Raw genomic sequence first — 110277 nt, 5'->3', positions numbered from 1 at the left:
GTGCAGGGCGATGACGGCGAGCACCTCGGTGTGCAGCGCGGCCAGGTGCTGGCGATGCACCTGGAGGATCTTGGCCAGCTCCTGGTTGTCGATGCCGTCGCCGATCGCGTCAGCGATGGTCTGGTTGAGCTGGCCTTCCTTCACGTCAGCCGCCAGGGCCAGGTGGTAGAGCTCCACGTTGTCCAGCTCGGAGGCATCCGGCAGCGCGGTGAACAGGCCGTTGTACAGGCCGGCGATGTAGTCCGGCAGGTAGTGGGTGCCGCTGACCTGCTCCAGCTGCTGCAGCTGTTCATCGCTGAGCGGGCGGTGGCCGGTGCTCTCGTAGAGCTGGTTGTCGAACCGCTTGAGGTCCAGCCCCAGGAAGGTGGCGGCGCACTCGCGGCCCCCCGGGAAGGCTCCGACGATGGCCTGCGCGACCTTGCGGCGGCTGTCGAGGATTGGGCGTTTCATATTCTCGTTTTCCCCCTTGAGCCGGCGCACTACTGTGCGACCGTGCCTTCCTTGATGCCGAGCAGGACGGCGGCGCGGTGGGCTTCGCCCCGCTTGCCTTTCTTGGTACCGGCGAGAACTTGGTAAGTGGTGTGCAGATCAAGGCTGTGCTCTACGGCGAAATCCTTGACGGAAATGCCTTGCGATTCGAGCCATGCCTTTGCTTGTGCTGGTGTGCGGGTGGCGTGCATCATTCAAAACCATTCAAAAGCGTTCAGTCCGGCACAGATTACCACTCATTCGAGTGGCGTCAATGGGGTTTTATATCCAAATGAGTGGAATTGGTGATCGCCTGCGCGAGGAGAGGGATCGTCTCGGACTCTCACAGGGAGCTTTTGGCGAGATTGGCGGTGTGAAAGCCAACGCCCAGGGCAACTACGAAAAGGGCGAGCGCTACCCAGATGCGGGCTATCTGGCTGCACTGGCAGGAAGAGGCGTGGACGTTCTTTACGTCATCACCGGAGAGCGCAAGCCATTTGCCGCCGACAGCATCAGCGCCGAGGAGGCCGAGTTGCTCAAGCGCTATCGCCAGTTGCCTGACGGCGACCGCGCTGGCGCGACCAAGATGGTCACCGCCCTGGCCGAGATGGCTGGTCGCTACGAAGTAAAAAAAACGGACAACCGCTAATTCATCCGTGAGTTAGCTGTAACAGCGTGGGCGTGGTGCCTGCGCCCACCGGAAGGCCCCAGGAGGGAACCATGAAGAGATTACTGCTGGCTTGCACCACCCTGCTCATCATGACGGCCGCACACGCCGCCGAGATTACCGGCCGCGTGGTCGGTGTGAGCGACGGTGACACGCTCACCCTACTGACGGCGGAAAAGCAGCAGATCAAGGTGCGTCTGTCCTCGATCGACACTCCGGAAAAAGCCCAGCCCTACGGTCAGAAGTCACGTCAGGCCCTGGCTGATTTGACCTTTCAGAAGCAGGCTGTTCTGGACGTTCAGGACCGTGATCGTTACGGCCGTACCGTTGCCCGGGTGCATGTCGATGGCGTCGATGTGAATCGCAAGCTGGTCGAGTCCGGCGCCGCCTGGGTGTATCGCCAGTACAACCGCGACCAGTCATTGCTGCAGGCAGAGGCTGAGGCCAAAGCGGCCAAGCGAGGCCTGTGGGCGCTGCCGGAAGCTGAGCGCATGCCCCCGTGGGAGTGGCGCCGTGGCGGCCAGCTCGCAACGTCGAATCCTCGTCCCGTGCTTGTGGCTGATAATTCCGATGCGAGCGGGTTCAGCTGCTCAGTGCGGAAGAACTGTGGGCAGATGAGCAGCTGTGCAGAGGCCCGTTACCACCTCGAAACCTGCGGGAACGGACGTCTGGACAGGGATAACGATGGAGTCCCTTGTGAGACCCTCTGCGAGTAACTGGCGGGTAACCTTGGGATTCACAAGGGCACTTTGACTGGAATCAGAAATCTTCGCCGTTATCTTGGGTAGCTCACTGCCAAAACGGAGTATGCAGATGAGTACCGAAGTGCGTGAGGCTGTAGGTGGTCAACCAGTGGATAGGGTTGCTCAGCCCCTGATGGAGTACGTGACACCAGAGGAGCGGCTGATTCTTAGGTTCTATCGCCAGCTTGGCGAGGCCGAGCAGATGTTTATGCGTCGGGCGATCGAGGCGATGGCCTCGCGCATGTCATCCGCTTGAACCAGAAAGGCGCCCTTGGGCGCCTTTTTCACGTCTGCGATTGCTGCAGCCGCTTCCACTCCAGATCGACAGCCCGCTGCGCGTTGGCCTTGCTGGCGTAGAGGTGCGTCAGGCGCTTGGGCTTGGTCTGGTCGCCCGCGGTGAGCTGCTTCTGCTCGCCCGTCTTCTCGTCGCGGTACCAGGCGGCGACGCCGGTGTAGTCGCCGTCGTTGTCGGCCAGCAGATCCACGTCGTCGCCGTCGGGCAGCTTGGACTCCAGCTCCAGGCTGGTGGTGTAGCTCTCCGGCGTGAAGCTGTGGCGCAGGTTGCCGCCCAGCCAGACGATGGCCGCGATCTCGGCCTTGATGCCGAGCAGGCTGTAGGTCTGGTCGGGGGTCAGCTCCGGGCGGCCCTTGGCCAGCATGTAGCTGAGCGTGGCGGTACCGCGTTTTAAGCGCCGCCACTCGGCGCGGGCCGCGCTCAGGGCGCTGGCCTGGTCGGTGTAGCTGTGGCGCAGCTCCTTGAGGTTGTCGCCGCCGCCGGCGATGGCCTCCTTCTTCTCGGCGCTGTTGACCTCGTAGTAGTAGGCCTTGACGCCGGTGTAGCTGTCGCGGTCAGCCTGCAGGAAGCGGTGCTGGTCGCCGTCTGCCCTGGTGAGGGTGACGTGGGGCAGGCTCAGGCCGCTGGCGGTGGCGCTTTTGCCGGCCGGCATGAACAGCAGCCGCCCGGCCTTCACGGTGCTGATGGCGTCGTGCTCCTGGCCCAGGCGCTTGAGCAGGTTGGCGTCGCTCTCGTTGGCCTGGTCCAGGTGCAGCAGCTGAATGGCCGCCAGCAATGGGCTGATCACCGGCGCGAGGCCGTGAGCTGCTGCGATCGAGGCGATCACCGCGCCCAGTGTGGCGCCGTCCCAGCTGCGTTCGCGTTTGACCTTGAGGCCGCCGCGCAAGTCCGCGCTGCGGGCGCGGATGTTGAGTACGTCCGGCGCGCCGCTGTGCTCGGTTTCGTCCACGGTGTAGCTGCCCTTGTCCACCAGGCCGGTGTCGCTCCAGCCCAGCCACAGGCGCACGGTGGCGCCCCGGGGCGGGATGGCCAGCAGGCCGTCGTGGTCGCTGAGGGTGATGTCGAGCTGGTCGGCCTCCATGCCGCGGTTGTCGGTCAGCTCGATGCTGACCAGGCGCTCCTCGATGTCGAGGGTGATGTCGCGGCCGTTGACCACCACACGGCAGATCGGCTTGGGGTAGCTGGTGGCTTCGCGGTAGCGGCGGGCGGCGTCGCTGAGCAGGCCGCTGGCTTGCTGCAGCAGACTCACAGCAGCCCCCGCAGGATGCCGCCGATGCTGCCGGTGACGCTCCCGAGCAGATCCACGCGGCCATCATCGATGCGCGTCAGCTTGAGGTTGAACTCGATGCGCCGGGCCGCGCCGTCACGGAAGAACAGGGTGCGCGTCTCGCTGAGCGACTCGATCACCCACAGGCCGAAGATCCGCCCGTCTCCCTGCACCAGCGGCCAGGCCTTGCCGGTGTCGGCCATCATGCGCAGGGTGTCGAGGCTCAGCGGGCTGCCGGCCAGCCCGGGCAGCAGTACGCCGGGCAGGGTGATGCTGTCGTCGCCGCGCCCCAGGTACTGGCGCGCCGGGTTGGTGCCAATGCGGCTGGTGGAGCCGTGCCGCCAGTCGGTCTGGCGCTGGAACTCCTGGTAGGCCAGGGTCTCCAGGCTGAATACGAACATGCCGAGGGCCATCATCATGGGGCTGCTTCTCCTGGTAAATCAGTCCTGGTCGCCAAGCGCCGAACGCACGCGGGCGGCCTTGCCACGCTCGCGCTCGTCGAGCAGCTGGTTGAGCATTTGGCGCAGGCCTGCGGTATCGGTACCGGGCGCCGCCTGGATGGTGATCTGGTAGGTGTCGCCCTGGACGACCATGGGCGCGCTGCTTGCCGCGGCGGATAGCGGCGGGCGGTTGTCCATGGCGATGGCCGGGCCGCTCAGACCGAAGCTCACGGCGCCAGCGGCCGCCAGTTGCTTGGCCATGGCTGTGACCGCACCGAGCGGGCCGCCCTGGCCACCTGTCAGCCCCTGCTCAAGGCCCTGCATGGTGAAGCCGCCCAGCTCGGCGAACACGCGCGACGGCGAGTGGATGCCCAGCTTTTCCTTGAACCAGCCGACGGTGCTGTCGCCGACGCCGCTGATGGCGGTTTTCACGGCGCCCAGCTTGTTCTTGATGCCGTTGACCAGGCCGTCGAGGATCATGCCGCCGAAGTCGGTGAACTTGGCCGGCAGCTCGACGCCGAAGTAGCCCATCAGCCCGGCGAAGGCGCGGTAGAACAGGCCGAGCGGGGAGAAGTTGAGGATCAGCGTGGCGATGCCGCCCAGGCCGCCGTTGAAGCCGGCCTTGATCTCGGCCCACAGGCCGAGGAAGTAAGGGCCGACCCGGTCCCAGTTTTTGTAGATCAGGTAGGCCGCGCCGGCGATGGCGGTCACGGCCAGGCCGATGGGGTTCATCATCAGCGCCCGGCCGATCAGCAGAATGCCTTTCCACACGACTGGCAATGCGACCTTGCCGAGGTTTAGCAGCACGCTAGCCAAACCCGCGCCCTTGATGCCGAACACAGTCAGCGCATAGCGCGCCATAGCGAACGGGCCGAGGAAGCTGGCCATGCCCAGGGTGACGGCGCCGAAGCCGGCCGCCAGCGCGGCAACGCCGGCCACCGTCTTGAGGATCTGCCCGGCCAGCTCCGGGTTGGCCTTGACCCAGTCGTTCACCCGGCTGACCACGCTGTTGAAGCTCTCGATCAGCTCCACCAGGGTAGGCCGCAGCGTCTCGCCCAGGGTGGCCGAGAGGTTGAAGGCGTTGTTCTTGGCCATCTGCAGGCGCGCGGACATCAGCTCGGCGCGAATGTCGGCTTCGCGCTGCATGGAGCCGTCGCCGTCGGCTGAGTTGGCCAATTCGAGCTGGCGGCGGTACTCGCCGACGTTCTGCGCCAGTTTTGCCGCGTCGTCGCCGAACTCCTTGCCGAAGAGCTGCGTGGTGACGCCGAGCTGCTCAGCCTTGGGCAGCTTGTTGATGGCGTCCAGCACCTGCTGCAGGGTGCCTGTGGCGTTCTCGGCCATGCCGCTCTGCAGGGCCTCAGCCTCAAGCCCCAGCGCCTTGAGCCCGGCCTGGAAGCGTTTGGGCTGCTGGGATGCAATGGCCAGCTCGCGGATCATCGCGTTGGTGGCGGTGCCGGCAACCTCGGCGGTGGCGCCCAAGGTGAGGAATGTGGAGCCCAGGGCCGCTGCTTCCTTGTAGCTCATGCCAACCGAAGCGGTGACGCCCGCAGTGCGCTGCAGCACCTCGATGATGTCCGCGCCCTTCGACTTGGCGTTGTCGTCCAGGTAGTTGATGGCGTCGCCCAGCTGGCTGACGTTCTGGATCGGGATCTTGTATAGGTCGGCGATGCGCGCGAGGTTCTCGCCGATCTGGTCTGCCGGCAGCTCGAAGGCGGTGGCGGCGTTGGCCGCTACCTCGGCAAACGCCAGCAGGTTGTCCTTGCCGGTCACGCCCATGCGCGCCGCGCCTTCTACCAGCGCGGCGATCTCGGTGGTGGCCATGGGGATGCGCTCGCCCATGGCTTTGATGGCGTCGGCCATCTCGTAGTAGGTGCTGGTGAGCTGCCCGTTGTCGTCGCGGGCGCCCGCCACCTGCTTGGCGACGCCGGCCATGGCGTCCTCGAAGCTCATGTAGCTCTGGACGGTGCTCAGTACCGGCATGCCCATGGCGGCCCCGGCAGCGGCCGAGCCCGCGCCGACGCCCGCCATGCTGCCGGCGAGCTGCTGGCTCTTGTCGTACTGATCACGCGCGCGGGCAAGCTGTTTGGTCTGCGTTGCCAAGCGCTGCATGCGCCGGCCCTGCTCGGTGATGGTCTGGTTGGTCTGCTCGATGCGCTGGCGCAGGTCGCGCTCGTGCTGGCTGAGGTTGCGCGTGCTGATGCCGGCAGCGCTGAGCTTGTTGCGCAGGCCCTGGAGCTGTACCTGCTGCTCCTGGTGCTGCTTCTTGAGGGCGGTGGCCTCGCGGATGGCGCCCTTGAGATCGCGCGTCATCTGCCGGGTGGGCACGCCAGTGGCGGCCAGGTCTCTGCCGAGGGCCTTCACCCGATCGCGGGCGCCCTGCAGGGCGGTTTCGGTCTGCTCGCTGGCAGCGCGCAGCGTGCGCCAGCTGCTAACGTCGCGCTGCTGTGACTGCAGCGTCTTGAGCTGGTCGCGGGATTCCTTGAGGGCGCGGCCGAGGCCGACGCTCCCCTGGGTGATGGCGCGGATGGGCCGGGTGGCGCGGTCGATGGCCTGGAGGATGACCTCCATCTTCAAGTCATTGGCCATAGCGTTGCTCCCAGCGTGTTCTGGCCCGCTCCCGCCATTCGATCAGATCAGAAAGGGCCAGCGGGGCCATGTCCGCCGGCGCCCAGTGAAAGACCATGGCCAGGTCGGCCATGGCGTCTTCTACGCAACGAGGGCAGCTTCCTTCGCCGACTTCTGCAGCAAAAAACCGGACACCGCGACCCCGCAGGCCAGCAGGTCGGCCGGATCCATGGTGCCGATCTCGGCGTCGGTGAGGCTGGGCGTGCTGATGCGCGGCAGCACCTTGCGCAGGGCCAGCACGTCCATCTGCACCAGGTCGACCAGGGTCACGCCGCGCAGCTCGCCGCTCATGGGCTTGCGCAGGGTGAGCTTGTCGTGGGTTGTCTCACCGCGCTTGATGGGGGTGTCCAGTTCGATGACTACTTCGGCGGGGTTCTGGGCCTTGTCGGTGGGCTCGGGGGTTGCCATGGGGTTGCTCCTTGGGGGGTGATTAACCGCCAGCCCAGTGGCCGGCGGCGGATTGCGGAACGGTGGCCGCTGGCCGCGCATCGGTTAGATGCCCAGCGCCTTGCGGTGCGCGGCCAAGAGGTCTTTGCCGTTGACGATGTAGACGAAGTTGAGCAGGTCGATCTCGACCAGGACTTCGCCGTCGACGGTGAGCTTGTAGTAGGTCAGGGTGGTGGTGATCTTGTGCTCGGTGTCTTCACCAGGCTCGGCGTCGCCGAAGTCGATCTCCTCATGGCGGCCGCGAGCGACGATCTCCACGGCGCTGACTTCGCCGGTGTCGTCACGCTGCACGGAGCCTGCGAAGCGCAGCTGCACAGCGTCGGCGGTGGTGGCACCGAACTGGCGCACGGCGAGCAGATCCCAGCCGCCGAGCGTCCACTCCAGCTGCAGGCCGTCGTCGCTGTGGCCCATGTCGACCTTGACCGGGCCGTCCATGCCGCCGCCGCGATAGGACTCCAGCTTGCGGCTGAGTGTCGGCAGGGTGAGGGACTTGGCAACGCCGAGGTAGCTGTTGCCGTCGTTGAACAGGTTGAGGTGCTTGAGCTTCTTGGGCAGGGCCATGGTCGGGCGCTCCTACGGCGCGGCCGGAGCCGCGCGGATGAATGGGATGGTCAGGCGTTGACGGCGGCGGCGAAGTCGACCAGGAAGCGGTCGGTGATGCGCTGGCGCAGCAGCAGGTTTTCCAGCGGCGGGACCGGGGTGTAGTCGTAGTCCAGGTACAGCTTGCCGGCCTTGAGGGTGTCCTTGTCGTTGGCGGCCTCGTCGTACCAGCACTCGCCCCCCAGCAGGTAGCCGTTGCGCACCAGCTCGCGGAACTTGGCATTGATGCCTTCGACGATGTCGCGCACCAGGCTCGGGTGCATGGGCTTGTCCACCGCCCAGAAGTGCGCCTCGGCCATGGTGTCCGCCAGCACCTGCGCCGAGCGGGTGTAGTTCTCGAAGGCGAACAGAGGGTCAGCCGAGCAGGTGCGCGAGCCCCAGAAGCGGAAGCCATCGCGGCGGATCAGCGTGGTGACCTCGTCGGCGTTGAGCAGGCCGGCGTCGGTGGCGGGGTTCTGCAGGTCGAAGTAGATGTCCTTGGACAGGCCCGACACGCCGTTGACCGGCACGTTGGAGAGGGTCTTGTGCCAGCCCACTTGCTCGTCGAGCTTGGCGCGCAGGCCCAGGGCGCGGGCCACGGCGTTGGCCGGTGCGTTGGCGTTGGCAACGGTGTCCCAGGAGACGAAGTCCGGCCAGATGAGCATCAGCTCGCGGGCGCCGAAGCCGGCGCGGTAGGCCAGGGCCTCGGAGACGGTCTCGCAGTCCCAGCAGCTGGCATAGGCGAAGCCGCGCAGCTTCTCGGCGATAGCGACTAGTTCGGTGGTGACAGCCAGGTTGTCCAGGCCGGGCACGCCCAGGATGCGTGGGCGCACGCCGAGCTGGGCTTCTGCGGCCAGCAGGGCCTTGAGGCCGGTGTACTGGCCTGCAGGGGTGACGCCGCCGATGATCTTGCTGACCTGGTCAGCTTCTTTCGCGGCATCGTCGACGCCTTCGCCATCGGCCACACGCACCACGACAGTGACGGGGCTGGCCTGGTCGGCGATGGCGTCCAGGCTCTTGGCCAGGGTGCCCTGCTCGCCGGCCTTACCAGAGGCAGTGAGCACGTCGGTGAGCAGGACGGGCTTGTTGAGGGGAAAGACCGTGGCGTCGGCATCCTGCGCGGTGCAGACCATGCCCACCACGGCAGTGGCGACGGTGCGAATGGGGCGGGTGCCCTCGTTGAGTTCGAGGACGCGGACGCCGTGATGGTAGTCGGACATTGGGGCAGCTCCTGGTGGGCGTGATGCCAGTTCAGTGAGCCTTGAGGGTGACGCGCGCGCGCAAGGGGCGCGAGCGCCGGGGGTTGTGGCGCTGAGGGGTCACAACCTGGGGAACCAGGCCCAGACGGGCCTGGTTGTGCTCAAGCGTTGTTGCCGATGCCGGCGACGGCGGCCTCGATGGCGGCGATGGTTTGGGCAGTGAGCTGTTGGGCTTGCTCGACTTCGCCGGCGGCCATGAGGGTGCGGATTTGCTCTTTGGCGGCCAGGCGTGTGGTGCGCAGCAGCTCCAGGGCGTTGGTGTAGGCCGCTGCCTCGGCGAGGATGCTGTCGGCCGCCTGCTGCGGCGTGCGCCCGTTGATGGCCCAGGCGGCGACCATGGGCGGCGCGTCGCCTTCATAGCCAGCAGCGGCGAATTGCTCGGCCTGCAGGCGAGCGCGGTCGTACTCGACGGCGCGTAGGGGGTCGCCGGCGACGGCACGGCGGGCGAGGTCGGCGGCGGTGTCGATGCGTTGGCAGAGTTCTATCGCGGTTACGGCGCGCTGCGCACGAACGTGCTCATTAACCTCTGACTCATCCATAGCAGACAGGTCATCGGCGCCGAATTTAGCGCGGTCTTCTTCTGTTTCAAAAGCAAATACTGAACCTTTCGCATTCTTAAATAATAACATTAGCTAAGCTCCAGCCATTGTTCAGTAATTGTAGAGACAATTGAATATTGCGCATCAATTGGGATTATCGCGGTTATTGACTCGGTATCCAGTGTGTCAAATTTAAGTCGGACGCCATCGACGAATAGCCCACCAGCCGCGCCAGCGTTACCGATGAAATGAATCATTATCGGCTTGCCTGTTGTGTTCGTGTACGTGGTGTTAGTCAACCGACTGGCAGTAACATCCTTCCATGTCTGCCCAATGCCAAGAGCGCGCGGGTCATTTGCAGCTATTTGAATGTCTTTTGACCCGTCGAAATCAACGCCGTTAATCTTCCTAGCGGTTGAAAGCCTGTCCGCTTTTGCCACGGTAGCAGTTGAAATATTTCCGTCATGGTAGAGTTTGCGCATTTGGGCGTCGACATAGTTGCCGGCGCGAAAGAACATTTCGCCGCTTAGGGATAGGATAATCTGAGTTCCATAGGTACCGCTCGGGAATCCGATATTTATAATTGTTCCAGAGTGCGAGTCGGGCGCTCCCACAGTGCTGCTATTGTAAACTTTAAAGTTTGTAGACCATTCGTTTATTGATTCGGCAATGTTTTCTATTAACTCACCGCGCCGACCTAATCCGTGCGCGCCATTGAGCATTAACCGCCCAAGGGTGTAATCGAAGGCATTAGACTGCTTAACCAGGCCCAGAAACTCGCCCATGGCCGAGACGGCATCACAAGCCAGCAGGTCGCGGCCCTCTGCAGTGATAGTCGTCAGGCTCAGTGCACCGGCGCCAGTGAAATAGGGCAGGGTGTTGGGCGCACCCTCGAGAGAGGACAGCGCATTCAGATTGATATTAAGGGGCTGTTTACTAGCCAGTGCGGTCGTAACTGTGGTAGCGAAGTTCGGGTCGTTGCCCAGGGCAGCAGCCAACTCGTTGAGGGTATCAAGAGCAGCGGGGGATGAATTTACCAGCGCGGCCACGGCCGCCTGTACGTATGCCGTGGTCGCCAGCAGGTTGTTGCTCACTGTGAGCGGCTGAGTTGGTGCAGTCGCGTTGCCAGTAAGTGCTGGGCTATCCAGCGGAGCACGCAGGGAAATTGCCTCGTTAAGCAACGCTTGTACGGCCGCGACAAATTCGGTGGTGGCCAACTGGGTGTTGCTTGTGCCAGCAGGAGCTGTGGGCGCTTTTGGCATGCCGGTGAATGTCGGGCTGTCTAACGGTGCAGCACCAAGCGTGAGCAGGGCTTCCGCATCATCGGTATCGTCGAGCAGGGTGCGAGCAAAGGCGCTGAGTGTAGCCAGGGCGAACTGGTCTGCACCGGTGCTGTAGATGATCTGATTTGCAGCGGTGACGAGTTCGGCCAGCGCTGTGAGAGTGGCGTCTTTCGCTTGCTTTTCATCCTGCAGGCGCTTGCCCATCGCGGCCGACAGCGCCGCCGATGAACTGCTGGACTCCAGATTGTTGATCAGGGTGGTAACCCCTGGGGTCGTTTCAGTTGCTGGCGGGTTGGTGAACGTAATGTCGCCGAACTCGATGACCGAGGTGTCGAGGCTCTCAAGAATGATGTCGGTGGCCAGCAGCAGGGTGGACGGGGCGGCTTTCTGGATGATCCAGCCCGCCGCTGGCAGCTGGGAGTAGATGGCGATGAGGGTGCCTTTGTCGCTGATCAAGCCGAACTCGCCGACGTTGTAGGCGGCGCTGCTTTCATCCTTAGCCATGACGTGGATGGTGTCAGCGGCCACCACCTGGCCGCCGATGGATGAAACACGCTTGACCTCGGCCTGCAGCGCCGTTTGGGTTTTGCTGGGCGTGTATTGCCCGGTACCGAGCGCGACAGCGGTGATGGTGACTTTTTCGGTGCCGGTGTTCTGGGCGTTGATGATTTCAGCCCGGCCGGCGTTGGTGATGGTGATGAGTAGGGCCATTAGGGTGCCTCGGTGCATTGAATGCGGCGGTAGATGACGGGGCGTGTGGCGCCGGCCAGGCCAAGGCCACCGGTAGCCGCCAGGCCGAGCGTGAAGGTGAAGTGGCTGCGCACGGGCTTGGTGCGCTCGATTTCCTTGATGACGTCCTGCTGGTAGGCGGCGGTGTTGGGTACGCCCTGGCCGAGGGTGAGCACCACGTCGAAGGTGTGCGGGGTGCCCATGGGGCTTTTTTGCCACCACTCGCGCAGGGCGAGGGCACTGCCGAACGCGGCGACGACGTCGCGCACGCTTTTGGCGGTGCCTTTGCGGCGCTGGATTTCTACCGCTGCGCGGATACGTGCGCGCTTGACCGCCTCGGGCCAGTACGGCTGCCAGCTGTCGAGCGAGAGCGTCCAGGCCAGCCAGGGCAGCAGGTGCGCGGGGCAGGTTTCGGGGTTCCAGAGTTCGCGCAGGGGCACGGGCAGCGTGCCGAGGCGCAGGGTGGCTTGCTCCAGCTTGCGCTCAAGCGCTGAGGCGTTGGGCGGCAGCAGGCTCGGTTGGTCACTCATCGAGGCCACCATCGGTCAGGTTGATGGCGGTGCAGTAGGTGGCGCTCTGGCGATCTACCACCAGGTTGGCGGCGGGATTGGCCAGATCAACGCGCTGCACGCCCGGCTGGTGCAGCGCGGCGTAGATGCCGGAGAGGGTGACATCCAGACCGAGGCGGTGCTGGCCGGCGGTGTAGGCCTCGAGCGCTGCCCGCGCGTTGGCCATGATGACTTCACGGTCTGGGCCGGCATAGAAGTAGAGCGTGGCGTCGACCTGATACTGCACGACAGTGGCGGCTTGAACCTGGACGTAGTCGGTCAGTGGGCGGACGCTTTCGTCGCTCAGCCTGGCCAGTACGGTTGCGAGCAGAGGCGCGGCGGGGATGCCGCTGCCCTGGCGTGACAGTACGGTGATCAGTACTTGGCCGGGGGTTGGGCTGATGGCGCTTGCGTCGAGCACCTGCCCGTCTGCACTGAGTGCGTGGAAGATGTAGGCGCCCTCTGGCCCTGCAGTGGACAGCCCTTCCAGTGAAAGCTGGATGCGGTATCGGAAGTCGTTGTCGCTCTCGTAAACGGCCGCGATGGGCGGCACGGCGGTTAGGTCTGCGGGGCTTAGCAGCAGTCGTTCTACGCCGAACAAGGTGCCGAGGTTGTCCAGATCGGTGCCGGCTGAGTAGGGCAGCATGACAGCGCGGGCGGCGTCGTTGATGCGGGCGCGCAGCTGCAGTTCGCGGTAGGCGCAAACCTGCAGCAGCTTCATGAAGGGTTCCGACTCGACCTGGGCGTCCAGCTCCGGGGCGCGTTCGATGAGGTCGGCCAACATGGCGGCAAGGATCTGCTCAAAGTCGAGCGGCTCGATCACGTTCGGCGCCGCGACCTGGGAGAGGTTGATGGCGGTGAACTGGCTCATGCGATAGCTCCAAGGCGCAGCGGGATGCGCAGGCTGAGCGGTTCGTTGATGTCAGCCCTGGTGCCGTCTATATCCAACACGACTTGTCCAGGCTGCTCGCCAAGGAACAACTGCACGCGGCTTAGGCGGATGCGTGGCTCCCAGCGCAGCAGGGCCATGGCGGTGGCGGCATAGGCCTGCAGGCGCGTGGCGTCGTTGGTGGGCCAGTCGATGAGTTCGGGCAGCTGGCTGCCGTAGTCGCGGCGCATGACACGCGAGCCGATAGGCGTGGTGAGGATGTCGGCAATCGACTGGGCAATGTGGGCATTGCCAGCGAGGGCGCGGCCGGTTTGGTTGCTCATGCCGATCATGGTGTCGGCTCCTGGGAAATACCGCTGCCCGGCATCACGCCCTTGGTGCGGTGGTTGACCAGGCTGATGCCTGCAGCGATGACGTCGTTGCTCACGGTCACCAGGCCGGTGATATCCACGTCGCCGAGGATGGAGATGCCGCCCGGTGCCTGCAGCTCTGCGGTGCCTCCGGCTGGCAGGATGGCCAGCAAGCGGTGGGCGATGCTGTCGTACTCGATCACGGCGCCGTCGCGGTAGGTGCGGCGGTGCAGGCCTGCGCGCTCGCCGTTGGCGGGGATCAGGTCAGAGAACAACCCCGTCAGCACGAGGCCCTGGGCGAGGTGCCCGGATGGGCTGAGCAGTACCACCTGCTCGCCGATGGTGGGCGGGTCCCACTCGCGGTCTGCGCCGGCGCGCAGGGCCAGCCAGGGCAGCCAGGTGGTGGTGAGTGTGCCGCTTTTGACCTTGACGCGCGGCGGCTGCATCTGCACCTCGGCGATGGTGCCGAGGCGGACGATGTTTTCAATGAGTCGGGCTAGGTCGGCGATGTTCATGCCGCTGATGCTGCCGCTCGCGCGCGCGGGGCGCACTGGCGCGGTGTTGTGCCGGTGGTGCCCTACAACGCGCAGTCAGCGGGTGAGGTGCTGCAGAAGCTGGTCGCGGATCAATTCCAGGTCGGCATCGGTGAAGCCGAGCAGCTCGCGGCGCTCGTACTGCACCTCGGCCTGGCCGCGTTCGGGGCGGTCGCGCAGGCCGTACTGGTGGACGCGGGCGATGCGGGCCACGCGGCCCATGAAGCTGATGGCGATGGCATCCGGGGTGCTGCGCAGCTTGAGGTGCGCGGCCTGGCGCACCTTGGTGAACATCTGCCGCTTGATGCGCCCGACCTTGCCGCGCAGCTTGCGGGGCTTGCGTGGGGCGTAGGCTGTGCCGTCCGGGTTGCGCTGGCTGGCCACGCGCTGCTGCTGGCTGCGGCGCAGCTCGCGGCCGATCTGCTGGTTGAGCTGGCGGCGGGCGCTGGGTTCCAGCTTGGCCAGTAGGGCACCTGCCCAGTCTTCCAGGGCGCGCAGATCATCAGCCATGGCGGAGTGGGTGCGGGCTGGCGAGGTCGCCGCCGTCCTGGGCTGTGCTCTGCCACTCGGCCAGGAGCATGCCGTTGGCGTAGAGCTGCCAGATGCCAGCTTCCAGGAACGGGTCCAGCTGCGGTTCGTCCGGGTGGCTTACGTCCAGAGTGCCGCCGGCCTGCTTCTTAACGATCACCCGTTCAGTGAGTGGCAGCTTGATGGAGAGGTCGACCTTGCTGTTGTCCAGGACGTCGGCCTCGAAAGCGATGGCGGTCTTGCCCTTCTCCAGGTTGGTGAGCAGTTCGTGCTGGTTGACCAGCAGCCAGGCCAGCAGCGGGATGGCCACGGCGTCCGGGTGGCCGGCGTAGTCGGTGAGGATGACGTTGAGGGTGTAGCTGTACTCGAAGGACAGGCCAGGCGCGGCGGTGCTGCGGATGGTGCCGTTGTCGATGAACACCAGCAGGCGGTCGGGGTTCTTGTGCAGTTCGGGCACGGCCTCCAGCAGGTGGGCGCGCAGGCTGTTGGGCTTGTTCATGGCTGGGGGGCCCTCTGTTGGTGCTGGTGGATCATGTCGATCTGGGCGGCGCAGTCGGCCCAGGCGGCCTCGACGGACTCGATGTCGCGCAGCAACTCGCCGTTACTGGCGGGGCTTGCCGGCGGCAGGCGGCACGGCACCACGGCCGGGCAGCCAGTCTCGATAACCAGCGGCTCCGGTGATGGCGGGGCGCTCGCGCAGCCGGCGAGCAGCAGCAGGCAGAGGCTGAGCGGACCATTGGCGAAGGTCGGCATTTTCACGTTCAAGCTCCTGGATCTGGTTGAGGCTGGCGGCCAGGTTCTGGCGCAGCAGATCCTGGGTGGTTCGCAGTGAGGCCTGGGCGGTGCGCTCGGCCTGCAGGGCGCCGTCGAGGCGGGTGATGGTGGCGGCCTGGCGGGCGTTGCGTTGCTCCAGCTGCTGCACTTTCTCGGCAGCCAGGTCGGCGCGGGCCTGCTCGGCCTGGATGCGCTGGTACTGGCCCCAGAGCAGCAGCCCCAGGGCACCGAGCAGGGCGAGTCCGTAGAGCGCCTGGCGCAGGGTGGTCATGCGGCGGCCTTGCTGCAGCCGCAGCTGGCGTGCCGCTCGTAGGCGCGCTCGAGCTTCACGTCGTACAGGTTCCGGGCGTAGGCCGGGCCGTTGTAGGCCTTGGCGAACTGCGCCCACTTCTTGCCCTTGAGGGCCTTGTGCAGGGCCGGGTCGGCTTCGATGAAGCGGACGAAGGCCTCGAACTGCTCGTTCTCGTCGCTGGCCATGCGGCTGACGAAGTCGGCGACGCTGGCGTAGCCGAGGCGGTTGGCGTGGTAGCCCATGATCTGGAAGGCGCCCCAGCTTGCGGACTCGTCCGCACAGAGGGCGTCGAGCATACGCGCCTGGGCCAGTCGCTGGTGCTCGGCGGTGCCGCCGGCGTAGCCGCCCGGGCGACGGTTGACCAGGTGCGGGTGCAGGGCGGCGAGGTGGTCGGCGTGGGCGATCAGCGCGGCGCTGTCGTCGCCGTCGTGGCGTACCAGGGACAAGCGCGCGTGCATGACGTGGCGCTCGAACAGGATTTTCGGCTTGCCGTTGGCCAGGAAGCCGGCGCCGCTGCTTTCCACCTCGTTGACGGCGTAGACCACGGCCAGCTCGACGCCGAGGCGCTCAGCGGCAGCCACCAGGGTGGCGTTGCGCAGCAGGTGGCGGCAGTCGGTACCGGTCAGGGCGGCCAGAGTCTTGGGGCCGGCGATGCCATCGGCCACCAGGCCGACCTTGAGCTGGTAGGCGCGCACGGCGGCCTCGGTCTTGGCGCCGAAGTCGCCGTCGGCGAACAGCTTGGCGCCCTGGGCGTTGAGCTGCTTCTGCAGCTGGAGCACGGCCTGGCCGCGGTCACCGTGACGGAGTGTGGTCATACAGAGGGCCTCAGCAGGGCGGCAAGGTTGCCGCGGGAACGGTAGACGAGGATGCACAGCAGCACGGCGATGGCCGCTTGCCAGAGGCTGACGGGGCGCTGGTAGAGCAGGATCTCCAGCCCGGCGCAGAGCAAGGCGGCGATCAGTAGGCAGGCCAGCAGCGAGATGCCGCGACGGATGCGGGCGCCGTTGCGCTGGAAGCACAGCAGCCGCAGCGCCGAGGCCAGGTAGGCGACGGCGGCGGCCAGGGGTACGAGGTGCAGCAGCAGGGTGACCATCTTCACTCTCCTTTGCCCTTCTTGAGCCAGGACGGGACCATACCCTGCAGGAAGGCCTGGACGTCGGACAGCTCCATGCGCTCGACCACGGCCAGCACCTTTAGGGCGATGGGGACGACGAGAATGGCGCCGACGAAGCCGCCGGGGCCGGTCTGGGTGATGGGGGTCTGGGCGACGATCTCGCCGGCGCTGACGTAGCCGGCACCGACCGAGACCAGCAGGCCGAGCAGGCGCTGCCAGGCCTTGAGGTCTTTCTGGTTCAGGGCGATCAGGGCGGCGCCGATGATGGCGCCGAACAGGGCGTTGCCGTCCATGTTGGGCAGGAAAGTGGCAAGGCCGACGCCGGCTGCGGCCGTGGCCACGACGACGGAGCTGCTGGTTGGATCAGCCATGGTGAGTCCTTTCAGGTGTGGGGAGTACGGTGGTGTCCTTGAGGCTGTGGCCGAGCTGCACGAACGGCAGGCGGTTGATGCGGGCGACCACGTCGACCAGTAGGGCCGGCGAGTAGCGCTGGGCGTCCTGGAAGCCGATGGCAGCGGCGCAGAACTCGCTGCAGAACATGCGCTCGCGGTGGTCGATGGCCACCGGCAGCAGCTGGCTGAGGCCAATGCCGAGCCAGTCGTAGCCCAGCCCCCAGTGGCGCGCGAAAACGTCCTCGATCCGGGCGGCGGATGCCCAGGGCAGCGGGAACAGGTCCCAGTGTTCGAGGTTCAGCTCGATGTACTTCTCGCGCACGCCGCCATCCATGGCCGAGGCCGACAGCCAGCGGCCGTCGGGCATGACCAGTTCGCAGTGGCTGTAGCGCGAGTGCGTCCATAGGCGGATCAGGCGGTTGAACAGCTTGCCCTTGCCTTTGTAGGCGGCGAGGTAGATCAGTCCCATAGGTTCACCACCTGGCGTTGTTCGGCTTGCGGGGCGGCATCCGGCAGGGTGACGGCGGTGCCGTGGGGAATGACGGGGCCGAGGTCGGCGAGGCCGGGGTTGGCGTCCAGGACGGTCTCGGTGACGCCTGCGGTGCGGCCGTAATACCGCCAGCAGATGGCGTCGACGGTGTCGCCCTGGTTGGCGATTACGCTGGCCATCAGAGCAGCTCCACCGTGGTGTGGCTGATGCCAAGGATGCTGCGCAGGGCGTGGCGCGCGTCGCGGCGCAGCTCGTCGATGTTTGTGCTGTCCTCGGTGGCCTTCTGCTCGCCGCTGTTGGTGGCGTCGAAGCTGCGGTAGCGCTCGACCAGCTCGGCGGTGGCGCGGCAGTAGATGGTGCGGCGGTAGAGGTGCAGCAGCTGGCTTTCGCCTTTGATCTGCGATGCCGGCACGTCGGCCAGGCTGGCGTGGCCTTCCTCCTGACGGGCGCGGCGGTAGAGGTCGAGCTCGCGGTTGGCCTCGATCATGGCATTGATCGCGGCGGCCTCGATGCGCTCGGGTGTGACGCTGGCGTCCAGGCGCATGGCGGCGCGCAGGTCGAGACAGTCGATGTCCGGCCAGAAGGCGTCGTTCTCGATCTTGTGCTCGGCGGCGGTGGTGCCGGAGGCGATGAATCCGCTCATGGTCTGGCCCTTGGGTCGGCGGTGGTCGGGGCTTCACAGACAGTCCAAGGAGAGAGCCTGCTGATCCGCCCCGAGCCGCCGGGGTGCGTGGGGACGCTCGGTTAGCTGGCCGGGCCAGCGTGTTTCTTGAGGAGGCGCTCGGCGCGCTCCAGGTCTTTCTTGCCGCCGCAACTGTTGTGCAGCTCGATGGCGCGCTTGAGCAGGTCGATGCCGAACTGCAGCCAGGCCTGTTCGTCCGGGGTGAGCGTTTCGGCGTCGTAGTTGAGCTGGGCCAACTGGGCGCGGCCTTGGGCGAGCACCAGCTTGGCGCGGGCCTCGTCGGGCATGTCCTGGTCGGCGGTGAGTTCGGCGGTGCGGTTGAGGGTCACCAGCGGGAAAGGCTTGCCGGCCTTCTGTGCATTGAGCGCCGCGGTGGCGACTTCCTCGGCTACCAGGCAGCCGGTGGTGCGGTTGAAGCGATCCGGCATGACCAACTGGTGGCGCAGGACGTATTCGGCGATCTGCAGGCCGCCTTCGAAGTCGCTGGCGTCGAAGCGCCAGACCATGACGGTGACCAGCACGTCGTCTTGGGCGCCCTGGCCTGCCGAGAGCACGCCCTCGATGTAGGGGACGTACTCCGGCAGCAGCTCGGCCTTGAGCTTCGCCTTGCCTTCCGTGGACTGCACCTGCTTGAGGCGGAACTGGTCCTGCTGCAGCTTGGCCAGCATCACCTCGTAGTTGGTGGCGCCTTCCATGAGCGCAGCGGGGGCGGCGGCTGCCGCCTCCTGGGCTGCGCGCTTGCGCAGCTGGTTACGTTGGGCGAGGGAAAGGCTCATGGGTTAGGCCTCAGTCGGAGCCGGGTAGGTCATGGCCTCGATGTTTTCCACCAGGGCCACGGCGCCGAAGTCCTCGATGACGTAGGCGTCATTGCTGGACTGGTAGTCGGCCACGCGGTCGTACTCCGGCTCGTCCTTGAGGTGGCGGCGACGGGCGCCTTCCTGCCAGTAGATGGAGAGGTTCTTGAGGAAGGTGACCAGCACGGTGCCTTCCGGGAAGAACGGCGCATCGACCACCGGCAGGCCGCCGAGACGGGCGCGGCTGACGATCTCCTGGGCGGCATTCTCCTCCTGGTTGGCGGCGGAGCCTTTTTCCACGGCCTTGAGCAGCTTCTCGTGCATCAGGTCGCGGCTGACCAGGACGACCAGGTCCGGGCGGGTGCGGTGCCACGGGTCGAGCATCTGGACGGCATCGAAGACCAGGCCGTCGAGGGTCTGGTAGTCGCCGCTGATCTCGGTGTTGACACCGGCCACCTTGATGACCTTGGTTGCGCCGACGGTGACCTTGCCAGCCACTGCGCCTTCATCGAGCACGCGATCAGCGGCGCCGGTGCGGATCTTCTGCAGCCAGCCGATGTTGACGTCTTGCAGCAGCGGGTAGGTGGCGCGGTTGGTGGCCGCGGCAGCGCTGACACCGTTGAAGCCGATCATGATGCGGTCGAGTGCCTGGCGCTCGATGATGGCGTTGGTCAGGCGCACCTGGAAGTCCGGGAACTTGGCCCAGGCGTCGAGCAGGGCGTAGGGGAACGCCGTGTCGAAGTTGGTTTGCTTGCAGGTGTAGCTGTCCTTGGCCAGTTCGGACACGTCGGCCGGGTTGCGGCGGTTGCCGCCGGCGGTATTGGTGCGGCTTGCGACAGGGCCGTTGACGCCGACGAGCAGGGCCTCGCCGCTTTGTTCTTCGACGCCGATCAGGTTGATGGCCTTGAGGAAGGCGCTCGACTCCTGCATGGCGCTTTCCAGCGTCTGCTGCACGCTGGGGGTGACGTTGAATTTCTCGGTGGCGCTGGCCACGCCATTGACCAGGGCGATCTGCGCGGCCAGGGCGGTGAAGGCGATGCGGGTTGCGTTACGCATGGGGTGTTCTCCGGGTGTGCGGGCTGGTGAGGGTCAGAACTTGGTCAGCACTTTGCCTTCGCCGCCGGTTGCGGGCGGGCGCTGCTGCTGACTGTGGTCCTCGGTTTCGCTGAGGCGCTTGACCAGGTCGTTCAGCTCAGTTTCGAGCTTGTCGAACTTGGCGCTCAGCTCTTGGCGGGCCTTCTGTTCTGCGGTGAAGGCTTCGCCCTGCTCCTGGGCGTGCGAGGCCAGCGCCTCGACCGCTTCGGTCAGCTCGGAGAACTGGGCGTCGTCCTTGACGGCTTTGTCCTTGCTCTTGCCGAGGGCATCGAGCACGCGCTTGAACAGACCGTCGGTCTTGCTCTCGGGCTCGGTGACTTCCTCGAATTCGAGGGCGACTTCAATGGCCTCGGAGAACAGGTTCTCCGGGTCATTCTTGCGCGCCTTGAGGGGGTTGGCGTCGGGATGCTGGGCGCTGAAGCTGAGCATCTCGGTGCCCAGGCTGGCCGGGGTGTCGGTGACGGCGATGCCGTCCAGGTAGGCGCGGCCGGTGTCGGCGAACTTCGGGCGGATCTCGATGCTGGTGAAGATCTTCTGCCGTGCCTTGTTCAGGGCGATCAGGTCGGCGGTCGGCTCGATCTGGGCGAACAGGGCCAGTTTCTTCTTGCCGGCGACTTCGACTTCTTCGGTTTTCAGGGCAACGACGTCGCCGTAGGCCTTGAACGGGCCATCCGGCAGCAGGCTGCGGAAGTGCTCCAGCCAGACGCGGGCGCCGTAGGTGTTGGGGTTGTAGGTTTCGGCAGCGTCCACCAGCCACTGGCGCTCGATGGTGCGGCCGTCGGTGGTGGCGCCTTCGACGGCGACGCGGAAGAACTTGCTGCGGTACTTCTTGGCGGTGGCGTTTGCGGCCATGGGGCTTGTCCTCAATCCGGGGCGGTGGGCCTTTCGTTGAGGGCATGGTCGGCAGCGGGGCGGTTAGCAGCAACGCGCGGGGGTTGTGTGGCTGGGGCGGTACAACGTGCGGCGGTAGGGCCTCACGCGCGCGACCGGCAGCATCGGCGCCATGAACGCTATCGTCGAACTCCCCACCGATCACCGCCGCCACGCCAAGCACCTGTATTGGCAGGGCTATCGCGTGTGCGAGATCGCCGAGCTGATCGGCGAGAAGGAGAAGACGCTGCACAGCTGGAAGGCCCGCGACGAGTGGGATCGGGCCAGCCCGCTGGAGCGTATTCAGGCCGCCACCGAGGCGCGGCTGGTGCAGCTGATCCTCAAGGACCCGAAGAGCGGGGCGGACTACAAGGAAATCGACCTGCTCCACCGGCAAATGGAGAGGCAGGCGCGAATCGCGCGCTACCAGGAGGGCGGTACCGAAACAGACCTCAACCCGGAGCTGGCCAAGCGCAACGCCGGGGAAAAGCGTAAACCCAAGCGCAACGACATCACAGAGGAGATGGTCGAGAAACTGGTGGAGGCGTTTCTCGATGGCTGCTTCGACTACCAGAAGGACTGGTACCGGGCGGGCAACCAGCGCACGCGCGCCATCCTCAAGAGCCGCCAGATCGGCGCGACGTTCTACTTCGCCCGCGAGGCGCTGATCGACGCGCTGACCACCGGGCGCAACCAGATTTTCCTGTCGGCCAGCAAGGCGCAGGCGCATATCTTCAAGGCGTATATCCAGGCCTTCGCCCGCGACACGGTCGGGGTGGAGCTGACTGGCGACCCGATCATTCTGCCGAACGGCGCCGAGATGCACTTCCTGGGCACCAACGCGCGCACCGCCCAGGGCTACCACGGCAACTTCTACTTCGACGAGTTCTTCTGGACGTTCAAATTCAACGAGCTGAACAAGGTGGCCAGCGGCATGGCCATGCAGAAGCAGTACCGGCGCACTTACTTCTCGACGCCCAGCTCGATGGCGCACGAGGCCTATTCGTTCTGGACGGGCGAGCGCTTCAACAAGGGCAAGCCGGCGGCCAAGCACCTCAAGCTGGACGTGAGCCACGACGCGCTGCAGCAGGGCCGGCTGTGCGACGACAGGATCTGGCGGCAGATCGTCACCATCCTGGACGCCGAGGAGCGTGGCTGCGACCTGTTCGATATCGACGAGCTGCGCCTGGAGTACGACGCGGCGGCCTTCCAGAACCTGCTGATGTGCCAGTTCGTCGACGACGGGGCGAGCATCTTCCCGCTCAACCTGCTGCAGCCGTGCATGGTGGACAGTTGGTCGGTGTGGACGGACTACCAGCCTATGGCCATGCGGCCGTTTGCCGATCGGCAGGTGTGGGTGGGCTATGACCCGGCCGAGTCGGGCGATTCCGCCGGCCTGATCGTGGTGGCGCCGCCGCTGGTACCGGGCGGCAAGTTCCGCGTCCTGGAGCGGCACCAGTTCCGCGGCATGGACTTCAACGCCCAGGCCGAGACGATCCGCCAGGTGACGCGCCGCTACTGGGTGACCTACATCGGCATCGACACCACCGGCCTGGGCAGCGCGGTGGCGCAGCTGGTGCGCCAGTTCTTCCCGGGCTTGAAGACCTTCTCCTACAGCCCGGAGGTGAAGACGCGCCTGGTGATGAAGGCCTGGGACGTGATCAGCAAGGGCCGGCTGGAGTTCGACGCCGGCTGGACTGACCTGGCGTCGTCGCTGATGGCCATCCGCAAGACGGTCACGCCGGGCGGGCGGCAGTTCACCTATACCGCCGGGCGTAACGAACACACCGGCCACGCCGACCTGGCCTGGGCGCTCTTTCACGCATTGCACAACGAGCCGCTGGAGGGCCAGACCGTGGCCAACACCGGCATCATGGAGATCTACTCATGAGTAAACGGCGCGACCGCCACCAGCAGACGGTGGCCACCACGGCACAAGCCAGCGAGGGCGAGGTGCTGGCCCAGGGCGACGGCGGCCAGTCGATGGCCTTTACCTTCGGCGACCCGATGCCGGTGCTCGATGGCCGGGAAATTCTCGACTACCTGGAGTGCTGGGCGAACGGGCGCTGGTATGAGCCGCCGGTTTCGCTGGACGGGCTGGCCAAGTCGTCGAAGGCGAGCGTCTACCTTCAGTCGGGCCTGATCTTCAAGCGCAACGCGCTTGCCCGCACCTTCATCCCGCACCGGCTGCTCAGCCGGGCGGCTTTCGAGCAGATCGCCATGGACTGGGGCTGGTCGGGCAACCTGTACCTGGAGAAGCGCGACAACATGCTGCGCCAGGCGATCGGCCTGCAGCCCTGCCTGGCGAAGTACATGCGGCGCGGTACCGACCTGCAGACCTACTACCAGGTGCGCGGCTGGAAGGACGAGCACGAGTTCAAGGCCGGCAGCATCTGCCACCTGCGGGTGGCGGATATCAACCAGGAGGTCTACGGCCTGCCGGAATGGCTGCCCGCCCTGCAGAGCGCGTTGCTCAACGAGAGCGCCACGCTGTTCCGCCGCAAGTATTACCAGAACGGCAGCCATGCCGGCTTCATCCTGTACATGACCGACGCGGCGCAGAACGAGGACTTCGTCACCGACCTGCGCAACGCGATGAAGAACAGCAAGGGGCCGGGCAACTTCCGCAACCTGTTCATGTACGCGCCGAACGGCAAGAAGGACGGCCTGCAACTGATCCCGATCAGCGAGGTGGCGGCGAAGGACGACTTCGGCGCGATCAAGAACATCAGCCGCGACGACCAGCTAGCGATGCTGCGCATCCCGCCTCAGCTCATGGGGGTGGTGCCGCAGAACGCGGGGGGCTTCGGTTCGATCCGCGAGGCGGCCCAAGTATGGGCGGTCAACGAGCTGGAGCCTGAGCAGGCCCGGCTGCGGCAGATCAACGACTGGCTAGGGGAGGAGGTGGTGCGCTTCCGGCCGTATGAGATGCCGGCCGCCAGCTAGACGACCAGGACCATGAAGAAGCCGCCCTTGAGGCGGCTTTTTTACATCACCTCAGCCACGAAGTACTGGCTCTCAGTCTCGAATACGCCGACCACGATTTCACCGCGATCAGGCCTGCAAAGCTGGTAGGCATCGGCGAACTGCTCGAAACACTTGGCCAGCTCGGGCCGCTTAGCCCATTGGCGAGTGGTGCTGTCGCGGCTGTCTGCATGGCTCATCAGAAACTCATCAGCCTCTGGGATATGGACGGCATATCCATGGAAGGCTGCATCTTCTGGAAGGCCGAGATCGGCCTTGATGTCCGCCAAAGAGCGCTGTTCAAGGCCCAGCTGCTCGGCCAACTGCTCAGTGCGAGCCCTTGACTGCTGGATCCGCTGTTCAAGGGTCCCGCGATTCTTTGCCTGCCCCATATTCGTTCATCCCTGTCGATGCCCTGAAAGGTGGCGATCATACACCGGCCAGCACCCGGCGCGCGCGCTCGTCCCCCCGCCACGCCCCCGGGCTAAATGTGTCGTTTTTTCGGCACCCCTGCGACCACCGCGAGCCGGCCCAGTCCGGGGGCTTGGTGAGGTGATGAAGGGGGTGGCTATCCCTGCGAATCCCTGCGCGCAGGGGGCTTATCACGCTGCCGCTGAGCGGCTTCTGCGTAACAAGGGCAGGGGGGGCTTCTGGAAAAGAGTAATTTCAGTAATCCGGCGCTGTGGCAGTGCTGGAGGCCGCGTCTTTTGGGGCTTTCAGGATTACAAAAGGGAGTAACAGAGGAGTAATCAAAAAGGTAATTTTTTGCTAAGTGCCTGATTTATAAGGCTTTTAGAAAGGTCGAAAATCACCTTTTCAAAGAGTAATCAGATTACTTCAAGGTTACTTAAAGATTACTTCCTGCCGTTTCAGAAAAGCCCTGAAAAATCAGAGGCTTGCGAGCGTAAAACGGTCAAGATTACTGATGTTACTCTTTTTTCAGACCCCCCCTATACCTTTGGCCGGAGCCTTATCGCGCAGGGGCGCGCACGCGTATACGTGCGTTGGTCTTGTTACGCGCCTTGTTACGTTGTGGCGCGTTCACTCAAGCCAGAACGGCTGTAAGTGCTTGATTTAGATGGTGCCGGCACCAGGAGTCGAACCCGGGACCTACTGATTACAAGTCAGTTGCTCTACCAGCTGAGCTATACCGGCTAGGGGCGGCCATTATAGCCATTGCGCGGGGCGAGTAAAGGGTTTTGCTGGACGCTGGCCAGGTGGTGGTTATGCACAATAGGCACGTGCTATGTAGTGTGTGCTGCTGGCTTTGTGCGCTGCTTCTCGGTTTTTCGTAACTGTATGAATTTTAAAGTTTTAACGGGGATGCCTGAAAACTAGACAGGTCCTTGCAAGGCTGATCTGAAGCGGCTTGCAGGCATTGATCCCAGGCTCATCAACAGAGTTATCCACAGATACTGTGGAATAGTTCAGGCGGGGCGCTCAGCGAGCAGGAGCAGGTTGCGGGGGGTCAGTTGGCTGGCGCAAAACAGCCCGAGCTGCACCTGGTAGCCCTGTTCCTGCAGGTAGAGGGCGCGGTCGAGGAGCAGCCAGAGTTCCAGTGGGCGGCGGAACAGGGCGCGTGGCAGCTCCAGATTGCGTACTACGGCCAGACGTTGCCAGCCCTGTTGCTCAAGCGCCGACCAGTTGCGCGGAGGCGGCGGCGGGAGTTGCTTGAGCGCGGCAAGGTCTCGGCAGTAGTCGGCAAAGGGCTTGTGTAGCCAGTCTGCGGGCAGCGAGGGAGTGGGTAGGTACTCCGTGCTGTTACGCAGTTCTCGCTGCAGCAGGTCGAAGGCCAGGCGCCAGGCCATCGACTGGTCGCGTTGGCGTCGCGTACGTGAGCTGGCAGTGACGGTTTCACTGAGCGGCAGGCGCAGGTCATCCAGTGACAGCTGCAGGGTGGACTGTTGCGCCGGGCGGCTGAGTGGCTGGTAGTACGCGGTGCTGATGCGGTTGTAACAGCAGGGGGCCACGGCCAGGCGCGGGCAGCCGGCGGCGCTGGCCAGTTGCAGCAGGCGCACGTGCAGGTCGCCACAGGCGTGCAGGGCTACCGGGGTGTGATCGCTATGCAGGGCGGCAGCGCTGTCGTTGGCCAGCACGTCCTGCTGGCGGTGCGTGGCCTGTAGGTGCAGGCGCTGGCTGAGCTGTGCGCCGCTGGCGACCAGTGCCGGGTCGCTCTCCAGGCAGGTCAGTTGCTGCGCGGGCCAGGCTAGCAGGCGACCCAGGTGTCCCTTGCCGGAACACCAGTCGAGCCAGTGTGTTGGCTGAGTGCGAAACGGCAGGCAGCTGGCGAAGGCTTCGATTTGCTGGCGTTTGCGTCCGGGGACGTCGACGAACAGGCTGTGTGGTGTATCGCCCAATGAATGGCTGGGAAATTGCCCCAGGCTGATCAGCTGCCTGGCCTGTGCGGCCAGTTCGGGGTAGGGCGGTGGCGCCTCGGTCAGCTGTTCGGGGTGATTGTGCTGGGTTTCGGCTTGCTCCAGGCTGCGCGCGCGCAGCCAGTTGGCCAAGATGGGGTGCCGGGTTTCCCAGGGCAGCTCCAGCAGGGTGAACGGGCGCGGTCGCCAGATGTCCTGATGCTGGTCGAGGAAGGCGTCCAGTGCCTGGAAACGCTCGGCCAGTGCGTTGCCGCTGAGGATCATTGCTCGTTCTCAGCGGCCCTGGCAGGCATCGACGCGCAGCCAGCGTTCGAGCAGCTTGAAGGCCTGGACCAGGACAAAGGCGATCAACAGGTAGAACAGGCCGGCGGCAAAGAAGATTTCTACCGGCAGGTAGGTGCGGGCAATGATGGTGCGCGCCATGCCGGTCAGTTCGAGCAGGGTGATGGTGCTGGCCAGGGCGCTGGCCTTGAGCATCAGGATCACTTCGTTGCTGTAGGCCGGCAGGCCGATGCGTGCAGCGCGCGGCAGGATGATGTGCAGCAGGGTCTGGCGGCGGCCCATGCCCAGAGCGCGTGCAGCTTCGATTTCGCCGGGGGGGATGGCCTGGATGGCACCTCGGAGAATTTCTGCGATATAGGCTGCGGTATGCAGGGTCATGGTGATGATGGCGCACCAGTAAGGGTCACGCAGGTAGGGCCACAGCGGCCCCTGGCGGATCACATCGAACTGCGCCATGCCGTAGTACACCAGGAATAGCTGCAGCAGCAGTGGTGTGCCGCGGAAGAAGAAGATGTAGCCAAAGGGCAGGGCGCGCACATACCAGTGGCGCGAGGCGCGGGCGATACCCAGCGGGATGGCCAGCAGCAGGCCGGCGATCACCGCGATGGCGACCAGTTCCAGGGTCAGCAAGGCGCCTTCGGTCAGGCGTGGCAACCATTTGATGATGACGTCCCAGTTCATGACGCGCTCCGCACGAAGCCGCGGTTGGCTCGTTTTTCCAGGAAGTACATGCCAGTCATGGCGAGGATGGTCAGCCCCAGGTAGATGAAGGCGGCAACCATGTAGAAAGTGAAGGGCTCTTTGCTGGCCGTTACGGCGATCTGCGAACGACGCATGATTTCCTCAAGGCCGATCACCGAAACCAGCGCGGTGTCCTTCATGAGGATCATGAACAGATTGCCCAGGCCTGGCAGGGCGATGCGCCACATTTGCGGCAGGATGATCGTCCAGAGAATGCGCGGGCGCGACAGGCCCAGGGCCAGACCGGCTTCGCGATGACCTCTGGGAATGGCCAGGATGGCACCCCGGAAGACCTCTGTGGCATAGGCGCCGAAGCACAGGCCAAGGGCGATGGTGCCGGCGGCAAAGGCGTTCAGTTCCAGGCTTTCCAGGCCCAGCCAGTCGGCCAGGCTACGCATCAGGCCGACCGTGCCGAAATAGATGAGCAGTACCCAGAGCAGCTCCGGCACGCCACGTACGATGGTCGAATAGCTGCTGCCCAACCATTGCAGAGGCTTGTAGGAGGAGGTTTTGGCCAGGGCGCCGAGCAGGCCCAGCACCAGGCCGACCGCCAGCGCGGCGAGGGCCAGCTGAATGGTCATCCAGGTGCCGGCAGCCAGGGCCGGGCCGAATCCGTGAAGGTCTGGGGTCATTGCTTAACTACGCAAGGCAGGGCCGGGGCGGAGGCCCCGGCCGGTGGCATCAGTAGATGCTGAACGGGAAGTACTTGTCGTTGATCTTCTTGTAGGTGCCGTCTTCGACGATCTCCGCCAGGGCCTTGTTCAGGCGCTCGCGCAGCGGATCGTTCTTGCGTACGGCAATGCCGATCTTGTCGTTGTCGAAGACCGGCTCACCCTTGAACTCGAAGGACTGGCCGGCATCGCTTTTCAGCCATTCCCATTGCACGAAGGTGTCGGCGAGGATGCCGTCGAGGCGTCCGGACGACAGGTCGAGGTAGGCGTTTTCCTGGGTGTCGTACAGTTTGATATCGACCACGCCGTCGAGGTTGTCTTCCAGCCAGGTGCCGGCGATGGTCGCGCGTTGGGCGCCAATCACCTTGCCCTTGAGGCTGGCCTTGTCGGTCTTGAATTCGCCATCCTTGGGCGCCACGAACTGCAGCTTGTTGGTGTAGTAGGGCTCGGTGAAGTCGACTGCAGCCTTGCGCTCTTCGGTGATCGACATGGAGGCAATGAGGAAGTCGAACTTCCTGGCATTCAGTGCCGGGATGATGCCGTCCCAGTCGGAAGTGACCACTTCGCACTCAACCGCCATCTTGGCGCACAGTGCCTGGCCGATTTCCACGTCGAAACCACCGACTTGACCACTGGCGTCGATCAGGTTGAAGGGCGGGTAGGCGCCTTCGGTGCCGAGCTTGAGTTTTTCCGCGGCAACGGCCTGGGCGCCGAAGGCCAGGGTGGCAGCAGCAGCGAGCAGGATCTTCTTGTAGTTCTGCATGGTGGAGCTCCGTTAGCGATTGCTGGACATGAATTGCTTGCAGCGGGCCGACTGGGGGTTGTCGAACACCTGGTCGGGCGGGCCTTGCTCCTCGACCAGGCCCTGGTGAAGGAATACCACTTCACTGGATACCTGGCGGGCAAAGTTCATCTCGTGGGTCACCAGCAGCATGGTACGGCCTTCTTCGGCCAGCGCACGGATAACGCTGAGGACTTCCTGCACCATTTCCGGATCGAGTGCCGAAGTGGGCTCGTCGAACAGGATGACCTTGGGCTGCATGGCCAGGGTGCGCGCGATAGCTGCACGTTGTTGCTGGCCGCCGGACAGCTGGTTGGGGTAGCTGTGGCGTTTGTCGGCAATACCGACCTTGGCCAGCAGGGCTTCGGCGCTGTCGATCGCTTCGGCCTTGCTCAGGCCCAGCACGCGACGCGGTGCCTCGATGATGTTGTCGAGGATGCTCATGTGCGGCCAGAGGTTGAAATTCTGGAACACGAAACCCAGCTCGCTGCGGATGCGGTTGATCTGCTTGTGGCTGGCGGCGACCAGCTCGCCGTTCTTCGCCGCTTTGAGCTTGAGTTCTTCGCCGGCGACGATGATCTGTCCCTGGTGAGGGTTTTCCAGCAGGTTGATGCAGCGCAGGAAGGTCGACTTGCCGGAGCCTGAGGAGCCGAGGATGGAAATCACATCACCGTCGCGGGCGGTGAGGGAAATGCCCTTGAGCACCTCCAGGTCACCGTAGCGCTTGTGCAGGTTGCGAACTTCCAGTGCGGGGGTGGCCTCGGCCATGGCGATTCTCTTTGTTGGCTGGTTATGGGTGTATGTGCCTTCCTGGCAGAAGTGGCAGCGGCCGGGCGATCCACTGGTTTGCTGGCGGTCAAGCTAGCATAGCGTTTTGCCCAGCGCCAAGCCGCATGGGCGTTGAGCCGGGTTACCGGGCCTGGGCTGTCGCATTGTTGCAGCTGCCTGTCGCCAGGGGCAAAGAATGCCGGGCAGCGCGCGCGGCTGGCACTTTAGCTGATCTGGCTGGTGCTGGCTGCGCGACGGGTGGTCGCGGCTGGCAAGCACCCTAGACAACAAAAAACCCGCACTAGGCGGGTTTTAAGTGTTTGATCGGCAAGGCCGCTCAAACGTAAGAGTGGTGCCAGAGACGGAACCAAACCAGAAGCGTAAACCCTTATCGCTGCTGGACTTTTTCGGTTCTCGTTTTCTTCGACATCCCTAAGAACATCCCTAAAAACAAAAGTACCCTAAAAGTTCGGCGCGGATTATGCCCGAACAGTCCCACCGATTACCAACCGGACGCATTGCCGGGTTGGTTTGTTTCATTTCCGTCAGTGTGGCGCACAGGGTTGCCGGTAACGGTTAGTTAACCGTTACCGCGCCGTTACCGCACCGTTACGGCGCTGTGCCGGGCGGGGCAGTTGGCTGGCCTGCTTGCCCTGGGGTAAATCTCCCTCACCAAAGGGGGGCTTTGGTGCGCGCAAGGGTGGCCAGGCTGTCGAGGTATTCCCCCAGTGGGGGAAGATGGGGCTTTGGTGCGCGCAAGGGTGGCCAGTTTCCCCAGGGGCAAAACGTGAATTTTGGAGACGCGCAAAAAAGGCTCCCCCTGTCGTTCGGGCATTCCCTCGGGCCAGACTTTTTGCCCTCCCCCCTCCCGTCTGCCCTGGTTGCCGCTGTGTTGTTGCTCGGTTCGCGCTTCCGGCTGGCTGCCTGCCTCGGGGCCTTGCAGGGCGGGCCTTTGGCTATCAGGTGAAGAGGAACCGGAACCGGGGGTGCGGGCTTGGCCCGTATGTAGTGCGGCGGCGGGGCTCGAACTACCCTCATCATGCCCCCCTATGGGAGTACCTTTTGCGATTGGCTGGCGCTATCGGTAGCCATGCCGCTGGCCTGCTGCCTTGCTTGCTCATGCGCAGCCCGCCCTTGTGGGGGAACCGATACGCCAGCACCGGGTGCGTGCCCTTGGGGTGAGTGCTTGGAGCTGCTGCGCTCGGCCTAACTGGGCGGGTGCTAGGTTGCTGTATGCCCGCTGCCCTGGGCGCGGGCTGGTGCGGCCTGGTGGGCAATAACAACACAACAACCAACCCCCGAAAAATTCTCATACATGGCGGCGGGGCGGGGCTCGAATTACCCGCAAGGCACCCCCCGTCCGGCAGAACCTAAAGCAGGGGGGCTGCCACCTTGCCGCTGCCCGTCCTTGTGGGGCTGGTTGGTGCTGGCGCGGTGTTGCTTAGTTTGTGGGGGAACCGGGGGAACTGGGGGAACCGCCAGCACTGGCGCGGCCTCCAGCGGTTCCCCCAGGGAAACACGCGGGGGAACCGGGGGAACCGATACGCCAGCACCAGGTGCGTGCCCTTGGGGTGAGTGCTTGGAACTGCTGCGCTTGGCGATATGACCAGGTGCTGGCTGCCCTGTGGGTGAACGATTCGTTCAGCCTTGCTGGGTGTCGTGTACTGCGTTGGCCACGGCTTCACCCTGTCGCGTGGCGCTTGATGCCTTGGCGCGTGGCTGCCAGTCGGGATGCAATCGCCGGTAGCGCTCGACTGCCTGCCGGGTCTGCTCCAGCAGGGCGGCCAAGTCTTGGCGCTGTGGCTTGGTGTGGGTGTCTCTGTGCATGGCGTGACCTCCTTGTCTGCCTGTGGAGTGTAGGCCACTTGCAGCGCCATGAATGCCCTGCTTAATTGCGGGGGCGATCCCGGTTTTCCCCTTCCTTCACCCTCTCCATGCAGAAATACAAAAAACGGCCACAGCCCGCGCCAGTGCTGGTGCGGGTGCTTTTTGCAGAAATGCAGGAACAGCGCCTTAGCGTTCGATTACTCGGCTGCCGTGGGCATCATGCACAACCAGCGCGGGGCGACGGATAGTCACGCTGCCGTCAGCGTTCACAGCATGGGCAACAGCGCCATAGAACGGGCCACCCGGCGCGAACGGATCAGGCAGGGCCTGCGCCGGGGCTGTGCGTATAAAGTCCATGGTGGCCAGCAGGCACGCTTGATAGAGCGGGCTGCCTTCGCCCCATGCCTTGCTGCGAGGCTCTGCGCTGTTCTCCAGGTCGTGGATAGCCACCAGGTCACAGAAGGTGTGCCACCCTTCGCGGCGGGCCCTGGGGCGGTCTGCCTGGTTGATGTTCAGCAGGTCGGCCAGCGCCTCGAAGCCCAGCACAGCGGCCAGGCCCTGGCGATCCAGCACCAGCACCCTGCCCACGTCCAGCAGCACAGCAAGGGCGCTCTCCAGTTCGCTGCGTCGGTGTTCGCCGGCCTGGCGCTCGATGTCGTCAGCGGCTTGCCTGGTGAACGGCTCGAACTGGCGCAATTTAGCAGCCTGGCGGCGCATGGCTCGGCGCTCTCTGCCGATGGCTTCCCGCACTTCGCAGAGCAGGCGGCACACGCGCCTGGCGATGGTCAGGGCGTCACGGGGGGTGGCGTTTGGCTTCTGACTTATCAGGGCCAGGTTCTGTACAAGTGACATAGATTCAACTCTCCAGAATATCGGCGTCTGCCCAGCGCCAGCGCGCAATGGTCAGGGCTTCGTCATAGGTCATTGGCTGGCCGACCATGTACCCGACTGGCTCACCGGCACGGATGACCTGCCAGGCGCTGCGGGTATGTTTGCCAGGGGCTGGCGTGTCAGCGGCCACAGCGCCGGGCAGGTGCGTTGCCGCCATGTCGTTACTGGGGCAGGCAGGTGCCAGGTGCACGGTTTTTTGCAGCTGCTGTGAACCCTCCGGCGTGACCGGGGCAGTCTGTAGCCGTTGGAGCAGTTGCCGTGCGCCAGCCATGGTTAAGCCTCCCGTGGTTGCAGGTGGTAAAGGCGCTGGCTCTGCCCGTCAGCCTTAACCTGCTTGGCGCGCTTGCCGCCTTCGCCCCGCTCGGTGAGCCATCCGGCAGCGTCCAGTACTTCCAGCACGGTGCGCTGCTCGAAGCCTGGCACGGCACGCCTTAGCCCTTCGCTTGTCAGCAACCAGGTGCGCCGCCCGGCATCCTCCCGCCACCAGCCCGCACGGTCACGGACAGGGGCGCTATCACGGCCCAGCTCAGAGAAGTGCGCTTCCCCATGGCGGGTGATGAACTCCAGCACCAGGGCCTTTATGGCAGCATCCTCGCTTGGGTCGGCGCTGCGCTCGCTTTGCCAGTTGGCGAACAGCTCCAGCATGGCCAAGCGGGCGGCATCCGGCTTCAGTGGCAGCAAGCCGCACCCGATAGCCAGTTCACCGGCCAGCGCCAGCAGGGCAAAGCGATCTGCTGCGCGGCCTTCCAGGTTGTTGCGGGGCTGGTACTGGGCGCGTAGCAGTGTCAGGGCTTCGGGTAGCCCGTCCAGGCCCTCACCGTCCAGCAGGTGGCGGACAAAGGCGGGCCCGGCGTGGCCGTAGTGGGTGACGCTGGCTCGCTTTATTGCCTTGGACAGGCTGCCCCCATCGGGGTGGCCATGTAGATGATCCCAGCAGCCGTGACGGCGGGCGGCGCTCAAGTCCAGCAGCCGCACCTCCTGCCCCGCTTTGCTGCGTTTTCCGGCCTCGGCCATTTTGGCAGGCAGCGTCAGCTCCCCGGATGAAAGCAGCGACACACGCCAGCGGTTGGTGGTGCGTGCGCCCCCGGTGCGGGTTGCGCGGGCGCGCCCGGTGCCGTTGGCCAGGGCATAGACAATATCGCCAACCTTGGCCGGGTCAGACTCCCCCAGTTCGTCCAGTGCCAGCAGGGTGTCATTGCGTTGGCTGGCGATCCCCTCCAGGCCGTTGCCGGTTGCGTTCCATGTGCGCAGCAACTGCTCACCGTGCCCCCAAACCGAGGCCGCGGCCTGGGCGATGCTGCTTTTCCCGGTGCTGCTTTTGCCGTGCAAGTTGATCCCGCCACTCTGCTGGCGCGTTGGGTACAGCAAGGGGCCAGCCAGGGCAGTGCAGATGCCCAGGATCAACAGTGGGTTGCCGGCACTGAAACGGGCCACGTTATCGCGCCAGCCGTCCAGGTTGCCGGCCCTGGTGAAGTCATCCAGGTTGGCCAGCTCGCTTTGCAAAATGGCGTCCCCCTGGCCGATGTTCTCCCCCGGCATGATGAACAGCTCCGTACCATGCCAGCCGGTGGTGCTGGCGGCGGTGACCTGGCGGTCTGGGTGCTGGCTCTGAATGTACCGGTTCAACTGCTTGAAGCCGTCCGGGTCTATCTCTACCCCCATGCTCAACAGTTCCCGGCGCAAATCCTCCCCGCTACCGCTCAGCATGGCCATGGGCATGGCCCATTCCCGCCATTGCCCCAGCGTGTTGCGGAACCTCAACAGCCGCCCGAAGTGGGCACCGTTGCAGCTGGTGACGGCAGAGACATGCAAGGGTGAGCACACCCAATGGTCGAACGGTGCGGGCGCGGCGTCACCCTTGCCAGGTCGCTGGCCGTGCCAGTAGACGCCAGCGCGCAGCTTGTTACCGGTGCTGGTGGTGACGGGGTGGTCATAGACCCGAAAGCCTGGCCGGTCGATGTCAGGGGCAACCGGCTCGCTTACCAGCTGTAGAATGCTGGCCTTCTCTTGGGCGTTGCTCATGCGTGGGCCTCCCGCCATTGGCGCAGGTCGTTAAAGTCAGACAGGGTGACGGGCGCACGGCTTGGCCATTCGGGCAGCACCAGGCCACAGCCCAGGGCGGCAGCCGCTCGCACAGCACTGGTGCGGCCTGGGTTGCCCTCGGTCTGGCGGTCATCGTCGCCGGCGATGATCAGCACCGCGTCAGGGTGACGGCGTTGCAGGCGTCGGCCTGCCTCCAGCAGGTTGCCGGCATTCATGGCGCACGCTACGGCTGCGCCGGTTTCTTCGTGGATACTGGCCCCGGTTGCCCAGCCTTCGCACAGGTACAGCGGCTGGCCGGCTGCGATGCTGCCCAAGGTTGAGCAGCAGCCCTTGATCAGGCCGCCACTCAAGAAGCGCTTGGCTCCGTCCAGGTCTATGCGTTGCAGGTTCACCAACTGCCCGTCACGACTCAGCGGCACAAGCAACTGGCCAGCCTGCTGGCGCAGGGTGTGCGGGCGGCAGCCCTTGGCGACCAGGTAAGGGTGCGCAGGATCGGCGCGGCGAGCGTCGCGCCACAGGCGGGTGGCACGCTCTGCTGCGGCCTGCTGGCGCTGGTGCTGCTCGGCCTCTCGCTGGTGCCTGGCCTGCTCGATACGCTGGCGCAGGTGCTCACGCTCCAGCAGGGTGGCAGGTGCTCGGCTGCTCCAGGTGTGGCTGGTGCCGGTTTTCCAGCTGCCAAACGATCCCCAGGGCAGGCCGTCCAGGTGAAGCACGTACCAGCCGTTGCGAGTGCCGGGGCGGTCGCCTGGGACGTGTACGCGGTGCAGATGCCCATCCGCAACGGGTAGCCAATCCAAAGGCCCCCAGGCGGCTTGCAGGGCTGCGCGGAAATCGCTCAAGCCATCCATAACAACACCTCCAGCCCAAGCAGCAGCACCAGGTCAGCGCCAGCAGGTTGCAGCGCCAGCAACAGGGCGCTGGCTTTTTTCAGGCAAGCCGAGCCCATCGGCACAGCGGTGCCGTTTTTTGTGTGCATGGTGATTACTCCCCTGCGGTCGCTTGCCAGTAGCCGGTGGCGACCAGGAAGGCGTGCCCTGGCTGCTCGGCTTGCCGCGCCTCGATTACCAGGCGCTTGATGGCTTCGGTGTGCTGCTCGGCCTCTGCTCGGTCGGCATGGCGCAGGTCAATCCGCACAATGGCCACCAGGGCAGCAGGCAGGCTGCTGCGGAGCATTTCGGCCAGCTCCAGCGCCAGCCCTCCGATTGTCAGCGGGGGCAGTTCGCGGCGTCGCCCGGTACCGGAATGGCAGACGGTGACCACATGGCCCCGGGTGGTGCTGTTTGGCATGGTGCTCATGTCCATTGCTCCCGGTCAGGCGCGGCATAGCCCCACGCTTCATTTGCACGCTCGAAGACAAGCGCACCGATTGCGGCCACAGCGTGCGCCAGGCCGTAGCGGTCTTCTTCCGATATCTCGTGCTCGGAGTCATCAGCCCCCAGCAGCCGGCCTATTGCCTCCAAGCCCTTGCCGGCGCTCGCCAGCACTTCGGCGCGCTGCTGGATCATTTCGAACGCTTGGCGGTCGGTTATGCGGCTCATTGCGCACCCCCTTCTGCATCGTGTCCGGATGGCGTGCGGACGGCTTGCGCCTGCTCTGCAATCTCCCGGGCGTAGTCCAGCTGGGTGGTCAGGTCGCCGGTTTGCGCGGTCATAAAATCGCGCCAGTCTGCCAAAGCACCCAAGCCCAGGTCGGTCAGGTGGCGAGCATCAAGCAGGCCGCTGCGAATGCCGTCTCTCAGGTTGGCGAACTCTACCGGGTAGGCTTTGCGGATTGCGCGCAGGGTGGCGGCGAGCATGTCCAGTTGCTCGGTGGTGGCGTTCAGCAGGTCGATAGCATCCTGCGCCACGTTGGCGGCGGTGTTGGCCTGGCTCATTGCGCACCCCCTACAGCTTCCAGGGCACGGGCCTTGGTTATGTGATGCTGATAACGGGCCAGGCGAGTGGCGGCAGAGGAATCGGCACGCAGTGCGGCAAAGGCCATGCGGCGATGGGCAGCGGCGCGAAGCCGGGACGGATTGAGGGTGTTGTGCATGGGTGTAGCTCCTTGAGTAGTGGAGCTGTCACCGCCTGCGGCCAAGCAGGTTAGGGTGGCAGCTGTACGCGGGTTGGCCGACCGGGACTCAAGGCACCCGGCACACCCGAAGGTGTCCCGCGCACAGCCGCCATAACTCGAAGAGGCGGACACAAAAAAAGCGCCAGCATTCGGATGGTGGGCGCTTGTGCGCCTTGAGTGATTCGACCGGCCAAGGTCGGCCACGGGATTTACCGCGACGGGCACACCATAGCGGCAACGCTGGCGCTTGGCAACGGCTGGCAGGGGCGGGGAGGCATTCATGCGGCCACCTTCCGGCCTTTGCGGCAAAGCATGTCCAGCACGCGCTGGGCATGGCGGCGCTCGCTGCGTGGCAGGCTGTAGCGGATCACGTCGCAGGGTTGCCCCCAATGGTTGGGCACCTTCTCTGGTGTGCGCTTGAAAGTCAGCCCGTGGTCATTGGCCAGGTCGCTGATTGTGCTGTTCAGGCAGTGGTCACCGATGCGCTCAGCCTCGAAGCGATTGAGCGGGCCAGTGTGCAGCAGGTGCCCAAGAATGCGAGCAATCTTGCTGGGTGCCAGCGGCTGGCTGTTGGTGATAATGTTGCCCTGCGACTGGCTGCCTTGTTTCTCGGAACGGGTGGCCTTTTTCATTTAAGCGGCTTCCCCACGGCAGGCTGCAATGCGGTCGTCGCACCAGGCCATCACTTCGGCTTCGATCCATACCACGGACTTGGGGCCCAGGTTGATCTGCTTAGGGAATGTGCCAGCGGCAATGCGGCGGTAAATCTCGGAGCACGAAAGACCGGTGATTTGTTCCACGGCCTGGCGCTTGATGAAGTGGCGGGCGGTTTGGGTTGAACTGGTTTTGGCTGCCATTGCTTGTCCCTCCGGGGGTATTTCAAGGCGTTGTGGGGAATCACGCTTGAAATGCTGGCGGGGCAGAGGGGGCTGGAACAGGTGACAGCTTGCAGAAAAGGGGTGGCCGGTTTGGGTTTGCGCTGTGGGTAAAACGGCGCGGGGCAGACAGGGCGCGGCTTGTAACCTGTCACCCCTTTTGGGTGTTCTTCTTAGATACAACTCCCCCGTTCTTCCGTGCTTTCCAGGCAAGCGCCCATGACAAACGCTTGCCAACACTTTCAGTCGGCGGCTCCACGTTATCCCGCCACCAGCGTTTAGCCAGTTCTCCGATGCCTATGCCGTTGCGGGCTGTCGGGTCTGTTGTGCCGTTTTCTGTCAGGTCGCACCAGGCGGCCACCATGCGCTGCCCTTCTACAGGGGCCAGCGGGTTGCTGGTGTCCATAAAGGCGAGGATGCCGGCGTGGTCGCGCAGTTGATCCTCCAAGAGCGTGCGCGCTCGGCGGTCATCCTCTGCGTCCCTTCTGTGCTGCTCTGCGGCTTCTTGTGCCTGCTGGGTGCGGTGTTCCTGGGCTCTGAGCTGGGCGCGTAGCTGCTCGTTTTCCCGTGCCAGTAGTTCACACCTCTGCTCGGCAGCCTCTAGCCGGTGGCTGGCGCTGTGCTCACCCTCGATACGCTGCTGCGCTTGGCGCAGTGCGAGACATTCCGGGGCGCTTCCAGGCAAGGGCGGCTGGTGTTGTGTAGCCGGTTGCGGCCCTTGGCCTGGTGCTGGCGCTGGTGCCGCAAGATGTAAGGCTGCCGCCAGCTCGGCACGCGACTCGGCCTCAAGCTCAAGGCGGGCAATCCAGTGACGGGCCAGCAGTACGGCTCCGGCTTGGACTGAGCCGCTTGCGGTTTCCACAGCTGTCTCTGTTATTCCAGCTGCCCGCTGCTCGAAGTATGCGGCCAGTGCTTCCAGTGTGATGCCGCCGGCACCCGTGGCTGGGTCATACAGGGTGACGCTGGCGAAGGCGGCGTCTATGACCTGGTTGGCCGGGCCAAGGGTGCGCAGCACCCCAGCCAACTCGCTGGCGAGCAGGCGAGGGTTAAACCGGCTGCCGTCGCTCCATGCCTCGATCACTTGCGGCAGGCGGATGCGGCCAAAAGGTTGTGGTGACTGGTTTGGCACTGATGCCATTCCTGTGTGGACATACAGTAGTGCCAGGAATCCTAACAGCAATTCCCTTGCGTTCCCTAAAGTCACCAGCAGGCGGCCACGCCTCTGGCGCGCCGTGTTGCGGCACGTTTTGCGCGCTGTCGAATCGTGGCGCGCACGGGTGGCGCGCACGGGTGGAGCGTGTCGGTTCTGGCACTCTGTGCTGGTTCCGGCACTCTGTGCCGATATGGCCCGGTTCCCCCGGTTCCCCCGTGTGTTTTCTTGGGGGAACCGCTGCAAGGCCCGTGGTTGCTGGTGGTTCCCTCGGTTCCCCCGGTTCCACCACCAAACAAGTGGAACCACAGCAAACACGTCTGCAAGGGTCTGGCTTATGGCAGAGCCGGAAAGGGTCGCCCGCGACTTACACTTTCGTGAGTTTTCAGGGAACCGGGGGAACCGCTCAGGCCTGGCGCTTTATGTTCACCACGTTGGCACCAGAGCAGAGTGCGTCGATAGAGTCTGCCCAGGCTTGCATCATTTCCCGGCGTTGCTCCAGGTAGGTGGCATGGTTGTAGGTGTCGCGTATTTCGTCGGCGTCACCGTGCGCTAGCTGGCGCTCAATCCAGTCGCGGTTATAGCCGCGCCCGTTCAGCTCGGTGCTCAGCAGGTGGCGGAATCCGTGTCCGGTCTGGCGACCTTCGTAGCCCAGCAGGCGCAGCGCCTTGTTGATGGTGTTTTCACTCATGGGGCGGTCTGCATTCTGCTGGCCGGGGAACAGCAGGGCGTAGGTGCCGGTGATCTCTTGGAGCTGGCGCAGGATGGCTACGGCCTGGCGAGGCAAGGGCACGACATGCGGGCGGCGGGCCTTCATGCGTTCTTTCGGGATCGTCCAGGTGGCTGCGTCAAGGTCGAACTCTGCCCAGGGCGCAGCGCGCAGCTCACCAGGCCGTACCGCTGTCAGGATCAGCAGGCGAATGGCGCACCGTGTATGCGTGTGGATGTTGGCCTTGTCCAGCCGTGTCAGCAGCTCGGGCAATTCAGCCAGCGGGATGTATGGATGGTGGCGTGCTGCTTTGGGTGGGGCTGCCACAACATCCAGATCAGTGGCCGGGTTGTTATCGACTACGCCCTTTGCCAATCCATAGCGGAATATCTGGTGTAGCCACTGGCGTATCTTGCCGGCAGCGTTCAGCGTGCCCCGTGCCTCTACCTTGCGCACCAGTTCAACCAGGTCGGGGCGCGTGATGCTGGCCAGCGCTTGCTGGCCCAGGTTCGGGATCAGGTCGTTCTCCAGGTAGAGCCTGGCCTTGTATGCGGTGCTTTCGGCCCAGCGTGGCGCGTTGTAGCCGTACCACTCACGGGCCAGTGTCTCGAAGGTGACGCCTTCCACCTTCTTGGCTTGCTTGGCGGCTCTTTTCTGCTCTCCGGGGTCGATACCATCCGCCAGCAGTTGGCGTGCTTCTGCGCGCCTTTGGCGGGCCTTCACCAGAGGCACGTCAGGGTAAGCGCCAAATGACAGCGGGGTCATGTCTCTGCCGTCGAATCGGTACTTGAAGCGCCACAGCTTGGAGCCGTTCGGCTTGATCTCCAGGTAAAGCCCCTGGCCATCGGTCAGCTTGTAGAGCTTCTCTTTGGGCTTGGCGGTCTTAATGGTGGAATCGCTCAGGGGCGTGACTGTGCGGGGCATTGGGCACCTTCGTAGGGATGTCGGTGATGACCGAACCGGCGACATCCCTAAGAATGTCCCTAAACCTTTGGGCCTGCAAGGGAAGGTCTGGGAACCCCAGAAAGCAGAAAGCCCGCACGGGGCGGGCTCTCTGTGGTGTTTCGGGTGATGCTGGCACTACCCGAAAACGAAAGGTGGTGCCCAGAGACGGAATCGAACCGCCGACACGGGGATTTTCAATCCCCTGCTCTACCGACTGAGCTATCTGGGCAACGGGGCGCAATTAAACGGGCTTTGTGCGCTAGTGTCAACCCTGCGCCCGAAAAATATTTAATTATTCCGGGCGCTTAGCGATGCTCAGGCGCTGGGCGGCACATAGCCTTCAGCTTTGGCGTAGTCCTCGCCGCTGAGGAACTTGTCCATTTCCTGCTGGAGGAACTTGCGGTCTTCGGCGTTCATCATGTTCAGCCGGCGCTCGTTGATCAGCATGGTCTGGTGCTTCTGCCATTCGTCCCAGGCCTGGCGTGAGACGTTCTGGAAGATGTCTTCACCCTTGGCGCCAGGATAGGGCGGACGATCGAGGCCGGGAAGTTCTTGCTTGTGCTTGCGGCACAGTACGGTGCGGGTCATCGCGACTCTCCTTCGGGCAATGCGTGGGCGGCGCGCTTGAGCAGGGTCTTTACCGGGGCTGCCAGGCCCAGGCGCGGCGGGCTGGCGAGGTTATACCAGAGCCAGTCGCCTTCGGCCATGCGCGGGGCAACCTGCTGGCAGTGCACCAGCCAGGGTTCTATGTGTAGCTGGAAGTGGCTGAAGGTATGACTCAGCGTGGGCAGTGCCTGGCGCGCGCCCAGTTGCAGACCGTGCTGGCTGGCCAGGCTTTCGAGGTGGGCCAGCGTGCTGACTTCCGGCAGGCTCCACAGCCCGCCCCATAGCCCGCTTGAAGGGCGGCGATAGAGCAGGATGTCACCCTGCGGATTGCTCAGCAGCGCCATCAGGGTCTGGCGCTGGGGCAGTTGCCGGCGGGGCTTGGGCTCTGGGTAGGCGCTGGGGCAGCCAAGCTGGTGGGCGCGGCAGCTGTCGCGCAGCGGGCAGAGCAGGCAGCTGGGTTTGCTGCGGGTGCACAGCGTGGCGCCCAGGTCCATCATCGCCTGGGTGTAGTGGTTGACGCGTTGCGTGGGCGTCAGCTGCTCGGCCAGTGCCCATAGCTGACGGGCCACGGCGCTTTCCCCCGGGTAGCCAGGCAGCGCGGCATAGCGCGCCAGTACCCGCTTGACGTTGCCATCCAGGATAGCTGCGCGTAGCCCCATGCTCAGGCTGGCGATGGCGCCTGCGGTAGAGCGGCCGATGCCTGGCAGCTCGGCCAGTTGCTCGACGCTGCGCGGGAACTCCCCGGCATGCTGGGTAACGATGATCTGTGCGGTTTTGTGCAGGTTGCGGGCGCGGCTGTAGTAGCCCAGTCCGGTCCACAGGTGCAGCACTTCGTCTTCATGCGCCGCCGCCAGGGCCTGCACGCTGGGCAGGGCCTGCATGAAGCGTTCGAAGTAGCCCAGCACGGTGGCGACCTGGGTTTGTTGCAGCATGATTTCCGACACCCATACCCGATAGGGGCTGATGTCCTGCTGCCAGGGCAAGTCCTTGCGGCCGTGCTGGTCATACCAGGCCAGCACGGCATCGGCGAACGTGTGGGTGGTCATTGCTTGAACAGGCCGCGCAGGGCGTCCTTGAGTTCCGGGCTGACTTTGTCGCCGAGTTTTTCCTCAAGTTTTTCGGTCAGCTTGCTGCCGGCCAGGCGCGCCGCGATCTTGCCCAGGCCGTCCTTGTCCAGGCGGCAGGCCTTGCCGCCCAGCTCCAGTGGGCCGCGGCAGCGCAGCGGCCATTCGATGCCCTGGTAGCGTTCATTGACCTGGCAGGCCGGGTCGGGCATTTCCCGCTGGTCGCCTTCCAGGGTGATGCCGGCACGATAATCCATGCCCAGTACGCGCAGGTCGATGTCGCCCTGGCCCTTGACGCTCAGGCCGGGCAGGCGCACCTGCAGGTCCGGGTTGTTGGCCACGCCGTTGCGAATGCGCAGGCTGCCATCGAGGCGCTGGAACGGGGTGTCGCGACCGCTTGGCGGGTTGCTCAGCGGCTTGCGATTGAGCGTGGCGATGCCCTGGCATAACTGCTGTTCGAGGTTGGCATCGAGCAGTACGCCATCCAGCACGGCGAAACGCATGTCGCCATTGAGGGCATCGACCCAGGCCTGCTGGCTATTGCCCTGGGTGGTCAGTTGAGCCTGCAGGTCGAGACGGCCGCGCAGCGGCAGCGATTCGCCCTGGGCTTTGAACAGTTGCTCCAGCGGCAGACGGCTGAGGGTTTTGTTGAGGCTCAGGCGAATCGGCTGCTCGCGCAGATCGGCTTCGCCGGTGGCTTCAAGGCGCCCGTCGAACAGTTCGCTGCGCAGCTGTTTAAGGGTCAGACGCCCCTGTTTGGCGTGCAGCTGTAATTGCAGGTTGCGTAGCGGCAGGCCGTCGTAGTTTAGCTGGCCAAGGCTCAGGCTGGCCTGCAGGTCGAGCGGGCGCAGGCGGGCCAGGGGCAGCATCTCGCTCTGGCTCCAGGCCTGCTGGGTCGGCGCGCCAGGCAGTTCGCTGGTGCCGCTGCTGCCGGCGCGGGCCAGCGCTTCGCGGACTTCGCCCTGGCGCTGGCTGGGTTGTTCAGCGGCTTTTGGCGGCAGGTAGCGGTCGAGGTCGAGGCGATCACCCTGCAGTTGCAGGCGCAGGGCCTGGCGTTGCCAGTCGCTGACGGCGATCTGGCCGGTGAAGCGGCTGTCGTCGAGGCGTAGCTTGAGATCCTGCAGGTTCAGGCTCTGGCTGTTGCCGCTGAGACGGGTGCTCAGTTCGAACTGCTCGAGGGCGCCGGCATCGTTCATCGCCGGTAGTTCGATGCCCAGGCCGGTGAGGAACTCGCGCAGGTTGAAGGGGGCCAGGGATAGTCCGCCTTCCAGCTGGCTGCCCTTGTCCAGTTCGCGCAGGCGCAGCTCGCCGATGGCACGCAGTTGGTTGGCGCTGAGCTTGAAGCTGCTCCATTCAGCAATTTGGGCGGCCTGGTCGAGCAGCAGTTGGCCCTGGCTGCTGAACGTCAGCGTCTTGCCTTGCAGGGGTTCGCCGGAGGCTTCGCCCTGCAGCTGCAGGTCTTCCAGCTGGTAGCGCTGCAGGCTGCGCTCGAAGCGCAGTTTGCCGCTGAGTTCGGCCTTGGCGCGCAGCACGGGCTGGTTATTGGCGAAAAAGCCGGACAGCTTGATCGGGATGCTTTGCCCTTCGGTAATCGCCCCGGTACTCAGCTGGATACCCTCCAGGCTGTACTGCTGGCCGCTGGCCAGGTCCTGGTAGCGAATCCGCGCGTTGCTCAGGGTCAGGCTGTCGATGTCCAGACGCACGGCCTGCGTGCTGCTCTGCGGCGCGGCGGGCGGCGGGCTGGCGGGCTGCGCGCCAGTAGCGGGACGGCTATCGCTGGGCGTTGCGGTCTGCGCCTGGCCAAGTTGCTGCCAGTTGCCACGGCCCTGGGCGTCGCGCTGCAAGTCGAGCTCCAGGCCGTCGACCCGGATGGCGCTCATCTGTACTTCGCGGCGCAGCAGGGGCATGACCCGCACCGACAGGCCCAGCAGGCGTACCCGTGCCAGGGGCTGTTCGGGTTGTTGCAGGCTGGCAATGGTTGCGTCGCTCAGTTCCAGGCCCAGCCAGGGGAACAGGCTCCAGCCGATGTCGCCCTGCAGGCGCAGTTCTACGCCGGCCTTATCGCGGGCCAGCTGGCTGATCTCGTCCTTGTAGTCATTGGGATTGAACAGGTGAGTGAGTGCCAGGCCCAGGGCTACCAGCAGCAGAAGCAGGCCAAGCAGCAGCAGGCCGAGGATTTTGCCGAGCGCTTTCATCAAGCAGTCCTTGTTTCAACAGGGTCCGGGGCGGGGAGTATACCGCTGCCTTACAGGGCGGCGGCGACGCGTTCGGCGATGGCCAGGCTGGCAGTCAGCCCCGGAGATTCGATGCCGAACAGGTTGACCAGGCCGGGCAGGCCGTGATCCCCGGGGGTTTGGATGACGAAGTCGGCGGCCGGTTCCCCGGCGCCGCTGAGTTTCGGCCGTACGCCACTGTAAGCCGGTTGCAGGCGTGCCGGGTCGATGCCCGGATAGTAGCGGGCGATGGCAGCGGCAAACGGCTCGCGTAGGCTGGCATCCACCTGGTAGTCGAGTTCGCTCAGGTAATGGACGTCGGGGCCGAAACGTAGCTGGCCGGCCAGGTCGAGGGTGGCGTGGATGCCCAGCCCGGCCGTGTTGGCCGCTGGCAGCGGGTAGATCAGCTGGCTGAACGGGCTGCGCCCGCTGTAGCTGAAGTAGCGTCCCTGGCAGAGATGCTGACGAGGCACGCCGGTCAGTCCCTGGGTAGCCTGGGCCAGCTCGGGTGCGGCGAAGCCGGCAGCATTGATCACCTGGCCGGCGCGCAGTTGAAAGGGCTCGCCGGCACTCAGCCCGCTGACCCGCCAGCCGCCGGCGTATGGCTCAAGGTGCGTGGCGCGGGTATGCAGGATCAGCTGCGCTCCCTGTCGTTCGGCGTGAGCCAGCAGGGATTGCAGGTAGGCGTGGCTGTCGAAGATGCCGGTGCTCGGCGAGTGCAGGGCGGCCACACCACGCAGGGCCGGCTCGCGCTGGCGCAGTTGTGCGGCATCGAGTGGTTGCAGGTCGTCTACGCCGCAGGCCCGGGCATTCTCGGCCAGACGCTGCAGGGCGGGCAGCTCCTCTTCGTCCACGGCCACCAGCAGCTTGCCCAGGCGGCGGTGGGCGATGTGCTGCCTGGCGCACCAGGCATACAGGCGTTCGCGGCCTTCCAGGCACAGGCTGGCCTTGAGCGAGCCGGGTGGGTAGTAGAGACCGGCGTGGATGACTTCGGAGTTGCGGCTGGAGGCGTGGCTGCCGATCAGCGCCTGCGCTTCGATGATCAGGCAGCTGCGTGTGGGCGATGCAAGACGTGCGGCGCAGGCCAGGCCGATGGCGCCGGCGCCGATGATCAGCAGGTCGACCTGGTGCATCGGCTCAGCCGGCCTGGGTCTTGCTCTGCAGGATGACCTGCAGTGCGCTGTCCAGACCTGGCGGCGCCTGCCAGTGCAGCGCTTGTCCGGCTTCAGCGGCCAGACGGCAGGCCTCCGCGTAGAGGCGCCGGGCCACCCCACGACGCCGGGTGACCTGGCGGACGCAGAGGTGTGACAGCTGCCAGCCGTCAGCGCCGCGCGTCACGCAGGCGGCACCGAGCAGGCGGTCGTTGAAGCGTCCGACCAGCAACTGGCCGCTGTCCAGCAGGCTATCCAGCAGATGTTGTGCGTCGTTGTAGGGGGCCAGCAGCCAGTCGGGTGCCTCGGCATAGATTTTCGCCAGGTCAAGACGATCCTGCGCGCTGGGCTGGCGGACAAATTCGACGACAACGGGCATGCGGCGGTCCTCGGGTGGCTAGGCGGGCGAGTGTAAACCCGCTGGCCGGGCGGCCGGTAGCCGGGCCCGCTGCGCCCGGCCTATAATGGCGGCCTTTCCGCAGCATTTATCCCGGAGTTGCACATGGCCGAGCGTACGGCATGCGTCGAGCGCAATACCCTGGAGACCCAGGTCAAGGTCTCGATCAATCTGGATGGCACTGGCAAGGCCAAGTTTGATATTGGCGTGCCTTTCCTCGAGCACATGCTCGACCAGATTGCCCGTCACGGCCTGATCGACCTGGACATCCACTGCAAGGGCGACCTGCATATCGACGATCACCACACCGTGGAAGACGTCGGCATCACCCTCGGCCAAGCGTTCGCCAAGGCCGTCGGCGACAAGAAGGGCATGACCCGTTACGGCCACTCCTATGTGCCGCTAGACGAAGCCCTGTCGCGCGTGGTGATCGATTTCTCCGGTCGTCCCGGCCTGCAGATGCATGTGCCCTTCACCCGCGCGGTGGTCGGCGGCTTCGACGTGGATCTGTTCCAGGAGTTCTTCCAGGGCTTCGTCAACCACGCCCTGGTGACCCTGCACATCGACAACCTGCGCGGCCACAACACCCACCACCAGATCGAGACGGTGTTCAAGGCCTTTGGCCGCGCCCTGCGCATGGCCATCGAGCTGGACCCGCGTATGGCCGGGCAGATGCCGTCCACCAAAGGGTGCTTGTAAGTGCAGACCGTTGCAGTAATCGACTATGGCATGGGCAACCTGCATTCGGTGGCCAAGGCGCTGGAGCATGTTGGCGCCGGCCGGGTGCTGGTGACCAGCGATGCGCAGGTGATCCGCGAGGCTGACCGCGTGGTGTTCCCCGGGGTTGGGGCGATCCGCGACTGCATGGCCGAGATCAAGCGCCTGGGCTTCGACAGCCTGGTGCGCGAGGTCAGCGCTGACCGTCCGTTCCTTGGCATCTGCGTCGGCATGCAGGCCCTGCTGGAGCGCAGCGAGGAGAACGATGGCGTGGACTGCATCGGTCTGTTCCCCGGCCAGGTGCGCTTTTTCGGCAAGGACCTGTATGAAGGGGGCGAACACCTGAAGGTGCCGCACATGGGCTGGAACGAAGTCGAGCAGGTGATCGACCACCCGCTGTGGCACGAGATCCCAAACAAGGGTCGTTTCTACTTCGTGCACAGCTACTACATCGACTCCGGCAATCCCGCCCAGGTGGTCGGGCGTGGTCACTATGGCAAGGACTTCGCCGCGGCGCTGGCCGACGGCTCGAAGTTCGCCGTGCAGTTCCACCCGGAAAAGAGCCATACCCATGGCCTGCAGCTGTTGCAGAACTTCATCGGCTGGGATGGGCGTTGGTAAAGACGGCGCTGCGCGCGAGGCCAAGCGCTGAAGGCTGGACGATATGCGCGGCATTTTTTCGTCAAGCCTTCAGCATTTAGCCTTCAGCGAAATCATTTTCTCGATTTTTCAGGACCTATCCGAATGCTGATTATCCCCGCTATCGATCTCAAGGACGGCGCCTGCGTGCGTCTGCGCCAGGGCCGCATGGAAGACTCCACGGTGTTCTCCGATGACCCGGTGAGCATGGCCGCCAAGTGGGTCGAGGGCGGCTGCCGCCGTCTGCACCTGGTCGACCTGAACGGCGCCTTCGAAGGCCAGCCGGTCAACGGTGAAGTGGTCACCGCCATCGCCAAGCGCTACCCGACCCTGCCGATCCAGATCGGCGGCGGCATCCGCACCCTGGAGACCATCGAGCACTATGTGCGCGCCGGGGTCAGCTACGTGATCATCGGCACCAAGGCCGTGAAGGATCCGCAGTTTGTCACTGACGCCTGCAAGGCCTTCCCGGGCAAGGTGATCGTCGGTCTGGACGCCAAAGACGGCTTCGTCGCCACCGACGGCTGGGCCGAGGTGTCGAGCGTGCAGGCGACTGATCTGGCCAAGCGCTTCGAGGCCGATGGCGTATCCGCCATCGTTTATACCGATATCGCCAAAGACGGCATGATGCAGGGCTGCAACGTCGAGGCTACCGCCGCGCTGGCCGCTGCCAGCCGCATCCCGGTGATCGCTTCCGGCGGTATCCATAACCTCGGCGATGTCGAGAAGCTGCTGCTGGCGCGCTCGCCGGGCATCATCGGCGCCATCACCGGCCGTGCCATCTACGAAGGCACCCTGGATGTCGCCGAGGCGCAAGCCTTCTGCGATCGGCAGGCGAAATACGAATAAGGCGCTGGAGGCTGGAGGCTGGACGATGGCCGAGTTGCCTTTTCGTTCAGCTTTCAGCCTCCAGCCTCCAGCGAATTCAGGATTGGGAGGCCCGCATGGCCCTCGCTAAACGCATTATTCCCTGCCTCGACGTGGACAATGGCCGCGTGGTCAAGGGCGTCAAGTTCGAGAACATCCGCGACGCCGGTGACCCGGTGGAAATCGCCCGCCGCTACGACGAGCAGGGCGCCGACGAGATTACCTTCCTCGACATTACCGCCAGCGTCGACGGCCGTGACACCACCCTGCACACGGTGGAGCGCATGGCCAGCCAGGTGTTCATCCCGCTCACCGTCGGTGGCGGCGTGCGTACCGTGCAGGACATCCGCAACCTGCTGAATGCCGGCGCCGACAAGGTGTCGATCAACACCGCCGCGGTGTTCAACCCGGAGTTCGTCGGCGAGGCCGCCGCGCGCTTCGGCTCGCAGTGCATCGTCGTCGCCATCGATGCCAAAAAAGTTGCCCCGGGTCGCTGGGAAATCTTCACCCATGGCGGGCGCAAGCCGACCGGCCTGGATGCCGTGCTCTGGGCGAAGAAGATGGAAGACCTCGGCGCCGGCGAGATTCTGCTGACCAGCATGGATCAGGACGGCGTGAAAAGCGGCTACGACCTCGGCGTGACCCGCGCCATCAGCGAGAGCGTGGGCATCCCGGTGATCGCCTCCGGCGGCGTCGGCAACCTGCAACACCTGGCTGCCGGTATCCTCGAAGGCAAGGCCGACGCGGTGCTGGCCGCCAGCATCTTCCACTTTGGCGAATACAGCGTGCCGGAAGCCAAGGCCTACCTGGCCAGTCGCGGTATCGTGGTACGTTGACTGCCGTCTGGTGTTTTGCCATGACGCAGGTCGCAGCTTGGGCATGATGGGCTTGGCAAGCCGCCGACGCTGATTAAGCTGCGCCCTTTGCAAGGCTATGGAAGCCGTGGAGGGAACACATGCACAAGATACTGCTGAGCCTGTCTTTGGTCTGGGGCCTGTTGCTGGGGCTGCCGGCACAGGCCGAGGATGCGCCTGTCGCGGAAATCGTTCTGCTGACCGAAAACTTCCCGCCTTACAACATGGCCAGCAACGGGCGCAATTTTGCCCGTGAAGACCAGTTGCAGGGAATTGCCGTCGAGTTGGTACAGGAGATGTTCCAGCGCGCCGGGGTCAGCTACCACATGACCCTGCGTTTCCCCTGGGCGCGTATCTACAAGATGGCCATGGACAATCCCAATCACGGGGTTTTCACGATTGCCCGACTGCGCGAGCGTGGCCCGCTGTTCAAGTGGGTGGGGCCGCTGGGTACCGATGACTGGGTGCTGTTGGCCAACGCCGACAGCAACATCCGCCTGGACAACCTGCAGCAGGCGGGTGCTTATCGTATCGGCGCCTACAAGGACGACGCGATTTCCCAGCATCTGCAGGCCGAAGGCATTCCTTTCAGCACGTCGCTGCGTGACCAGGAGAATCTCAGCAAGCTGCAGAAGGGGCAGATCGACCTGTGGGCCACGGGTGACCTGTCCGGGCGTTACCTGGCCAAACAGGAGGGTGTCAGCGGGCTGAAGACCGTGCTGCGCTTCAACGGTACTGACCTGTACCTGGCCCTCAACCCGCAGACCCCGGATGAGGTGGTCAACAAACTCCAGCAGGCGTTGCAGGAAATGCAGGCGGAAGGCGCCCTGGCGCGCATCGTCGCCAAGTACCTGTAACGCCCCGGCGCGGCCAGGGAGCGTGGCCGCGTGACTGTTCGCAGGATGCGCTATTGCAACTCATGCTTTCGGGTGGACTCCATGCGCAAATTGCTCAAACGTTCTCTGGCTGTAGCCAGTCTGGCCTTGGCCGGCCTGGCTCAGGCGGAGGTTCCTGCGGACTACAAGGTTATCCTGCTCACCGAAAACTTCCCGCCCTACAACATGGCGATCAACGGCAAGAACTTTGCGCAGGAAGACAATATCGACGGCATCGCCGTGGATATCATTCGCGAGATGTTCAAGCGTGCCGGCATCGAGTACAGCATGACCCTGCGTTTTCCCTGGGAGCGCATCTACAAGCTGGCCCTGGAAAAGCCGGGCTATGGTGTGTTCGTCACCGCCCGCCTGCCGGAGCGCGAGGAGCAGTTCAAATGGGTCGGCCCGATTGGTCCGGATGACTGGGTGCTGCTTGGTCGTGCCGACAGCAGCATTCGTCTGAACAGCCTGGCAGAGGCAGCCAGCTATCAGGTGGGCGCCTACAAGGGGGATGCCATCTCCGAGCACCTCCTCGAACAGGGATTGCAGCCGGTGCTGGCGCTGCGTGACCAGCTCAATGCACAGAAGCTGCAGTCCGGGCAGATTGACCTGTGGGCTACCGGCGACCCCGCAGGCCGCTATCTGGCCAAGCAGGAGGGGATCAGCGGGCTGAAAACCATCCTGCGTTTCGATAGCGCGGAGCTTTACCTGGCACTGAATCGCGAAGTGCCGGACGAGGTAGTCAGCAAGCTGCAGGCCGAGCTGGACAAGTTGCGTGAAGAGGGTTTTGTCGACGACATCGTCAACAACTATCTTTGATAGGCCCGCTGGCATCTGACAACAACAATCCTGAAGAGCCAAGATCATGCTGAAAACTTGCAAACGCGTCCTTTGTGCCAGCCTGCTGCTGGCGGCTAGCAGCGCCCAGGCCGAACTGCCGGAAGGCTACAAAATGGTCGTGCTGACCGAAAACTTCCCGCCATTCAACATGGCCGTGGATGACAAGAACTTTGCCCGTGATGATGGTATCGATGGCATCAGTGCGGAAATTGTCCGCGAGATGTTCAAGCGTGCCGGCATCGACTACAGCATGACCCTGCGCTTTCCCTGGGATCGCCTGTACCGGTTGACCCTCGACAAGCCCGGCTATGCCTTGTTTTCCACGACGCGTACCGCCGAGCGTGAAGCCCTGTTCAAGTGGGTGGGGCCGCTGGGGGAAACTTCCTGGGTGCTGATGGCGCGTGGCGATAGTGCCATCCAGGTGAACAACCTGAGTGAAGCCAGCCAGTACCGTATTGGTGCCTACAAAAACAACGCACTCAGCCAGTCGCTGGAAAGCCAGAAGATTCCGCTGGTGCTGTCGCTGCGTGATCAGGAAAACATTCGCAAGCTGGCCGCCGGGCAGATCGACCTGTGGGCCACCGACGATCCGGCGGGGCGCTACATGGCGCGCGCCGAAGGCGTGCAGGGACTCAAGGTGGTCTTGAAGATGAACCAGGCCCAACTCTACCTGGCGCTCAACAAGGATACCCCGGACGAGGTGGTCGAGCGCCTGCAGAAGGCCCTGGATGAGATGCGCCAGGAAGGTTTCGTCGAGGAAATGACCAACAGCTACCTGTAGGTCGCGAGCCCGGTCTGAGTGCCGGGCTGCCTGTCTGCCGAGCAGGCCCTACTGGCGGGTGATGTTCAGGCCCTTGAGCAGGTTGAGCGCCTGGCTTAGTTGGTAGTCGTCATCCTGCGGGCGTGGGCTGCGCGTATCCTGGCGGCGCGGCTTGTCCGGTTGGCCATTGCCGTTGCCCAGGTGGCCTGCCAGGTCGGCTTCCTTGATGCCTTCGTTGTCCTGCTCGCGGGTGACGCGGGCGCGTGCCACCTCGATATCCGGGACGATGCCCTGAGCCTGGATCGAACGCCCCTTGGGCGTGAAGTACAGGGCGGTGGTCAGTTTCAGGGCGCGCTCGTTGTTCAGCGGCAGGATGGTCTGTACCGAGCCCTTGCCGAAGCTGTCGGTGCCCATCAGTACTGCGCGGCGATGATCCTGCAGGGCGCCGGCAACGATTTCCGAAGCCGAGGCGCTGCCGCCGTTGATCAGTACCACCAGTGGCACGCCCTCGCTGGCATCTTCGGGGTCGGCCGAGAAGCGCAGCTCGGAGTTGGCCAGACGCCCCTCGGTGTAGACGATCAAGCCCTTGCTGAGGAAGTGGTCGGTCACTTCGACGGCGGCCTGTAGCACGCCCCCCGGGTTGTTGCGCAGGTCGAGTACCAGGCCCTTGAGCGGCTGCTTGCCGTTGTCACGCTTGAGTTTGCTCAGCGCCTTGGCCACTTCGTCGCCGGTATTGATCTGGAACTGACTGATGCGGATCAGTCCGTAACCGTCATCCAGCAACTGGCTCTTCACGCTGCGCACCTTGATCACCGCACGCTGCAGGGGCAGATCGAACGGCTGGCCGCCTTCACGCACCAGGGTCAGTAGTACCTTGCTGCCCGGCTTGCCACGCAGTTTCTCCACCGCCTCCATCATCGACCAGCCCTTGGTCGGCTGGTTGTCGATCTTGAGGATCAGGTCGCCCGGCTGGATACCGGCCTTGGAGGCCGGGGTGTCGTCGATGGGCGAGATGACCTTGAGGAAGCCGTCCTCCATGCCGACCTCGATACCCAGGCCGCCGAATTCGCCACTGGTGCTTTCCTGCAGTTCGGCGAAGGCCTGTGGTTCGAGGTAGGCCGAATGCGGATCAAGGTTGCTGAGCATGCCTTTGATGGCGTTTTCCAGCAGGGTCTTGTCGTCGATGGGCTCGACGTAGGCGCTCTTGATGCGGTCGAGCACCTCGGCAAAGGTGCGCAGCTCGTCCAGCGGCAGTTCCGCCTTGGCGGGCGCTGGTTCGGCGGCCTGCAGAGGGCCGGCCAGCAGGCTCAGGGCCAGGGCAAAAGGGGTAAGGCGAAAGCGGTGCAGCATGCTGTGCTAACTCCAGAAAAGAAGGATCAACCGTGGCTCCGGCACCACTGCGCCGGGTCGCTGGGGCGCCCCTGCTGGCGAATGGCAAAGTACAGCGCGGCGCTTTGCTGGCCGCCACTGCTGCCCACCGTGGCAATGGTTTCGCCGGCGTTGACCAGGTCACCGGGGTTTTTCAACAGGCTTTGATTATGGCCATACAGGCTCAGATAGCCATTGCCATGGTCGATGATCACCAGCAGCCCGGCACCACGCAACCAGTCGGCAAAGACTACGCGGCCACCATGTACGGCGCGCACCGGGCTACCGGCGCTGGCGCCAATCAGCACGCCGTCCCAGGTGCTGCGGGCGTCGCCGGCGCGCGGGCTGCCGTAGCGGGCCAGCAGGCGGCCGTCCACCGGCCAGGGCAGCTTGCCTTTGGCCTGGGCAAAGGGCCCCGACTGGCCACTCCCGCTGCTGACCTGCGGGCCGCTGCCAGGGGTGCCGGGGGTGCTTTGTTGGGCCAGGCGCTGGGCTTCTGCCGCGCGTTGCCGCGCCAGCTCGGCTTCACGTGCCTGGCGGGCCAGGGTTTCCTCGATGGTGCGCAGTACCCGGGCAAATTCGGCCTGCTCCTGCTGGCGGGCACGCAGCCGCTGATCACGACTGCGGTATTCCCGGTTGAGTTTGGCCAGGGTTTGCTGGCGTTGCTGGCGCACCTTGGCCAGCTCGTCGCGGCGGCCCTGCAGTTCATGCTGACGCTCGGCCAGGCGATTTTGCTGGGCAATGATGTCGTACTCGACATTGGCCAGTTGGCGCAGGGTCTCATTGAAGGTTTCCAGCTGGCGCAGGCGGGCCTGCCCCAGGTATTCATACTGGGTCAGGGTGCGTGACAGCTGTTCCGGTCGTTGCTGGTTGAGCAGCAGGCGCAGAGGCTCCTGACGGCCACTCTGGTAGGCGGCGCGGGCCTGGATGCCAATCAGTTGCTGTTGCTCAAGGCGCGATTGCTGGAGTTTTTTTTTCTCACCGTCGAGCCGCTGCAGCTCGCTTTCGCTGTCCTTGATCTCTTCCTGCAGGTGCTTGATGTCGCGCTCCAGGCCGCCCATCTCACGTTCGGTCTTCTGCAGGGCCTGCTGTACGCTGGACTTCTCTTTTTCCAGGGTTTTCAGCAGTTTTTGCAGTTCGGCGACGTCCTGGCGGGCCTTTTCCAGTTGTTGCTGGGCGGCGCTACGCTCGTCGGCCTGGGCCAACAGGCAGAACGCGCTAAGCAGGACGATGGACAGGGTGCGAAGCATGGCGAGGCTCACCGCAGGGAAAGGACCGGCCTAGTATGCCTAAAAAAGCGGGAAAGCATTCGACGAAAAGCGCTGGAGGCTGGAAGGCTGGAGGCAAGCGCGACTGGCTGTTGCGTCGTTCAGCTTTCAGCTTTCCAGCGCTGTTTCGGCTCTTTGAGTTTATTCCAGCTCGACGATGGTTTTACCGGTCATTTCCGCAGGAACCGGCAGGCCCATCAGGGTCAGCAGGGTCGGTGCCACGTCGGCCAGTACGCCGCCTGCGCGGATGCTCGCCGGGCGCTTGCCGACATAGATGAAGGGCACCGGCTCGCAGGTGTGCGCGGTATGCGCCTGGCCGGTGCACTCATCTTCCATCTGCTCGACGTTGCCGTGGTCGGCGGTGATCAGCGCTTCACCACCGACCTTGTCCAACGCCTCGACGATGCGCCCGACGCAGCTGTCGAGGGTTTCCACGGCCTTGACCGCGGCCTCGAATACCCCGGTGTGGCCGACCATGTCGCCGTTGGCGTAGTTGACGATGATCACGTCATAGCGCTGGTTTTCGATGGCCTCGACAATCCGTTCGGTCACCTCGGGGGCGCTCATCTCCGGCTGCAGGTCGTAGGTGGCGACGTTCGGCGAGGGGATCAGGATGCGTTCTTCCCCGGCAAACGGTTCTTCGCGGCCGCCGGAGAAGAAGAAGGTCACGTGGGCGTATTTCTCGGTTTCGGCAATACGCAGCTGGGTCTTGCCGTTCTTCGCCAGGTATTCGCCGAGCACGTTGTCCAGCGATTCAGGGGCAAAGGCGCAGGGCGCGGGGATGCTTGCTGCGTACTGGGTGAGCATCACGAAGCCGGCCAGTTGCGGCACGCGCGGGCGTTGGAATTCCTGGAAGTCCGGCTCGACAAAGGCGCGGGTCAGCTCGCGGGCGCGGTCGGCGCGGAAGTTCATGAACACCACGGCGTCGCCGTCTTCCACCTGGACCGGTGTGCCGATGGTGGTGGCCTTGACGAACTCGTCGCTCTCCTCGCGGGCATAGGCGGCGGCCAGGCCTTCGCTGGCGCTGTCGGCGGCGAACTGCCCCTGGCCGTCGACGATTAGCTGCCAGGCCTGCTCGACGCGGTCCCAGCGGTTGTCGCGGTCCATCGCGTAGTAACGGCCGATCAGGCTGGCAATGCGCCCCTTGCCCAGCCTGGCGAAGGTGGCGTCGAGCAGTTCGATGGACGGCTGGGCGCTGCGCGGCGGGGTGTCGCGACCGTCGAGGAAGGCATGCAGGTAGATCTTCTCGGCGCCGCGCTGGGCAGCGAGTTCCGCCATGGCGACCAGGTGATCCTGGTGGCTGTGGACGCCGCCGTCGGAGAGCAGACCGAGGATGTGCACCGCCTTGCCGGCAATCACGGCCTTGTCCACCGCGGCATTGATCACGGCGTTGTCGAAGAACTCACCGTCGCGGATCGCCTTGGTCACCCGGGTGAAGTCCTGGTACACCACGCGGCCGGCGCCGAGATTCATGTGGCCCACCTCGGAGTTGCCCATCTGCCCGTCCGGCAGGCCGACATCCATGCCGCTGCCGGAAATCAGGCCGTGCGGCTGGGTGGCGCGCAGGCGATCGTAGACCGGGGTATGCGCCGCGTGGATGGCGTTGTACTCGGGCTTGTCGCTGTGGCCGAAGCCGTCGAGGATGATCAGGACCAGGGGTTTGGGCGTGGCGCTCATGCAGGCTGGCTCGCTCTGGGCAGTGGCTGGAAAGGCGGGATTTTAAGAGCTGCGGCGCGTGTCGTCACGGCTTGCCGGCTCTGTGTATACTTGGGCCCATTTTACGCCTGTGGAACCCTCTGATGTTGGCCCAACTGATTGAATTTGCCACTAACCACTATGTACTGAGTGGATTGTTCGTCGCCCTGCTGGTGGCCTTGCTGGTCTCCGAACTGCGCAAGGGCGGCAAGGCCCTGAGCTGTCGTGAGCTGACCGCACTGGTCAATTCTGGCGAGGCGCTGGTAGTCGACGTCCGCGCGCAGAAGGAATTCAGCGCCGGGCATATCGTCGATGCCCTGCATATTCCGCACGACAAGTTCGCCGCACGTATGGCCGAGCTGGACAGGCACAAAGAGAAAACCTTGATTCTGGTCGATGCCCTTGGCCAGCATTCCGGTAGTCTCTGTGCCCAGCTGCAGAAGGCCGGCTTCAAGGCCGCCAAACTCTCCGGCGGTATTGCCAGCTGGCGCAACGACAACCTGCCATTGGTCAAGTGACATGCCCAAGGTTCTGATCTACACCACCGCGACCTGCCCCTATTGCCTGCGCGCCAAGCAACTGCTTGACGACAAGGGCGTTCGTTATGAAGAGCGGCGTGTCGATGGTGATCCCGCCCTGCGTGCGGAAATGGCGCGGCAGGCCGGGCGTACTTCGGTACCGCAGATCTGGATTGGCAGCACCCATGTGGGCGGCTGCGATGACCTGTATGCCCTGCAGCGCGCCGGCCGCCTTGATGCCCTGCTGGCCGATTAATACTTTCGAATCAACCATGCCAAGGATTTCTCATGTCTGAGCAGAACGGCGCCCAAGAAGCGCAAAACCCGCAATTCTCCCTGCAGCGCATCTACGTCAAGGACCTGTCCTTCGAAGCGCCGAAGAGCCCGGAAATCTTCCGTCAGGATTGGGCGCCGAGCGTGCAGCTGGACCTCAACACCCGTCACAAGGAACTGGAAGCCGGTTTCCATGAGGTGGTGCTGAGTCTCTCGGTGACCGTCAAGACCGGTGAGGAAGTGGCGTTTATCGCGGAAGTACAGCAGGCCGGCATCTTCCTGATCCAGGGCCTCGACCCGGCCTCGATGAGCCATACGCTGGGCGCCTTCTGTCCCAACCTGCTGTTCCCCTATGCTCGCGAAGCCCTCGACAGCCTGGTCATCCGTGGCTCGTTCCCCGCGCTGATGCTGGCTCCGGTGAACTTCGATGCGCTGTATGCCCAGGAGCTGGCGCGCCAGCAGCAGGCCGGCGCACAGGCCTGATCAGCGCTCGGGAAAAACCCCCGGCACTGCCCCTGGCAGGCCGGGGTTTTTTAATGCCTAGGCCTGGTAGCTGATGCGTCCGTCGAGCAGGGTGTAGCGCACCCGGCCCGGCAGGCAGTGACCAAGGAATGGGCAGTTCTGGCCCTTGGAAAACCATTGCTCACCAGCCAGGGTGCTGGCCTGCTCGGCAAACAGCAGGATATCTGCCGGAGCGCCTACGGCCAGACGGCCGGCGGGCAGGCGCAGGGCTTGGGCTGGGCCGCAGGTGAGGCGGCTGAGCAGGCTGGGCAGGTCGAGCAGGCCGTCCTGCACCAGGGTCAGGGCCAGTGGCAGGAGCAGTTCGACACTGCTGATGCCTGGCTCGGTGGCGCCAAAGGGGGCCAGCTTGGCATCGTGTTCGTGCGGCTGGTGATGGCTGGCAATGCTGCCGATCACCCCCTGCCTGACCGCCTCGCGCAGGCCTTCGCGGTCACGCCGGCTGCGTAGCGGCGGCTGTACGTGGTACAGGCTGGAGAAGTCGGCTAGCGCTTCGTCGGTGAGAATCAGTTGGTACAGCGCCACGTCGGCGCTCACCGGCAGGCCACGAGCCTGGGCCTGGGCGATCATTTCCGCGCCACGTGCACTGCTGATGCAGCTGAAATGCGCGCGCACACCGTTCTGTTCGACCAGCAGCAACTGGCGGGCCAGGGCCACGGTTTCGGCGCTCTCCGGAATGCCCGGCAAGCCGAGGAAGCTGGCGGTGGCGCCTTCGTGGGCCAGGCCGCCTTCGGCCAGATCGTGATCCTGGGCGTGGAAAACCACGGTGAGGTCGAAGGTGGCTGCGTATTCCAGCGCGCGACGCAGGGTGCGACTGTTCTGGAAGCTGTACAGGCCGTCACCGAAGGCTACGCAGCCGGCATCGCGCAGCGCGACCAGTTCGGCCAGTTGCTCGCCGGCCAGGCCTTTGCTCAGGGCGCCAATGGGAAATACCTTGGCATGGCCGGCCTGCTGAGCGCGGTCGAGGATCAGCTCGGCCACGGCCGGGGTGTCCAGTACCGGACGGGTCTGCGGTGGGCAGCACAGGCTGGTTACCCCGCCTGCGGCAGCGGCCAGGGTTTCGCTGGCGATGCTGCCCTTGCGGCCATAACCGGGCTCGCGCAGGGCTACGGACAGGTCGACCAGGCCGGGAGCGGCAATCAGTCCGCTGGCATCGATCAGTTGGCGGGGATTGAAGCCGAGCGGGGCCTGGCCGATGGCGACGACCTTGCCGCCATCAATGAACAGGTCGGCGTGCTGGTCTAGGCCGCTGGCCGGGTCGAGCAGGCGCGCTCCACTAATTTGCATCGACATCAGTTGTGCTCTCCGGCGTCCTGGTTGAGTTGGCGCTGGGCGGCCTGGCCGCTCATGCACATCGACAGTACCGCCATGCGCACGGCAATACCGTAGGTCACCTGGTTGAGGATCACCGACTGCGGGCCATCGGCTACCGCCGACTCGATTTCCACGCCGCGGTTGATCGGCCCTGGGTGCATGACCAGGGCATCGGGCTTGGCCAGGGCCAGGCGCTGTTCGGTCAGGCCGTAGAGGCGGAAGAACTCGCCTTCGCTGGGCAACAGGCCGCCCTGCATGCGCTCCTTCTGCAGGCGCAGCATGATCACCACGTCGACATCGCGCAGGCCTTCGCTGAGGCTGGTGAATACACGCACGCCATACTGCTCGAGGCCGACCGGCAGCAGGGTTTGCGGGGCGATGACGCGGATGTCCGGGCAGCCCAGGGTGCGTAGGGCCAGCATGTTGGAGCGTGCCACGCGCGAGTGCAGGATATCGCCGACGATGGCGACCGAGAGGTTCTCGAAACCGCCCTTGTGCCGGCGGATGGTCAGCATGTCGAGCATGCCCTGGGTGGGGTGGGCATGGCGGCCGTCGCCGGCATTGATGATGGCCACCTGCGGGCAGACGTGCTCGGCGATGAAGTGCGCGGCGCCGGAGTCGGCATGGCGTACCACGAACATGTCGGCGGCCATGGCCTCCAGGTTGCGCAGGGTGTCGAAGAGTGTTTCACCCTTGCTGGTCGAGCTGGTCGACACATTGAGGCTGATCACGTCGGCGGACAGGCGCTGCGCGGCCAGCTCGAAGGTAGTGCGGGTGCGTGTGGAGTTCTCGAAGAACACGTTGCATACCGTCTTGCCACGCAGCAGTGGAACCTTCTTCACGGCGCGGGCGCCCACCTCAAGGAAGGAGTCGGCGGTATCCAGCAGTTCGGTGAGCAGCTCGCGCGGCAGGCCGTCGAGGCTGAGAAAGTGGCGCAGCTGGCCGTTTTCGTTGAGCTGCAGCGGGCGCTTGGCGTCAATCGGAGTCATTGCGGGAGTTCTCGGTCGGCGAGGGTTTGCAGCTCAAGGCTCAGGGGTGTGGGGCCGGACAATTTTACCCGTTGATTGGCCGCCAGGGACAGGCTGGCGCCGACCACGTCCGGGCGGATTGGCAGCTCATGGGCGTTGAGGTCGAGCAGGCAGACCAGGCTGACGCTGGCCGGGCGGCCGTAGTCGAACAGTTCGTTGAGGGCGGCGCGCACGGTGCGCCCGCTCATCAGTACGTCATCAATCAGTACCAGGTGCTGGCCCTCGATGTCGAAGGGCAGGGCCGAGGGGCGTACTTGCGGGTGCAGGCCGTGCTGGGTGAAGTCGTCGCGGTAGAACGATACGTCCAGCGTGCCCAGCGGCTGGCTGAGGCCTAGCTCGGCCAGCAGGGCCTGGGCGACCCAGACGCCGCCGGTATGGATGCCGATGAAGCGGGCCTGGTCGATGCCGCGTTGCTCCAGGTGCAGGCGCAGTGCCGCAGCCATCTGCGGCAGGAGCTGGCTGGGGTTGGGCAGGTGCATGGGCTCTCCTCTGGCGTCTAGGCGCCGTGCTGTTCAAGCCAGCCCTGCAAGAGCAGGGCGGCGGCAATCGCATCCACCGGGCGTTCGCGGTAACCGCCGCGTTGTCCCTGGGCCAGGCGCTGGCCCTTGGCTTCGTAGGTGGTCAGGCGCTCGTCGTGGGTGTGTACGGGCAGTTGATAGCGGCCGTGCAGGCGCCGTGCGAATTTTTCGGCGCGTTCGCTCATTTCGCTGGGCGAGCCGTCCATGTTCAGCGGCAGGCCGACGACCAGGGCGTCGGGTTGCCATTCCTTGAGCAGGGCCTCGATCTGCTGCCAGTCGGGTACGCCGTTTTGTGCCTTGAGCACGCAGAGTTCGCGAGCCTGGCCGGTAATCATCTGGCCGACGGCTACGCCAATTTGCCGGGTACCGTAGTCGAAACCGAGGAGCAGGCGCAGGTTGCTCATGCGTGGCCGGCCTGCGCGGTGAGCAGGCTGAGGTTGACGCCCAGGCGCGCGGCGGCGGCGTCCAGGCGCAAGTCGGCGGGCAGGTCGAAAAGAATATCCAGGCTGGCGGGGCAGGTCAGCCAGGCGTTATCGGCCAGTTCGGCTTCCAGCTGTCCGGCGTCCCAGCCGGCATAGCCGAGGGCGATCAGGTGTTGTGCCGGGCCCTGGCCGTCGGCAATCGACAGCAGAACATCCTGCGAGGTGCTCAGGGTGACGTCGCCCAGCACCACGCTGGCCTGGAATGAAGGGCCTGTCGGGTGCAGTACGAAACCCCGCTCGGTCTGCACCGGACCGCCGCTGTATACCGGCATGCCATGGCAGCGTGTTGCGGGCGGGGTTTCCGGGCGCAGTTGTTCGAGGATGTCGGCCAGGCTGAGGCCGCTGGGACGGTTGATGACCAGGCCCATGGCACCCTGCTCGCCGTGGTCGACCAGATAAGTGACGGTTTGCGCAAAATTGCCATCGGCCATATGCGGCATGGCAATCAGGAAGTGGTGCTTGAGGCAGATCGGTGCGCTGTTCATGGCGCTAGTGTGGCGGCGGCGCAGCCAAGCTTCAAGGGCTGCGGCTACTGGCTGGAGAGGCGGTCACCCCGCTCGAAGCGCCAGGTGCGGATGATTTCCAGGCGGTCGAATTCCGCCAGGTCACCACTGAACGGGGCGTAGGGTGCGGCCAGGCGTACGATGCGCATGGCGGCCTGGTCGAGCACACTATGCCCGGAGGACTCCAATACCTGTACTTCGTATAGGGTGCCGTCGCGATTGATGGTCACCAGCAGACGCAGCGAGCCATAGATGCGCTGCCGGCGTGCTTCGTCGGGATAGTTGAGATTGCCGATGCGCTCGATCTTCTTGCGCCACTCTTCCTTGTACCAGGCGCCCTTGTCGCGCAGCGTGGACGCGGCATTCAGGCGGTGGATCTTCGGTCGCTTGGCATACAGTTCGCGCTCCATGCTCAGCTGCGCCTCGAGGCTGGCAATTTCCATCGACAGCTGGCTGCTGTCGAAGATCGGTGCCGGCGGGCTGGGCGGTTGCGGTGGAGTCTTCTCGGGCTTGACCTGCACTTTCTGTACTTGCGGTGCCTGGGTGGCGAGTACCTGCTTGCGCGTTTCGACCTGCGGGCTGGGTGGCGGCGCGCTGGGGGGGGTGACCTTGCGGATCTCGCTGTCCTGCAGGGGCGCTTGCTCGGTGGTTTTCGGGGCGGCCTTGTGCTCCAGGCTGCCACTGCCTTCCTGATTGTGCTGAGCAATGAAGTCAGCATCCTTCGGCGCCTGTTCGCTCTGGAAGGTAGCCAGGGTGACTTCCAGGCTCTTGCTGATCTGGCTGGGCTTGGGCATTTCAAAGCCCACGCCGATGATCAGTGCCAGGTGCAGTACGGCGGCGATCAGCAGGGTAAAGCCCAGGCGGTCAGCTGGGCGGGCGCTGGAGGAGGGAGGCACGGAAGGGGTTGCTTTCATGGGTGTCGCAAGCCGGCAAGATGCCCGGCAGTCTGCCCAGCGTTGCGATAAAAGTCCATGAAGCAGGCCACGCTTGGCGGTTCTGCCTAACGTGTGGCGAGTTTTTCGGCAATCACTTGCATCAGGCGCTCGCCGATGCGCGTATCAAACGCGGCATCAATCTCGCGTATGCAGGTCGGGCTGGTGACGTTGATCTCGGTCAGGTGCTCGCCAATCACGTCGAGGCCGACAAACAGCAGGCCGCGGCGGCGCAGCTCAGGGCCGACTGCGGCGGCGATCTCGTGGTCGCGGGGGGTGAGTGGGCGCGCCTCGCCGCGGCCGCCAGCGGCCAGGTTGCCGCGGGTCTCGCCCTGTGCAGGGATGCGCGCCAGGCAATAGGGTACCGGCTCGCCATCGATCATCAGGATGCGCTTATCGCCATCGACAATCGCCGGCAGGTAACGCTGCGCCATGATCTGCTGGCTGCCGTGAGCCGTCAGGGTTTCCAGAATGACCGACAGATTGGGGTCTCCGGCGCGGTGGCGGAAGATCGACGCGCCGCCCATTCCGTCCAGGGGTTTGAGAATGATGTCACGCTGTGCCTCGGCGAATTGCCGCAAAATGTCCGGGCGACGGCTGACCAAAGTGTCAGGAGTGTAGGCGCTGAATGCCGTGGCAAAGAATTTCTCGTTGCAGTCACGCAGGCTCTGCGGGCGATTGACCACCAGGGTGCCGGCGCGTTCGGCCTGCTCCAGCAGGTAAGTCGAATAGATGAACTCGTTGTCGAACGGCGGATCCTTGCGCATCAGGATGACCTGCAGTTCGGCCAGTGGCTGGTCGAGTTCCTCGCCAAGGGTGAACCAGCCGTCGGCGTTGTTGAACACCTGCAGTGGCTGCATGCGGGCGCGTGCCTCGCCAGCGAGCTGATAAAGGTCACGCTGCTCCATATAGAAAAGTTGCCAACCACGTGCCTGGGCGGCAAGAAGCATGGCCAGCGAGCTGTCCTTCTTGAAATTGATGCTGGCAATGGGGTCCATGATGATGCCGAGACGAACGGTCATGGGCGGTATTCTCCTGGCAGGCGGCGGGTGCCGCACGATAGCGGGGATGCTGGCCAGGGTTCAAGCTGAAACGCCGTCAGGCAGCCGGCACGGCTGGCGATAGGGCGGTTTGTGGAATGGTTCAGGAGACTGTGCTAAAAAGACCGCACGATTGGGTCGCAGCCCATCGGTGGCAGGGCCTTCAGCGCACTGATATAACGCATATAACGACTCACCGAGGCGGATGGTAGGGCGAACATGGAACAGCATTCCGAAGGCTTGAGGGTAATGGTGATCGACGATTCGAAGACGATTCGTCGGACGGCGGAAACACTGCTTAAGAAAGTCGGTTGTGACGTGGTCACGGCCGTCGATGGTTTCGATGCGTTGGCCAAGATCGCCGATACCCATCCCAGCATCATCTTTGTTGATATCATGATGCCGCGACTGGATGGCTATCAGACCTGTGCGCTGATCAAGAACAACAGTGCGTTCAAATCTACCCCGGTGATCATGCTGTCCTCCAAGGATGGTCTGTTCGACAAGGCCAAGGGGCGCATCGTTGGTTCCGACCAGTACCTGACCAAGCCCTTCAGCAAGGAAGAGCTGCTTGGCGCCATCAAGGCCCACGTCCCTGATTTCACTCCAGTGGAACAAGCTTCCTGAAGTCCGGCCAATCGGCCGGTGATGCCTTATTCGTATGGGAACAACCATGGCTCGTATTCTGATTGTTGATGATTCGCCCACCGAGATGTACAAGCTGACAGCCATGCTGGAAAAGCACGGTCATCAGGTATTGAAAGCTGAAAACGGCGCCGATGGTGTGGCTCTGGCTCGCCAGGAAAAGCCCGATGCGGTGCTGATGGATATCGTGATGCCGGGTTTGAACGGCTTCCAGGCCACCCGTCAACTGACCAAGGATGCGGAGACCAGTCACATTCCGGTGGTCATCGTTACGACCAAGGATCAGGAAACCGACAAGGTCTGGGGCAAGCGCCAGGGGGCGCGTGACTACCTGACCAAGCCGGTTGACGAGGCTACCCTGCTCAAGACGCTGAATGCGGTGCTGGCTGGCTAATAGCTGCCTTCCTGCTTCATTTTTCCAGAAGAACAAGAAGGCGCCAGCTTGCATGGCTGAACAAACCTCTCCATTCCAGCGTCTGCAACAGATCGATCAGTCGTGCCGTGCCCTGGCAGCCGGTCTTCCTGCCCAGCAGGAGGCGGTGCAGACCTGGAGCGGCATCGGTTTTCGCATGGGCGGTCGTCTGTTCGTCGCGCCCATGGGTGAAGTGGCCGAAGTGCTGCATGAGCCGCGTTTTACCTTGCTGCCTGGGGTCAAGAGCTGGGTGCGTGGCGTGGCCAACGTGCGTGGTCGCTTGCTGCCGGTAATGGATCTGTGCGGCTTCTTCGGTCATGAGTTGAGCAATCGGCGCAAGCAACGGCGTGTCCTGGTGGTCGATCACCAGGAAATTTTCGCCGGTCTGACCGTCGACGAAGTGTTCGGTATGCAGCACTTCCCGGTGGATGCCTTCAGCGAGCATTTGCCGCCGCTGGAAGCCAATATCCAGGCATTCATTCACGGTGTCTTTCAGCGCGAACAGCCGTGGCTGGTATTCAGCCCCTACGCGCTGGCACAGAATCAGGAATTTCTCGACGTTGCTGTATGACGGCTGCCTGCTGGGCGGTGCGTCTTGGTTCGCGTGGAGCAAGGCAAGATCGGGTCGCAAGGCTCGCGTGGTACGGATGAGCCGGGTAACCGGCTTTTAAGCGTTACAGGAAACGATCGGTGGTAGGTCCAGGCGGGGGCCAGATAATGAAGAAAATCAACGCAGGCAATCTCCTTTCGGGTATTCGCAGCAGCGCGCTGATCACCGGACTCTTCGTGGTCCTGGTGGTCTCTATCGTGTTGCTGTTCGCGAACTTCGCATACCTCAACACCCAGTCGAACTACGACAAGGAATACATCAGCCATGCCGGCGAACTGCGCGTACTGTCGCAGCGTATCGCCAAGAACGCCACGGAAGCGGCGGCCGGCAAGAGCGAGGCCTTCCCGCTGCTCAAAGAGGCGCGTAACGACTTCGAGAAACGTTGGAATATTCTCCTGCGTGGTGATGAGGAAAGCGGCCTGCCGCCGGCGCCGGATGCCGTCCGCGAGCAAATGGGCCTGGTACAGAAGGACTGGGACAATCTGCGGCAGAGTGCTGACGCCATCCTGGCCAGTGAGCAGACCGTACTGTCGCTGCACCAGGTAGCCGCGACCCTGGCCGAGACCATTCCGCAGCTGCAGGTTGAGTACGACGAGGTGGTGACCACCCTGTTGGATAGTGCCTCGCCGGCCGATCAGGTAGCCGTGGCGCAGCGTCAGACCTTGCTGGCTGAACGTATTCTGGGTTCGGTGAACAAGGTGTTGGTGGGTGACGAAGACTCGGTACAGGCCGCTGATATGTTCGGTCGTGATGCCAGTCTGTTTGGTCGCGTACTGGCCGGCATGCTCGAAGGCAACGAGGCCATGCAGATCACCCAGGTGACGGATACCGATGCGGCGGAGCGCCTGGCGGAAATTTCCGAACTGTTCGAATTCGTTTCCGGTTCGGTAGACGAGATTCTCGAAACCTCGCCGGAACTGTTCCAGGTTCGTGAATCGGCGAACATCATCTTTACCGGTTCGCAGACCCTGCTTGACCAGGCCTCTTTGCTGGCCAGCGGCTTCGAAGAGCTGGCTACCGGGCGTCATTTCAATACCCTGGCCGGTTATGTGCTGGGCATTCTGGCATTGGCTTCGATCATTCTGATCGGTCTGGTCATGGTTCAGAGCACCCGCCAGCGCCTGGCCGAGACCGCCGAGAAGAACGAACGTAACCAGAACGCGATTCTCCGTCTGCTCGACGAGATCGCCGACCTGGCGGACGGTGACCTGACGGTGGCGGCGACGGTAACCGAAGACTTCACGGGTGCCATCGCTGACTCCATCAACTACTCCATTGACCAGCTGCGCGATCTGGTAGTGACCATTAACCAGACTGCTGTACAGGTGGCTGCCGCCGCCCAGGAAACCCAGGCCACGGCGATGCATCTGGCCGAGGCTTCCGAGCATCAGGCGCAGGAAATTGCCGGGGCTTCCGCGGCAATCAACGAAATGGCCGTGTCGATTGACCAGGTATCGGCCAACGCCGCCGAATCCACCGCGGTAGCGGAGCGTTCGGTAGCCATCGCCAACAAGGGTAACGAGGTGGTGCACAACACCATCACCGGCATGGATAACATCCGTGAGCAGATCCAGGATACCTCGAAGCGGATCAAGCGCCTCGGTGAGTCGTCCCAGGAGATCGGTGACATCGTTAGCCTGATTAACGACATTGCCGACCAAACCAACATCCTCGCACTGAATGCGGCGATCCAGGCCTCCATGGCCGGTGATGCGGGCCGTGGCTTCGCCGTGGTAGCGGATGAAGTACAGCGCCTCGCAGAGCGTTCCTCGGCGGCGACCAAGCAGATCGAGGCACTGGTTAAGACCATTCAGACCGATACCAACGAAGCGGTTATCTCCATGGAACAGACCACCTCCGAGGTGGTGCGTGGTGCCCGTCTGGCGCAAGACGCCGGGGTGGCCCTGGAAGAGATCGAGAAGGTATCCAAGACCCTCGCGGCGTTGATTCAGAACATCTCCAACGCTGCACGCCAGCAGGCCTCTTCGGCGGGTCACATCTCCAACACCATGAACGTGATCCAGGAGATTACCTCGCAGACCTCCGCGGGTACCACGGCGACGGCGCGCAGCATTGGTAACCTGGCCAAGATGGCCAGTGAGATGCGCAAGTCGGTATCCGGCTTTACTCTGCCGGACTCGGCGGAAAAGGCCTAAGCAACTGAGGCGCGGCGCCTGCTGGGCGCCGCATGGACCGCCAGGTGGCAGCCATGAGCGAAGGGCAGAGCATGCAGGCAGAGGGCGTGTGGACCTTGCAACCGCTGGTCGAGCTGTCTGCGCAGGACTTTCGTGACTGGTGTCGGGTGCTGGAAGAGCGTACCGGCCTGGTGATCAACGAACAGCGACGGTCCTTCCTGCAGGCCAATCTGGGCATGCGCATGCGTGAGCTGGGCATGACCGACTATGCCAGCTACCTGCGCCAGGTTCTCGATGGGCCGCGTGGTGCGGTCGAGTGGTCGTTGCTGATGGATCGGCTGACCATCCAGGAAACCCGTTTCTTTCGTCACCCTCCGTCCTTTGCTCTGCTCCAGCGCTATCTGCAGGAGCGCGTGCAGGCCGGTCTACAGCGTCCGCTGGCGTTGTGGAGTCTGGGTTGCTCGACCGGTGAAGAAGCCTATTCGCTGGCGGTGGTCGCGGCTGAGGTGCTGCGTGATACGCAGACCGCGGATGCGTTTGGCGTCACGGCCACCGATATCAGCCTGAATGCGCTGAACAAGGCGCGTAGTGCCGAATACCCGGCACGTCGCCTGGAACAGCTGGAACCGCAATGGCTGGAGCGTTATTTCCAGGCGTTGCCCGATGGACGCTACAAGGTATTGCCGCAACTGGTCGCGCGAGTCTGTTGTGCGCGGCTGAATGTGCTGGAGTTGGCCAAGGCGCCGATGACCGGCATGGACGTCATTTTTTGCCAAAACCTGTTGATCTACTTTCGTCGCTGGCGTCGCCGCGAAATCCTCAACCGCCTGGCCGAGCGCCTGGTGCCTGGGGGCTTGCTGGTGATTGGCGTGGGCGAGATGAGCGACTGGCAGCATCCGGATCTGCAACCGGTGGCTGACGAACAGGTGTTGGCGTTTACCCGGAAGGGGTAATTCAGGCTTATGAGCAGTGGAGTCGCTATGGGTGATCGGCACGATTATGTCGCCCTGGAATGGGTCAAGGGCGAGATCGCGGAAACCCTGAAACAGGCCCGCCAGGCGCTGGAAGCGTTTGTCGAGAATCCGCAGGACACGACGCGCCTGCGCTTCTGCCTGACGTATGTGCATCAGGTGCACGGCACCCTGCAGATGGTCGAGTTTTTCGGTGCAGCCCTGCTGGCCGAGGAAATGGAGCAGCTTGCCCTGGCGCTGGCCGAAGGACGGGTCAGCAACCAGGCTGAAGCACTTGAAGTGATGATGCAGGCCATCCTGCAGTTGCCCAACTACCTCGATCGTATCCAGACCGCCCGCCGCGACCTGCCGTTGGTGCTGCTGCCGTTGCTGAACGACCTGCGTGCGGCGCGCGGCGAGAAGCTGCTCTCCGAAACCAGCCTGTTCAGCCCTGAACTGGGGGCGGGCCAGGCACAGCTGCCTGCCGAGCAGCTAGCTATGCGGCAAACAGCCGAGCTGCCGCAATTGCTGCGCAAGTTGCGGCAGATGCAGCAGCAGGCGCTGGTGGGGGTGATTCGTAATCAGGAGCTACCGACCAACCTGGGCTATATGGCGCGGGTCTTTGCCCGCCTGGAAAGCCTTAGCCAGGATGCCCCGCTGCAAGAACTCTGGCAGATTGCTTCCGGCCTGATCGAAGGCCTGGCCAACGGCAGCGTCAGCCACGGTGCTTCGGTGCGGACCCTGTTGCGGCAGATCGACAAGGAGCTCAAGCGCCTGGTCGAGCAGGGTGTACCTGGACTCAACCAGCCGGCTCCCGGCGAGCTGGTGAAAAACCTGCTGTTCTATATCGCCAAGTCCACTGCCAGCTCGCCACGCATTGTCGCGCTGAAGAATCGCTACCGTCTTGACGAGGCCTTGCCGGGCAACGACCTGGTTGACGAAGAACGTGCCCGCCTGGCAGGCCCTGACCGTGATGCCATGCGCTCGGTGGTCACCGCACTGTGCGAGGAGCTGGTGCGCGTCAAAGACAGCCTCGACCTGTTCGTGCGCAGTGATCGCAAGAATCTGGCCGACCTCGACGCCCTGTATGCGCCCCTCAAGCAGATTGCCGATACCCTGGCGGTATTGGGTTTTGGCCAGCCGCGCAAAGTCATCGTTGATCAGCTGGATGTGGTTCGCGCGCTGGCCAGCGGCCAGCGTGAGCCGAGCGATGCGCTGCTGATGGATGTGGCCGGCGCCCTGCTGTATGTCGAAGCCACCCTGGCAGGCATGGCTGGCCCGGTGGAAGGCGCACGCGACGAACAGAGCCAACTGCCGACCACCGATGTCGGGCAGATTCATCAGGTGGTGATCAAGGAAGCGCGCAATGGCCTGGAACAGGCCAAGGACGCCATCATCGAGTTCATCGCTTCGCAGTGGAACCATGAACACCTGGCGCGTGCGCCGCAGCTGCTGACCCAGGTACGGGGTGGCTTGGCGATGATTCCCCTGCCGCGTGCCGCTGCTCTGCTGGAGGCCGCACGTGCCTACATCGACGAACAGCTGCTGGCCCGCAAGGCCGTACCCAACTGGCAGCATCTGGATACCCTGGCAGACGCCATCACCAGTGTCGAGTACTACCTGGAGCGCCTGGCCGAAGATCATGCCAGCCAGGGCGATCTGATTCTCGATGTGGCAGAGGAGAGTCTCGATAGTCTCGGTTACCCGATCAAGCCGCAGCGCTCGATCCTCGACTGGGATAGTGCCGAGGTCACGGACACAACCCCGGAACCCCTGGCTGACCCGCTTGACGAAATCGAAGTGCTGGACGCGCAGGCGGACGAGCCCCTGCCCACGCAAGGGTCGACCTGGGCGAGCGAGTTGGAGCAGCCTGACGCGCCATTGGCGAGCCTGCCCGAGCAAGCGGTTGCCGAGCAGCCGGCCGAACCGGCGGAGCACTGGGACGATGCATGGTCGAACACCCCGTCGCATACTGAGCCTGTGCTTGAGCCTCTGGATGCTTGGCAGCAAGACGCGATCGAGCTGCCGACGAGCGCTGTGACACTACTGGCCGAGGAACAGACCGAGCCCTTGACCTGGGATGAGGCCAGCATCGCCGAATTGCAGTTGCCGGAAGTCGAGCTGCCCGCTCTGCCCGAGACACCCGCCGTCGAACCGTCTTGTGCGGCGAGCGAACTGTCGATCGCCGATGTGATGGCTGCGCCGGTTCAGGCGATCAATCCACCGGCCCAGGATGTGCCTCCCAGCCTGCTGCCGCCGCCCGCTGATGAAGAACCGGTGGACGAGGAGTTGCTGGAAGTCTTCATCGAGGAAGCAGCCGAGGTATTGGAGACCATCCATACCTACTTGCCGCAATGGCGTGCCAATACCGATGATCGCGAAGCGCTGACCGAGCTGCGTCGCGCGTTCCACACCCTCAAGGGCAGCGGGCGCATGGTGCGTGCGCTGATCATTGGTGAGCTGTCCTGGGCGATCGAGAACATGCTCAATCGTGTTCTCGACCGCAGCATTCAGGCCGAACCGGCGGTGCAGCAGGTGGTCGCGGATGTGGTGGCCCTGCTCCCGGCGCTGGCCGATGAATTTGCCGCCAAGGCACAACGCCAGCGTGATGATGTCGACCTCCTGGCAGCTACTGCCCATGCGTTGGCGCGTGGCGAAACACCACCGCAGGGGCCTGCGCCGGAGCAGGCTGACGAGCAAGACGCTGTGCTTGTGGGAGGCTTGCCTGAGGTTACCGCTGACAACACGGCGCAGAGCGATACGCAGAGCGCTGCTGAAGCAGAACTGGACCCGTTGCTGCTGGATATTTTCCGCAATGAGGCGCTCACCCATCTGGAAACCCTGGTGGCTTTCCTGGCCGATTGTGCCCAGGAACTGCCGCAGCCGGTTACCGATGACCTGCAGCGCGCCCTGCATACGCTCAAGGGCAGTGCCTTCATGGCCGGCATCCTGCCGATTGCCGAGATTGCCGCCCCGTTGGAGAAGATGGTCAAGGAGTTCAAGGCCAACCTGATTCAGCTGGACATGAGCGAAGCTGAATTGCTGCATGCCGCCGAGCAGCTGATGCAGGCCGGCCTGGAGCAGTTGGACAGTCACCCGCTGGCAGCCCTGCCAGGCAGTGCCGAGTTGCTGGAGCGCATCGCCCGCCTGCACCAGGAGCGCCTGGCTCAGGCCAGCAGTGCCCGCGACGGTGTGGCCAGCGAAGAACAGCGCGATCCGCAGATGATTGCCATCTTCCTCGCCGAGGGCATGGATATCCTGCTGGACGCCGAGGATCTGCTGCGTCGCTGGCGCGAGCATCCCAGCGAGCGTCAGGAACTGGGTGACCTGCAAGCCGAACTGCAAACGCTGGAGCGCGGTGCCGAGCTGGCCGAGTTGACCCCCATCCAGCAACTCAGCCATGCCTTGCTGGAACTGTACGCGGCTGTGGAAGACGGTCGTCTGGCCGTCAGCGAGCGCTTCTTTGCCGAGGCCGAACACGCCCATGAAGCGTTGATCGGCATGATGGATCAGGTGGCGGCCGGCCTGCAGGTGACCGAGCAGCCAGAGGTGCTGGCAGCACTGGCCGACCTGTTGGCCAGCGCGTTTGACCCGGCCACCCTGGCGCAACTGGCCGAGGCCAGCCAGGGCATGCAGGTTGAGGAAGTGCTGGTCGATGCCGAACCGGAGTCAGTCGCCGAGCCTGCGTTTGACGAGGCGCCGCCGGCCGTTGTGACCCCCGCCGAGCAGCCTGCGGTTGCGGCGTATGGTCTGGACGAGCTGGATGCGGAAATGGTCGAGATCTTCCTCGAGGAAGCGGTCGATATTCTCGATAGTGCTGCCGCCGCGTTGGAGCGCTGGCTGGGCGAGCCGAGCAATGCCACCCCGCTGTCAGCCCTGCAGCGTGACCTGCACACCCTCAAGGGTGGTGCGCGTATGGCCGAGATTCGCCCGATTGGCGATCTGGCCCATGAGCTGGAAACGCTTTACGAAGGCTTGGTCGACCGTCGCTACAGCCACTGCGATGCCCTGGCGGATTTGCTGCAACGCTGTCATGACAAGCTGGCCAGCCAGCTGGAGCAGTTGCAGGGCGGCCAGGCGATTGCTCAGGCCGATGATTTACTGGCGGCTATCCAGGCTTATCGTCAGGTCGGTGCTGCGGGCTTGCCCGGCGCGCTGCCTAGCGCCACCCTGAGCGCCGAAGCCGAAGCCGAAGCCGAAGCCGAAGCCGAAGCCGAAGCCGAAGCCGAAGCCGAAGCCGAAGCCGAAGCCGAAGCCGAAGCCGAAGCTTCCCTGCCCCTTGCCGTCGAGGCTCCGGCTGAGGCACTGGAAATGGACCTGGGCGAGCTGCCCTCGGTCGATTTTCAGCTACCCGATCTGCCGGCCGTCGAGCCGGCGCAACCTGCCAGCGAGCCGCTCAACCAGGAGGCTGAGTTCAGCTTGCCGTCGCTCAGCGAAAGCGAGTGGGGTTTGCAGGACGCACTGCCGGAACTGGGCCATGCAGGACTGCAGACAGGCCTGCCAGACGCTGCTGACGTGGCGCCGCTGGGCGATTCAATAGAGATGGATTTGGCTGAGCTGGCGGATGCCGAACTCAGCCTGCCGGATCTGCCGCTGCCTGAAGAAACCGCGCAACCTGCTGCCGAGCTGAGCTTGCCGAACGATGCCAGCATGCCGGCACTGAGCGACAGCGAGTGGGCGATACAGGACAGTCTGCCGCAGCTGGGTGCCGAACAGTTGCTGGACGAGATGGCGCCTGTCGATGCTGAGCCAGAGCCAGAGCCAGAGCCAGAGCCAGAGCCAGAGCCAGAGCCAGAGCCAGAGCCAGAGTCCATGGCGGCGGCAGCAATGGATGAGCAGGATTTCGAGCTGGTGGAAATCTTCCTCGAGGAAGGTTTCGACATCATCGAAAGTGCGGGTGCAGCGTTGCAACGCTGGATGGCCGATACCGATAACAGCCTGGAACTGGAGTCGCTGCAGCGTGACCTGCATACCCTCAAGGGGGGGGCGCGCATGGCGGAAATCAGTGCCATTGGCGACCTGGCTCATGAGCTGGAGTTCCTCTACGAAGGCCTGGGCAATGGCCGGCTGCGTGCCAGCCCGGCGCTGTTCGGCCTGTTGCAGGACTGCCATGACCGCCTGGAGCAGATGCTCGAAGCCCTGCGTGAGCGGCGCGCGCTGCCTGATGGCCAGGCTCTCATCGAACTGATCCAGCGCTTCCGGGCCAATCCCGACGAGCAGCTGAGCATGCCCACGTCGGTGCACCTGCAACCGGCGAGCGAAGAAGAGCCGCTGGTCGAAGCCGATAGCGATATCCTCGACATCTTCCTCGAAGAAGCCGAAGACCTGCTGGAGTCCATCGAGGCCGCGATCGGTCGGATGAGCGGTGGCTCCGAGGATGGCGAGGCACTGGACGATCTGTTGCGGTTGCTGCACACCCTCAAGGGCGGTGCGCGGCTGGCCGGGCAGAAGCGTCTGGGTAATATCAGTCATGATCTGGAGCAGCATCTGACGGAGGCTCGCCGGCAGGGTCAGCCGTGGCCGGAAAGCCTGCAGGTCGACCTGCAATCGGCCTACGAAGGTTTGCAGGGCGAACTGCAACAGTTGCGCGCGCGTCTGGACGAGCAGGGCGAGCCGCCAGTGCCGGTTGCCGAGGTGGCCGCCGAGCCGTTGCGCAGCCAGCTTGCCCAGCCGATTGTCGCCGCTAGCAGTACCGCGCTGGCCCCTAGCCAGACTGCCAAGGTGCTGCCCTTTGTCCAGCAGGCCCGCGAGGCAGCCCAGGAAGCCCTGGCCCGTCGTGCGCCGCAGGAGCTGGTCAAGGTACCCGCGGAGTTGCTCGAAGGCCTGGTCAACCTGGCGGGGGAAACCTCGATTTTCCGTGGCCGCGTCGAGCAGCAGGTGAGCGACTTCAGCTTCACCCTCAGCGAGATGGAAGCGACTATCGAGCGGGTGCGCGACCAGTTGCGCCGCCTCGATACGGAAACCCAGGCGCAGATTCTCAGCCGTATCCAGGCCGAGGCGGAGCGCGTCGGCTACGAAGATTTCGACCCGCTGGAAATGGACCGCCACTCGCAACTGCAACAGCTGTCGCGTGCGCTGTTCGAATCGGCGTCCGACTTGCTCGACCTCAAGGAAACCCTGGCCACCAAGAACCGCGATGCGGAAACCCTGCTGCTGCAACAGGCACGGGTCAATACCGAGCTGCAGGAAGGCCTGATGCGTACCCGCATGGTGCCTTTTGATCGTCTGGTGCCGCGCTTGCGGCGTATTGTCCGGCAGATCGCTGGCGAACTGGGCAAGCAGGTGGAGTTCCATGTCGGCAACGCCGAAGGGGAAATGGACCGTACCGTGCTTGAACGCATCGTTGCGCCGCTGGAACACATGCTGCGTAATGCCGTCGACCACGGTATCGAGTCACAAGCGCAGCGCCAGGCGGCCGGCAAGCCGGCGGTTGGCAGTATTCGCCTGGAGCTGGGGCGTGAAGGCGGGGATATCGTCCTGACCCTGGCCGACGATGGCGCGGGTATCCGTCTGGATGCGGTCCGCCGCAAGGCCATCGAGCGCGGCCTGATGGATGCCGATGCCAGCTTGTCCGATCAGGAGATCCTCCAGTTCATTCTCGAGGCAGGTTTCTCCACGGCCGAGAAAGTCACGCAGATTTCCGGGCGTGGCGTCGGTATGGACGTGGTGCATTCGGAAGTGAAACAGCTGGGCGGCAGCATGAGCATTGCCTCGCAGCTCGGCCAGGGAACTACCTTCACCATCCGACTGCCGTTTACCGTGTCGGTGAACCGTGCGCTGATGGTGCTCTCCGGTGAAGACCTGTATGCCATCCCGCTGAACACCATCGAAGGTATCGTGCGGGTCTCGCCCTATGAGCTGGAGGCCTACTACGCGCCTGATGCGCCGCGCTTCGAATACGCCGGACAGGCTTATGAACTCAAGTACCTGGGCGATCTGCTGGGTAACGGCCAGCAACCCAAGCTGGTCGGGCAAAGCCTGCCGCTGCCGGTGATCCTGGTGCGCTCCAAGGAGCATGCCATGGCTGTACAGGTCGACAGCCTGGCCGGCTCCCGGGAAATTGTGGTGAAGAGCCTTGGCCCGCAATTTGCCGGCGTGCACGGCATTTCCGGGGCGACCATCCTCGGTGATGGTCGCGTGGTGGTGATTCTCGATCTGCTGGCGACCATCCGCGCGCTGCATGCGCACCAGGCCAGCCTGCAGGCCCGCACGCGGCCGCAACTGGCGCCTGTGGCGGAGGTCGAGCAGGCCCGTCCGACGCTGGTCATGGTGGTGGATGACTCGGTAACCGTGCGCAAGGTCACCAGCCGTCTGCTGGAACGTAACGGTATGAACGTGCTGACCGCCAAGGACGGGGTGGATGCCATCACCCAGCTGCAGGAACACAAGCCCGACATCATGCTGCTGGATATCGAAATGCCGCGCATGGACGGTTTCGAAGTGGCGACCCTGGTGCGTCACGACGCACATCTCAAGGACCTGCCGATCATCATGATCACTTCGCGAACCGGCGAGAAGCACCGTGAACGCGCCATGGCGATTGGCGTCAACGAATACCTGGGCAAGCCCTATCAGGAAAGCCAGCTGCTTGAAACCATCCAGCAGCTGATCAAGGACCCGCGCAATGTCTGATAAAACCGCTGCACGGATTGCCGTGCTCGCCGACACCTCGCTGCAACGTCATGTGCTGCAACAGGCACTGACCGGCAACGGTTACCAGGTGGTGCTCAACAGCGACCCCGGGAAGATCGACCAGGACAGCCTGGCGGCCTGTGATACGGACCTGTGGCTGGTCGACCTGGCCCAGTCGGAAGACTCGCCACTGGTCGATGAGCTGCTGGAGAATGCCAGTGCTCCGGTGTTGTTCGGCGAGGGGCACGCTCCCGAGCGGCATTCGGAAAACTACCCGCGTTGGGAGCGCAGCCTGTTCAGCAAGGTCAAACGCCTGGTCGGTGATCCGACTGCGGCAGTTGGCCCCAGCTTGCAGGCCCTGCTTGACGAGGGGCAGCGACCGAGCCGCCTGAACCTTCCCGAAGCGTTGGCCGAAGCCCCCTTGCAGGCTGGCGCGCCGGCGCGCCAGGTATGGCTGCTGGCGGCTTCGCTGGGTGGTCCGGTGGCGGTCAAGGCGTTTCTCGATGCCTTGCCCGGTGGTTTGCCGCTGGCCTTTCTGTATGCCCAGCACATCGATGCGGCCTTCGAAGCCAGTCTGCCCCAGGCGGTTGGCCGGCACAGCCAGTGGAGTGTCAACCCGGTACGCCAGGGCGACCAGCCGCGCTGTGGCGAAGTATTGGTGGTGCCGGTCAGTCACGAACTGGCCTTTGGCGACGAGGGCCAGATGCTGGTCACCGAGCGCGCCTGGCAGGAGCCCTACAGCCCGTCCATCGACCAGATGATGCTTAACCTGGCACAGGCTTATGGCAGCCAGTGCGGCGTCATTGTGTTCAGTGGCATGGGTAGTGACGGCAGCGCAGCCGCTGCCTACGTCAAGCGCCAGGGTGGCGAGATCTGGACCCAGCGTTCGGAGAGCTGTATCTGCCCGAGCATGCCCGACAGCCTGCGTGAGGGTGGTTTCAGCAGTTTCAGCGGCGATCCGCGCGAACTGGCTGCTGCCCTTGTCGATCACCTTGCCGCCCAGTGCGCCTGAGCCGGAAACCACGCCCATGAGCCAAGCCGTAGCTACCCGTGACGAGGCCAGCGAAGTCCTGACCGCGCTGCTGATTCCCCTGGCTGACCGCCAGTTGCTGCTGCCCAACACGGCGGTTGCTGAACTGATTGCCTATCGCTCGCCGATTACCAGTGACGGCATGCCTGACTGGTTTCTTGGGCAGATCGCCTGGCGTGACCTGAGTTTGCCCCTGCTGTCCTTCGAGTTGGCCAGTGGGGGGGCGCAACCGCCGCGAGAGGGCGTGCGGGTTGCCGTGCTGAACGCGATTGGCGGACGGCCGCTGCTCAAGTTCATTGCCTTGCTGGTGCAGGGTATCCCCCATGCACAGAAGGTCTCCAGCGATCTGCCGCGCGCCGACCTGGCCCTGGCACCCCTGGAGCTGGATGCCGTGCAGCTGGGCGAGCAGGTTGCACGCATTCCCGATCTGCTGGCGCTGGAGCAGTTGCTGGCGGATGCCGGACTGATCGAATAAGCCGCGCTGCGCGGGTCGTCCGGCGGCCCGTCGCCCCGGGTAGATGACGGTGAGTCCGCTTCTTTATATCCATGGCCTGAACAGTTCTCCGGCTTCCAGCAAGGCGCGTATCCTGCAAGCGGTCATGCAGCGTATGGGGCTGGCCGGGCAATTGCGTATTCCCGCGCTGCATCATCATCCACGCCAGGCCATCGCCCAGTTGCAGCAGGCCATCGCCGAGCTGGGGCGGCCCTTGCTGGTCGGCAGCTCGCTGGGTGGCTACTATGCAACCTTCCTGGCCCGCCAGCACGACCTGCCGATGCTGCTGATCAATCCGGCGGTGTTGCCACACCGGCGTTTTGCCGGGTATCTGGGCGAGCAGTGCAACCATTACACTGGCGAGCGCTGGTGGCTGGATGAAACGCATGTACAGGCGCTGGCCGAGCTGGAGGTGCCGCCGCCCGAGGCGCCGGCGCGTTGCCAGGTCTGGCTGCAGACGGCCGACGAAACCCTCGACTACCGCGAGGCTGAGCGTTACTACCGTGCCTGCGCGCTGACCATCGAGGCCGGCGGCGAGCACGGTTTTGCCGGCTTTGCCCTGCACGTGCCACGCCTGCTGGCATTTGCCGGCATCGCCGCCGAACACTGGCGGCACCTGGATTTTTCCGCGTTCAACTGACAGACAAGAGAGCCCATGACTGCCTACAACGCCGACGCCATTGAAGTCCTCTCCGGTCTCGACCCGGTGCGCAAGCGCCCAGGCATGTACACCGACACCGCGCGGCCCAACCATCTGGCCCAGGAAGTCATCGACAACAGCGTCGACGAGGCCCTGGCCGGTCACGCCAAGGTCATCCAGGTCATTCTCTACGAAGACAACTCGCTGGAAGTGCTCGACGACGGGCGTGGCATGCCGGTGGATATCCACCCCGAAGAAGGCATTCCCGGTGTCGAGCTGATCCTCACCAAGCTGCATGCTGGCGGCAAGTTCTCCAACAAGAACTACCAATTCTCCGGCGGCCTGCACGGCGTGGGCATTTCGGTGGTCAATGCGCTGTCCAACCAGGTCGAGGTACGCGTCAAGCGCGACGGCAACGAATACCGCATGACCTTCGCCGATGGCTTCAAGGCCAGTGATCTGGAAGTGGTCGGCACGGTGGGCAAGCGCAACACCGGCACCAGCGTGCGCTTCTGGCCCGATGCGCAGTATTTCGATTCGCCGAAGTTTTCCATCAGCCGTCTCAAACATGTGCTCAAGGCCAAGGCGGTGCTTTGCCCCGGCCTGGAGGTCAGCTTCACCGACAAGAACACGGGCGAGACCACCCGCTGGTACTTCGAGGACGGCCTGCGCTCCTACCTGGTGGATGCGGTCAGCGAATGTGCCCGCCTGCCCGAGGAGCCGTTCTGCGGCAGCCTGGCCGGTAGCAAGGAGGCGGTCGACTGGGCGCTGCTGTGGCTGCCGGAAGGTGGTGAGTCGCTGCAGGAAAGCTATGTCAACCTGATTCCCACCGCGCAGGGCGGCACGCACGTCAACGGCCTGCGCCAGGGCCTGCTGGATGCCATGCGCGAGTTCTGCGAGTTTCGCAACCTGTTGCCGCGTGGCGTCAAGCTGGCCCCGGAAGACATCTGGGAGCGCATTGCCTTCGTCCTCTCGATGAAGATGCAGGATGCGCAGTTCTCCGGGCAGACCAAGGAGCGCCTGTCCTCGCGCGAGGCCGCGGCCTTCGTCTCCGGCGTGGTCAAGGACGCCTTCAGTCTGTGGCTCAATGCGCACCCGGAGGTCGGTCAACAGCTGGCCGAGCTGGCCATCAGCAACGCCAACCGCCGCCTCAAGGCGGGCAAGAAGGTCGAGCGCAAGAAGATCACTCAGGGCCCGGCGCTGCCCGGCAAGCTGGCTGACTGCGCCGGGCAGGAGCCGATGCGCGCCGAACTGTTCCTGGTCGAGGGTGACTCCGCCGGTGGTTCGGCCAAGCAGGCCCGCGACAAGGAGTTCCAGGCCATCATGCCGTTGCGCGGCAAGATCCTGAATACCTGGGAAGTGGATGGCAGTGAAGTGCTGGCTTCCCAGGAAGTCCACGATATCGCCGTGGCCATTGGCCTTGATCCGGGCTCCAGCGACCTGTCGCAGCTGCGCTACGGCAAGATCTGCATCCTCGCCGACGCCGACTCGGACGGCCTGCACATTGCCACGCTGCTCTGCGCGCTGTTCGTCCGTCACTTCCGCCCGCTGGTGGAAGCAGGGCATGTCTACGTGGCCATGCCGCCGTTGTACCGCATCGACCTCGGCAAGGAGGTGTTCTACGCCCTGGATGATGCCGAGCGCGATGGCATCCTTGAGCGCCTGCTGGCCGAGAAGCGTCGCGGCAAGCCGCAAGTCACCCGCTTCAAGGGCCTTGGCGAGATGAACCCGCCGCAGCTGCGGGAAACCACCATGGACCCCAATACCCGGCGCCTGGTGCAGCTGACTCTGGATGACTTCGAGGGCACCCGGGAAGTCATGGACATGTTGCTGGCCAAGAAGCGCGCCGGCGATCGCAAGAGCTGGCTGGAGAGCAAAGGCGATCTCGCCGAGGTACTGCTGTGAGGGCTGGCCTGCTCATTGGCAGCCTGCTGCTGGCTGCCAGCACCTGCGCCAGCGCCGCGCCGGAGCGCATTACGCCGCTGGTCTTGCTGGCCGAATACCCGGTGCTCGGCATGCCGTCGGGCAACCTGTCGGGACTGGCGCAGTGTGGTGATGAACTGCTGGCGGTCAGCGACCGCGATGACCGGCATATCTATCGCCTGCAGGTGCATGAGCAGACCCTGCAGGCCGAGGCACTGGCCATTCAGGTGCCGCCCGTACCGCCCAGCGCACTGCCCTGGGGCTTGCTGGCGCGTGCCTGGCTGGCTGGGCCATGGCGTGGTGGCCAGCTGGACTTCGAAGGCATCAGCTGCGATGCCGCCGGCAATCGTTACCTGCTTAGTGAGGCGCGGGCCAGTGTGCTGCGTGTCGATCGCCAGGGCCAGGGCGAGTGGTTGCGTCTGCCGCAGGCGCTGGTACGCCAGGCCCGCGCCAGCGGCATGCTGCTGCAGGCCAACGCCCTGCTCGAAGGCATTGCCGTGGCGGAGGATGGCCAGCGCCTGTGGCTGGCCGCCGAGCGCCAGAGCCGGGGGCTGCTGCTGACTCATTGGCAGGGCGGACGCTGGCGTTGCCTGGGCAACTGTGTCCTGCTCAGCGAGAGCACCCCGGTGCCCGCGCCAGCCGTGTATGGCGAACGCCGCTTGCCGAGCAGCTTCAATGCGCTGAGCCTGCACGGCGAGAAACTGTTTACCCTGGAGTCGCATCACTGGCGCCTCTGCCGGCGGCATGCGCAGCGCGCCGAGGTTGAGCGCTGCTGGTCGTACGGCGAGTTTGCCCTGGACGCATCACGCCGCTATCGGCTGCCCTACGGCATGGCCGAAGCACTGCAGGTGGATGCCGAAGGCGCCTGGATCGGCGTAGACAACGGCGGTCAGCCACGCGGCGATGGTGAGCAGCGGCCGATCGTCTGGCGCGTCGCCGCGCCAGCGCACGGCTGGTTGGCGCCATGACGGCGACGACCCTGCGCTATGCCAACCGGGTGATGCTGATCGTTGCCTGGCTGGCCGCTTTGTTGCTGGCTACGCAGTTCTTCGCCCGCTGGGAGGAGCGCCGCGAGCATCCCAATCGTGAGCCGCTGTCGCGTCAGGGCGAGGGTTTTGTTGAAGTTCAGCTGGCCAGCAGCCGGGGTGGTCATTATCTGTTGGACGGGCAGATCAATGGTCAGCGCGTGACCCTGTTACTGGATACTGGCGCCACCGCCGTGGCGGTGCCTCAGACGCTGGCAGCAACGCTCGGCCTGCAGCCTGGCGCAACGCTCAGCGTGCGCACGGCTAACGGCACGGTCCAGGCCTGGCGTACGCAGATTGACCGGCTGCAGCTGGGCGCCATCGAGTTACGTGACGTTGCCGCGCTGATCACCCCCGCCATGGAGGGCGATCAGGTGCTGTTGGGCATGAGCGCCCTGAAACGTCTGGAATTTACCCAGCGCGACGGCCAGTTGCTGTTGCGCCAAACCACCTTGCCATGAGGCCCGCATGAGCCAAACCCTCGACCTTAGCCTGGACGGCGTAGAGCGCCGTTCGTTGGCCGACTTTACCGAGAAGGCCTACCTCAACTATTCCATGTACGTGATCATGGACCGCGCCCTGCCGCATATCGGCGATGGCCTGAAGCCCGTGCAGCGACGCATCGTCTACGCCATGAGCGAGCTGGGCCTGGACGCCGACGCCAAGCACAAGAAGTCGGCGCGTACCGTCGGTGACGTGCTCGGCAAGTTCCACCCGCACGGCGACATTGCCTGCTACGAGGCCATGGTGCTGATGGCGCAGCCGTTCAGCTACCGCTACACCCTGGTCGACGGCCAGGGCAACTGGGGTGCGCCGGACGATCCCAAGTCCTTCGCCGCCATGCGTTACACCGAGGCGCGCTTGTCGCGTTACTCGGAAGTGCTGCTGGCCGAACTGGGCCAGGGCACGGTGGACTGGGTGCCGAACTTCGACGGCACTCTCGACGAGCCGGCGACCCTGCCGGCGCGGCTGCCCAACCTGTTGCTGAATGGCACCACCGGCATTGCCGTGGGCATGGCCACCGACGTGCCACCGCACAACCTGCGCGAAGTCGCCAGCGCCTGCGTGCGCCTGCTCGATGAACCGGGCGCCACGGTCGAGCAGCTGTGCGAACACATCCTAGGCCCGGACTTCCCCACCGAAGCCGAGGTCATCACGCCCAAGGCCGACCTGCTGAAGATCTACGAAACCGGCCGTGGTTCGGTGCGCATGCGTGCCGTATACCGCGTGGAAGACGGCGATATCGTGGTCACCGCGTTGCCGCACCAGGTCTCCGGAGCCAAGGTGCTGGAGCAGATCGCCGCGCAGATGCAGGCCAAGAAGCTGCCGATGGTCGCCGACCTGCGCGACGAGTCGGACCACGAGAACCCTTGCCGCATCGTGATCATCCCGCGCTCCAACCGGGTGGATGCCGACGAGCTGATGACCCACCTGTTCGCCACCACCGATCTGGAGTCCAGCTACCGGGTCAACAGCAACGTCATCGGCCTGGATGGCAAGCCGCAGGTGAAAGACCTGCGCACCCTGCTCAGCGAATGGCTGGTCTACCGCGTCGGCACCGTACGGCGCCGCCTGCAGTTCCGTCTGGACAAGGTGGAGAAGCGCCTGCACCTGTTGGAAGGCCTGCTGGTGGCCTTCCTCAACCTGGACGAAGTGATCCATATCATCCGCACCGAGGATTCGCCCAAGCCGGTGCTGATGGCGCGCTTCGGCCTGACCGAGGTGCAGGCCGACTACATCCTCGACACCCGCCTGCGTCAGCTGGCGCGGCTGGAAGAGATGAAGATCCGTGGCGAGCAGGACGAGCTGGCCAAGGAGCGCGACAAGCTGCTGGCCCTGCTCGGCAGCGAAGCCAAGCTGAAAAAGCTGGTGCGCCAGGAGATCCTCGACGATGCCGAGAAGTACGGCGATGCCCGCCGCTCGCCGATCGTCGCCCGCGCCGAAGCCCGTGCCCTGTCGGAAACCGAGCTGATGCCGACCGAACCGGTCACCGTGGTGCTCTCGGAAAAAGGCTGGGTACGCTGCGCCAAGGGCCACGATATCGACGCCACCGGCCTGTCCTACAAGGCCGGCGACGGCTTCAAGGCCGCCGCGCCCGGCCGCTCGAATCAGTACGCGGTGTTTATCGACTCCACCGGGCGCAGCTACTCGCTGGCTGCGCATTCGTTGCCATCGGCGCGTGGCCAGGGTGAGCCGCTCACCGGCCGTCTGCAACCGCCGCCCGGCGCGACCTTCGAGTGCCTGCTGCTGCCCGATGACAATGCCCTGTATGTGATTGCTTCGGACGCGGGCTACGGCTTCCTGGTCAAGGGCGAAGACCTGCAGGCCAAGAACAAGTCGGGCAAGGCCCTGCTCAGCCTGCCGGAAGGCGCGCGGGTGATGGCGCCACGTTTGGCCGGCAGCCGTGACAGCGACTGGCTGGCGGCGGTGACCAGCGAGGGCCGCCTGCTGGTGTTCAAGGTCGCCGACCTGCCGCAGCTGGCCAAGGGCAAGGGCAACAAGATCATCGGTATTCCCGGCGAGCGGGTGGCCAGCCGCGAGGAGTACCTGACCGACCTGGCCGTGCTCGGCGAGGGCTGTGCCCTGGTCCTGCAGGCCGGCAAGCGTACCCTGACCCTCAAGCCGGATGACCTGGAACACTACAAGGGCGAGCGTGGCCGGCGTGGTAACAAGCTGCCGCGTGGCTTCCAGCGCGTCGATGGCTTGCTGGTCGAGGCATTGGGCTAAGTGATGGCCGGCCCTGGCGAACCCGCCGAGCTGCGCTGGCAGGCGGCCGCAGATGGCCAGTTGCTGCTCTGCCTGAGCGGTGCCTGGACCCTGCAGCAGGCCAAGCCGGACTTGCCGGCGCTCTGGCAGAGCCGCCCACGCGGGCAGGCCGAGTTACAGCTGGCGGTACAGCCTTCGGCCTGGGACAGTAGCCTGCTGGCTGCCTTGCGGCGTTTGCAGCGGCTGGCCGAGGCTGATGGTTTGCGCGTGCATTGGCTAACCCTCCCGGAGGGGGTGGAGCGCCTGCTGCAGATGGCCGCCACGCCTTCGGTGCAGGCCCATGCCAAGGCGCCGCCGCGTTACGGCTGGGTGGCTCGTCTAGGCTTGTTGCAGCTGGGGCTGCTGGGCAGCCTGCGTCAGGCCTGCCAGTTCGTCGGCGAGGTGGTGCTGGCGCTCGGTCGCCTGGCCAGCGGGCGGGCGCGTATGCGCAGCGGCGACTTCTGGCTGGCCTTGCAGCAGTGTGGGCCGGGTGCCCTGCCGATTGTCGCGCTGATCGCCAGCCTGGTCGGGTTGATCCTCGCCTTCGTCGGTGCCGCCCAGCTGGAGGCCTTCGGTGCCCAGCTGTATATCGCCAACATGGTGGCCATCGGCATGACCCGCGAGATGGGCGCGCTGATGACCGCGGTGATCATGGCCGGGCGCACCGGCGCAGCCTATGCCGCCGAGCTGGGCAGCATGCAGGCCAACGAGGAAGTGGATGCACTGAAGACCTTCGGCTTTCCACCGCTGGAGTTTCTCGTTCTGCCACGCCTGCTGGCGCTGCTGGTGGCCATGCCGGTGCTCTGCGTGTTCGCCGATGTGCTGGGTATCTTTGGTGGCTTTGTCATCGGTGCCGGGCTGTTCGATATTTCCGCGCCGCTGTACCTGGCGCAAAGCCTGGAAATGCTCAGCCTGACCGACTTTCTCATCGGTATCTTCAAGAGCCTGGTGTTTGCCGTGCTGATCGGCCTGATCGGCTGTCACTACGGCCTGGCCAGCGGGCGTAACGCCCAGGCGGTCGGTCAGGCGACCACCCGTGCGGTGGTCAGTATCATCGTGGCCCTGGTGGTCAGCGACGCGCTGATCACCCTGATCTGTACACGGCTGGGCATCTGATGAATACCCCGGTATTGCGCGCTGAACAGCTGAGTGCCGGCTATGGCAGCCTGGTTATCCAGCGCGATCTGAATTTCAGCATTGCCGCCGGTGAGGTGTTCGTCATCATGGGTGGCAGCGGATGTGGCAAGAGTACCCTGTTGCGCCACCTGATCGGCCTGCAGGCACCGCTGGCCGGGCGCGTGCTGTTCCGCGGCGAAGACTTCTGGGCGCGCAGCGCGGATAGTCGTGCGGCCCTGCAGCAGCACTTCGGCGTGCTTTACCAGAACGGTGCCTTGTGGGGAGCGATGACCCTGCAGGAGAACATCGACCTACCGCTGGCCACCTATCGTCCGCAGCTGTGTGCCGCCGAACGGCGTGAGCTGGCGGAAATCAAGCTGGCCCTGGTCGGTCTGGCCGGGTGTGCCGAACTGTATCCGGCCGAGCTGTCCGGTGGCATGCGCAAGCGTGCCGCACTGGCCCGTGCGCTGGCGCTGGACCCGCAGGTGCTGTTCTTCGACGAGCCCTCGGCGGGGCTCGATCCGCTCAGCTCGCAGGCGCTCGACGAGCTGATCCTGCAGCTGCGCGACAGCCTGGGTTCGAGCATCGTGCTGGTCACCCATGAGCTGCCGAGCATCTACCGGGTGGCCGACACCTGCCTGTTCCTCGATAATCAGACCCGTACGCAGATCGCCCTGGGCCCGTTGCAACAGCTGCTCGACGAAGGGCCCGAGGTGGTCCAGCGATTTCTCCGCCGTGGCGACACGGCGCACGGCATGGAGCGCAGATGAGCGAAGCCCGCAAACCTTTCCTGATCGGAGCCTTCCTGCTGGCCGGCCTGGCGCTGCTGGCGGCAGGCGTGCTGCTGCTGTCGCGGGACAGCTGGTTCAGCCAGCCCAGCGAGTACGTGGTGTACTTCACCGGCGCGCTGGACGGCCTGGATGTCGGCGCCGACGTCACCTACCGCGGCGTCAAGGTCGGCACGGTGCGGGAGATCCGCCTGTCCTATGACCGCGAGCTGCAGGATGTGGTGATGCCGGTGATCGTGCGTATCAACAACCCCGGCGACAGCTCCGGGCGGGGGCGTGGCTTCGAGCGGGTGCTGGGCCAGTTGATCGAGCGCGGCCTGCGTGCCCAGTTGCAGACCCCCAGTCTGCTCACTGGCAAGGCCATCGTGGCACTGGACATGTTTCCCGGGCAGCAGGGCTATGTTCACACACACACCGAGCTGAACGACTTGCCGGTGATTCCCAGCGTGCCCTCGCGCATCGACCAGGCCGCCGACGTGCTGCGCGAACTGGTGGCCAGCCTGCGCGAGCTGCCGCTGCAGGCGATGATCGACTCGGCCAATCGCACCCTGAGCAGTATCGAAAAACTCACCAGTTCGCCGGATCTGCAGCAGGGCCTGGGCAACCTGAACAGCCTGCTGGCGCGTCTTGACCGGCTGAGTGCCAACCTGGAGCGCCAGTTGCCGCCGTTGCTGGACAGTGCGCAGAGCGGCAGCCACGACCTGGGTGCGGCGGTCGCCGACATTCGCCGGGCTGCCGAGCAGGCCGCCCAGGCCCTGCAGGAGGTCAATGCGCTGGCCAGCGACAGCCGGCGCAGCCTCGGCCCGCAGTCGGAGGTGCAATATGAAATGTTGCGCGCCCTGCAGGAGCTCAGCCAGGCCGGCAAGGCCCTGCAACGTACGGCGGAGGGGCTGGACCAGCAGCCGCAATCGCTGATCTTTGGCAAACAACGGTAACCGTTCATGACTGTCTTGCGTTATTCCCTGTGGCTGCTGCTGCTTGCCCTGCATGGCTGTGCGCTGCAACCCCCCGCCCAGTTCTACCAGTTGCAGGATGGCGCGCCGCCGCTGCCGGCGGCTGACCAGGGGCCGGCGTTGTTGCTGGGGCCATTGCAGCTGGCCGACTATCTGCAGCGCGAGAACCTGGTGCAGCGCCAGGCCGACGACAGCCTCAGCCTGAGTCAGGAGGCCCGCTGGGCGGGCAGCCTGCAGGATGATGTCGGCCAGTTGCTGCTGCGCCAGCTGGCCAGCCGCCTGCAAACCAGCCGCATTGCCCTGTATCCGGATCGGGTGGGTTTCGATAACCAGTTGCAGGCGGTGCTGAGCATCAGCCGCCTGGACTCCGGTGCCAGCCAGCCGGCTCGCCTGCAGGCGCAGTGGCGCCTGCTGGATGGCCAGGGGCAGTTGCGTGGCAGCCGGCTGCTCAGCCTGCAGGCCGAGCACGATGGCACGCCGCGCGACCAGGTGCGTGCGCAGAGCGAGCTGCTGCAACAGCTGGCCGCCGAGCTGGCCGCAGCGATCCGTGCTTTGCCGCCGAGCACGCCGCCGCCGCGGCCCGGCAAGCGAGCGCCTGCGGCCAAGGCGGGTAGCGGCAGCGCCCCTGCGCCGCTGCCGCCGGTGTTGCAGGCGCCGGGGCGGATCAGCTTCTGACGTCGATCACCAGCTTGCCCACGGCACGGCGCTCGGCCAGGGCATCGATGGCCTGGCCGGCCTCGGCCAGGCTGTAGCGCTGGGATACCAGCGGCTTGAGCTTGCCTTCGGCATACCAGGCGAACAGTTGCTGGAAGTTGGCAACGTTGTCCTGCACCTGGCGCTGGGCGAACGCACCCCAGAACACCCCGACCAGCGACGCGCCCTTGAGCAGCGGCAGGTTGGCCGGCAGGGCGGGAATCTCCCCGCTGGCAAAACCGATCACCAGCAGACGGCCATTCCAGGCGATGCAGCGGAAGGCCTCCTCGAACAGCGGGCCGCCCACCGGGTCATAGATCACGTCGACGCCCTTGCCGCCGGTCAGTTTCTTCAGCTCGTCCTTGAGGCTTTGCTCGCGGTAGTTGATCAACTGGTCGGCGCCGGCCTGGCGGGCCACCTCCAGCTTCTCGGCACTGCTTGCTGCGGCAATCACCGTGGCGCCCATGGCCTTGCCGATTTCCACGGCGGCCAGGCCCACCCCGCCGGACGCCCCCAGTACCAGCAGGGTTTCGCCCGGCTGCAGGTTACCGCGCTGCTTGAGGGCATGCATGGAGGTGCCGTAGGTCATGCCGAACGCCGCCGCACTGGCGAAGTCCATGCCGTCGGGCATCGGTAGCAGATTGTAGGCGGGCACGCAGACCTGCTCGGCAAAGCTGCCCCAGCCAGTGAGGGCCATGACTCGCTGGCCGACCCGGTACTGGCTGACCTTGTCGCCGACCGCGCTGATCACCCCGGCCGCTTCACCGCCCGGAGCAAAGGGGAAGGGCGGCTTGAACTGGTACTTGCCCTGGATGATCAGGCTGTCGGGGAAGTTCACCCCGGCGGCGTGGACATCGAGCAGCACCTCGTTGGCCTTGGGCGTGGGGCTGGGGATGTCTTCCAGCTGCAGGCTGGAGGCGGGGCCGAAGGCCTTGCACAGCAGTGCTTTCATCGCGGTATTCCTTAACGGGGATGGCTGCCTCAGTGTAGGGGGCGTTGGGGGGCGGTCAATCAGCATGCCGTCAGCTGATGGCGGGGCATAAGCGTTGGGCTTGGGTGTGCGTCGGGCAACGGCTATGCTTGGGCGCATTGCCCTTGGAGGAATTGCCGTGAAGATCACCCGTAGTCTGTTGCTGGCCCTGTTGCTGCCCTTTGCCCTGTTCGCGCAGGCCGAGGAGGAGAAGGAAGGTGAGGCGGCCAAGCCCGCCGCCGCCTATGTCACGCTGTTCCCCGCGCTGGTTGGCAACTTTGGTCCGGGGCCGCGCCTGCAGTACTACAAGGCCGATATCGCCCTGCGCGTCAGCGGTAGCGAGGCAGAGACCAAGGTGGCCTATCATGAGCCGTTGATCCGCAATCAGCTGATCGAGCTGTTCTCCCAGCAGACCCAGGAGTCGCTGGCCACCCTGGAGGCCAAGGAAGCGCTGCGCCAGGAGGCCTTGCGCCTGACCCGCCAGGTCTTGGAGCAGGAAGAGGGACAGCCGCTGGTCGAGGACCTGTTGTTCAACAACCTGATCGTCCAGCCCTGAAACCCGGCGCGGCGGGCCTCAGGCCATCTGCGCCAGGGTTTTGCGAAAGCGCAGCAGCGCGGCGAGGAAGAACAGGCTGCCGATGACGATGATCGCCAGCAATTGCGGCCAGACGATCGACAGCCCGGCGCCCCGGTAGAGAATGGCCTGGGCCAGGCTGACGAAGTGCGTGGTAGGGGCCGCCAGCATGAGCTGCTGGACCAGTTCGGGCATGCTCTCGCGTGGCGTGGTGCCGCCGGAAAGAATCTGCAGCGGGATCAGCACAAGGATGATCAGCAGGCCCAGTTGCGGCATCGAGCGCGCCACGGTGCCGAAGAAAATACCCATCGAGGTCGTGGCGAACAGGTGCAGCGCGGTAGCGCCGAGGAACAGCAGTAGCGAGCCGTGAATCGGCACCTGCAGCCAACCCTGCACCACCAGCAGTAATGACAGCGCGGTGGCCAGCAATACCACCAGGCCCATCGACCAGACCTTGGCCAGCATGATTTCCAGCGGCGTCACCGGCATCACCAGCAGGTGTTCCACGGTGCCGTGCTCGCGCTCGCGGATCAGCGCCGCCCCGGTGAGGATGATCGACAGCATGGTGATCTGGTTGATCACTTCCATCACCGAGCCGAACCAGGCCCGGGTCAGGTTGGGGTTGAAGGACACCTTGACCTGCAGTTCGGCGGCCTGCGCCGGTGTGCCCCGGTAGTGCTGGAGGAATTCACTGACTTCCGCCAGGCCGATGCTCTGGATATAGCCGGCGCCGGTGAAGGCCTGGCTGACCTGGGTGGCATCGACATTCAACTGCACCGCCGGCCGTCGCCCGGCCAGCACATCACGCTGGAAGTTGGCCGGAATATTCAGGGTGAAGGTATAGCGCCCGCCATCCATGCCGCGATCCATCTCGGCCAGGTCGATACGCTGCGGGGTGCGGAAGTACGGCTCCTGGAAGGCATCGACCAGGCGTTGCGAGAGCGCTGAGCGGTCCTCGTCGACCACCGCGATGCTCGCGTGGTGCAGGCTTTCCGGCATGCTGCTGGCCGCGGTGTAGACACCGAGGCTGAAGGCCCAGAGGATCAGCAGCAACAGGGCATAGTCGCGCTGCAGGCTGCGCAGTTCCTTGAGGCCGAGCTGGAAGATGTTGGACAGCATCAGACCTCCTGTTTTTTCAGCAGTCGGGCGCTGAGCAGGGTCAGTAGCGGGATGGTCAGCAACAGGGCCAGGAACTGTGGGTACAGGTCACTCAGTTGCAAGGCCTTGGAGAAGGTGCCACGGCTGATCACCAGGAAGTGCGAGGTCGGATACAGGTGGCCGATCAGCGCGCCAAAGCCCTCCAGTGACGACACCGGGTAGATCAGTCCGGCGAACTGGATGGCCGGGACCAGTGTGGCGATGGCGGTGCCGAACACCGCAGCGATCTGGCTGCGCGTGAAGGTCGACATGAGCAGGCCCAGGCCGGTGGCGCAGAAGATGTACAACAGGCCACCGAGCAGCAGGGTAGCCGGGCTGCCCTTGAGGGGGACGTCGAACACGCCGACCGCCAGCAGCACCAGCAGCAGGAAACTGAGCATGCCCAGCGCGACATAAGGCAGCTGTTTGCCAAGGAGAAATTCCAGGCGGGTAACCGGGGTGACGTAGAGGTTGATGATCGAGCCCAGCTCCTTTTCGCGCACTACGCCCAGCGCGGTGAGCATGGCCGGGATGAGCATCAGCAGCAGTGGGATGACCGCTGGCACCATGGCCTTGAGGCTTTCCACGTCGGGGTTGTAGCGGTAGCGCACCTCCAGGTTCACCGGCAGCGCTGCGCTGGCCTGGCTGGACTGGCGGGCCAGTTCCTGCAGGTAGCTCTGGTGCATGCCCTGCACATAGCCCTTGATGGTTTCTGCCCGGGTCGGCATGGCGCCGTCGATCCACATGGCGACCTGTGGGCTGGCGCCGCGCTTCAGGTCACGGGCGAAGTTGGGCGGGATTTCCACGGCCAGGCTGATTTCGCCGCTGCGCATGCGTCGTTCCAGCTCGGCATAGTCGTGCAGGGGCGGGCGCTCGATGAAATAGCGTGAACCCACCAGGTTGAGCAGATACTGCTGGCTGCTGCCGCTCTGGTCGCGGTCGAGCACGGCGAAGGACAGGTCTTCGACATCCAGGCTGATGCCGTAGCCGATGATGAATAGCAGCAGCACGGTACCGAACAGCGCCATGCTGCCGCGCAGTAGGTCGCGGCGCAGCTCCAGAGCCTCGCGCCAGGCATAGCTGAACAGGCGCAACAGGCTGAAGCGCGGGCTGGCCGCCGACGGACGTGGACTGGCCGGCGTGGCCGGGCTGTCGGTTGGCGCGGGCGGACTGCCCACGGCTTCCTGCAGATAGGCGACGAAGGTGGCTTCCAGGCTGGGCAGACCGCGCTTGGCCATCAGGCCGGCCGGGGTGTCGCTGTCGAGCACCTTGCCGGCATGCATCAGCGAGATGCGGTCACAGCGCTGGGCTTCGTTCATGAAGTGGGTGGAGATGAAGATGGTCACCCCGTCGCGGCGCGACAGGTCGATCATCAGCTGCCAGAAGCCGTCGCGGGCCACCGGGTCAACCCCCGAGGTGGGTTCGTCGAGGATGAGAATTTCCGGCTGGTGGATCACCGCCACGGCCAGTGACAGGCGCTGGCGCAAGCCAAGCGGCAGGCTGTCCGGCAGGCTGTCGAGTACCTCGACGAGGTCGAAGCGCTCGACCATCTCGGCGACGCGCCCGGCAATCTGTGCCGCGGGCAGATGGAACAGCCGGGCATGCAGCTCCAGGTTCTGACGCACGCTCAGTTCGCTATACAGCGAGAAGGCCTGGGACATGTAGCCGACCCGCCGACGAGTCGCCATGTCGTGCGGGTCGATGGCCTGGCCGAACAGGAAGGCTTCGCCGGAGCTGGCCGGCAGCAGCCCGGTGAGCATCTTCATGGTGGTCGATTTGCCGCAGCCGTTGGAGCCGAGGAAACCGAAGATTTCCCCGCGCTCGATGCGGAAATTGACCCGGTCGACGGCCACGAAGTCGCCAAAGCGGCAGGTCAGTTCGCGTGCCTCGATGGCGATCTGCGCGGCTGCATCGTGCTGGGTTCGCGGCGGGATGTGCAGGGCCTGGTGATTGCGCCGCCGTGCTTCCGGGAGCAGGGCGATGAAGGCCTCTTCCAGGGTGGCGCAGGCGGTGCGCTGGCGCAGTTCGGCGGGGCTGCCGGCGGCCAGCAACTGACCGTCGTTGATCGCCAGCAGGTGGTCGAAGCGTTCGGCTTCCTCCATGTAGGCGGTGGCCACCAGCACGCTCATGTGCGGGCGCTGCTGACGGATGCGTGCGATCAGCTCCCAGAACTGGTTGCGTGACAGCGGGTCGACGCCGGTGGTCGGTTCATCGAGGATCAGCAGGTCGGGATCGTGGATCAGCGCGCAGCACAGTCCGAGCTTCTGTTTCATGCCGCCGGACAGCTGTCCGGCCGGGCGTTCGCGAAAGGCTGCCATGCCGGTGCTGCGCAGCAGTTCATCGATGCGCGCCTCGCGTTCGGCGCGGTCCTGGCCGAACAGCCGGCCAAAGAAGTCCAGGTTCTCGAACACCGACAGCGTCGGGTAGAGATTCTTGCCCAAGCCCTGCGGCATGTAGGCGATATGCGGGCAGACCTGGCGGCGGTGGCGACTGCTGGCCATGTCGCCGCCCAGCACGTCGACCTGGCCCTGCTGGATTTGCCGGGCGCCGGCGATCAGCGCTAGTAGGCTGGACTTGCCGACGCCATCTGGGCCGATCATGCCGACCATCTGCCGGGCGGGGATCTCCAGGCTGACCTGGTCCACCGCCAGCTTGTCGGCATAGCGCAGACTGACCTGTTGCAGCCTGGCGACCACCTCCGCGCTGTTCATTCAGGCACGCGCAGGGCCAGTTCGTCCGGCCACTGCAGGCTCTCGTCCAGGCGCAGGTAGGCCATGCCGGGAACCCCGGTCTTGACCTGCTGCAGGTGCTTTTGCAGGAGCGCCGGGTCGAGGCGCGCCTTGACCCGGAACATCAGTTTCTCCCGCTCGTTGGCGGTTTCCACGGTCTTCGGTGTGAATTGCGCGACGCTGGCCACGTAGCTGACGCGGGCAGGAATCACATACTGCGGCGCTGCATCTATCACCAGGCGTACCTCCTGGCCGAGGGCCACGCGTCCGGCGACGCGCTCCGGGAGGAAAAAGGTCATGTAGACATCACCCAGGTCGACCAGGTTGAGTACCCGGCCGCCCGCCCCGAGTACCTCGCCAGGTTGGGCCAGGCGGTACTGGATGCGGCCGGCGCGCGGTGCCTTGAGCTGGCTGTCGTCGAGGTCCGCCTGCAGGCGTGCCACGCTGGCGCGCGCGGCTTCGATGGCCGACTCGGCTTCGATGACCTGCGAGCGTGCCGCGCTGATGCCGGCTTCGGCGGAGAGCACCTGGGCGCGTGCCGCGGCCAGGGCGGCCTCGGCACTCTGCCGACGGGCCAGGTCGTCATCCAGTTGTTGCTGGGCCAGGGCATTGCGTGCGACCAGCGCGGCGCTGCGCACATGGCGCTTGCGTGCGGCGTCCAGTTCGGCCTGGCGCTGGCGGACGATGGCGGCGGCGGTCACGGCCTCGCTTTCGCGCAGGCTGACCTGCGCCTCGGCAGTGCGCCGGCTGTTCTCGGCCTGGCGCACCTGGGCTTCGGCCTGGGCCAGTTGTGCCTGCAGTACCTGGGTATCCATGCTGGCCAGCACATCGCCGGCGCTGACGAAGTCACCTTCCTCGACGGCAATGCTGGCGATGCGTCCGCCCAGCTTGCTGGCGATATCCACTTCGGTGGCTTCGATACGCCCGTTGCCGCTGGCAAAGCCTTCGCCGAGCCCCTGCGGGCGCAGTTCATACCAGGCCAGCGCCACGGCCGCACACACAGCGGCGCCTATGGCCAGACGGCTTATCCAGGGAGTACCGCTACGCGTGTTCATCCATTTGCCTCGTGCCAAAAGGTGCGCGACACGGCCAGCGGCCTGCCGGGCACGGAACATCGATCAGAAAGGGGTATTGTTATTGTGCGCCGCTGCAGGGCGGCTGACGGCGCCATTGCGGCTTGTCGACTGTGCGCGGAGTATGGCCGAACAGTCAACAAAGCGCGTTGATGTGCATCAACCTGGCGGAACGTCGGCCAGCGTGCAGAGGGCCTGCCAGGCCGCTGTACTGACCGGCATGACGGACAGGCGGCTACCCTTGCGCAGCAGCTCCAGGTCGGCGAGTGCTGCCTGATGGGCTTGGGTGCGCAACTGGCGCAGGCTCAGCAGGGGCTGGAAGCGGCAGACGAAAGCCACCTCGACGGCTGACCAGGGGTTCTCGCCGCGCAGGCAGCGCGGGTCGTGATAGACACTCTGCGGGTCGCAGGCGGTGGGGTCGGGGTACGCCGTCCGGACGATTTCGCCGATCCCTGCCAGGCCTGGTTCGGCACAGCTGGAGTGATAGAAGAAGAACCGCTCACCCACCTGCATCTGGCGCAGGAAGTTGCGCGCCTGGTAGTTGCGTACGCCATCCCAGCGAGCCTGGCCGCGCTCGGCCAGGTCGTCGATGGAGAATTCGTCGGGCTCGGATTTCATCAGCCAGTAGGGCATCGGCTTTGCTTCCTAGTGCGATTCAGTGCACAGAATAGATTGTCAGACAAGGATCATACTGCGGCGATTACTGGAGTTTGACGCCAGAAATTTGCATTGTTCCGCCAGCTTTTCGGAGAATGCCTCGCCTGGCTTGCCAGGCCAACCGCACAGGGTTTGTGGCGGCTTTGGGGAATGGACAGTCCCTGCCATAAACAAGAGCAACAAGGTCGTCATAACGACTGCGTGCAGCTCCGCCGGCGCTGATTGCGTCGCGGGAACTGAACGACTTCGCGGGGGCAGGTATGCAAGGCAAGAAACCGGATCTTCTCTGGGTATTGGTCATTCTTCTCGGGCTCGGCCTGGTAACCACGGCCTACAGCCAGGCACTTTGGCAGCCACAGGCCGAGACCGTCATTCAGCAACCGTAGCGGCGTTGCGCGGTGATCACGCCGTGCAACGGTACGTCCCAGCTGGCCAGCGGCAGGCAGTCAACCTTCTGGCACTCATGAGCTAGGCCGAACAGGCGCGGCCCGAGCAGGTGCGCACGGCGCTGGCGATAGGCCAGGCTGCGGTCGTAGAAGCCGCCGCCCATGCCCAGGCGGCCACCCTGTTCATCAAAACCCACCAACGGCAGCAGCAACAGGTCGAGTGCCCACAGTGGGCGTTGCCGGGCGCGATTCGGGCGCGGTTCGGCTATGCCGAAACGGTTGCGTTGCAGGCGCTCGCCAGGCAATAGGCGCTGCATGCGCATGTGCGTGCGCGGCCAGCTGGCCAGTACCGGCAGGTAGGTATGCTTGCCGCGGCGCTGAGCGGCGCGCAGCAGGGGTTGCGGGTCGATTTCGCCATCGTTGGCCAGATACAGCGCGATGTGCCGGGCGCGGCGGAAGCTGGGATGTTGCGCCAGTTGCCGATACAGGCCGAGGCTGGCCTGACGTTGTTCCAGCCGGCTCAGCGCGCGGCGCGCTTCGCGCAGCTGGCGGCGCAGGCTGTGGCGGGTAGGCTGTTCGCTAGGGATGGACATCCTGAAAGAGGCTCCCCGGTAGTGCCGCTGTCGGTTTAGCCCTTGAACCCGAAAGTTCAAGGTGGAGGTGACACAAGGCGTTAAGGCTTTCCGTCGGGCGGACATGCACACCGGCCTTGGTGGCACCCCCGTGGTTGTGCGTATCGGCTCAGGGACATCACCGACTGGCCAACACCCCAGGGATGTGCGGATTATACCGCCATCTGCCTGCGCGTCGGTTGCCGTTTGCTAAAAAACTCAGAACAGGCTGCGGGTGTCCTGCTCGCTATCGCCCAGCGCCTGTTCGACCTTGTCGAGCAGATCACGTACCTGTTGCTGGGTATCGCTGGCTTCCTGGTCGAGGCGATCCTGCTTGTGCAGCAGGTCGTGGGTGATGTTCAGTGCGGCCATCACGGCAATCCGGTCGGCGCCGATCACCTTGCCGCTGGAGCGGATCTCGCGCATTTTGCCGTCCAGATAGCGCGCCGCGCTTTCCAGGTTGCCGCGCTGCTCTGGCGGGCAGGCAATGCAGTATTCCTTGTCGAGAATGTGCACGGTGACGGTATTGGCTTGGCTCATGTGTCCTGCTCCAGGGCCTTGAGGCGAGAAATCATCGCTTCGACCTTCTGACGGGCGGTTTCGTTCTTTTCGATCAGTTGGGCACGTTCCTCGCGCCAGGCCTTCTCGTTGGCCTGCAACAGGCGATTGTGTGCCTTCAGCTGCTCCACGCGACGCAGCAACTGGTCCAGCTTGGCGGTCAGACTCTGCAGGTCGGTATTGGGCATGGGGTCTTTCTTCGCTGCCAAATGGCGCGACTATAGCGCAAGCCAGGCGTGGGCGCATGGGCTGGCGTGATTGGTCTTGGCCCGTGGCGGGGTGCTAGGATAGCGGCCTTCCAATCCAGTGATTGCGCCGAGTGGCGCCCCTTGCCCATGTCCGAATCCCGTTCTGCCTATTCCGCCTTTGCCGACCTGCTGGCCACCTGCGAGCAGCCTGTTTCCCCCGCCGAACTGCATGGCCTGCTGGTCGGGCGCAGTTGTGCCGGCGCGGGCTTTGCCGCAGAGGGTTGGTTGCAGGATGCTGTCGAGCTGCTCGGCGAGCCACTGCCCGATACGGTACGCCAGGCCCTGCTGGGCTTGCAGGACATGCTGCGCAACGAGCTGGCCGGCGGCGAGATGGCGCTGCTGGTGATGTTGCCCGACGACGAGCAGCCGCTGTTGCAGCGCGCCCAGGCCATGGGCCAGTGGTGTCAGGGCTTCCTCACCGGCTTTGGCCTGACCGCCGGTGACCGCGCGCTGTCCGGCGAAGCGGTCGAGGTGCTCGAGGACCTGGCGTCGATTGCCCAGGTCGAGGAAGCGCTGGAAGAGTCCGAGGACGGCGAGAGCGATTTCATGGAGGTCATGGAATACCTGCGGGTTGCCCCGCTGTTGCTGTTCGCTGAGTGTGCCGCGCCCCTGGCGGCCGAGAATAAGCCGGCCCTGCACTGAGGTTGTTCGCATGTCGCGTATTCCCAAGGCTGAATATGCCCGTCGGCGCAAGGCGCTGATGGCGCAGATGGAACCCAACAGCATCGCCATCCTGCCGGCGGCGCCGGTGTATATCCGCAACCGCGACGTCGAGCATGTGTATCGCCAGGACAGCGACTTCCAGTACCTCACCGGCTTCCCCGAGCCGGAGGCGGTGCTGGCGCTGATTCCCGGCCGCGAGCATGGCGAGTACGTACTGTTTTGCCGCGAGCGCAATCCCGAGCGTGAGCTGTGGGATGGTCTGCGTGCCGGCCAGGAAGGTGCGGTCAGCCAGTATGGCGCCGACGACGCCTTCCCGATTGGCGATATTGACGACATTCTGCCCGGGCTGATCGAAGGGCGTGATCGCGTCTACTACGCCATTGGCTGCAATCAGGAGTTCGACCACCGGCTGATGGAGTGGATCAACCTGATCCGTTCCAAGGCTCGCCAGGGCGCGCAGCCGCCCAACGAATTTGTCGCCCTCGACCATCTGTTGCACGACATGCGCCTGTACAAGAGCGCGGCCGAGGCCAAGGTGATGCGCGAGGCCGCCGAGATCAGCGCGCGTGCCCATGTACGGGCCATGCAGGCGTGCCGCGCCGGTCTCTACGAATATCACCTGGAAGCCGAGCTGGACTACGAGTTCCGCAAGGGCGGGGCGAAGATGCCGGCCTACGGCTCGATTGTCGCTGCTGGACGCAATGCCTGCATCCTGCATTACCGCGAGAATGATGCACCGCTCAAGGACGGCGACCTGGTGCTGATCGACGCCGGTTGCGAGATCGACTGCTACGCCAGCGACATCACCCGCACCTTCCCGGTCAGCGGCACCTTCTCGGCCGAGCAGAAGGCGATCTACGAGCTGGTGCTGGCCGCCCAGGAGGCCGCTTTCAAGGAAATCGCTCCAGGCAAGCACTGGAACGAAGCGCACGAGGCGACGGTACGGGTGATCACCGCCGGCCTGCTCGAACTGGGCCTGCTCGAAGGCGCGCTCGACGAGCTGATCGCCGCCGAGGCCTACAAGCCCTTCTACATGCACCGCGCCGGCCACTGGCTGGGCATGGATGTGCACGACGTCGGCGACTACAAGGTCGGCGGCGAATGGCGCGTGCTCGAGCCGGGCATGGCGATGACAGTCGAGCCGGGTATCTATATCGCCGTGGACAACGAGCAGGTCGCCAAGAAATGGCGCGGCATCGGCGTGCGCATCGAAGATGACGTGCTGGTGACCAGGAGCGGCTGCGAGATCCTCACCGGCGGCGTGCCGAAAAGCGTCGCCGAGATCGAAGCGCTGATGGCCGCCGCGCGCAACGGGGCTGCCTGAGATGAGTCGTGTGCAGATCGCCATCGTCGGTGGGGGCCTGGTCGGTGCCAGCCTGGCGCTGGCGTTGCAGCAGGGCGCATTGCAGCGCGGCTGGCAGATCGTGCTGATCGAGCCATTTGCCCCGGGCAGCGATTACCAGCCGAGCTATGACGCGCGCAGCAGTGCGCTGTCCTACGGCACCCGGCAGATCTACGAGCGCCTGGGCCTGTGGCCGCTCATCGCGCCGTGTGCCGAGCCGATCGATAGCATCCATGTTTCCGACCGTGGGCACTTTGCTGCGGCCCGCCTGTGCGCGGCGGATGAGGGCGTGCCGGCGCTGGGCTACGTGGTGGAAAACGCCTGGCTGGGGCACTGCCTGTGGCAGGCGCTCGACAAACGCGTGGTGCAGTGGCGCTGCCCGGCGCAGGTCGAGTCGTTGCAGCCGCTGGCCGATGGTTATGCCCTGCAGCTGGCCGACGGCCAGCGCCTGGAGTGTGATCTGGCGATCCTTGCTGACGGCGGGCGCTCGAACCTGCGCGAGCAGCTGGGTATCGCCGTGCGCGCCACGCCCTACGGGCAGACGGCGCTGATCGCCAATGTCAGCCCGGCCGAGCCACATGCCAACCAGGCATTCGAGCGCTTCACCGATGCCGGGCCGATGGCCTTGCTGCCGCTGTCGGACAACCGCTGCGCGCTGGTCTGGACACGCCCGCATGACGAAGCCTTGCGTCTGCAGCAGCTGGATGAGCGGGCCTTTCTCGGCGAACTGCAGGAGGCCTTCGGTTATCGCCTCGGCGCGTTGCGCCAGGTAGGCAGCCGCCACCTCTACCCGCTGACGCTGATCGAAGCCGAGGAGCAGGTGCGTTCCCATCTGGTCTTGCTGGGCAATGCCGCGCACAGCCTGCATCCGATTGCCGGACAGGGCTACAACCTGTCGCTGCGCGATGTGCTGGCGCTGGCCGACACCCTGCTCGCTGGCGACCCGCAGAACCTGGGAACACTGCCCGTGCTGCAGGCCTATGTGCAGGCCCAGCGTCTCGATCAGGACATGACGGTGGGCTTTTCCGACCGGGTGACCCGGCTGTTTTCCAATGCCCAGCCGCTGCTGGTCAGTGGGCGTAACCTCGGTTTGCTGGGGCTCGATCTGCTGCCGCCGGCCAAGCGCTGGTTTGCCCGCCAGGCCATGGGCCTGGGCACACGCTATTAGGATGACCATGAACAAGCAACGGCTGGCTCGCAAGGCGCGCTTTCTGCGCTGGGCCATGAACTTCTACCCGCCCTACCTGGGGGCGGGCATCCGCATCCAGTCGCTGGCCGCAGACATGCGCCAGATCAGGGTGCGTATGGGGCTGGGCTGGTACAACCGCAATTACGTCGGCACCCAGTTCGGCGGTTCGTTGTATTCGATGACCGATCCGTTCTTCATGCTGATGATCATGGAGAACCTCGGGCGCGACTACATCGTCTGGGACAAGGCGGCCAACATCGAATTCGTCAGCCCCGGCAAGGGGCCGGTATTTGCCGACTTCCACATTGACGAGCACCTGCTGGAGGAAATTCGCCAGCACACCGCCGCTGGCGACAAGTACCTGCCCAAGTTGCATGTGGAAGTGCGCGATGGCGCCGGTACCCTGGTGGCGCGGGTGCAGAAGACTCTTTATGTGCGGCGCAAGCCGCAGGCGCGGCAGGCCGCGTAAGGACCAAGGATGCAAGCGGATCTGATCATCGTGGGCGCGGGGATGGTGGGCAGCGCCCTGGCCCTGGCGCTCAAGGACAGCGGCCTGAATATCCTGCTCCTGGATGGTGGCTCGATGGCGGTACGTCCGTTCAGCGGCGAAGCGCCTTTCGAACCACGGGTCAGCGCCCTGTCGATGGCCAGCCAGCGCCTGCTGGAACGTTTGCAGGTCTGGCCGGGCGTGCAGGCCAGGCGGGCCAGCCCTTATGCGCAGATGCAGGTATGGGACGGCTCCGGTACTGGCAGCATCCACTTCTCCGCGGCCAGCGTGCATGCCGATAACCTCGGGCATATCGTCGAAAACCGTGTGGTGCAGGATGCCCTGCTGGAAGCCTTGTTCGACAGTGAGGTTGGCCTGTTGCCCAATGCACGCCTTGAACAGTTGCGCCGGGATGGCGATGACTGGCTGTTGCAGCTGGTCGATGGCCGGCAGCTGCGCACGCCCTTGCTGGTGGCTGCCGATGGTGCCAATTCCAGCGTGCGGCAGATGGCCGGCTGCGCCACCCGCGAATGGGATTACCTGCACCATGCCATCGTGACCAGTGTGCGTTGCGCTGACGCGCATCAGGCTACTGCCTGGCAACGCTTCACCGATGATGGCCCGCTGGCCTTCCTGCCGTTGCGCCGGGGCGAGGATGAGCACTGGTGCTCGATCGTCTGGTCGACTGTGCCGGAAGAAGCCCGGCGCCTGATGGCGCTGGACGACCAGGCGTTCCGCCAGGCGTTGGGCAAGGCTTTTGAATGGCGCCTCGGCGAGGTACTGGAGGTCGATCCGCGGCTGTGCATTCCGTTGCGCCAGCGGCATGCCAAGCGCTATATCCAGCCTGGCCTGGCGTTGATCGGTGATGCCGCGCATACCATCCACCCGTTGGCCGGGCAGGGCGTCAACCTGGGCTTCCTCGACGCTGCAACCCTGGCCGAGGTGTTGCTGCATGCGCTGCGTCGTGGCGAAGCGCTGGCCAGCGAGAAGACCTTGAGTCGTTTCGAGCGGCGGCGCATGCCGCACAACCTGGCCATGATGGCCGCCATGGAAGGCTTCCAGCGCCTGTTCCAGGCTGACCCGCTGAGCGTGCGCTGGTTGCGCAACAGCGGGCTGAACCTGGTCGATGGCCTGGCCGAAGCCAAGGCGTTGTTCGTGCGCCAGGCACTGGGCCTGAGCGGCGACCTGCCGGAGCTGGCCCGCCCCTGATTGCGCGCTTTATGGTGACCGCGTGATGTGTTGCCGAATGGGCGTTGCGCTGGCCGGCTAGAATGCCTGCCGGTCGACAGGGAGGTGGGTATGCCAGGCAAGCCGGGTGTTTTCGGGTGGATAGTGGTCGGGCTGTGCCTGTGGCTGGGCGCCGGGCTGGCCCATGCGGCGCCACTGGGGCTGTGCCTCGGGCAGCGCGGGCCGGCGCTGGACAGTGCGCCGGCGATGGCTGCCAAGGTCGAGCGTTTTCAACTGCTGGTCGAGGAGAACCTCAGCCTGCGCGCCCGTGCCCTGGTGTTCTTCCGTCAACTGAAAGCCCGCGAGCAGGCCGGCGAGCCGTTGTCCGGCGGCGACCTGCGTCGCCTCAACGAAGGCGCCGCGCAGTTGCTGGCGCAGCGCCAGGCGCTGTTGGCGCTGGCCCGCGAGCATGAGTGCTGGCTGGCGCGCGAGTTGCCCGGCGACGCCGCCCAAGCGCAGGTGCAGGCCAGCGGTATCGGCATGTCGCTGGCGGCGGCGCTGCTGCTCTACGACAACTACCTGACCGTGGTCACGTTGTACAGCAGCAACCTGGACATCCGCCAGCACCTCAATCGCCGTGACAGTGGCTTCGCCTTGCCGGCCGGTGCGCTCAATCGCATCGAGCGCTCCTTCAATTCGCCGCTCAAGCGTGCCCGCGTACGGCGCGGCCTGGACTGGCTGGACGCGCATGCCGCGCAGCTGGCTGTGCTGGACGATGAGCAGCATCGCTACCTGCGCGGGTTGATCGAGCAGAGTCCGTCGCGGCGGCTGATCGGTCAATTCCGCCCGGTGGGTTACGTGGGTGGGTTGGTGGACTTCTACAGTGGTTATTCGCTGGACACCCTGAACCTGCTGAAGAACGAAAGCGTCAACTTCTCCAGTCTGCTGTTCGGCAATGCCGTGGGCCTGGTGGAAACGCGCCGCGGCAAGCTATATGACCGGCGGGAGGTGCTGCTGGAGGTGTATGGCAGCCTGCAGCCGGGCGACATTCTCCTGGAGAAAACCCCGTTCCGTCTGACCGATGCCTTTATCCCCGGGCATTGGGGACATGTGGCGGTGTGGGTGGGTAATGAGCAGCAGCTACGCGAGCTTGGGCTCTGGGAGCATCCGCTGGTGCGGCGCTACCACAAGGATATCCGCAAGGGCCGTGGCGTGGTCGAGGCCCTGCGCGCCGGGGTGAGCATGAGCAAACTCAAGCACTTCCTGAATGTCGATGACCTGGCGGTGCTGCGCCACGAGCAACTCAGCCCGGCACAGCGCCGTGACGTGGTGTTGCAGACCTTGCGCCAGGTAGGCAAGGCCTACGACTTCAACTTCGATGTGGAAACCACCGACCGTATCGTCTGTTCCGAGCTGGTCTACCACGCCTATGGTGACCTGCGCTGGCCGGTGGCGCGGCACCTCGGCCGCGCCACCATCAGCCCGGATAATGTTGCGGTGCTGGCCACCGGGACCGGTCCCTTCGCGGTCACTCTGCTGTATCACCGTGGCCAGGCGGTGCGCGAGGACCCGCGACAGCGTATGGCCGAGCTGGTGCGTGATGAAGTGGTGCGGCGTGCGCGCGGTGAGCTAGCGCAGCGCTAGGCAGGCGTGACAGCCTGTCACACAAGTTTTATTGAGAAGGCAAATAGGATTCACTATTATCACCCTCGAATTTTACCTATCGAGGGGACTCCCATGCAGGTTCGCAAGACGCTTCTCGCTGCACTGACACTTTCCGCCCTGGCCGCTCCGGCGTTTGCTGCCGATGAAGTCGTGGTCTACTCCGCGCGGATCGATGAGCTGATCAAGCCGGTGTTTGACGCCTACACCGCGAAGACCGGGGTCAAGGTAAAGTTCATCACCGACAAGGAGGCACCGTTGCTGGCCCGCCTCAAGGCCGAAGGGCAGAACACCCCGGCTGACCTGCTGATCACCGTGGATGCCGGCAACCTCTGGCAGGCCGAGCAGGAAGGTGTCCTGAAATCCCTCGCTTCGCCGGTCATCGAAGCCAACATTCCGCCGCAGTACCGTTCCAGCACCGGTGCCTGGACGGGCCTGTCGCTGCGCGCCCGGACCATTTTCTACTCGCCGGAACGCGTCAAGCCGGAAGAACTGTCGACCTACGAAGCGCTGGCCGACAAGTCCTGGGAAGGCCGCCTGTGCCTGCGTACCAGCAAGAAGGTCTACAACCAATCGCTGACCGCCACGCTGATCGAAACCCATGGCGCGGAAAAGACCGAGCAAATCGTCAAGGGCTGGATCAACAACCTGGCGACTGATGTATTCGCCGACGACACGGCGCTGCTGCAGGCCATCGATGCCGGGCAGTGCGACGTGGGTATTGCCAACACCTATTACTACGGTCGTCTGGCCAAGCAGCAGCCGGGCCTCAAGGTCAAGCCGTTCTGGCCGAACCAGGCTGACCGTGGCGTACACGTCAACCTGTCCGGTGCCGGTGTGACCCTGCATGCGCCGCATGCCGCCGAAGCGCAGAAACTGCTGGAGTGGATGACCAGTGCCGAGGCGCAGAACCTGTTTGCCGATGCCAACCAGGAATACCCGGCCAACCCGGCGATCAAGCCGTCAGCCGAAGTGGCGGCCTGGGGTGAGTTCAAGGCCGATGCCGTAGCCATGGAAGTGGCCGGCAAGCGTCAGGCCGAAGCGACCATGCTGATGGATCGCGCCGGCTGGAAATAAGTCTGCCGGCGGGAGGCCGAATTGTTCCGCTATCCCGCTCGGGCTTGACTTTCCGCAAGCCGTAACAGCCCCTGCTTGCGGTTATACTGCTGCGCCCCGGCCGGTCCGGGGCGTGGTCTTTTCTGCGCCGAGGAGTCTGCGTGGCCCATCCCGTTCAGTACCGCTGGTATCCCATCGTCTGTGCCATTGCGGCCCTGGTGCTGCTGCCGCTGTCGGTGCTGCTGTTGTCCTGGCATGAGGTCGACGCGACGATCTGGGCGCATCTCTGGCAAACCCAGTTGCCACGGTTGATCGGCAATACCCTGGTGCTGGTGCTCGGGGTGGCCGTGGGCGTGACCCTGCTGGGTGTCAGCCTGGCCTGGCTGACCAGCCTTTGTGAGTTTCCCGGGCGGCGCTGGCTGGATTGGGCGCTGATGCTGCCGTTTGCCATTCCCGCCTATGTGCTGGCTTTCGTGTTTGTCGGTCTGCTGGACTTTGCCGGGCCGTTGCAGACGCTGCTGCGCGAGTGGCTGGGCAGTGACCTGCGCCTGCCGCGGGTGCGCTCCACCGGCGGGGTGATCATCGTGCTGGTGCTGGTCTTCTATCCCTATGTATACCTGCTGGCGCGCGGTGCCTTCCTGGCCCAGGGCAAGGGGTTGATGGAAGCGGCACGGGTCCTCGGTCTGTCACCCTGGCAGGCCTTCTGGCGGGTGGCGTTGCCGATGGCGCGCCCGGCCATCGGTGCCGGCCTGGCCCTGGCGATCATGGAGACCCTGGCCGATTTCGGCGCGGTCGCAGTATTCAATTTCGATACCTTCACCACGGCCATCTACAAGACCTGGTACAGCTTCTACAGCCTGTCCAGCGCCACCCAGCTGGCCAGCCTGTTGCTGTTGTTCGTCGCCCTGGTGCTGTATGGCGAGAAGCGCGCGCGCGGCCATGTGCGCAGCGCCAACGAGCGGCCACGCAGCAAGGCGCTGTATCGCCTGCGTGGCTGGCGGGCCTGGGCGGCCAGTGCCTGGTGTGGCCTGGTGCTGTTGTGTGCCTTCATTATTCCGCTCCTGCAGTTGCTGGTGTGGTTCTGGCAGCGCGGGCGTTTTGACCTGGATGAGCGGTACACGGCGTTGATCCTGCATACCCTGTACCTGGGCGGCATGGCGGCGTTGCTCACGGTCACCGTGGCCCTGTTGCTGGTCTTTGCCTTGCGCCTGGCGCCGCGCCGGCCGGTGCGTGCGGCGGTCGGTCTGGCCAACCTGGGCTATGCGTTGCCGGGTTCGCTGCTGGCCGTGTCGATCATGCTGGCCTTCAGCTACCTGGATAACCAGCTGGTCATCCCGCTTTCGCAGTGGCTGGGTGGTGCGGCCAAGCCGCTGTTGTTGGGGAGTGTCGGTGCGCTGTTACTGGCTTATCTGATCCGTTTCATGGCGGTGGCCTTCGGCCCGCTGGAAAACGCCCTGGGGCGTATCCGTCCGTCGCTTCCGGAAGCCTCGCGCAGTCTCGGGGTGGGTAGCTGGCGGCTGTTCCTGCGCGTCTATTTGCCGCTGTTGCTGCCCGGGGTGCTGTCCGCCGCCCTGTTGGTGTTCGTCGATGTGCTCAAGGAGATGCCGGCCACCCTGCTGATGCGCCCATTCGGCTGGGATACCCTGGCTGTGCGGGTATTCGAGATGACCAGCGAGGGCGAATGGGCGCGTGCCGCGCTGCCGGCACTGACCCTGGTGCTGGTTGGCCTGTTGCCGGTGGTGCTACTGATTCGCCGATCCCGTCGCTGAGCGCAGCGGTCAGGCGGGATGACCGGGCGGGGGGTTGCGGCTACAATGCGCGCCACCTGAAACCCGGTACTTGCGGAGTCATGCATGGGACAGCGCACACCTCTCTACGACCAACATGTCGCCCTGGGCGCCAAGATGGTCGATTTCGGCGGCTGGGATATGCCGCTGCACTACGGCTCGCAGGTCGAGGAGCACCATCAGGTGCGCCGCGACTGCGGGGTGTTCGATGTCTCGCACATGACCGTGGTGGATGTCTGCGGTGCGCAGGCCAAGGCCTGGCTGCAACACCTGCTGGCCAATGACGTCGAGCGCCTGCAGACGATGGGCAAGGCCCTGTACAGCGCCATGCTCAACCCCGCAGGTGGGGTGATCGATGACCTGATTGTCTACCTGACGCCGCACGGCTATCGCCTGGTGGTGAATGCCGGCACCCGCGATAAGGACCTGGCCTGGATGCAGTCGCAGCTTGGCGACTATGCGGTGGAGCTGCGTGAGCGTGCCGAGCTGGCCATGCTGGCCATTCAGGGCCCGCACGCACGGGCCCGCACCGCCGAGCTGGTCAGCCCGTCGCGCGCCGAACTGATCCACAGCCTCAAGCCTTTCCAGGGCCTGGCCGATGGCGAATGGTTCATCGCACGCACCGGCTACACCGGTGAAGATGGCCTGGAGATCATCCTGCCGGCCAGTGAAGCGGTGGACTTCCTCGGCGAGCTGCTGGGCGCCGGCATCGCCCCGATTGGTCTGGGGGCACGCGATACGCTGCGCCTGGAAGCCGGCATGAACCTGTATGGCCAGGACATGGACGAGCAGGTGTCGCCGCTGGTCGCCAACATGGCCTGGACTATTGCCTGGGAACCGGCCTCGCGTGATTTCATTGGCCGCGAGGCCTTGCAGGCCGAGCGCGCGGCCGGCGTGGCCAGCAAGCTGGTCGGCCTGGTGCTGGAAGAGCGTGGCGTGCTGCGCGCCCACCAGGTGGTGCGTGTCGAAGGCGTGGGCGAGGGGGAGATCACCAGCGGCAGCTTTTCCCCGACCCTGGGCAAGTCGATTGCCCTGGCCCGCGTGCCGTTGGCCACCGGCGAGCGTGCTGAAGTGGAAATCCGTGGCAAGTGGTATCCGGTGCGTGTCGTTCAGCCGAACTTCGTGCGCCATGGCAAAGCGCTGATCTGAATTCCCTTTTTTGCCGGTGGCCAGGCTGCCGGCGCTTTCTTGAGGACACAAGCATGAGCAATATCCCCGCTGATCTGCGTTATGCCGCGAGCCACGAATGGGCGCGCCTGGAAAATGATGGCACGGTGTTCGTGGGTATCTCCGATCATGCCCAGGAAGCCCTGGGCGACGTGGTCTACGTCGAGCTGCCGGAAGTCGGCGCCCAGCTGGCCGCCGGCCAGGAAGCCGGTGTAGTGGAGTCGGTGAAGGCCGCATCGGACATTTACGCACCGCTGGCGGGCGAAGTACTGGCAGTCAATCAGGCGCTGGTCGACAACCCCGAGCTGGTCAATAGCGATCCCTATGGCAGCTGGTTCTTCCAGCTCAAGCCGAGTGATGTCAGCGAGCTGGATGCGTTGCTCGATGCCGATGGCTACCGGGCTGCGGCTGAAGCCGACGCCTGATTCCCTGCTGTGTGCAAAGCCCTGACTTGTCGGGGCTTTGTCTTTTCTTGAGGTCACCCCGCATGTCGCAAAATCCTTCGCTGGCCCAGTTGCAGCAAGCCGATGCCTTCCTGCAGCGCCACCTGGGGCCGGATGCCACCGAGCAGCAGGCCATGCTGCAACGCCTGGGGCTGGACAGCCGTGCCGCCCTGATCGATCAGACCGTACCGCCCGCCATTCACCTGCAAGCGCCGCTGGCCCTGCCGGCCGCGCTGGACGAGCAGGCCGCACTGGCCAAGCTCAGCGGTTATGCTGCGCAGAATGAGCTGTGGACCAGCCTGATCGGCATGGGCTACCACGGCACCCTGACGCCGACAGTGATTCTGCGCAACGTGCTGGAAAACCCGGGTTGGTATACCGCCTATACCCCGTACCAGCCGGAAATCGCTCAGGGCCGCCTGGAGGCGCTGCTGAATTTCCAGCAACTGAGCATCGACCTGACCGGCCTCGACCTGGCCAGTGCCTCGCTGCTCGATGAAGCCACCGCGGCGGCCGAGGCCATGGCCATGGCCAAGCGCGTGGCCAAGAGCAAGAGCAACCTGTTCTTCGTCGACCAGAACTGCCACCCGCAGACCATTTCCGTGGTGCAGACCCGCGCCGAAGCCTTTGGCTTCGAGGTGGTGGTCGATACGCCGGATAACCTCGGCAACCATCAGGTATTCGGTGGCCTGCTGCAGTACCCGGATACCTACGGCGAGATCCGCGATATCCAGCCGCTGATCGAGCAGCTGCATGCCCAGCAGGCGCTGGCCTGCGTCAGCGCCGACATCCTCAGCCTGGTGCTGCTGACGCCGCCCGGCGAGCTGGGCGCCGATGTGGTGTTCGGCTCGGCGCAGCGCTTTGGCGTGCCGATGGGCTATGGCGGCCCGCATGCGGCCTTCTTCGCCTGTCGTGACGAATACAAGCGCGCCCTGCCGGGGCGCATCATTGGTGTGTCCAAGGATGCCCGCGGCAACAACGCCATGCGCTTGGCGCTGCAGACCCGCGAGCAGCACATCCGCCGCGAGAAGGCCAACTCGAACATCTGTACCGCGCAAGTGCTGCTGGCCAACATCGCCAGTTTCTATGCTGTTTACCACGGCCCGCAGGGGCTCAAGCGGATTGCCCAGCGGGTCCACCGGCTGACTGCCATCCTCGCCGCGGGGCTGACCCAGGCTGGCTTGCCGCCGCTTAACCGGCAGTTCTTCGATACCCTGACCGTGGATGTCGGCGCACGCCAGGCGGAGATCCTCGCTCGTGCGCATATCCAGTGCATCAATCTGCGGATCATCGACGAGCGTCGCCTGGGGGTCAGCCTGGACGAAACCTGCGACGCCGACACCCTGGCCAACCTGTTCGACCTGTTCCTCGGCGAAGCGCATGGTCTGCAGGTCGACGTGCTGGATGCCGGCAGCCTGCCCGCCGGCATTCCGGCCACGCTGCAGCGCCAGTCGGCGTTCCTCGAACACCCGGTGTTCAACAGCCATCACAGCGAAACCGAGATGCTGCGTTACCTCAAGCAGCTGGAGAACAAGGACCTGGCGCTCAACCAGGCGATGATTCCGCTGGGTTCCTGCACCATGAAGCTCAACGCGACCAGCGAGATGATTCCGATCACCTGGCCGCAATTCGCCAACCTGCACCCCTTCGTGCCGCGCGAGCAGGCCGAGGGCTACCGCCTGATGATCGACGAGCTGGAAGCCTGGTTGTGCACCATTACCGGCTTCGACGCCATCAGCATGCAGCCCAACTCCGGGGCGCAGGGCGAGTACGCCGGTCTGCTGGCGATTCGCAAATACCATGAGAGCCGTGGCGAGGGGCATCGCAACATTTGCCTGATCCCGGCCTCGGCACATGGCACCAACCCGGCCTCGGCACAGATGGCCAGCATGCGTGTGGTGGTGGTCAACTGCGACGAGCAGGGCAACGTCGACTTTGCCGACCTGCAGGCCAAGGCCGCGCAAGCCGGTGAGCAGCTGTCCTGCCTGATGATCACCTATCCCTCCACCCACGGGGTCTACGAGGAGGGCATCCGCGAGATCTGCGCGCTGATCCACAGCCATGGCGGCCAGGTGTATATGGACGGCGCCAACCTCAACGCCCAGGTTGGCCTGGCGCGTCCGGCCGATATCGGCGCGGATGTGTCGCACATGAACCTGCACAAGACCTTCTGCATTCCACATGGCGGGGGTGGTCCGGGCATGGGGCCGATTGGCGTCAAGGCGCACCTGGCGCCCTTTGTCGCCAATCATCCGGTGGTGCCGTTGCACGGGCCCAATCCGGGTAATGGTGCGGTGAGTGCGGCACCCTGGGGCAGTGCGAGCATCCTGCCGATCAGCTGGATGTATATCGCCATGATGGGGCCACAGCTGCGTGATGCCACCGAAGTGGCGATCCTCAACGCCAACTACCTGGCGGCCGCGCTGGGCGAGGCCTATCCGGTGCTCTACAGCGGTCGGAATGGTCGCGTGGCGCATGAGTGCATCCTCGATCTGCGGCCGCTCAAGGCGGAAACCGGGATCAGCGAGGAGGACGTGGCCAAGCGTCTCATGGACTATGGCTTCCATGCGCCGACCATGAGCTTCCCGGTGCCTGGCACGCTGATGATCGAGCCCACCGAGAGCGAGTCCAAGCACGAGCTGGATCGTTTCATCGAAGCCATGCTGTGCATCCGCGAAGAGATCGCCAAGGTGGCCCGTGGCGAGTGGCCGGCGGACAACAACCCGCTCAAGCACGCACCGCATACCCTGGCCGATGTCACGGCAGCCTGGGATCGTCCCTACAGCATCGCCGAGGCGGTGACGCCCAGCGCGCATACCCGCGCGCACAAGTACTGGCCGGCGGTGAACCGTGTCGACAACGTCTACGGCGACCGTAACCTGTTCTGTGCCTGTGTGCCGATGGACGCCTACCAGTAATCAGGCCTGTCGTCTCAGCCAACAAAAACCCCGCCAGCTGGCGTAATGCTGTTCACTTAAGCATTTGAGCCCTGACGGGGCTTCCCCGAAAATCCGATGTCAGGTTCCTGGCATCGGATTTTTTATGTCTCTGCAACAGCAACTGCTCGACTTAGGTGAACTGTTCAACTTCTCGGATCTGAGCACCTTCACCCAAAACATCCCGATCGAGTGGGTGGCATCCGCTCTGGACTTGTCCGCCCAGGCCACCATAAGGCGGCGGCGTCTGCCCAGCGATCAGGTGCTCTGGCTGGTGCTTGGCATGGCCTTGTTCCGTGACGAGCCGGTGCATGAGGTCGCACGACGCCTGAATATCTGTGCCCAGGGGCTGGCCTCTCACGACCTGCTGGCCCGAAGCGGTGTCACCGAGGCGCGTAAACGATTGGGTGCCGATCCGGTTGAGTGGCTGTTTCGTCAGACGGGTAACCAGTGGGGTTGCGAGCGCTATGAGGGCGATACCTGGCAGGGCCTGCAAGTATTGGCCGTGGATGGCGCACTCCTGCGCACCCCAGACACGCCTGAACTCCGAGAGCATTTCGGCTCCGGCAATACCTCCACCGAGCGCCAGACGCCGTTTCCCATGCTGCGACTGGTAGCCCTGATGAACGTGCGCTCGCACCTGATTCTGGATGCGCAGGTGAGTCCCTACCGGCGCAGTGAGATGCGCTTGGCCGATGAGTTTATGCAGCAGATTCCCAATCAGTCGGTGACGCTGTTCGATAAGGGCTTCTGGAGTGCCGACTTGCTGTTGCGCCTGGGCGCCGCAGGGGAAAGCCGGCACTGGCTGATTCCGGCCCGCCAAGGGCTGGTTGGCGAGGAAGTCGCTCGTTACGGCAAGGGCGATCGTTTGCTGCGCATGAAGGTGTCGGCACAGGCACGAAAGCGCAACCCCGACCTGCCGACGCACTGGGAGGTACGTGAAGTCAGCTACGCCGTGAAGGACAAGATCAAGACAGTGCTCACCTCGCTGCCTGCGGATACTTACAGCGCCAAGACCATCGCCAAGCTGTATCAGGAGCGCTGGGAGATCGAGCTGGGCTTCCGGGATATCAAAAGCTCTCTGCAGCAGAATGCGATGACCCTGCGCAGCAAGGTAACGGAGCTGGTCTACCAGGAGGTCTGGGGCTTGTTGTTGGCCTACAACATCATCCGCCGCGAAGCCGGTCAGGCAGCCGTCGCCTTCGGCCGCTCTCCGGGCGACATCCGCTTCAAACCAGTAGCTCAATACATCGCCGTGCAATTGATCGTGATGGCGGCGGCCAACCCGATTTCAGCAACAGGAACACGATTGTCGGAGCTGAGAGCAGGAATCGGTGGGCTGTTTCTGGATCACCGTCCAAGGCCATCAAGACCAAGGACGGTGAAGATCTCAAAGACCCGTTATCCAGTGGATCGAAAGGCTGCTCCGCTTAAGTGA

At 64.6% G+C, this 110277-nt stretch carries 116 protein-coding genes, 2 tRNA genes, 1 other RNA gene and 1 pseudogene (1 of these 120 only partly in view); 46 read left to right on the top strand and 74 right to left on the bottom strand.

All coding sequences use genetic code 11. The annotated features are described in order from the left end of the window. Together CW360_RS10220 and CW360_RS10215 are read right to left on the bottom strand one after the other, a co-directional pair. Positions 1–450, bottom strand: partial view of a YmfL family putative regulatory protein gene (locus tag CW360_RS10220; protein ID WP_101193633.1) — the 5' portion only. 18 nt of this gene lie to the left of the window's left edge; the window shows 450 of its 468 coding nt (coding positions 1–450); the start codon lies at positions 448–450; its stop codon lies off the left edge, out of view. A gap of 29 nt (positions 451–479) precedes the next feature. Then, positions 480–680: a DNA-binding protein gene (locus CW360_RS10215; RefSeq protein ID WP_101193632.1), complete on the bottom strand. Its 201-nt coding sequence runs from the start codon at positions 678–680 to the stop codon at positions 480–482. A gap of 80 nt (positions 681–760) precedes the next feature. Between CW360_RS10215 and CW360_RS10210 the strand changes: the two genes are divergently transcribed. The 3 genes from CW360_RS10210 to CW360_RS10200 all read left to right on the top strand — a co-directional run bounded on the left by CW360_RS10210 (position 761) and on the right by CW360_RS10200 (position 2134). Beyond that, the gene (locus tag CW360_RS10210; protein ID WP_170307385.1) at positions 761–1117 is read left to right on the top strand and encodes a helix-turn-helix domain-containing protein; all 357 of its coding nucleotides are present in this window, start codon (positions 761–763) and stop codon (positions 1115–1117) included. A 71-nt stretch (positions 1118–1188) separates the two neighbouring features. Then, entirely contained in the window at positions 1189–1851 is a 663-nt protein-coding gene (locus tag CW360_RS10205) for a thermonuclease family protein (RefSeq protein WP_101193630.1), read from the top strand. A 97-nt stretch (positions 1852–1948) separates the two neighbouring features. Further along, positions 1949–2134, top strand: a complete 186-nt coding sequence (locus CW360_RS10200) for a hypothetical protein (protein ID WP_101193629.1) — start codon at positions 1949–1951, stop codon at positions 2132–2134. A 28-nt stretch (positions 2135–2162) separates the two neighbouring features. Here CW360_RS10200 and CW360_RS10195 read toward each other — a convergent pair whose 3' ends face one another. From CW360_RS10195 to CW360_RS10075, 26 genes and pseudogenes are all read right to left on the bottom strand, one after another. Continuing rightward, complete coding sequence (locus CW360_RS10195; RefSeq protein ID WP_101193628.1) at positions 2163–3422, bottom strand: phage late control D family protein; 1260 nt, start codon at positions 3420–3422, stop codon at positions 2163–2165. Continuing rightward, positions 3419–3859 (bottom strand): phage tail protein, encoded by a 441-nt coding sequence (locus tag CW360_RS10190; RefSeq protein ID WP_101193627.1) that lies wholly within the window; start codon positions 3857–3859, stop codon positions 3419–3421. Before CW360_RS10190 ends, CW360_RS10195 begins: the two co-directional genes overlap by 4 nt. A gap of 21 nt (positions 3860–3880) precedes the next feature. Beyond that, complete coding sequence (locus CW360_RS10185; protein WP_101193626.1) at positions 3881–6466, bottom strand: phage tail tape measure protein; 2586 nt, start codon at positions 6464–6466, stop codon at positions 3881–3883. Continuing rightward, a complete protein-coding gene (locus CW360_RS10180) occupies positions 6456–6578 on the bottom strand; it encodes a GpE family phage tail protein (protein WP_101193625.1) in 123 nt (40 codons plus the stop codon). Before CW360_RS10180 ends, CW360_RS10185 begins: the two co-directional genes overlap by 11 nt. 8 nt (positions 6579–6586) lie before the next feature. Then, complete coding sequence (locus CW360_RS10175; protein WP_101193624.1) at positions 6587–6913, bottom strand: phage tail assembly protein; 327 nt, start codon at positions 6911–6913, stop codon at positions 6587–6589. 84 nt (positions 6914–6997) lie between these two features. Further along, positions 6998–7513: a phage major tail tube protein gene (locus CW360_RS10170; protein ID WP_101193623.1), complete on the bottom strand. Its 516-nt coding sequence runs from the start codon at positions 7511–7513 to the stop codon at positions 6998–7000. Between the two features lie 50 nt (positions 7514–7563). Beyond that, positions 7564–8751 (bottom strand): phage tail sheath protein, encoded by a 1188-nt coding sequence (locus CW360_RS10165; protein WP_101193622.1) that lies wholly within the window; start codon positions 8749–8751, stop codon positions 7564–7566. Between the two features lie 140 nt (positions 8752–8891). Continuing rightward, on the bottom strand, positions 8892–9329 hold the full coding sequence (locus CW360_RS10160) for a phage tail protein (RefSeq protein ID WP_157825291.1): 438 nt from the start codon (positions 9327–9329) through the stop codon (positions 8892–8894). A gap of 89 nt (positions 9330–9418) precedes the next feature. After that, positions 9419–11323 (bottom strand): phage tail-collar fiber domain-containing protein, encoded by a 1905-nt coding sequence (locus CW360_RS10155; RefSeq protein WP_101193620.1) that lies wholly within the window; start codon positions 11321–11323, stop codon positions 9419–9421. Next, positions 11323–11871 carry a phage tail protein I gene (locus tag CW360_RS10150; RefSeq protein WP_101193619.1) on the bottom strand — a complete coding sequence of 183 codons (549 nt, stop codon included), beginning with the start codon at positions 11869–11871 and terminating at the stop codon, positions 11323–11325. The genes CW360_RS10155 and CW360_RS10150 overlap by 1 nt, the downstream gene beginning before the upstream one ends. Next, positions 11864–12760 carry a baseplate assembly protein gene (locus CW360_RS10145; protein WP_101193618.1) on the bottom strand — a complete coding sequence of 299 codons (897 nt, stop codon included), beginning with the start codon at positions 12758–12760 and terminating at the stop codon, positions 11864–11866. The genes CW360_RS10150 and CW360_RS10145 overlap by 8 nt, the downstream gene beginning before the upstream one ends. Continuing rightward, positions 12757–13110: a GPW/gp25 family protein gene (locus CW360_RS10140; protein WP_101193617.1), complete on the bottom strand. Its 354-nt coding sequence runs from the start codon at positions 13108–13110 to the stop codon at positions 12757–12759. The genes CW360_RS10145 and CW360_RS10140 overlap by 4 nt, the downstream gene beginning before the upstream one ends. Then, a complete protein-coding gene (locus tag CW360_RS10135) occupies positions 13107–13643 on the bottom strand; it encodes a phage baseplate assembly protein V (RefSeq protein WP_101193616.1) in 537 nt (178 codons plus the stop codon). The genes CW360_RS10140 and CW360_RS10135 overlap by 4 nt, the downstream gene beginning before the upstream one ends. A gap of 75 nt (positions 13644–13718) precedes the next feature. Further along, a complete protein-coding gene (locus tag CW360_RS10130; RefSeq protein WP_101193615.1) occupies positions 13719–14171 on the bottom strand; it encodes a phage virion morphogenesis protein in 453 nt (150 codons plus the stop codon). After that, positions 14164–14688 carry a phage tail protein gene (locus CW360_RS10125; RefSeq protein WP_101193614.1) on the bottom strand — a complete coding sequence of 175 codons (525 nt, stop codon included), beginning with the start codon at positions 14686–14688 and terminating at the stop codon, positions 14164–14166. Before CW360_RS10125 ends, CW360_RS10130 begins: the two co-directional genes overlap by 8 nt. Then, positions 14685–14876 (bottom strand): annotated as a pseudogene (lysC, locus tag CW360_RS17080) (Rz1-like lysis system protein LysC); the annotation flags it as partial. The gene CW360_RS10125 and the pseudogene lysC, both read right to left, overlap by 4 nt. Beyond that, positions 14791–15234, bottom strand: coding sequence for an Rz-like lysis system protein LysB (lysB, locus tag CW360_RS10120; RefSeq protein ID WP_101193613.1), 444 nt, complete (start codon positions 15232–15234; stop codon positions 14791–14793). The pseudogene lysC and the gene lysB, both read right to left, overlap by 86 nt. Continuing rightward, positions 15231–16070, bottom strand: coding sequence for an N-acetylmuramidase domain-containing protein (locus tag CW360_RS10115; protein ID WP_101193612.1), 840 nt, complete (start codon positions 16068–16070; stop codon positions 15231–15233). The genes lysB and CW360_RS10115 overlap by 4 nt, the downstream gene beginning before the upstream one ends. Then, positions 16067–16348, bottom strand: a complete 282-nt coding sequence (locus CW360_RS10110; protein ID WP_101193611.1) for a phage holin family protein — start codon at positions 16346–16348, stop codon at positions 16067–16069. Before CW360_RS10110 ends, CW360_RS10115 begins: the two co-directional genes overlap by 4 nt. A gap of 2 nt (positions 16349–16350) precedes the next feature. Then, positions 16351–16740, bottom strand: a complete 390-nt coding sequence (locus CW360_RS10105) for a putative holin (RefSeq protein ID WP_101193610.1) — start codon at positions 16738–16740, stop codon at positions 16351–16353. Further along, positions 16733–17230: a hypothetical protein gene (locus CW360_RS10100; RefSeq protein WP_212633292.1), complete on the bottom strand. Its 498-nt coding sequence runs from the start codon at positions 17228–17230 to the stop codon at positions 16733–16735. The genes CW360_RS10105 and CW360_RS10100 overlap by 8 nt, the downstream gene beginning before the upstream one ends. Then, on the bottom strand, positions 17221–17430 hold the full coding sequence (locus CW360_RS10095) for a tail protein X (protein WP_101193609.1): 210 nt from the start codon (positions 17428–17430) through the stop codon (positions 17221–17223). Before CW360_RS10095 ends, CW360_RS10100 begins: the two co-directional genes overlap by 10 nt. Continuing rightward, positions 17430–17894 (bottom strand): head completion/stabilization protein, encoded by a 465-nt coding sequence (locus CW360_RS10090; protein WP_101193608.1) that lies wholly within the window; start codon positions 17892–17894, stop codon positions 17430–17432. The genes CW360_RS10095 and CW360_RS10090 overlap by 1 nt, the downstream gene beginning before the upstream one ends. Positions 17895–17995: 101 nt before the next feature. Then, positions 17996–18709, bottom strand: coding sequence for a phage terminase small subunit (gene gpM, locus CW360_RS10085; RefSeq protein WP_101193607.1), 714 nt, complete (start codon positions 18707–18709; stop codon positions 17996–17998). Positions 18710–18712: 3 nt separating this feature from the next. After that, entirely contained in the window at positions 18713–19783 is a 1071-nt protein-coding gene (locus CW360_RS10080) for a phage major capsid protein, P2 family (protein ID WP_101193606.1), read from the bottom strand. Between the two features lie 33 nt (positions 19784–19816). Next, positions 19817–20674 (bottom strand): GPO family capsid scaffolding protein, encoded by an 858-nt coding sequence (locus CW360_RS10075; RefSeq protein WP_101193605.1) that lies wholly within the window; start codon positions 20672–20674, stop codon positions 19817–19819. Positions 20675–20825: 151 nt separating this feature from the next. On the opposite strand from CW360_RS10075, the gene CW360_RS10070 reads away from it, so the two are divergent. Together CW360_RS10070 and CW360_RS10065 are read left to right on the top strand one after the other, a co-directional pair. Continuing rightward, the gene (locus CW360_RS10070; RefSeq protein ID WP_101193604.1) at positions 20826–22583 is read left to right on the top strand and encodes a terminase ATPase subunit family protein; all 1758 of its coding nucleotides are present in this window, start codon (positions 20826–20828) and stop codon (positions 22581–22583) included. Continuing rightward, entirely contained in the window at positions 22580–23638 is a 1059-nt protein-coding gene (locus CW360_RS10065; RefSeq protein WP_101193603.1) for a phage portal protein, read from the top strand. Before CW360_RS10070 ends, CW360_RS10065 begins: the two co-directional genes overlap by 4 nt. 41 nt (positions 23639–23679) lie before the next feature. On the opposite strand, the gene CW360_RS10060 is transcribed toward CW360_RS10065, so the two are convergent. From CW360_RS10060 to CW360_RS09935, 27 genes are all read right to left on the bottom strand, one after another. Next, positions 23680–24048, bottom strand: coding sequence for a hypothetical protein (locus CW360_RS10060; protein WP_101193602.1), 369 nt, complete (start codon positions 24046–24048; stop codon positions 23680–23682). Between the two features lie 687 nt (positions 24049–24735). Then, positions 24736–24811 (bottom strand) — tRNA-Thr (locus tag CW360_RS10055). Positions 24812–25083: 272 nt separating this feature from the next. Next, positions 25084–26295, bottom strand: a complete 1212-nt coding sequence (locus CW360_RS10050) for a methyltransferase (RefSeq protein WP_101193601.1) — start codon at positions 26293–26295, stop codon at positions 25084–25086. 9 nt (positions 26296–26304) lie between these two features. Then, positions 26305–26994, bottom strand: coding sequence for an ABC transporter permease (locus tag CW360_RS10045; RefSeq protein ID WP_093984544.1), 690 nt, complete (start codon positions 26992–26994; stop codon positions 26305–26307). Then, complete coding sequence (locus tag CW360_RS10040; protein WP_093984545.1) at positions 26991–27686, bottom strand: ABC transporter permease; 696 nt, start codon at positions 27684–27686, stop codon at positions 26991–26993. Before CW360_RS10040 ends, CW360_RS10045 begins: the two co-directional genes overlap by 4 nt. A gap of 49 nt (positions 27687–27735) precedes the next feature. Further along, positions 27736–28488, bottom strand: coding sequence for an ABC transporter substrate-binding protein (locus tag CW360_RS10035; protein WP_101193600.1), 753 nt, complete (start codon positions 28486–28488; stop codon positions 27736–27738). Between the two features lie 12 nt (positions 28489–28500). Continuing rightward, a complete protein-coding gene (locus CW360_RS10030; RefSeq protein WP_093984547.1) occupies positions 28501–29274 on the bottom strand; it encodes an ABC transporter ATP-binding protein in 774 nt (257 codons plus the stop codon). 1641 nt (positions 29275–30915) lie between these two features. After that, the gene (locus CW360_RS10020) at positions 30916–31101 is read right to left on the bottom strand and encodes a hypothetical protein (protein ID WP_101193598.1); all 186 of its coding nucleotides are present in this window, start codon (positions 31099–31101) and stop codon (positions 30916–30918) included. 186 nt (positions 31102–31287) lie between these two features. Next, complete coding sequence (locus CW360_RS10015; protein WP_212633291.1) at positions 31288–31953, bottom strand: hypothetical protein; 666 nt, start codon at positions 31951–31953, stop codon at positions 31288–31290. A gap of 4 nt (positions 31954–31957) precedes the next feature. Beyond that, on the bottom strand, positions 31958–32263 hold the full coding sequence (locus CW360_RS10010; protein ID WP_101193597.1) for a hypothetical protein: 306 nt from the start codon (positions 32261–32263) through the stop codon (positions 31958–31960). A 2-nt stretch (positions 32264–32265) separates the two neighbouring features. Further along, a complete protein-coding gene (locus CW360_RS10005; protein WP_245874695.1) occupies positions 32266–34014 on the bottom strand; it encodes a DUF927 domain-containing protein in 1749 nt (582 codons plus the stop codon). Continuing rightward, complete coding sequence (locus tag CW360_RS10000; RefSeq protein ID WP_101193595.1) at positions 34011–34883, bottom strand: toprim domain-containing protein; 873 nt, start codon at positions 34881–34883, stop codon at positions 34011–34013. Before CW360_RS10000 ends, CW360_RS10005 begins: the two co-directional genes overlap by 4 nt. Continuing rightward, a complete protein-coding gene (locus CW360_RS16810) occupies positions 34871–35011 on the bottom strand; it encodes a hypothetical protein (RefSeq protein WP_157825287.1) in 141 nt (46 codons plus the stop codon). The genes CW360_RS10000 and CW360_RS16810 overlap by 13 nt, the downstream gene beginning before the upstream one ends. 5 nt (positions 35012–35016) lie before the next feature. After that, positions 35017–35331: a hypothetical protein gene (locus CW360_RS09995; RefSeq protein WP_101193594.1), complete on the bottom strand. Its 315-nt coding sequence runs from the start codon at positions 35329–35331 to the stop codon at positions 35017–35019. Next, entirely contained in the window at positions 35328–35573 is a 246-nt protein-coding gene (locus CW360_RS09990) for a hypothetical protein (RefSeq protein WP_101193593.1), read from the bottom strand. Before CW360_RS09990 ends, CW360_RS09995 begins: the two co-directional genes overlap by 4 nt. Further along, a complete protein-coding gene (locus tag CW360_RS09985) occupies positions 35570–35908 on the bottom strand; it encodes a hypothetical protein (protein ID WP_101193592.1) in 339 nt (112 codons plus the stop codon). The genes CW360_RS09990 and CW360_RS09985 overlap by 4 nt, the downstream gene beginning before the upstream one ends. Further along, positions 35905–36066, bottom strand: a complete 162-nt coding sequence (locus CW360_RS16910) for a hypothetical protein (protein ID WP_170307381.1) — start codon at positions 36064–36066, stop codon at positions 35905–35907. Before CW360_RS16910 ends, CW360_RS09985 begins: the two co-directional genes overlap by 4 nt. 299 nt (positions 36067–36365) lie before the next feature. Next, entirely contained in the window at positions 36366–36719 is a 354-nt protein-coding gene (locus CW360_RS09980; protein ID WP_101193591.1) for a hypothetical protein, read from the bottom strand. Then, positions 36720–36944: a helix-turn-helix transcriptional regulator gene (locus CW360_RS09975; protein ID WP_101193590.1), complete on the bottom strand. Its 225-nt coding sequence runs from the start codon at positions 36942–36944 to the stop codon at positions 36720–36722. Between the two features lie 169 nt (positions 36945–37113). Then, positions 37114–38091 carry a hypothetical protein gene (locus tag CW360_RS09970; protein WP_157825285.1) on the bottom strand — a complete coding sequence of 326 codons (978 nt, stop codon included), beginning with the start codon at positions 38089–38091 and terminating at the stop codon, positions 37114–37116. Positions 38092–38518: 427 nt separating this feature from the next. Then, positions 38519–39745 carry a tyrosine-type recombinase/integrase gene (locus CW360_RS09965; protein ID WP_101193588.1) on the bottom strand — a complete coding sequence of 409 codons (1227 nt, stop codon included), beginning with the start codon at positions 39743–39745 and terminating at the stop codon, positions 38519–38521. Positions 39746–39919: 174 nt separating this feature from the next. After that, positions 39920–39995 (bottom strand) — tRNA-Phe (locus CW360_RS09960). Positions 39996–40081: 86 nt separating this feature from the next. Then, positions 40082–40354, bottom strand: coding sequence for an oxidative damage protection protein (locus CW360_RS09955; protein WP_093984548.1), 273 nt, complete (start codon positions 40352–40354; stop codon positions 40082–40084). Further along, positions 40351–41418 carry an A/G-specific adenine glycosylase gene (gene mutY / locus CW360_RS09950; RefSeq protein WP_093984549.1) on the bottom strand — a complete coding sequence of 356 codons (1068 nt, stop codon included), beginning with the start codon at positions 41416–41418 and terminating at the stop codon, positions 40351–40353. The genes CW360_RS09955 and mutY overlap by 4 nt, the downstream gene beginning before the upstream one ends. Further along, positions 41415–43631 (bottom strand): AsmA family protein, encoded by a 2217-nt coding sequence (locus CW360_RS09945; RefSeq protein ID WP_101193587.1) that lies wholly within the window; start codon positions 43629–43631, stop codon positions 41415–41417. The genes mutY and CW360_RS09945 overlap by 4 nt, the downstream gene beginning before the upstream one ends. A gap of 50 nt (positions 43632–43681) precedes the next feature. Further along, positions 43682–44782: an NAD(P)/FAD-dependent oxidoreductase gene (locus tag CW360_RS09940; RefSeq protein ID WP_101193586.1), complete on the bottom strand. Its 1101-nt coding sequence runs from the start codon at positions 44780–44782 to the stop codon at positions 43682–43684. A gap of 4 nt (positions 44783–44786) precedes the next feature. Beyond that, the gene (locus tag CW360_RS09935; protein WP_101193585.1) at positions 44787–45179 is read right to left on the bottom strand and encodes an acetyl-CoA sensor PanZ family protein; all 393 of its coding nucleotides are present in this window, start codon (positions 45177–45179) and stop codon (positions 44787–44789) included. A gap of 123 nt (positions 45180–45302) precedes the next feature. Here CW360_RS09935 and hisB point away from each other — a divergent pair, with 123 nt between their 5' ends. The 7 genes from hisB to CW360_RS09900 all read left to right on the top strand — a co-directional run bounded on the left by hisB (position 45303) and on the right by CW360_RS09900 (position 50770). Next, positions 45303–45896: an imidazoleglycerol-phosphate dehydratase HisB gene (gene hisB, locus CW360_RS09930; RefSeq protein WP_093984553.1), complete on the top strand. Its 594-nt coding sequence runs from the start codon at positions 45303–45305 to the stop codon at positions 45894–45896. Beyond that, entirely contained in the window at positions 45897–46535 is a 639-nt protein-coding gene (gene hisH / locus CW360_RS09925) for an imidazole glycerol phosphate synthase subunit HisH (protein ID WP_101193584.1), read from the top strand. A 123-nt stretch (positions 46536–46658) separates the two neighbouring features. After that, on the top strand, positions 46659–47402 hold the full coding sequence (hisA, locus tag CW360_RS09920) for a 1-(5-phosphoribosyl)-5-[(5-phosphoribosylamino)methylideneamino]imidazole-4-carboxamide isomerase (protein WP_101193583.1): 744 nt from the start codon (positions 46659–46661) through the stop codon (positions 47400–47402). A gap of 95 nt (positions 47403–47497) precedes the next feature. Beyond that, positions 47498–48256 carry an imidazole glycerol phosphate synthase subunit HisF gene (gene hisF, locus CW360_RS09915; RefSeq protein ID WP_101193582.1) on the top strand — a complete coding sequence of 253 codons (759 nt, stop codon included), beginning with the start codon at positions 47498–47500 and terminating at the stop codon, positions 48254–48256. Positions 48257–48375: 119 nt separating this feature from the next. Then, the gene (locus CW360_RS09910) at positions 48376–49131 is read left to right on the top strand and encodes a substrate-binding periplasmic protein (protein WP_101193581.1); all 756 of its coding nucleotides are present in this window, start codon (positions 48376–48378) and stop codon (positions 49129–49131) included. A gap of 81 nt (positions 49132–49212) precedes the next feature. Then, positions 49213–49968, top strand: a complete 756-nt coding sequence (locus tag CW360_RS09905; RefSeq protein WP_101193580.1) for a substrate-binding periplasmic protein — start codon at positions 49213–49215, stop codon at positions 49966–49968. A gap of 46 nt (positions 49969–50014) precedes the next feature. Next, positions 50015–50770: a substrate-binding periplasmic protein gene (locus CW360_RS09900; RefSeq protein WP_093984558.1), complete on the top strand. Its 756-nt coding sequence runs from the start codon at positions 50015–50017 to the stop codon at positions 50768–50770. Between the two features lie 48 nt (positions 50771–50818). On the opposite strand, the gene CW360_RS09895 is transcribed toward CW360_RS09900, so the two are convergent. The 3 genes from CW360_RS09895 to gpmI form a co-directional block, all read right to left on the bottom strand. After that, the gene (locus tag CW360_RS09895; RefSeq protein ID WP_101193579.1) at positions 50819–52099 is read right to left on the bottom strand and encodes a S41 family peptidase; all 1281 of its coding nucleotides are present in this window, start codon (positions 52097–52099) and stop codon (positions 50819–50821) included. Between the two features lie 26 nt (positions 52100–52125). Then, positions 52126–53367, bottom strand: coding sequence for a murein hydrolase activator EnvC family protein (locus CW360_RS09890; protein WP_101193578.1), 1242 nt, complete (start codon positions 53365–53367; stop codon positions 52126–52128). Positions 53368–53526: 159 nt separating this feature from the next. Continuing rightward, entirely contained in the window at positions 53527–55062 is a 1536-nt protein-coding gene (gpmI, locus tag CW360_RS09885) for a 2,3-bisphosphoglycerate-independent phosphoglycerate mutase (RefSeq protein WP_101193577.1), read from the bottom strand. A 122-nt stretch (positions 55063–55184) separates the two neighbouring features. On the opposite strand from gpmI, the gene CW360_RS09880 reads away from it, so the two are divergent. From CW360_RS09880 to secB, 3 genes are read left to right on the top strand one after another with little or no spacing between them, the layout of a single operon-like run. Further along, positions 55185–55598: a rhodanese-like domain-containing protein gene (locus CW360_RS09880; RefSeq protein WP_101193576.1), complete on the top strand. Its 414-nt coding sequence runs from the start codon at positions 55185–55187 to the stop codon at positions 55596–55598. A gap of 1 nt (position 55599) precedes the next feature. Further along, the gene (gene grxC, locus CW360_RS09875) at positions 55600–55854 is read left to right on the top strand and encodes a glutaredoxin 3 (protein WP_093984563.1); all 255 of its coding nucleotides are present in this window, start codon (positions 55600–55602) and stop codon (positions 55852–55854) included. A 32-nt stretch (positions 55855–55886) separates the two neighbouring features. Then, positions 55887–56354 (top strand): protein-export chaperone SecB, encoded by a 468-nt coding sequence (gene secB / locus CW360_RS09870; protein WP_101193575.1) that lies wholly within the window; start codon positions 55887–55889, stop codon positions 56352–56354. A gap of 57 nt (positions 56355–56411) precedes the next feature. On the opposite strand, the gene CW360_RS09865 is transcribed toward secB, so the two are convergent. The 7 genes from CW360_RS09865 to gshB all read right to left on the bottom strand — a co-directional run bounded on the left by CW360_RS09865 (position 56412) and on the right by gshB (position 62189). Further along, positions 56412–57683, bottom strand: a complete 1272-nt coding sequence (locus CW360_RS09865; RefSeq protein WP_101193574.1) for a dihydroorotase — start codon at positions 57681–57683, stop codon at positions 56412–56414. Beyond that, positions 57683–58693, bottom strand: a complete 1011-nt coding sequence (locus CW360_RS09860) for an aspartate carbamoyltransferase catalytic subunit (RefSeq protein ID WP_101193573.1) — start codon at positions 58691–58693, stop codon at positions 57683–57685. Before CW360_RS09860 ends, CW360_RS09865 begins: the two co-directional genes overlap by 1 nt. Continuing rightward, positions 58690–59211, bottom strand: coding sequence for a bifunctional pyr operon transcriptional regulator/uracil phosphoribosyltransferase PyrR (pyrR, locus tag CW360_RS09855; RefSeq protein ID WP_101193572.1), 522 nt, complete (start codon positions 59209–59211; stop codon positions 58690–58692). The genes CW360_RS09860 and pyrR overlap by 4 nt, the downstream gene beginning before the upstream one ends. A gap of 17 nt (positions 59212–59228) precedes the next feature. Further along, a complete protein-coding gene (ruvX, locus tag CW360_RS09850) occupies positions 59229–59654 on the bottom strand; it encodes a Holliday junction resolvase RuvX (RefSeq protein WP_093984568.1) in 426 nt (141 codons plus the stop codon). Next, complete coding sequence (locus CW360_RS09845) at positions 59651–60217, bottom strand: YqgE/AlgH family protein (RefSeq protein ID WP_101193571.1); 567 nt, start codon at positions 60215–60217, stop codon at positions 59651–59653. Before CW360_RS09845 ends, ruvX begins: the two co-directional genes overlap by 4 nt. 44 nt (positions 60218–60261) lie before the next feature. Continuing rightward, positions 60262–61149, bottom strand: coding sequence for an energy transducer TonB (locus tag CW360_RS09840; protein ID WP_093984570.1), 888 nt, complete (start codon positions 61147–61149; stop codon positions 60262–60264). 86 nt (positions 61150–61235) lie between these two features. Beyond that, positions 61236–62189 (bottom strand): glutathione synthase, encoded by a 954-nt coding sequence (gene gshB / locus CW360_RS09835; RefSeq protein ID WP_101193570.1) that lies wholly within the window; start codon positions 62187–62189, stop codon positions 61236–61238. A gap of 237 nt (positions 62190–62426) precedes the next feature. On the opposite strand from gshB, the gene pilG reads away from it, so the two are divergent. From pilG to CW360_RS09750, 17 genes are all read left to right on the top strand, one after another. Continuing rightward, positions 62427–62834 (top strand): twitching motility response regulator PilG, encoded by a 408-nt coding sequence (gene pilG / locus CW360_RS09830; RefSeq protein ID WP_093984572.1) that lies wholly within the window; start codon positions 62427–62429, stop codon positions 62832–62834. Positions 62835–62880: 46 nt separating this feature from the next. Beyond that, positions 62881–63246: a twitching motility response regulator PilH gene (pilH, locus tag CW360_RS09825; protein ID WP_093984573.1), complete on the top strand. Its 366-nt coding sequence runs from the start codon at positions 62881–62883 to the stop codon at positions 63244–63246. 52 nt (positions 63247–63298) lie between these two features. Continuing rightward, positions 63299–63835 carry a chemotaxis protein CheW gene (locus CW360_RS09820; protein ID WP_093984574.1) on the top strand — a complete coding sequence of 179 codons (537 nt, stop codon included), beginning with the start codon at positions 63299–63301 and terminating at the stop codon, positions 63833–63835. A gap of 146 nt (positions 63836–63981) precedes the next feature. After that, the gene (locus CW360_RS09815; RefSeq protein WP_093984575.1) at positions 63982–66030 is read left to right on the top strand and encodes a methyl-accepting chemotaxis protein; all 2049 of its coding nucleotides are present in this window, start codon (positions 63982–63984) and stop codon (positions 66028–66030) included. A 71-nt stretch (positions 66031–66101) separates the two neighbouring features. Continuing rightward, the gene (locus CW360_RS09810; RefSeq protein WP_093984592.1) at positions 66102–66962 is read left to right on the top strand and encodes a protein-glutamate O-methyltransferase; all 861 of its coding nucleotides are present in this window, start codon (positions 66102–66104) and stop codon (positions 66960–66962) included. 27 nt (positions 66963–66989) lie between these two features. After that, positions 66990–74591: an Hpt domain-containing protein gene (locus CW360_RS09805; protein ID WP_101193569.1), complete on the top strand. Its 7602-nt coding sequence runs from the start codon at positions 66990–66992 to the stop codon at positions 74589–74591. Further along, positions 74584–75603, top strand: coding sequence for a chemotaxis protein CheB (locus tag CW360_RS09800; RefSeq protein WP_093984823.1), 1020 nt, complete (start codon positions 74584–74586; stop codon positions 75601–75603). Before CW360_RS09805 ends, CW360_RS09800 begins: the two co-directional genes overlap by 8 nt. Positions 75604–75619: 16 nt before the next feature. After that, a complete protein-coding gene (locus CW360_RS09795; RefSeq protein WP_101193568.1) occupies positions 75620–76096 on the top strand; it encodes a chemotaxis protein CheW in 477 nt (158 codons plus the stop codon). A gap of 43 nt (positions 76097–76139) precedes the next feature. Further along, entirely contained in the window at positions 76140–76754 is a 615-nt protein-coding gene (locus tag CW360_RS09790; RefSeq protein ID WP_101193567.1) for a YqiA/YcfP family alpha/beta fold hydrolase, read from the top strand. 15 nt (positions 76755–76769) lie between these two features. Next, positions 76770–78659 carry a DNA topoisomerase IV subunit B gene (gene parE, locus CW360_RS09785; protein WP_101193566.1) on the top strand — a complete coding sequence of 630 codons (1890 nt, stop codon included), beginning with the start codon at positions 76770–76772 and terminating at the stop codon, positions 78657–78659. Further along, the gene (locus CW360_RS09780; RefSeq protein ID WP_101193565.1) at positions 78656–79645 is read left to right on the top strand and encodes an esterase-like activity of phytase family protein; all 990 of its coding nucleotides are present in this window, start codon (positions 78656–78658) and stop codon (positions 79643–79645) included. The genes parE and CW360_RS09780 overlap by 4 nt, the downstream gene beginning before the upstream one ends. Next, positions 79642–80163 (top strand): retropepsin-like aspartic protease family protein, encoded by a 522-nt coding sequence (locus tag CW360_RS09775; RefSeq protein WP_229727134.1) that lies wholly within the window; start codon positions 79642–79644, stop codon positions 80161–80163. The genes CW360_RS09780 and CW360_RS09775 overlap by 4 nt, the downstream gene beginning before the upstream one ends. Positions 80164–80170: 7 nt before the next feature. Next, positions 80171–82429 (top strand): DNA topoisomerase IV subunit A, encoded by a 2259-nt coding sequence (gene parC / locus CW360_RS09770; protein WP_101193564.1) that lies wholly within the window; start codon positions 80171–80173, stop codon positions 82427–82429. A gap of 3 nt (positions 82430–82432) precedes the next feature. After that, on the top strand, positions 82433–83563 hold the full coding sequence (locus tag CW360_RS09765; RefSeq protein WP_245874707.1) for an ABC transporter permease: 1131 nt from the start codon (positions 82433–82435) through the stop codon (positions 83561–83563). Next, positions 83563–84333 carry an ABC transporter ATP-binding protein gene (locus CW360_RS09760; RefSeq protein WP_101193562.1) on the top strand — a complete coding sequence of 257 codons (771 nt, stop codon included), beginning with the start codon at positions 83563–83565 and terminating at the stop codon, positions 84331–84333. The genes CW360_RS09765 and CW360_RS09760 overlap by 1 nt, the downstream gene beginning before the upstream one ends. Beyond that, positions 84330–85286 (top strand): MlaD family protein, encoded by a 957-nt coding sequence (locus CW360_RS09755; RefSeq protein ID WP_101193561.1) that lies wholly within the window; start codon positions 84330–84332, stop codon positions 85284–85286. Before CW360_RS09760 ends, CW360_RS09755 begins: the two co-directional genes overlap by 4 nt. A gap of 6 nt (positions 85287–85292) precedes the next feature. Next, a complete protein-coding gene (locus tag CW360_RS09750) occupies positions 85293–85979 on the top strand; it encodes a PqiC family protein (RefSeq protein WP_101193560.1) in 687 nt (228 codons plus the stop codon). Here the strand turns inward: CW360_RS09750 and CW360_RS09745 are convergent. Further along, a complete protein-coding gene (locus tag CW360_RS09745) occupies positions 85969–86949 on the bottom strand; it encodes an NADPH:quinone oxidoreductase family protein (protein ID WP_101193559.1) in 981 nt (326 codons plus the stop codon). The genes CW360_RS09750 and CW360_RS09745 overlap by 11 nt on opposite strands. 124 nt (positions 86950–87073) lie before the next feature. On the opposite strand from CW360_RS09745, the gene CW360_RS09740 reads away from it, so the two are divergent. Further along, positions 87074–87523 (top strand): flagellar basal body-associated FliL family protein, encoded by a 450-nt coding sequence (locus CW360_RS09740; protein ID WP_093984834.1) that lies wholly within the window; start codon positions 87074–87076, stop codon positions 87521–87523. A gap of 18 nt (positions 87524–87541) precedes the next feature. Here the strand turns inward: CW360_RS09740 and CW360_RS09735 are convergent, their stop codons facing one another. The 4 genes from CW360_RS09735 to CW360_RS09720 all read right to left on the bottom strand — a co-directional run bounded on the left by CW360_RS09735 (position 87542) and on the right by CW360_RS09720 (position 93113). Next, positions 87542–88660, bottom strand: coding sequence for an ABC transporter permease (locus CW360_RS09735; RefSeq protein WP_093984835.1), 1119 nt, complete (start codon positions 88658–88660; stop codon positions 87542–87544). Then, positions 88660–91389 carry a ribosome-associated ATPase/putative transporter RbbA gene (gene rbbA / locus CW360_RS09730; RefSeq protein WP_101193558.1) on the bottom strand — a complete coding sequence of 910 codons (2730 nt, stop codon included), beginning with the start codon at positions 91387–91389 and terminating at the stop codon, positions 88660–88662. The genes CW360_RS09735 and rbbA overlap by 1 nt, the downstream gene beginning before the upstream one ends. Continuing rightward, complete coding sequence (locus CW360_RS09725) at positions 91386–92462, bottom strand: HlyD family secretion protein (RefSeq protein ID WP_101193557.1); 1077 nt, start codon at positions 92460–92462, stop codon at positions 91386–91388. Before CW360_RS09725 ends, rbbA begins: the two co-directional genes overlap by 4 nt. Before the next feature lie 177 nt (positions 92463–92639). Continuing rightward, positions 92640–93113 (bottom strand): EVE domain-containing protein, encoded by a 474-nt coding sequence (locus tag CW360_RS09720; protein WP_093984838.1) that lies wholly within the window; start codon positions 93111–93113, stop codon positions 92640–92642. Positions 93114–93397: 284 nt separating this feature from the next. On the opposite strand from CW360_RS09720, the gene CW360_RS17195 reads away from it, so the two are divergent. Continuing rightward, positions 93398–93523 (top strand): hypothetical protein, encoded by a 126-nt coding sequence (locus CW360_RS17195; RefSeq protein WP_281255619.1) that lies wholly within the window; start codon positions 93398–93400, stop codon positions 93521–93523. On the opposite strand, the gene CW360_RS09715 is transcribed toward CW360_RS17195, so the two are convergent. The 4 genes from CW360_RS09715 to CW360_RS09700 all read right to left on the bottom strand — a co-directional run bounded on the left by CW360_RS09715 (position 93511) and on the right by CW360_RS09700 (position 94880). Continuing rightward, positions 93511–94116 (bottom strand): 5-formyltetrahydrofolate cyclo-ligase, encoded by a 606-nt coding sequence (locus CW360_RS09715; RefSeq protein WP_101193556.1) that lies wholly within the window; start codon positions 94114–94116, stop codon positions 93511–93513. The genes CW360_RS17195 and CW360_RS09715 overlap by 13 nt on opposite strands. Positions 94117–94124: 8 nt before the next feature. Beyond that, positions 94125–94302, bottom strand: a non-coding RNA gene (gene ssrS / locus CW360_RS09710) — 6S RNA. Between the two features lie 51 nt (positions 94303–94353). Further along, a complete protein-coding gene (locus tag CW360_RS09705) occupies positions 94354–94674 on the bottom strand; it encodes a cell division protein ZapA (protein WP_093984840.1) in 321 nt (106 codons plus the stop codon). Continuing rightward, a complete protein-coding gene (locus CW360_RS09700; RefSeq protein WP_093984841.1) occupies positions 94671–94880 on the bottom strand; it encodes a TIGR02449 family protein in 210 nt (69 codons plus the stop codon). The genes CW360_RS09705 and CW360_RS09700 overlap by 4 nt, the downstream gene beginning before the upstream one ends. A gap of 147 nt (positions 94881–95027) precedes the next feature. On the opposite strand from CW360_RS09700, the gene CW360_RS09695 reads away from it, so the two are divergent. The 12 genes from CW360_RS09695 to CW360_RS09640 all read left to right on the top strand — a co-directional run bounded on the left by CW360_RS09695 (position 95028) and on the right by CW360_RS09640 (position 110277). Then, entirely contained in the window at positions 95028–95582 is a 555-nt protein-coding gene (locus tag CW360_RS09695) for a UPF0149 family protein (RefSeq protein ID WP_093984842.1), read from the top strand. A 10-nt stretch (positions 95583–95592) separates the two neighbouring features. Continuing rightward, positions 95593–96927 carry a Xaa-Pro aminopeptidase gene (gene pepP, locus CW360_RS09690; RefSeq protein ID WP_101193555.1) on the top strand — a complete coding sequence of 445 codons (1335 nt, stop codon included), beginning with the start codon at positions 95593–95595 and terminating at the stop codon, positions 96925–96927. Between the two features lies 1 nt (position 96928). Next, entirely contained in the window at positions 96929–98113 is a 1185-nt protein-coding gene (gene ubiH, locus CW360_RS09685) for a 2-octaprenyl-6-methoxyphenyl hydroxylase (RefSeq protein WP_101193554.1), read from the top strand. A gap of 7 nt (positions 98114–98120) precedes the next feature. Beyond that, positions 98121–98603 (top strand): DUF4442 domain-containing protein, encoded by a 483-nt coding sequence (locus CW360_RS09680; protein ID WP_093984845.1) that lies wholly within the window; start codon positions 98121–98123, stop codon positions 98601–98603. 9 nt (positions 98604–98612) lie between these two features. Continuing rightward, positions 98613–99830, top strand: coding sequence for a 2-octaprenyl-3-methyl-6-methoxy-1,4-benzoquinol hydroxylase (locus CW360_RS09675; protein ID WP_101193553.1), 1218 nt, complete (start codon positions 98613–98615; stop codon positions 99828–99830). 90 nt (positions 99831–99920) lie between these two features. Further along, on the top strand, positions 99921–101432 hold the full coding sequence (locus tag CW360_RS09670; protein ID WP_101193552.1) for a YiiX/YebB-like N1pC/P60 family cysteine hydrolase: 1512 nt from the start codon (positions 99921–99923) through the stop codon (positions 101430–101432). Positions 101433–101525: 93 nt separating this feature from the next. Continuing rightward, positions 101526–102527 (top strand): extracellular solute-binding protein, encoded by a 1002-nt coding sequence (locus CW360_RS09665; RefSeq protein ID WP_101193551.1) that lies wholly within the window; start codon positions 101526–101528, stop codon positions 102525–102527. Between the two features lie 140 nt (positions 102528–102667). Continuing rightward, complete coding sequence (locus CW360_RS09660) at positions 102668–104275, top strand: ABC transporter permease (protein ID WP_093984849.1); 1608 nt, start codon at positions 102668–102670, stop codon at positions 104273–104275. Between the two features lie 84 nt (positions 104276–104359). Then, positions 104360–105442, top strand: coding sequence for a glycine cleavage system aminomethyltransferase GcvT (gene gcvT / locus CW360_RS09655; RefSeq protein WP_093984850.1), 1083 nt, complete (start codon positions 104360–104362; stop codon positions 105440–105442). Positions 105443–105495: 53 nt separating this feature from the next. Further along, on the top strand, positions 105496–105885 hold the full coding sequence (gene gcvH / locus CW360_RS09650; protein ID WP_093984851.1) for a glycine cleavage system protein GcvH: 390 nt from the start codon (positions 105496–105498) through the stop codon (positions 105883–105885). Positions 105886–105947: 62 nt separating this feature from the next. Further along, a complete protein-coding gene (gene gcvP / locus CW360_RS09645; RefSeq protein WP_101193550.1) occupies positions 105948–108821 on the top strand; it encodes an aminomethyl-transferring glycine dehydrogenase in 2874 nt (957 codons plus the stop codon). Positions 108822–108945: 124 nt separating this feature from the next. Continuing rightward, positions 108946–110277 carry an IS4 family transposase gene (locus CW360_RS09640; RefSeq protein ID WP_170307333.1) on the top strand — a complete coding sequence of 444 codons (1332 nt, stop codon included), beginning with the start codon at positions 108946–108948 and terminating at the stop codon, positions 110275–110277.

The sequence above is a fragment of the Pseudomonas fluvialis genome (assembly GCF_002835605.1).
Lineage (GTDB): Bacteria > Pseudomonadota > Gammaproteobacteria > Pseudomonadales > Pseudomonadaceae > Aquipseudomonas > Aquipseudomonas fluvialis.
The sequence above is the reverse complement of the archived record's forward strand: the minus strand, read 5'-3'. Positions and strand labels throughout refer to the sequence as shown.

Bases quoted from the DNA above. Each gene is read 5' to 3' on its own strand.
- CW360_RS10215 (WP_101193632.1), bottom strand. From the start codon at position 680: ATGCACGCCACCCGCACACCAGCACAAGCAAAGGCATGGCTCGAATCG.
- CW360_RS10210 (WP_170307385.1), top strand. From the start codon at position 761: ATGAGTGGAATTGGTGATCGCCTGCGCGAGGAGAGGGATCGTCTCGGA.
- CW360_RS10205 (WP_101193630.1), top strand. From the start codon at position 1,189: ATGAAGAGATTACTGCTGGCTTGCACCACCCTGCTCATCATGACGGCC.
- CW360_RS10200 (WP_101193629.1), top strand. From the start codon at position 1,949: ATGAGTACCGAAGTGCGTGAGGCTGTAGGTGGTCAACCAGTGGATAGG.
- CW360_RS10190 (WP_101193627.1), bottom strand. From the start codon at position 3,859: ATGATGATGGCCCTCGGCATGTTCGTATTCAGCCTGGAGACCCTGGCC.
- CW360_RS10185 (WP_101193626.1), bottom strand. From the start codon at position 6,466: ATGGCCAATGACTTGAAGATGGAGGTCATCCTCCAGGCCATCGACCGC.
- CW360_RS10180 (WP_101193625.1), bottom strand. From the start codon at position 6,578: ATGGCCGACCTGGCCATGGTCTTTCACTGGGCGCCGGCGGACATGGCC.
- CW360_RS10175 (WP_101193624.1), bottom strand. From the start codon at position 6,913: ATGGCAACCCCCGAGCCCACCGACAAGGCCCAGAACCCCGCCGAAGTA.
- CW360_RS10170 (WP_101193623.1), bottom strand. From the start codon at position 7,513: ATGGCCCTGCCCAAGAAGCTCAAGCACCTCAACCTGTTCAACGACGGC.
- CW360_RS10165 (WP_101193622.1), bottom strand. From the start codon at position 8,751: ATGTCCGACTACCATCACGGCGTCCGCGTCCTCGAACTCAACGAGGGC.
- CW360_RS10160 (WP_157825291.1), bottom strand. From the start codon at position 9,329: ATGGATGAGTCAGAGGTTAATGAGCACGTTCGTGCGCAGCGCGCCGTA.
- CW360_RS10155 (WP_101193620.1), bottom strand. From the start codon at position 11,323: ATGGCCCTACTCATCACCATCACCAACGCCGGCCGGGCTGAAATCATC.
- CW360_RS10150 (WP_101193619.1), bottom strand. From the start codon at position 11,871: ATGAGTGACCAACCGAGCCTGCTGCCGCCCAACGCCTCAGCGCTTGAG.
- CW360_RS10145 (WP_101193618.1), bottom strand. From the start codon at position 12,760: ATGAGCCAGTTCACCGCCATCAACCTCTCCCAGGTCGCGGCGCCGAAC.
- CW360_RS10140 (WP_101193617.1), bottom strand. From the start codon at position 13,110: ATGATCGGCATGAGCAACCAAACCGGCCGCGCCCTCGCTGGCAATGCC.
- CW360_RS10135 (WP_101193616.1), bottom strand. From the start codon at position 13,643: ATGAACATCGCCGACCTAGCCCGACTCATTGAAAACATCGTCCGCCTC.
- CW360_RS10130 (WP_101193615.1), bottom strand. From the start codon at position 14,171: ATGGCTGATGATCTGCGCGCCCTGGAAGACTGGGCAGGTGCCCTACTG.
- CW360_RS10125 (WP_101193614.1), bottom strand. From the start codon at position 14,688: ATGAACAAGCCCAACAGCCTGCGCGCCCACCTGCTGGAGGCCGTGCCC.
- lysB (WP_101193613.1), bottom strand. From the start codon at position 15,234: ATGACCACCCTGCGCCAGGCGCTCTACGGACTCGCCCTGCTCGGTGCC.
- CW360_RS10115 (WP_101193612.1), bottom strand. From the start codon at position 16,070: ATGACCACACTCCGTCACGGTGACCGCGGCCAGGCCGTGCTCCAGCTG.
- CW360_RS10110 (WP_101193611.1), bottom strand. From the start codon at position 16,348: ATGGTCACCCTGCTGCTGCACCTCGTACCCCTGGCCGCCGCCGTCGCC.
- CW360_RS10105 (WP_101193610.1), bottom strand. From the start codon at position 16,740: ATGGCTGATCCAACCAGCAGCTCCGTCGTCGTGGCCACGGCCGCAGCC.
- CW360_RS10100 (WP_212633292.1), bottom strand. From the start codon at position 17,230: ATGGGACTGATCTACCTCGCCGCCTACAAAGGCAAGGGCAAGCTGTTC.
- CW360_RS10095 (WP_101193609.1), bottom strand. From the start codon at position 17,430: ATGGCCAGCGTAATCGCCAACCAGGGCGACACCGTCGACGCCATCTGC.
- CW360_RS10090 (WP_101193608.1), bottom strand. From the start codon at position 17,894: ATGAGCGGATTCATCGCCTCCGGCACCACCGCCGCCGAGCACAAGATC.
- gpM (WP_101193607.1), bottom strand. From the start codon at position 18,709: ATGAGCCTTTCCCTCGCCCAACGTAACCAGCTGCGCAAGCGCGCAGCC.
- CW360_RS10080 (WP_101193606.1), bottom strand. From the start codon at position 19,783: ATGCGTAACGCAACCCGCATCGCCTTCACCGCCCTGGCCGCGCAGATC.
- CW360_RS10075 (WP_101193605.1), bottom strand. From the start codon at position 20,674: ATGGCCGCAAACGCCACCGCCAAGAAGTACCGCAGCAAGTTCTTCCGC.
- CW360_RS10070 (WP_101193604.1), top strand. From the start codon at position 20,826: ATGAACGCTATCGTCGAACTCCCCACCGATCACCGCCGCCACGCCAAG.
- CW360_RS10065 (WP_101193603.1), top strand. From the start codon at position 22,580: ATGAGTAAACGGCGCGACCGCCACCAGCAGACGGTGGCCACCACGGCA.
- CW360_RS10060 (WP_101193602.1), bottom strand. From the start codon at position 24,048: ATGGGGCAGGCAAAGAATCGCGGGACCCTTGAACAGCGGATCCAGCAG.
- CW360_RS10050 (WP_101193601.1), bottom strand. From the start codon at position 26,295: ATGATCCTCAGCGGCAACGCACTGGCCGAGCGTTTCCAGGCACTGGAC.
- CW360_RS10045 (WP_093984544.1), bottom strand. From the start codon at position 26,994: ATGAACTGGGACGTCATCATCAAATGGTTGCCACGCCTGACCGAAGGC.
- CW360_RS10040 (WP_093984545.1), bottom strand. From the start codon at position 27,686: ATGACCCCAGACCTTCACGGATTCGGCCCGGCCCTGGCTGCCGGCACC.
- CW360_RS10035 (WP_101193600.1), bottom strand. From the start codon at position 28,488: ATGCAGAACTACAAGAAGATCCTGCTCGCTGCTGCTGCCACCCTGGCC.
- CW360_RS10030 (WP_093984547.1), bottom strand. From the start codon at position 29,274: ATGGCCGAGGCCACCCCCGCACTGGAAGTTCGCAACCTGCACAAGCGC.
- CW360_RS10020 (WP_101193598.1), bottom strand. From the start codon at position 31,101: ATGCACAGAGACACCCACACCAAGCCACAGCGCCAAGACTTGGCCGCC.
- CW360_RS10015 (WP_212633291.1), bottom strand. From the start codon at position 31,953: ATGTCACTTGTACAGAACCTGGCCCTGATAAGTCAGAAGCCAAACGCC.
- CW360_RS10010 (WP_101193597.1), bottom strand. From the start codon at position 32,263: ATGGCTGGCGCACGGCAACTGCTCCAACGGCTACAGACTGCCCCGGTC.
- CW360_RS10005 (WP_245874695.1), bottom strand. From the start codon at position 34,014: ATGAGCAACGCCCAAGAGAAGGCCAGCATTCTACAGCTGGTAAGCGAG.
- CW360_RS10000 (WP_101193595.1), bottom strand. From the start codon at position 34,883: ATGGATGGCTTGAGCGATTTCCGCGCAGCCCTGCAAGCCGCCTGGGGG.
- CW360_RS16810 (WP_157825287.1), bottom strand. From the start codon at position 35,011: ATGCACACAAAAAACGGCACCGCTGTGCCGATGGGCTCGGCTTGCCTG.
- CW360_RS09995 (WP_101193594.1), bottom strand. From the start codon at position 35,331: ATGAGCACCATGCCAAACAGCACCACCCGGGGCCATGTGGTCACCGTC.
- CW360_RS09990 (WP_101193593.1), bottom strand. From the start codon at position 35,573: ATGAGCCGCATAACCGACCGCCAAGCGTTCGAAATGATCCAGCAGCGC.
- CW360_RS09985 (WP_101193592.1), bottom strand. From the start codon at position 35,908: ATGAGCCAGGCCAACACCGCCGCCAACGTGGCGCAGGATGCTATCGAC.
- CW360_RS16910 (WP_170307381.1), bottom strand. From the start codon at position 36,066: ATGCACAACACCCTCAATCCGTCCCGGCTTCGCGCCGCTGCCCATCGC.
- CW360_RS09980 (WP_101193591.1), bottom strand. From the start codon at position 36,719: ATGAAAAAGGCCACCCGTTCCGAGAAACAAGGCAGCCAGTCGCAGGGC.
- CW360_RS09975 (WP_101193590.1), bottom strand. From the start codon at position 36,944: ATGGCAGCCAAAACCAGTTCAACCCAAACCGCCCGCCACTTCATCAAG.
- CW360_RS09965 (WP_101193588.1), bottom strand. From the start codon at position 39,745: ATGCCCCGCACAGTCACGCCCCTGAGCGATTCCACCATTAAGACCGCC.
- CW360_RS09955 (WP_093984548.1), bottom strand. From the start codon at position 40,354: ATGACCCGCACCGTACTGTGCCGCAAGCACAAGCAAGAACTTCCCGGC.
- mutY (WP_093984549.1), bottom strand. From the start codon at position 41,418: ATGACCACCCACACGTTCGCCGATGCCGTGCTGGCCTGGTATGACCAG.
- CW360_RS09945 (WP_101193587.1), bottom strand. From the start codon at position 43,631: ATGAAAGCGCTCGGCAAAATCCTCGGCCTGCTGCTGCTTGGCCTGCTT.
- CW360_RS09940 (WP_101193586.1), bottom strand. From the start codon at position 44,782: ATGCACCAGGTCGACCTGCTGATCATCGGCGCCGGCGCCATCGGCCTG.
- CW360_RS09935 (WP_101193585.1), bottom strand. From the start codon at position 45,179: ATGCCCGTTGTCGTCGAATTTGTCCGCCAGCCCAGCGCGCAGGATCGT.
- hisB (WP_093984553.1), top strand. From the start codon at position 45,303: ATGGCCGAGCGTACGGCATGCGTCGAGCGCAATACCCTGGAGACCCAG.
- hisA (WP_101193583.1), top strand. From the start codon at position 46,659: ATGCTGATTATCCCCGCTATCGATCTCAAGGACGGCGCCTGCGTGCGT.
- hisF (WP_101193582.1), top strand. From the start codon at position 47,498: ATGGCCCTCGCTAAACGCATTATTCCCTGCCTCGACGTGGACAATGGC.
- CW360_RS09910 (WP_101193581.1), top strand. From the start codon at position 48,376: ATGCACAAGATACTGCTGAGCCTGTCTTTGGTCTGGGGCCTGTTGCTG.
- CW360_RS09905 (WP_101193580.1), top strand. From the start codon at position 49,213: ATGCGCAAATTGCTCAAACGTTCTCTGGCTGTAGCCAGTCTGGCCTTG.
- CW360_RS09900 (WP_093984558.1), top strand. From the start codon at position 50,015: ATGCTGAAAACTTGCAAACGCGTCCTTTGTGCCAGCCTGCTGCTGGCG.
- CW360_RS09895 (WP_101193579.1), bottom strand. From the start codon at position 52,099: ATGCTGCACCGCTTTCGCCTTACCCCTTTTGCCCTGGCCCTGAGCCTG.
- CW360_RS09890 (WP_101193578.1), bottom strand. From the start codon at position 53,367: ATGCTTCGCACCCTGTCCATCGTCCTGCTTAGCGCGTTCTGCCTGTTG.
- gpmI (WP_101193577.1), bottom strand. From the start codon at position 55,062: ATGAGCGCCACGCCCAAACCCCTGGTCCTGATCATCCTCGACGGCTTC.
- CW360_RS09880 (WP_101193576.1), top strand. From the start codon at position 55,185: ATGTTGGCCCAACTGATTGAATTTGCCACTAACCACTATGTACTGAGT.
- grxC (WP_093984563.1), top strand. From the start codon at position 55,600: ATGCCCAAGGTTCTGATCTACACCACCGCGACCTGCCCCTATTGCCTG.
- secB (WP_101193575.1), top strand. From the start codon at position 55,887: ATGTCTGAGCAGAACGGCGCCCAAGAAGCGCAAAACCCGCAATTCTCC.
- CW360_RS09865 (WP_101193574.1), bottom strand. From the start codon at position 57,683: ATGTCGATGCAAATTAGTGGAGCGCGCCTGCTCGACCCGGCCAGCGGC.
- CW360_RS09860 (WP_101193573.1), bottom strand. From the start codon at position 58,693: ATGACTCCGATTGACGCCAAGCGCCCGCTGCAGCTCAACGAAAACGGC.
- pyrR (WP_101193572.1), bottom strand. From the start codon at position 59,211: ATGCACCTGCCCAACCCCAGCCAGCTCCTGCCGCAGATGGCTGCGGCA.
- ruvX (WP_093984568.1), bottom strand. From the start codon at position 59,654: ATGAGCAACCTGCGCCTGCTCCTCGGTTTCGACTACGGTACCCGGCAA.
- CW360_RS09845 (WP_101193571.1), bottom strand. From the start codon at position 60,217: ATGAACAGCGCACCGATCTGCCTCAAGCACCACTTCCTGATTGCCATG.
- CW360_RS09840 (WP_093984570.1), bottom strand. From the start codon at position 61,149: ATGAAAGCAACCCCTTCCGTGCCTCCCTCCTCCAGCGCCCGCCCAGCT.
- gshB (WP_101193570.1), bottom strand. From the start codon at position 62,189: ATGACCGTTCGTCTCGGCATCATCATGGACCCCATTGCCAGCATCAAT.
- pilG (WP_093984572.1), top strand. From the start codon at position 62,427: ATGGAACAGCATTCCGAAGGCTTGAGGGTAATGGTGATCGACGATTCG.
- pilH (WP_093984573.1), top strand. From the start codon at position 62,881: ATGGCTCGTATTCTGATTGTTGATGATTCGCCCACCGAGATGTACAAG.
- CW360_RS09820 (WP_093984574.1), top strand. From the start codon at position 63,299: ATGGCTGAACAAACCTCTCCATTCCAGCGTCTGCAACAGATCGATCAG.
- CW360_RS09815 (WP_093984575.1), top strand. From the start codon at position 63,982: ATGAAGAAAATCAACGCAGGCAATCTCCTTTCGGGTATTCGCAGCAGC.
- CW360_RS09810 (WP_093984592.1), top strand. From the start codon at position 66,102: ATGCAGGCAGAGGGCGTGTGGACCTTGCAACCGCTGGTCGAGCTGTCT.
- CW360_RS09805 (WP_101193569.1), top strand. From the start codon at position 66,990: ATGGGTGATCGGCACGATTATGTCGCCCTGGAATGGGTCAAGGGCGAG.
- CW360_RS09800 (WP_093984823.1), top strand. From the start codon at position 74,584: ATGTCTGATAAAACCGCTGCACGGATTGCCGTGCTCGCCGACACCTCG.
- CW360_RS09795 (WP_101193568.1), top strand. From the start codon at position 75,620: ATGAGCCAAGCCGTAGCTACCCGTGACGAGGCCAGCGAAGTCCTGACC.
- CW360_RS09790 (WP_101193567.1), top strand. From the start codon at position 76,140: ATGACGGTGAGTCCGCTTCTTTATATCCATGGCCTGAACAGTTCTCCG.
- parE (WP_101193566.1), top strand. From the start codon at position 76,770: ATGACTGCCTACAACGCCGACGCCATTGAAGTCCTCTCCGGTCTCGAC.
- CW360_RS09775 (WP_229727134.1), top strand. From the start codon at position 79,642: ATGACGGCGACGACCCTGCGCTATGCCAACCGGGTGATGCTGATCGTT.
- parC (WP_101193564.1), top strand. From the start codon at position 80,171: ATGAGCCAAACCCTCGACCTTAGCCTGGACGGCGTAGAGCGCCGTTCG.
- CW360_RS09765 (WP_245874707.1), top strand. From the start codon at position 82,433: ATGGCCGGCCCTGGCGAACCCGCCGAGCTGCGCTGGCAGGCGGCCGCA.
- CW360_RS09760 (WP_101193562.1), top strand. From the start codon at position 83,563: ATGAATACCCCGGTATTGCGCGCTGAACAGCTGAGTGCCGGCTATGGC.
- CW360_RS09755 (WP_101193561.1), top strand. From the start codon at position 84,330: ATGAGCGAAGCCCGCAAACCTTTCCTGATCGGAGCCTTCCTGCTGGCC.
- CW360_RS09750 (WP_101193560.1), top strand. From the start codon at position 85,293: ATGACTGTCTTGCGTTATTCCCTGTGGCTGCTGCTGCTTGCCCTGCAT.
- CW360_RS09745 (WP_101193559.1), bottom strand. From the start codon at position 86,949: ATGAAAGCACTGCTGTGCAAGGCCTTCGGCCCCGCCTCCAGCCTGCAG.
- CW360_RS09740 (WP_093984834.1), top strand. From the start codon at position 87,074: ATGCTTGGGCGCATTGCCCTTGGAGGAATTGCCGTGAAGATCACCCGT.
- CW360_RS09735 (WP_093984835.1), bottom strand. From the start codon at position 88,660: ATGCTGTCCAACATCTTCCAGCTCGGCCTCAAGGAACTGCGCAGCCTG.
- rbbA (WP_101193558.1), bottom strand. From the start codon at position 91,389: ATGAACAGCGCGGAGGTGGTCGCCAGGCTGCAACAGGTCAGTCTGCGC.
- CW360_RS09725 (WP_101193557.1), bottom strand. From the start codon at position 92,462: ATGAACACGCGTAGCGGTACTCCCTGGATAAGCCGTCTGGCCATAGGC.
- CW360_RS09720 (WP_093984838.1), bottom strand. From the start codon at position 93,113: ATGCCCTACTGGCTGATGAAATCCGAGCCCGACGAATTCTCCATCGAC.
- CW360_RS17195 (WP_281255619.1), top strand. From the start codon at position 93,398: ATGCAAGGCAAGAAACCGGATCTTCTCTGGGTATTGGTCATTCTTCTC.
- CW360_RS09715 (WP_101193556.1), bottom strand. From the start codon at position 94,116: ATGTCCATCCCTAGCGAACAGCCTACCCGCCACAGCCTGCGCCGCCAG.
- CW360_RS09705 (WP_093984840.1), bottom strand. From the start codon at position 94,674: ATGAGCCAAGCCAATACCGTCACCGTGCACATTCTCGACAAGGAATAC.
- CW360_RS09700 (WP_093984841.1), bottom strand. From the start codon at position 94,880: ATGCCCAATACCGACCTGCAGAGTCTGACCGCCAAGCTGGACCAGTTG.
- CW360_RS09695 (WP_093984842.1), top strand. From the start codon at position 95,028: ATGTCCGAATCCCGTTCTGCCTATTCCGCCTTTGCCGACCTGCTGGCC.
- pepP (WP_101193555.1), top strand. From the start codon at position 95,593: ATGTCGCGTATTCCCAAGGCTGAATATGCCCGTCGGCGCAAGGCGCTG.
- ubiH (WP_101193554.1), top strand. From the start codon at position 96,929: ATGAGTCGTGTGCAGATCGCCATCGTCGGTGGGGGCCTGGTCGGTGCC.
- CW360_RS09680 (WP_093984845.1), top strand. From the start codon at position 98,121: ATGAACAAGCAACGGCTGGCTCGCAAGGCGCGCTTTCTGCGCTGGGCC.
- CW360_RS09675 (WP_101193553.1), top strand. From the start codon at position 98,613: ATGCAAGCGGATCTGATCATCGTGGGCGCGGGGATGGTGGGCAGCGCC.
- CW360_RS09670 (WP_101193552.1), top strand. From the start codon at position 99,921: ATGCCAGGCAAGCCGGGTGTTTTCGGGTGGATAGTGGTCGGGCTGTGC.
- CW360_RS09665 (WP_101193551.1), top strand. From the start codon at position 101,526: ATGCAGGTTCGCAAGACGCTTCTCGCTGCACTGACACTTTCCGCCCTG.
- gcvT (WP_093984850.1), top strand. From the start codon at position 104,360: ATGGGACAGCGCACACCTCTCTACGACCAACATGTCGCCCTGGGCGCC.
- gcvH (WP_093984851.1), top strand. From the start codon at position 105,496: ATGAGCAATATCCCCGCTGATCTGCGTTATGCCGCGAGCCACGAATGG.
- gcvP (WP_101193550.1), top strand. From the start codon at position 105,948: ATGTCGCAAAATCCTTCGCTGGCCCAGTTGCAGCAAGCCGATGCCTTC.
- CW360_RS09640 (WP_170307333.1), top strand. From the start codon at position 108,946: ATGTCTCTGCAACAGCAACTGCTCGACTTAGGTGAACTGTTCAACTTC.